Source organism: Pseudomonas sp. P42 (assembly GCF_017973755.1).
In the GTDB taxonomy this organism is placed as follows: domain Bacteria; phylum Pseudomonadota; class Gammaproteobacteria; order Pseudomonadales; family Pseudomonadaceae; genus Aquipseudomonas; species Aquipseudomonas iridis.
Window position 1 is genome coordinate 170,668 of sequence record NZ_JACOPU010000005.1, and the last position, 115,343, is coordinate 286,010.

Genomic DNA, 115,343 nt, shown 5'->3' on the forward strand with positions numbered 1-115,343 from the left:
GATAGCGCGTCTCCAGGCCGAGCATGTGGGCTTCGCAGCCACGCTCCAGCGGACATAGCAGGCAGCTTGGCTTGCTGCGGGTGCACAGCGTGGCGCCGAGATCCATCATCGCCTGTGTGTAGGCGTTGACCCGATCGTGCGGCGTAAAACGCTCAGCGTTGGCCCACAGCTGTTTGGCGACCTTCGGCTCGCCGGGGTAGCCCTCTTGCGCGGTAAAACGCGCCAGAACGCGTTTGACGTTGCCATCGAGGATCGGCGCGCGCAGGCCCATGCTGATGCTCGCGATGGCGCCAGCGGTGGACAGGCCTATACCCGGCAGCTCCACCAGCTTCTCGACATTGCGCGGAAACTCGCCAGCGTACTGGCTGACGACGATCTTCGCGGTTTTCTGCAGATTGCGTGCGCGGGTGTAGTAACCCAGGCCGGTCCACAGGTGCAGCACTTCGTCTTCCGGCGCTTCGGCCAGTGCTTCGACCGTTGGCAACGCGGCCATGAAGCGGTCGAAGTAGTTGAGCACAGTGCTGACCTGAGTCTGCTGCAACATGATTTCCGACACCCACACCCGATACGGGTTGATGTTCTGCTGCCAAGGCAAATCGTGACGGCCATGGCGGTCGAACCAATCCAGCACCGCCTCTGAAAACTGCTCCGCTCTCATCGCTTGAACAGCCCCTTCAATGCGTTTTTCAGTTCCGGGCTGACTTTGTCGCCAAGTTTCTCGTCGATCTTCTCGCTGAGTTTGTCGCCGGCCAGTTTGCTCGCGACCTGGCCCATGCGTTCGTTGTCCAGACGGCACGCCTTGGCGCCCAGTTCCAGCGGACCACGGCAACGCAGTGGCCACTCGATGCCGACGAATTTGTCGCCGACCTGACAGGCCGGATCCGGCATGGCGCTGGTGTCGCCTTCGACGATGATGCCGACGCGGTAGTCCATGCCCAGCACCCGCAGATCGATGTCGCCGTCACCGTTGACGGTCATGCCCGGAATACGAACCTTGAGGTCCGGGTTGCTGGCAACGCCGTTGCGGAAAGTCAGGTTGCCCTTGAGTTCCTGGAACGGAGTGTCCTTGCCCCGTGGCTCGCCGCTGAGTGATTTGCGATTGAGGGTGGCGATGCCTTTGCACAGTTGCTGCTCAAGGTTGGCGTTGAGCAGCACGCCGTTGTTGATGACAAAACTGGCGTTGCCGTTGAGGCTGTCGATCAGCGCCTGTTGGCTGTTGCCGCTGCCGGTGAGGTTGCTGGTGAGCGTCACCAAACCTGTGACGGGCGGTTTTTTGCCTTGGCTTTCGAGGATTTTTTCCGCTGGCACCCGGTTGATTTTGGTCTGCAGGTTGAGCACCGGGGCGCTCGGGCGCACGTCGAGGGTGCCTTTGGCTTCGAAGCCGCCGTTGTACAGCTCGCCGCTGAGGTTACCGAGGGTCAGCAGGCCGCCCTGGCCGGTGGCTTTGAGCGCGGCATTCTGGATCGGCAGTTTGTCGAGGGTCAGTTGGCCGAAAGTCAGGTCGGCGTCCACATCGAGTTTGGCCAGGCGTTCAACCGGCAGCAGGCGCTCGGTGCTCCAAGCGGTTTTGCTAGGTTTGTCTGGCAGCGGTGTAGAACCCGCACCGGCGATGGCATTGGCTTCGGTGCTGGCGACTTCGGCCTGACGGGTTTGCGTGGCGTTGATGGCCTTTTCCGATTTCGGCGGCAGGTAACGGTCGACGTTGAAGGTGTCTGCCTTGAGGGTCGCCCGCAACGATTGCTTGGCGAAGTCTTCGACGGCGATGCGCCCGCTGAAGCTGCTGTCGTCGAGTTTCAGGTTGATGTTGTCGAACGCGACGCTGGTCGGTGTGGCCGCAATGCGGCTGACCAGTTCGACTTTGCTCAGGCTGCCTTCGGCCATGGCCGGAAGTTTTTGACCGATGCTGTCGACGAATTTCGCCAGATCGAACTGGGCGATCGAGATGCCGCCAGTGATCTGCGGGGTCTTGTCGAGGTCGTTGGCTTTCAGTTCACCCAAGGCGCGCAATTGGTTGGCGGAGATCTTGATTCCGGTCCATTCGGCGACGTTCGCGGCTTTATCGAGCAGTACTTGCCCTTGGGCGGAGAAAGTCATGGTCTTGCCTTGCAGCGGATCGCCCGCCACTTCGCCGGAGAGCTTCATGTCTTCGAATTTGTAGCGTTGCAGGGCGCGCTCGAAGCGCAGCTCGCCGTTGAGCTCGGTGCGCACGCGCAGCACCGGTTGATTGGTGCCGAGAAATGCCGTGGCCTTGATCGGGATGTTGGTCGAGTCGTGCACCGGGCCGGTGCTCAATTGAATGCTCTCGGCGCTGAACTGCTTGCCGCTCAGTTCATCGGTGTACTCAACGCGGGCGTTGTTGACGGTCAGGCTGTCGATGTCGAGGCGGATCGGCTGCGCCGGTTTTTCTACCGCTACAGTGGGCTCGCTGGCGGGTTGACCGGGAGCAGTGGCCGGCGGCGTTGCACCAGGCGCGACTGGCGCCTTGCCGATATCTTCCCAGTTGCCATGGCCGTTCTTGTCACGGTTGAGGCGCAGGTTGAGACCTTCGACGCGCACATCGCTCATCTGCACTTCGCGGCGCAACAGCGGCAGCACGCGCACTGACAGACCGAGCATCTGCAAGTCGGCAAACGGTTCGGCGGGTTTGGCGAGGGTGGCGACGCTGGCTTCGTGCAATTCCAGGCCGAGCCACGGGAACAGGCTCCAGCCGATATCGCCATTGAGCGTCAGCTCGATGTGGGCCTTGTCGCGGGCTATCTGGCGGATCTCGTCTTTATAGTCGTTGGGATCGAAGAGGTGGGTCAGGGCAAAGCCTGCCGCCACAATGATCAGCAACAGCCCGAGAAGTACCAGACCCAGGATTTTGCCGAACGCTTTCATGGGCGAGTCCTTGTAATTAGTCGAATTCGTAATTTAGCCGGGGAGTATAGCGCTGCATCAGTCTTCACTGCTGAGGCGTCCTGCCTTGGTCGTTGACTCGCCGCTTGTAGCGCTTCGACAACGGATGCGATGGGGGTTCCCCGCAGAGATACGATCAGGTGACAGAAAAAAGGTGATATCAGTTTGGTTTTTCTGTCACGTGCAAATGGTAACCTTCGCCGGTTCGTCCGTCCTTCTGCGACTTAACGTCGCGCCTTCAAGGAGCTTCACTCAAAAAAACGGTCATGCCTGCGTGCATAAGGCCGGGGGTGAACAGTGGCTGGCGAACCATACTAATAATTGGGGGATACACAATGAGCACGAGCATCACGGCGGATGGCTTCAAAGCCGATCAGCCCGCGTTCCTGTCCAAGGAACGCATCATCGCCAAGCCCGGTTTCAACCGTTGGCTGGTTCCACCGGCCGCTCTGGCCATTCACCTGTGCATCGGCATGGCCTACGGCTTTTCGGTGTTCTGGTTGCCGTTGTCCAAGGCGCTGGGCGTTACTGCACCGGTGGCTTGCGCGCCGGACATGAGCTTCATCGCACAAGTCTTCTCGTCGCAATGCGACTGGCCGATCTCGATGCTCGGCTGGATCTACACCCTGTTCTTCATCTTCCTCGGCTGCTCGGCAGCGATCTGGGGTGGCTGGCTGGAACACGCCGGGCCACGTAAGGCTGGCGTTGTATCGGCTCTGTGCTGGTGCGGCGGTCTGCTGATTTCGGCGCTGGGGATTTATACCCACCAGATCTGGTTGATGTGGATCGGTTCCGGCGTGATCGGTGGTATCGGTCTGGGCCTGGGCTACATCTCGCCGGTGTCGACCCTGATCAAGTGGTTCCCGGACAAGCGCGGCATGGCGACCGGCATGGCGATCATGGGCTTCGGTGGTGGCGCGATGGTCGGTGCACCGTTGGCCGCAGCGCTGATGGGCCACTTCGCATCGCCAACTGGCGTCGGCGTGTGGCAGAGCTTCCTGGTAATGGCCGCGATCTACTTCGTGTTCATGATCGGCGGGGCACTGTCCTACCGTGTGCCGCCAACCGGCTGGAAGCCTGAAGGCTGGACCGCTCCGGCGAAAAAAGCCGCGAACGCGATGATCACTCATCGTCACGTACACGTGAATGTGGCGTGGAAAACCCCGCAATTCCGTCTGGTGTGGCTGGTGTTGTGCCTGAACGTCTCTGCCGGTATCGGCATCCTTGGCATGGCTTCGCCATTGTTGCAGGAAGTGTTCGGCGGCAAATTGATTGGTGTTGACCTGCCGTTCGGCCAGCTGGATGCCGGGCAACTGGCTTCCATCGCCGCAATTGCTGCCGGTTTCACCGGTCTGCTGAGCCTGTTCAACATTGGTGGCCGCTTCTTCTGGGCATCGTTCTCGGACTACCTGGGTCGTAAAAACACTTACTTCGTGTTCTTTGCGCTGGGTTTTGCCCTGTACGCGTTGATCCCGAACCTGGGACACCTGGGCAACGTTGCGCTGTTCGTGGCGGCGTTCTGCATCATCCTGTCGATGTACGGCGGTGGTTTTGCCACGGTTCCGGCGTATCTGGCCGACCTGTTCGGAACGCAGATGGTTGGCGCGATCCACGGTCGTCTGTTGACCGCTTGGGCGGCGGCCGGTGTGCTTGGTCCGGTGCTGGTGAACTACCTGCGTGAGTATCAACTGAGCATCGGCGTTGAACGCGCCGCCGCTTATGACATCACGCTGTATATCCTCGCCGGTCTGCTGGTGCTGGGCTTCCTGTGCAACCTGCTGGTGCGCCCGGTGGCTGACAAGTACTTCATGACCGATGCCGAACTGGCTGCCGAACAGGCGCTGGGCCATGACAAAGGTGCCGATGCGACCACCGTTCTGGAATGGAAAGCGGCACCGGGCAGCAAGCCGTTGGCTGTCGCTGCGTGGCTGGTGGTGGGTATTCCGTTGGCGTGGGGTGTGTGGGTGACCCTGCAGAAAACGGCGGTACTGTTTAACTAAGTTGTTAGCTGCATAAGCGCGAAAACGGTGGGAGCGAGACTGCTCGCGAAGACGGAGTGTCAGTCGACATAAATGTTGGCTGATCTACCGCTTTCGCGAGCAGGCTCGCTCCCACACTTGTTTTTGTGGTGTGCCCGGTAGCTTGTATGCACATGTCTACCCACGACACCCCCGGATTCACTCCGTCAGTCATATCACCTCTCGTGTTTCTGTTTCGCGCCCGCGTGCCTATAATGGCTGCCTTTTTCGCCCAATGATTTTGCGGAGCTGGTGATGGCCGAACGTAAGGCTTCTGTCGAGCGCGACACTCTGGAAACCCAGATCAAAGCCTCGATCAACCTTGATGGCACCGGAAAGGCCCGATTCGATATCGGTGTTCCTTTTCTTGAGCACATGCTGGATCAGATCGCCCGTCACGGGTTGATCGACCTGGATATTGAATGCAAGGGCGATCTGCATATCGACGACCACCATACGGTGGAAGACGTCGGTATCACCCTCGGCCAGGCTTTCGCCAAAGCCATCGGCGACAAAAAAGGCATCCGTCGCTACGGCCACGCCTATGTGCCGCTCGATGAAGCGCTGTCGCGCGTGGTGATCGATTTCTCCGGTCGTCCGGGCCTGCAAATGCACGTGCCGTACACCCGCGCCACCGTTGGCGGCTTCGACGTTGACCTGTTCCAGGAATTCTTCCAGGGCTTCGTCAACCACGCGCTGGTCAGCATGCACATCGACAACCTGCGTGGCACCAACACTCACCACCAGATCGAAACCGTGTTCAAGGCTTTCGGCCGCGCGCTGCGCATGGCTGTGGAGCTCGACGAGCGCATGGCCGGGCAGATGCCATCGACCAAAGGCGTTCTGTAATGCAGACGGTTGCAGTTATCGATTACGGCATGGGTAACCTGCACTCGGTGGCCAAGGCCCTCGAGCACGTCGGCGCCGGTAAAGTGTTGATCACCAGCGATGCGAACGTGATCCGCGAAGCTGACCGTGTGGTGTTTCCGGGTGTCGGCGCGATTCGCGATTGCATGGCGGAGATCCGTCGCCTCGGGTTTGATTCGCTGGTGCGTGAAGTCAGCCAGGATCGTCCGTTCCTCGGCATCTGTGTCGGCATGCAAGCCTTGCTCGATACCAGCGAAGAGAACGACGGCGTCGATTGCATCGGCCTGTTCCCGGGCGCGGTGAAGTTCTTCGGCAAAGACCTGCATGAAGACGGCGAACACCTGAAAGTCCCGCACATGGGCTGGAACGAGGTGAAGCAGAAGGTCAGTCACCCGCTTTGGCACGACATTCCGGACATGGCGCGTTTCTATTTCGTGCACAGCTACTACATTGCCGCCGCCAACGCGCGGCAGGTGGTGGGCGGCGGTCATTACGGTGTCGATTTCGCTGCAGTGCTGGCCGATGGCTCGCGTTTCGCCGTGCAGTTTCACCCGGAGAAAAGCCATACCCATGGCCTGCAATTGCTGCAGAACTTCGCAGCGTGGGACGGTCGCTGGTAAATGGCCGCCAAGAAGTCCAAACCGCCGATCCTGACCCTCACTCCCGAACAGGAGAACGAGGCCAATCACAAGATCAAGCGGTTCATGGAGGATCGTTTCGAACTGGACCTGGGTTCGTTCGAAGCGGCAGAAATTCTTGAGCTGTTTACCCGCGAAATTGCTCCGCACTATTACAACAGGGCGATTTTCGATGTGCAGACCCACCTCAAAGAGCGGTTTGAAAGCATCGAAAGCGACCTGTGGGCGCTCGAGAAAGAATAGGAGCAGCGGCAAGCTTTAAGCTGCAAGCTGCAAGAAGTAGACACGCGTGCGCGCTTGCAGCTTACGGCTTGCAGCTTGCAGCTCTTTTGACGAAGGAAAAAGCATGCTGATTATTCCCGCTATCGATCTTAAAGACGGTGCCTGCGTGCGTCTGCGCCAGGGCCGCATGGAAGATTCCACGGTGTTCTCCGATGACCCGGTGAGCATGGCTGCCAAGTGGGTGGAGGGCGGCTGCCGTCGTCTGCATCTGGTCGACCTGAACGGCGCCTTCGAAGGCCAGCCGGTCAACGGCGAAGTGGTTACCGCCATCGCCAAACGCTATCCGAACCTGCCGATCCAGATCGGCGGCGGTATTCGCTCGCTGGAGACCATCGAGCACTACGTAAAGGCTGGCGTGAGCTACGTGATCATCGGCACCAAAGCCGTGAAAGATCCGGCCTTCGTCGCCGAAGCATGCCGCGCGTTTCCGGGCAAAATCATCGTCGGCCTCGACGCCAAGGACGGTTTTGTCGCCACTGACGGCTGGGCTGAAATCAGCACCGTGCAGGTCATCGATCTGGCCAAGCAGTTTGAAGCCGACGGCGTGTCTTCGATCGTTTATACCGACATCGCCAAAGACGGCATGATGCAGGGCTGCAACGTACCGTTCACCGCCGCGCTGGCTGCGGCAACGAAGATCCCGGTGATCGCTTCCGGCGGTATCCACAACCTCGGTGACATCAAGTCGCTGCTCGACGCCAGGGCGCCGGGCATCATCGGCGCCATCACTGGCCGGGCGATCTATGAGGGCACTTTGGATGTTGCAGAGGCTCAATCTTTTTGTGATGGCTACGCGGCCAGCTCCAAGTTGTAAGCTGCAAGCTGCAAGTTAGAAACTCGACCGTGATCGGCTTTTTCTTGCAGCTCGTAGCTTGAAGCTTGCAACTCTTAATCGGAGATTAAGCCCATGGCGTTAGCCAAGCGCATCATCCCTTGCCTGGACGTGGATAACGGCCGGGTCGTCAAAGGTGTGAAGTTCGAGAACATCCGCGACGCCGGTGACCCGGTGGAAATCGCCCGTCGTTATGACGAGCAGGGCGCCGACGAGATTACGTTTCTCGATATCACCGCCAGCGTCGATGGCCGCGACACCACGCTGCATACAGTCGAGCGCATGGCCAGTCAGGTGTTCATCCCGCTGACCGTTGGCGGTGGCGTGCGCACCGTGCAAGACATCCGCAACCTGCTCAATGCCGGCGCGGACAAGGTGTCGATCAACACCGCAGCCGTGTTCAACCCGGAATTCGTTGGCGAAGCCGCGCAGCACTTCGGCTCGCAGTGCATCGTCGTCGCCATTGATGCGAAGAAGGTTTCCGGCCCGGGCGAAACCCCGCGCTGGGAAATCTTCACCCACGGTGGGCGCAAGCCGACCGGTTTGGACGCGGTCGAGTGGGCGAAGAAAATGGAAGGCCTGGGGGCCGGTGAGATCCTGCTGACCAGCATGGATCAGGACGGCATGAAAAACGGTTTCGACCTCGGCGTGACCCGCGCCATCAGCGATGCACTGGGCATTCCAGTGATCGCTTCCGGTGGTGTCGGCAACTTGCAGCACTTGGCCGACGGCATCCTTGAAGGCCACGCTAGCGCAGTGTTGGCGGCGAGTATTTTCCATTTTGGCGAATACACCGTGCAGGAAGCCAAGGCCTATATGGCCCATCGCGGGATCGTGATGCGCTAAGTGCCTCAGATGCGGCGGCGCCGCTTGGCGGTTCAGATCGATCGTCAAGCGGCCAGGTCCTCAATCTGTCCCAGAGCTTTGCAGCAGATCTGCACGGACCTCTGAAGCGCTTAGATTCCGATCCATGGTGTAACTGCACAGCGTCAATGGCAGAGCATCGAGCGGTACCAGAAAGCTGTCGCCTATCTTGGTGTAGGACATGGGATCGATAGTCGCTCAGTCCGTTGCTCCCACGGGGCCGGCGTATATCCGAGTCCAAATATTGCGATCATCGGTTTCACGATATTTGATTAAAAGATAACCAGCGTCAGGCGTGATTTCAGGTGTCGGTTCGGGCAACCTGCTTGTAACGGCGTCGACGAGACGTGCGGCCAGGATTTGTAAATTTTCAAGTGAACCAACGGTGAGTTGTTGCTCCACTGAGTCGGTTCCCACAACACACAGATAATATAAGCCAGCCTCGCGGCCAATCGGCGCGTCTATTATTCCGCCTAGTGTACTTATGGCATTGTTGTAATGTGCTGGTGAATAACAGTCGTGTGCATCACGTACAGTTTTTGATCGATAGAAGTATCGCGAAATCCGGATGCGCTAAAACGGTACAGGCCAGTGGACAGCATGGCGTGCCCAAGGCACTCTTGGGCACGCCATGGATTTCGGTAGCCCGACATGTTCAAACGCCTGCTTCTTGTTCTTGCCAGTGCCTCTGTGTTGCTGCTCAACACCGTCCGGGCCGAAAACAGTCCCGACACTGATCTGGTGCTCCTCACCGAAAACTTCCCGCCCTACAACATGGCGAAGAACGGCAAGAATTTCGCCCAGGGCGAGAACATCAACGGCATCGCCACCGACATCGTTCGCGAGATATTCCAGCGTGCCGGCGTCACTTACAGCCTGACCCTGCGGTTCCCCTGGGAGCGGGTGTACAAACTGGCGCTGGAAAATCCCGGTTACGGTGCCTTCGTGATGGCGCGTCTGCCGGATCGCGAAAAACTCTTCAAGTGGGTCGGTCCGATCGGCCCCGATGACTGGATCCTGTTGGCCAAGGCTGACAGCAAGATCACCCTCGAAACCCTCAATGACGCGCGCAAGTACAAAATCGGCGCCTACAAAGGCGACGCGATTGCCGAGACGCTGACCAAGCAAGGCTTGAAGCCCGTGGTCGTGCTGCGCGATCAGGACAACGCCAAGAAGCTGGTCAGCGGACAGATTGATCTGTGGGCAACGGGAGATCCTGCCGGGCGTTACCTCGCGCGGCAGGAGGGTGTGACGGGGCTGAAAACGGTGCTGCGCTTCAATAGCGCCGAGTTATACCTGGCGTTAAACAAGGACGTCTCCGATGACGTCGTCGCCAGGCTGCAGGACGCGCTCGATCAACTGCGCAAAGAAGGTGTAGTGGACGAAATCATGGCGCGGTATCTGTAACCTCCTCCAGCGCCGTTTCCGCCAGCGGGGTGGCACTATCGTTGTCCGTCGCGGGGATGTCCGCGACCCCTGGCACTTGCGCTTCCGGCGCCACAGCAACCGTGCTCGCAGGCGCCCCCGGTGTGTATTGGCTGATGTGCAGGCTGCGACCGTCGGTATAACTGAACGTAGTGGTCACCGGCGTACCGTCTGCGCGCACAAGACTGTAGTCACTCTGAATCAGATAAACCGCCACGGCCTTATGGCTGTCCACTACCGCTACGACGTCGATCGCAGAGGTGTCGAGCCATTCATTGTTGGGCATTTCGCATTGCGTCAACTCATGGCTGAGCCGCGCCGAAAACAGAAACGGACTGGGTGCCTGCGCGCCCCACTGCACGCCAAATTCGATGGAGGTCAGTGTCGAGAACGCCCATTGACCTCGCGTGCGTTGCGCGCGCTGGGCTGACCATCGGAATGTCGTACTGTCTTGCCCGCTGTTGTGACCATGGCCGACGAGCACATAGTGATCCGTGCGCTCCAGTTGATAGAAGGGCGAGTGGTCGCGCTGCTCCAGTGGAGTGAACAAGGGATCCTTGACGGCGAACCAGGGCAGCCTGGCGGTGTAGGTCGGCTGCTCAGGCGCGTGCAGGGGCTCAGGCGTCACCCCGAGGAGCACGGGTGCTGTCGGTTTTGGATTGACCTGAACCGCAAGGTGGAGGCGTAACGAATACACCAGAAAATTCGCCGGCAACGCGTAACCGCTGACTCCGGCGAACGTGCCGGGCGCCAGGTGCATTTCCCCCGAAGCGGCCACCGGCGGCGCGGCGCTCCACGTGCTGATGCTCTGCCGCGCACCACTGCCTTTGTCATTCCAGATCAGATCGCAAGTGGCTGACGCGCTGACAAGGTCGGCCCGTACGCAGCGAACGGCATTGCGAGAAGGTTTTTCGTGGCTGTTGGAACACACCGAACCCAGCGCGACGTAACCTTCCGGCGGGAGAGGGCGCCAGACGGAGCCGTTCTTGGTCGCGCCGGAGCCTGAGTCTTTCCAGACCAGCTCGAAGTCGGTCGGTGCGCTCAGGGCCTTGCCTTTTTCGGGATCGGCCGCCGGTGTGCTCGCCTCGCACACCACCGCCACGACTTTCTTGTTGTTGATGTTGTCACGGCCCGGATGGACGACGTCGCCCAATGGAAAGTAGCCGGGCAGCACATCGGCCGCCGGGGTCGGGCGCCAGAAAGACGCCGGTTCCGCGCTGGAGCCGTAGGTGTCCCAGATGCTCAGGAACTCGGTCGTAAAGTTGATCAGCAGGTTGTCGACCCTGATGGGTTCCCTCTGCCAGTCGGATACTTGAGCGTTGTCGTAAATAGTCATGGTCACTCCTGATAGTTGAACAGCGACTCAGGGGAGTCGCGACCTGTTGCAGGTCTCACTATCCGGAAGTGCGAGGGGTGACTGGTGGTAACTATCTATTGCCTGACGCAACAGGCCGTTACCGGTAGAGGCCGTCCTTGCCATGACCGGCCATGGCGCGATTGCTGCGCACGCTGATCATTTGTTTGATGTCGATCCACTCAATGCCTTGAGCTTTAAGCTTGGGCAGCTCTCGCTCCAGCACGGCCAGCGTTTGTGGATAAGGATGGCCGATCATTACCGCTGAACCCTGTTTGCGCGCGAGGCTGATCGCGGTCTGCAACTGGGTGAAGATTGCCGCCTCGGTGCGCTCGTCATCGAGAAAAACATCGCGCGAAACACTCGCCAGATTGATCTTCTGCGCTTGCTGCGCGGCCACGGTCTGCGCACTGGTGCGGCTGTCGACGAAGAACTTGTGGCGTCGCTGCAACTCTCCCATCAACCAGGCCATTGCCTCCGGTTGCGCCGTCATGCGGCTGCCCATGTGGTTATTGATGCCCGCGGTGTACGGGACCATTTTGAACGCGGCGATCAGACGCTTTTCGAGTTCTTCGATGGGCAGTTCGGGATGCCAGGCGTATGGGCCGGTCGCCGGATCCATGGGCATGTGCAAGATGACGATCTTGCCGGCCCGATGGGCTTCACGGGCGAATTCGGTGGCGTGAGGCGTGTCGGGCATGATCGCCGCGGTCACCGGGCCGGGCAGGGCCAGCACGCGGCGATCCCGGGGCAGGCTTTGCCCCAGGTCATCGATGATCAGTGTCAGGTAGGCTTTGTGAGGCGTAGAGCCGGCGGGTTGTGCGTGAGCAGCACCCGCCAGACAGCACAGCAGAACGAAGACGAAACGCAAAGACATCCTCAGCGGCCGGACGTAATGCTCAGGCCTTTGAGCAGGCTCAGGGCCTGGGCCAGTTGGTAATCGTCATCCTGCGGCATGGCCTTGGCCTTGCCTGCGGAACCGCTCGGTTTGTCGGCGCCGCCATTGCCGTTGCCCAAATGGCCCTGCAGATCGGCTTCCTTGAAGTATTCGCTGTCCGCCTCGCTGGTGATCTTGGCTTTGCGCACTTCGATGTCCGGGACGATGCCCTGGGCCTGGATCGAACGGCCATTGGGCGTGAAGTACAGCGCGGTGGTGATCTTCAGTGCGCGGTCGTTGTTCAGCGGCAGCACGGTCTGTACCGAACCTTTGCCGAAACTGGTGGTGCCCATGACCACAGCGCGTTTCTGGTCCTGCAGGGCGCCGGCGACAATTTCCGACGCCGAGGCGCTGCCACCGTTGATCAGCACGACCATCGGCACTGCTTCGCTTTCGTCTTTGCCGGTAGCAGAGAAACGCAGCTCGGAGTTGGCGATGCGGCCTTTGGTGTAGACGATCAGACCTTTGGTGATGAAGTGGTCGACCACTTCCACCGCGGCCTGCAACACGCCACCCGGGTTGTTGCGCAGGTCGAGAACGATGCCGTTGAGCTTCTTGCCGTTGTCCTTGCGCATCTTCGCCAGGGCCTTGGAGACCTCATCGCCGGTCTTGACCTGGAACTGAGTGATGCGGATATAGCCGTAGCCCGACTCCAGCAGCTGCGACTTGACGCTCTTCACCTGAATCACGGCGCGCGCCAGGGTCACGTCGAATGGCGGGCCACCGTCGCGTACCAGGGTCAGGGTGATTTTCTGGCCGATCTTGCCGCGCATCTTGTCCACGGCTTCGGTCATGGTCTGGCCACGAGTCGGCTGACCGTTGATCTTGACGATGAAGTCGCCAGCCTGAATGCCGGCCTTCGACGCAGGCGTGTCATCGATTGGCGAGACGACCTTGATAAAGCCGTCTTCGGCGCCGACTTCAATGCCCAGGCCGCCGAACTCGCCGCTGGTGCTTTCCTGCAACTCGGTGAAGTCTTCAGGGCCCAGGTAAGCCGAGTGCGGATCAAGGTTGCTGAGCATGCCCTTGATCGCGTTTTCCAGCAGCGTCTTGTCGTCCACCGGCTCGACGTATGCGGCTTTGATCCGGTCCATGACCTCGGCAAAGGTGCGCAACTCTTCCAGCGGCAGCGGGGCCTTGGAGGTCGCAGCTGTGCCTGCCGGAGCGACGGCCGGAGCCGGTTGAGCGGCAAACGCCAGAGGCGCGCCGATCACCAGGGCGATCGTCAGGGCCAGCGAGGTAAGGCGGGACAAATGCAGCATGTCGAACAAACTCCTGAATTAGGTGGTGCGCTTATCCTTGCGCACGACACCATTGCGCCGGATCACTCGGGTGACCCTGCTGACGAATTGCAAAATACAGCGCTGATGTGTCCTGACCGCCACTGTTACCGACAGTGGAGATGGACTCACCGGCTTTAACCACGTCACCCGCTGACTTGAGCAGTGTCTGGTTGTGACCGTAAAGACTCAGAAAACCATTGCCGTGATCGAGGATCACCAGCAACCCGGCGCCCCGCAGCCAATCGGCAAACACCACGCGTCCACCGTGTACGGCATGCACCTGGCTGCCGGCGGAGGCGCTGATCATCACGCCATCCCACTTGGTGCGGGCGTCATCGCCACGGCTTTCACCGAAGCGTGCCAGCAATCGACCATCAACCGGCCATGGAAGTTTTCCCCGGGTTGCCGCAAAAGCCCCGCCAAAGGTTTCGCCACTGCTGGAAACCAGTGCGCCGGGAGACGATTTGACAGGTTTTCGTGGGGCGTCACTGGTGTCCGATTCTGCATCCGCGTGGGCTTGCGCCTCACGCAAACGCTTTTTTTCCGCTTCCTGCTGGGCGATCAGCGCTTTTTTTCGCGCTTCTTCTGCCTCTCGGGCCTGACGGGCCAAGGTTTCTTCAATGGTCTTGAGGACTTTAGACAGGTCTGCCTGATCCTGCTCGCGGGCGGCGAGTTTCTGGTCGCGAGCCTTGACGTCCTCGTTGAGCTTGGCCAGCACTTGCTGGCGCTCCTTGCGAACTTTTTCGAGTTCGTCGCGTTGGGTGTCGAGGTCGCTTTTCTGTACCAGCAATTGCGCTTGCTGCAAGCCGATGTCTTTTTCGACATTAGCCAGCTGGCGCAGGGTTTCGTTGAAGTTTTTCAGCTGCTCCAGGCGAGCCTGGCTGAGGTAATCGTAATAGGTGAGGGTGCGGGCGAACTTCTCGGGATTCTGCTGGTTGAGCAGCAGTTTGAGGTACTCCTGACGGCCGTTCTGAAAGGCCGCACGGGCCTGAATGGCGATCAGTCGTTGTTGTTCAGTGCGCGCGCTCTGGAGTTTTTTTTTCTCTGCATCGAGTCGTTGCAGCTCGGATTCGCTTTTCTGCAATTCTTTTTGCAGTGCATCGACCTGCTTCTGCAGCTTGCCCAGCTCGGTCTCAGTGCCCTTGAGCTCTTTCTGTACGCCGGACTTTTCTTCCTGAACCTTGCTCAGCAGCTTTTTCAGCTCGGCAATGTCCTGACGCGTGGCGTCCAGCTGCTGTTGAGTTTGCGCGCGCTCGTCAGCGAAGGCCGGTTGGAGCAGGCAGGTCAGAGCGAGGGCAATCAGGACGCGAAGCATAGGGGCGGGCGGCACCAGGGTAATGGACGGCCTAGTATGCCCGCCCGAGGCTGCAAAAAAAACGCCCAATTGGGGCTGTGTGATAACTGGAGCGCCAGACAGGCTTAATTCCATTTCGAAAACCCCATAAACCACTGTGGGAGCTGGCAAGCCAGCTCCCACAGGGTTGAGCGGTGTTTTGAGGCCGCGGATTAAACCAGAATCGAAGTCCCGGTCATTTCCACCGGTTTTTCCAGACCCAGCAACTTGAGCATGGTCGGCGCCACGTCCGCCAGCACGCCGCCTTCACGGACCTTGAGGTCACGCTTGCCGACGTAAATGAACGGCACCGGCTCGGTGGTGTGTGCGGTGTGCGCCTGGTGAGTTTCTTCATCGGCCATTTTTTCGACGTTGCCGTGGTCAGCGGTGATCAGCGCTTCGCCGCCCACCTTGTCCAGTGCTTCGACGATGCGCCCCACACAAGTGTCCAGGCATTCAACCGCTTTCACTGCCGCTTCAAACACGCCGCTGTGGCCGACCATGTCGCCGTTGGCGTAGTTGACCACGATCACGTCGTAACGCTGGTTTTCGATGGCTTCGACAATACGGTCGGTCACTTCCGGCGCGCTCATTTCCGGCTGCAGGTCGTAAGTGGCGACTTTCGGCGACGGGATCAGGATGCGTTCTTCGCCCGGGAACGGTTCTTCACGGCCGCCGGAGAAGAAGAAGGTGACGTGGGCGTATTTCTCGGTTTCAGCGATGCGCAGCTGGGTTTTGCCGTTCTTTGCCAGATAGTCGCCCAGCACGTTTTCCAGGCTGCCCGCCGCGAACGCCGACGGTGCAGGAATGCTCGCGGCGTATTGCGTCAGCATGACGAAACCGGCCAGTTTTGGCTGGCGCGTGCGTTCGAAGTCCTTGAAATCGTCTTCGACGAAAACGCGAGTCAGCTCGCGAGCACGGTCGGCGCGGAAGTTCATGAACACCACGGCGTCACCGTCTTCGACCTTGACCGGCTCACCGATGGTGGTGGCTTTGACGAACTCGTCGCTCTCGCCACGGGCGTAAGCCGCTTCCAGCGCTTGCTGGGCGGTGGCTGCGTTAAATTCGCCGTTGCCGTCGACGATCAGGTTGTACGCCTGGGCCACGCGATCCCAGCGGTTGTCACGATCCATGGCGAAGTAGCGGCCGACGATGCTGGCGATGCGGCCCTTGCCGAGTGCCTGGAACGTCGCATCGAGCAGTTCGATCGACGAAGCAGCGCTTTTGGGCGGCGTGTCGCGGCCATCGAGGAACGCGTGCAGATAGATTTTTTCGGCGCCGCGCTTGAAGGCCAGTTCGGCCATGGCGATCAGGTGATCCTGATGGCTGTGCACGCCGCCATCCGACAGCAGGCCCATGAAGTGCACGGCTTTGCCGGCAGCCACGGCTTTATCCACAGCGGCGCAGATGGTCGGGTTCTCGAAGAACTCGCCGTCACGGATCGATTTGGTCACGCGGGTGAAGTCCTGATACACCACACGACCGGCGCCTAGGTTCATGTGGCCGACTTCGGAGTTGCCCATCTGGCCATCCGGCAGACCGACGTCCATGCCGCTGCCCGAGATCAAGCCGTTCGGCTGGTTGGCCGTCAGGCGATCCAGCACAGGCTTCTTCGCCGCAAAAACGGCATTGGATTCGGGGCTGTCGCTGTGACCGAAGCCGTCGAGAATGATCAGGACCAAAGGTTTAGGCGTGGTAGTCATGGAATCCACTCGTGGCTAATAAAGAAGAGGGCGATGGAAAAGGGAGTTGGAGTTTAAAGCGAAGTTCCGACCGCGTCACCGCCGGACGGGGTTTGGCCCACCATAGTGGCTGTGTATACTGGCCGACATTTTAACGCCCTGGAACCTCCTTCGATGGTTGCTCACCTGATTGAATTTGCCACTAACCACTACATTCTTGTCGGTATCTTCGTCGTACTGCTGGCTCTGCTGCTGGCGCACACGATGCAGGGCGGCGGTAAAAGCCTGAGCACCGGTGAGCTGACCGCACTGGTCAACAAAGACGCGGGCGTGGTGGTAGACATTCGCACAGCCAAGGATTTCGCTGCCGGCCACATCGTTGGCGCGGTGAATATTCCTCAGGACAAACTGGCCGCACGCGTCGCCGAGCTGGAAAAACACAAGGCCAAGACCATCATTCTGGTCGATGCCCTGGGCCAGACCGCTGGCACTCATGCCCGCGAACTGATGAAATCCGGCTTCACCGCCGCCAAGCTGTCCGGCGGGATCTCCAGCTGGAAAGGCGACAACCTGCCGTTGGTGAAGTGACATGTGCGAAGTCATCGTCTACTCCAGCGATTACTGCCCTTACTGCTCGCGAGCCAAGTACCTGCTCGAGAACAAAGGCGTGGCCTTCAAAGAGATCAAGGTCGATGGCAAGCCGCAGGTGCGTGCCGAAATGGCCCAGAAAGCCGGACGCACGTCCGTGCCGCAGATCTGGATCGGCAGCAAGCACGTCGGCGGCTGTGACGATTTATTCGCCCTGGAGCGCGCCGGCAAGCTCGACGCGCTGCTCAAGGCCTGAACGGCTGCACCCACGTACAGCACTCCCTAAAAGACCCAAGATCAGAAAGGATCTGAGATGACTGACCAACAGAACACTGCAGCCAGCGAAGAAGAAACCGCACCGCAATTCTCCTTGCAGCGCATCTACGTACGCGACTTGTCCTTCGAAGCCCCGAAAAGCCCGGCGATCTTTCGCCAGCAGTGGGACCCGGCGGTCGGTCTGGATCTGAACACCCGTCAGAAAGAACTGGAAGGCGATTTCTACGAAGTCGTACTGACCCTGTCTGTCACCGTGAAAAACGGTGAAGAAGTCGCCTTCATCGCTGAAGTGCAACAGGCCGGTATCTTCCTGATCAAGAACCTGGACGCGGCTTCGATGAGCCACACCCTGGGTGCGTTCTGCCCGAACATCCTGTTCCCGTACGCTCGCGAGACCCTGGACAGCCTGGTAACCCGCGGTTCGTTCCCGGCGCTGATGCTGGCTCCGGTGAACTTCGATGCCCTGTACGCGCAAGAGCTGCAGCGCATGCAGGAAAGCGGCGAGACGCCAACCGTTCAATAAAAGCTTTGTTTGCCCCATGAAAAAAGCGCCTTCAAACGGCGCTTTTTTCATGGGGTAAACGAAACCTTCGTGTAGGAGCTGCCGAAGGCTGCGATCTTTTGATCTTGATCCCCGAAAAACAAGATCAAAAGATCGCAGCCTTCGGCAGCTCCTACAGAGGGTTGATAGATCCGCTGCGGTGTTACTTGAAGTCGTTCTGCCGCCACGCCTCATACACGGCCACCGCCACGGTGTTGGACAGGTTCAGACTGCGGCAGCCTTCGCGCATCGGCAGGCGCAGGCGCTGTTCGGCCGGCAGGGCGTCGAGCACTTCTGGTGGCAGGCCTCGGCTTTCCGGGCCGAAGATGAACGCATCGCCCGGCACGAACGCAGCATCATGAAACGGCCGCGAACCCTTTGTGGTGAATGCGAACAGACGTGGATTGCCTAAGCTTTCCAGGCAACTGGCGAGGTCGGCGTGGCGTTGCAGCGTGGCGTATTCGTGGTAGTCGAGACCGGCCCGCCGCAGGCGCTTGTCGTCCATCTCGAAGCCCAGCGGTTCGATCAAATGCAGGTGGCAGCCGCTGTTGGCGCACAGCCTGATAACGTTGCCGGTATTCGGCGGAATTTCTGGTTGAAAAAGGATGACGTGAAACATGCACGGCTCCGAAGGTAAAGATGACGCGCATTCTACGCCGCTAGCGGACTCGCGTTCGAAACTATTCCCGCGGGTGATCGGTTCGCTGGCGATTGTCGGTTTGATGATCGGTTTGATGATTGGCCGCCTGACCACGCCAGACCCGAGCGTATTGCAGCAGGTCGAAGTGACTGAAAGCGGGTTGGTGGTGTGGTTCAACAACGAACCGAAACTGCACGGCGAGATCATCGACGGCACGGTGGCGCTGTTGTTTCAGGCTGATGGGCGGGCGCAGAAAGGCCAGCTCAAGCTCAATGGCAAAGATGTGAATTGGCGTACGCGAGTGAGTGATGGCGGGTTGTTGCTGACGGTGCTGGCGGCGCGGCCGCTGCAGGGAGATTGGGCCGGCAGCGAGGTCGATGACCGCTGGCGGCTGGAGATTCACCTGCGAGAGCAATAAAAGCGGGAATCCCTGACCTGCCTGTATCAGGGTTCCCAAAACGGGGTGGACTTTCGCTTGAGCGAAACGCCCGGTGTAAAGAGGGAACCCCCGGCCTGCCTGTACCAAGGATCCCAAAAGGGTGAGCTCGTCGCTTTGCGGTGCGAGCCCGATGTAAAGAGGGGAATCCCCGGCCTGCCTGTACCAAGGTCCCCGAAACGGGTGGTGAAACGAATCACCTGTGAGAGGTATTGCAGGAGGTGTGCCAGGTTTTAATTTTTGAAAAAAAAGCAGCTGTCGGAAACACGAAAGCCCCAGATTACGGGGCTTTCGTGTTTTCGAAGTTGGAGTTTTGCAGTGGTTTCGATTTGGCTAGTCAGCCGCCGGATATGCTCGATTGCGGGTCAAAGTGCATTACGGTGGTGCACGGCTGAATTGCCCTCACCCTAACCCTCTCCCGGAGGGAGAGGGGACTGACTGAAGAATGCTGAAGAACTACGCCGACCTGAAAGTCCGAGTCGAACTCACATTTGGCAGCGACATAAATCGGCTCCCTCTCCCTCGGGAGAGGGCTGGGGTGAGGGGCAGAGATATTGAGTACACATACGGCCTCAAGCGAACGAGGTTTTTACCCCTCATCCCCCTCATCATCATCCCCGCCATCGACCTTCATCCCCAATTCCTTGATCTTGCGCGTCAGGGTATTTCGCCCCCAACCCAGCAAGACTGCGGCATCACGACGACGCCCGGCGGTGTGCTTCAGAGCCGTCTCGATCATGATCCGCTCAAATGCCGGCACCGCGCTGTCGAGCAGGTTCGACTGGCCACGCGCCAACGCCTGATCGGCCCACTGGCGCAGCGCTTGCTCCCAGTTGGTCACTGGCGCCGAATCCTGTGGCAGGTTGAGCAACTCTGGCGGCAAGTCGCTGATGTGCACTTCGCGCCCGGACGCCATCACCGTGATCCAGCGGCAGGTGTTCTCCAGCTGGCGCACGTTGCCGCCCCACGGCAGGTTCTTCAGATATTCCTCAGTCTCGCTTTTCAGCAACTTCGGCTCCACCGCCAGTTCCTGCGCAGCGCGGCTGAGGAAGTGTCGGGCCAGCGTCGGGATGTCTTCGCGACGATCCGACAGGCGAGGAATGTGGATGCGGATCACGTTGAGGCGGTGGAACAAGTCCTCACGGAATTTCCCGGCGTGCACCAGGGTTTCCAGATTCTGGTGAGTCGCGGCGATGATCCGCACGTCAACCTTGACCGGCACATGCCCGCCAACGCGATAGAACTCGCCATCGGCCAGAACCCGTAGCAAACGGGTTTGGGTGTCCGCCGGCATGTCGCCGATTTCATCGAGGAACAGCGTGCCGCCATCGGCCTGTTCGAAGCGCCCGCGACGCAGGTTGGCCGCGCCGGTGAACGCGCCTTTCTCGTGGCCGAACAGCTCGGACTCCATCAGGTCCTTGGGGATCGCCGCCATATTCAGCGCGATGAACGGCGAGGCCGCACGCGGGCTGTGACGGTGCAGAGCGTGGGCGACCAATTCTTTACCGGTGCCGGATTCGCCGTTGATCAGCACGGTGATGTTGGAGTGACTCAAGCGGCCGATGGCACGAAACACTTCCTGCATCGCCGGCGCTTCGCCGATGATTTCAGGCGTGCGGGTCAGTGCTGGCACGACCTGCAGGCCTTGCTGTTCTTGCGCATGCTGATTGGCGCGCTTGACCAGCGACACCGCTTCATCAACGTCGAACGGCTTTGGCAGGTACTCGAACGCACCGCCCTGATAGGAGGCGACAGCGCTGTCCAGATCGGAGTGAGCGGTCATGATGATGACCGGCAGCCGTGGGTGCTGCTCACGAATCCGCGCCAACAGGTCCAGACCGCTGGCGCCCGGCATGCGGATGTCGGAGATGATCACGTCCGGCTGTTGACGGGCCAGACGACTCATCACGCCATCGGCGCTGTCGAAGCTCTGGGTGGTCATGCCTTCTTGCTGCAGGGCCTTTTCCAGAACCCAACGGATAGAACGGTCGTCATCGACGATCCACACGGTTTCACTACGGCTCATGTCGATGTGGCTCCTTGTTCCAGTGGCAGAAAGATCGAGAACGTGGTGTGGCCTGGATGGCTGTCACATTCGATCAGGCCCTGGTGCTGGCTGATGATGTTCTGGGTGATGGCCAGGCCCAGCCCGGTACCGTCCGGGCGGCCGCTGACCATGGGAAAGAAAATGGTTTCCTGCAGTTCCGCCGGAATGCCCGGGCCGTTGTCGATGATCTCGATCTTGGTCACCAGGCGATGGCGGACGTGGCCGATGGTGAACTGGCGCATGGTCCGTGTACGCAAGCTGATGCGGCCCAGACGCAGCTCGTTCTGGCTGCTGATCGCCTGCATCGCATTGCGCACGATGTTCAACACGGCCTGAATCATTTGCTCGCGGTCGATCAGCACGTCGGGAATGCTCGGGTCGTAATCGCGCACCAAGGTGATGCAGCCCTGGCTTTCCGCTTCGACCAGATGGCAGACACGCTCGAGCACCTCGTGAACGTTGCACATGGCCAGCGACGGCAACTTGTTCGAACCCAGCATGCGGTCGACCAGATTGCGCAGGCGATCGGCCTCTTCAATGATCACGTTGGTGTAATCGCGCAGGCTTTCTTCCGGCAGCTCGCGGGCCAGCAATTGCGCAGCGCCACGGATGCCGCCGAGCGGGTTCTTGATCTCGTGGGCGAGGCCGCGCACCAGCATCTTGCTGGTTTCCTGCTTCGACAGCTGTGCCTCTTCCTTGGTGATCCGCAGCAGGCGATCTCGCGGGTGGACTTCCAGCAGGAGCAGGGTCGAGCCGTTGTTGAGGATCGGCGTCACCGCGTAATCCACCGTCAGGGTCTGACCGGTGAGGGCGGTGAGCATGGCTTCGCGCTTGGTGAACGGGTGCGCCTGCTCCACGGCCTGGCGCAACGAGTTGAGCGCCTCGGCGGACTCAGTGAACAGCTCACTGATGAACTGCCCATGGCTGCGCTGGCCGCTGATCGCCAGCAGCATCTCCGCTGCCGGGTTCATGTACTCGAGGCGCAATTCGGCATCGAGCAAGATGGTGGCGGTGGTCAGGTTGTCGAGCAGCAAGCGTGGGATTGCGTCGCTAATAGTCATCAAGGCCTCTTTTGGGGGCGGAGCGTGCGCAAGAAACAAGCGTGTTTAGATGGAAAATGCAAAAACCAAACCAAGGCTCCGAAAAGAAGCGTTCAACCCCTGAAACGGGCGTTTGACGCTCGTTTGCGTGGCGTTCTGCCAGCTGGAACGGGAAGTTTCGAACCAAAATGGGATGGAATGTGAGTACGGTGCAATCTATTGCACCAATATAGTGCACAAAGCTGAATGGCGTTAGAAGAAACGCAGGAAGGGATTTTTAGGCTCTTCGGGTTTGTCTTTCAGCGGACACTCGGGGCGCACGCCGTAGTCCCCAGTAACGCAGGGTTTAACCTGGCGTTTTTGCGCGAGCGAGATGCGCTGCATGTGGAAGGGCTGGTTGGCGGTGCGCTCGATGGTGCGGCCCTGAGCATCAAGAATTTCTATCGAGAGGCTATGGCTGCCACGGTCGATATTGCTCAGCGGAAAAACCGGGCTGACGCCGGGCTCGCCGGTGGCTTTGCCGTCCAGCAGCAAGCGATACAGATGGCCCTTTTGCAAGCCGGGCTCGCTGGTGATGCTGACGATCAGCTCACCGGCACTGCTGCGAATGGTCGCGTCGGGCTCGGGCACCAGAACGCGCAGCATGTCGTAATGGAACGGAGGTTGTTCCGGCGATTTTTTCGCGGTGGTCATCGGCGCAGCAGCCGTGGTGTTAGCCGGCATGCGATTGCTGGTGGCCAGCGGCACCCGCTTGGCGTTGCCGCGTGGCTGATCGGTGTAGACACGATTGCCCTGCGCATCGATATAAGTGAACACCTCGGCCGAGGCGTGCAGCGCTGTCATGGCCAGCGCGGCGATCAGCCATGCGCGGATCATGGCTTGTGCACCCGTTGCAAGGTGAAGGCTACTGGCGGGCTCTGCTGGACGATCGTTTCGCCGTCGATCACCTGCACGGCCAGACGATGTTCACCGCGATCGACATTCACCAGTTGCAGGATTGGCACGTTGCTCGGCTGCCCGTAAGGCTCGTCGTCCAAAACCAGTCTTAATTGCTGCGGCGGTTGCAGGCGCGGCTTGATCAGCACATTGACGGTGAAGGTGCCGTTGTTGGCGCGCAGGGCTTCTTCAGTGGGCAGGCCGGCCAGTTCCAGCACCTCATAAGCGGTGCGCTCAGGCTGGCGATTGTCCGTCTCGACCGCTGGCGGCGTGCTCGGCGATTGCGATTCGACACGGTTGAGCGGCGGCAACTCCACCGGCTGCGCGTCGACGCCGTCCGGGGAATGATCGCTGTACACCGTGTGGCCGTTGGCGTCGGTGTATTTGTAGATCTGCGCGACGGCGGGCAGGGCAATAACCAGCAGGAGGAATAGAAGACCACGACCCATGGGCTCGACCGATCAACAATGAGATTGGCTTGCAGCATAGGCCAGGGACGACGGTAAGCCTAACTGAGACAACATCCGCTCACACAAACCATCCTGGTTTTGACTGATTGCTCAACTACTGAAGTTGAGCATGCGTTTCTGCTTTCCGACGGGCGCTACGGTGCTGGGGCAGCCTTCAGGGCCGGGGTAGGTTTGTTTTCCGGTCTCGTCGTACTGGATCGTGCAACCGACCGGCCCCTTGTCGTAAAACGCCCGGCTTTTGACCACGCCGTTGCGGTAATAGCAAAGCTGTTCACCGGCCAGATCACCGCCGTATTCGTAGCTTTTGACTTGTTGTTGGTTGACGGTCATCCAGCTGAAGCCCACCGAGTTTTTCTGGCATTCGATCTGGCCGTTTTCGTAATACGTGCGCACGGTGATCTGGTCGTTTTCACCGATGATCTTTTCGCGGGTCTTATTGCCGGTTTTGTAGTCGTAACTGACTTCGGCTTGGCTGCTGCCAAACAAAAAATCCGTTTCGTTGGTCAGTTTGCCGTGGGTGAACGTACGAAATTTTCCACAGCGATCAATGGTCGGGCCGTTCTTGTCGAAGCGGCACCAATTGGATTCCTCATAGATCACTTCATTTTCGTCGTAGCGTTTCATCAGGCCGATAAAGCGCCCCGTTTCAAAGCGTCCAACTGTTGCAGGTGTGCCGTCGTGCAGAAAGGTCAGATAGGGACCTTCGCGCTCTCCGTTATGCCAGGAAATATCGTTTATCAGCACTTGGCCGTCGTCGCTGTAACCCAGTGATCGGCCTTCGAGTTTGCCGTTTTCGTAGGACTGCGAGTAGAGCCGTTTACCGCTTGGGCTGTAGCCCTCGCGAGTGCCATTCAGTACGCCAGCCGTGTAATGCTCGATCAACGTCAGGACACCGCTGGCATCGGTGTCGCGTAACTCGCCATCCTTTTTGCCGGCAACGAAGTTCACTGTCTGGCTGTGGCCTTTATCAGCCTTGAGCGTCCACAGACCGCTTTGCACGCCATTGTGGTAAAAACCGGTGCCGGCTTCGGTCGCCCAAGGGCCTTCGCGTTGATCGTTGATAAAATTGCCACGCACGGTAATGGTGCCAGTGATTTCTTCACTCGGGCCATCGAGTACGCCACGCCTGTATGTCTGGAACCCGGTCGTCGTGTTATCGGGATCGCCATTGTCGAGGATCGTCCAGCGCCCCTCGCGTTCACCGTCGGCATACTGGCCGGTCAAGGTCTTCGAATATTCGGTTTCGACCCATTCACCCTGTCGCTTGCCCGCCACATAGTGACCGCTGGCGGAGTATTTAGACTCTTTGGTGAAAGACCAGGCACCCACGCGCACACCTTTTTCGTATGAGCCTTGGCCGCTGATTTCGCCGAAATTGAAGGAAACCGAATCGCCATCCTCGCTACCGCTGAAAGTGACGGGCGCGGTTTCCCAGGCCATGCGGCTGACCTGGTAGTTGTAGAGCATGCGATTGCCGTCGTTAAGGGACGTATTGATGCCGCGCCAAAACGTGACGGTGAGAAAACGCCCGTTTTTTTCCTGATAGGTTTTTTTGAAATAGTACTGACCAGTACCGGGCGTGTTGATGTCGAGTGGTTTGGTCTGTTCATCGAAATAACCGACCAGCGCTCCTGCGGTGAGATCGAGTTGGTCAAACTCGGGAATGCCCGATTGCTCGTAGTAGAAGCGATAGTTGATCGGCGTTAGCTGCGCCATTGCTTTCTTGATTGTGAGGGCGTCGAGCCGCTTCTGGCCTTCGGCGATTCGGTCGAGGGCTTTTTGCAGTCCTGTGACGCGTGTGTAGAGCTGGCTGCTGGCGTCGTATTTGTAGGCGTAGATCCGGTATTTCGTTTGCTGCTTGAAAAGCACCAGGCGGATGGGATCTTCGCTGTCGAGTTGCGTCAGGAACACGGACTCGATGGAGGCCTGGCCGAAGTCATCCAGCCGTTGTGGGCTAGCCTCAGGCTTGTCGCATACGCAGTAATAGCCTTTGACGCCGCCGGCTTCTTTGATAAATGCCAGAGTGGCCGAGCTCTCCTGCAAACCCTGAATCAGCGGATGAGCCAGCGTTTTGTTTTCATAAAACTCGGCCGCGTTAACAGTCTGGCTGGCGAGGCCGGCCATCAGGGTCAGAGCCCATAACCACTTCATACGAATCCCTTCGTCAAGACGCCAGTCGCGGCGCAGAGGCGGCGGATTATCCATGGATGAGCGCGCACAAAAAAGGCCTCCCGAAGGAGGCCTCTTTTTGTCACGCCGCGTAGCGCAGCGCTACCGGATCAGCAGCTGTAGTACAGCTCATATTCCAGTGGGTGTACGAAGGTGCGGACCTTGATTTCTTCTTCGGATTTCAGCGCGATGTAAGCGTCGATGAAGTCGTCGGAGAACACGCCGCCCTTGGTCAGGAACGCACGGCCCTTGTCCAGCTCTTCCAGGGCTTCTTTCAGGCTGCCGCAAACTTGTGGGATCTCTTTGGCCTCTTCAGGCGGCAGGTCGTACAGGTTTTTGTCAGCGGCATCGCCTGGGTGGATCTTGTTCTGAATACCGTCCAGGCCGGCCATCAGCAGTGCTGCGAAAGCCAGGTACGGGTTGGCAGCCGGGTCCGGGAAACGTGCTTCGATACGACGGCCTTTAGGGCTGTTGACGTAAGGAATACGGATCGAGGCGGAACGGTTGCGAGCCGAGTAGGCCAGCATTACCGGCGCTTCGAAGCCTGGCACCAGACGCTTGTAGGAGTTGGTGGCCGGGTTGGTGAAGCCGTTCAGTGCCTTACCGTGCTTGATGATGCCGCCGATGAAGTACAGAGCGGTTTCGGACAGGCCGGCATAGCCTTCGCCCGCGAAGGTGTTCTTGCCATCTTTGGAGATGGACATGTGTACGTGCATACCCGAACCGTTGTCGCCGTACAGCGGCTTCGGCATGAAGGTAGCGGTGCGGCCGTAAGCGTCGGCAACGTTGTGTACAACGTATTTCAGAGTCTGAACTTCGTCAGCTTTCTTCACCAGGGTGTTGAACTTGACACCGATTTCGTTCTGACCGGCAGTCGCCACTTCGTGGTGGTGAACTTCAACGGTCTGGCCCATTTCTTCCAGTGCGTTGCACATGGCAGTACGGATTTCGTGGTCGTGGTCGAACGGCGGAACCGGGAAGTAACCACCCTTGATGCCTGGACGGTGACCCTTGTTGCCGCCTTCGATGTCCTGGTCGGACATCCAGGAACCTTGTTCGGAGTAGATCTTGAACATCGAGCCGGAGATGTCCGACTTGAATTTCACTTCGTCGAAGATGAAGAATTCTGGCTCTGGGCCGGCGAAGACGGTGTCACCGATACCGGTGGTCTTCAGGTATTCCTCGGCGCGGTGAGCAATGGCGCGCGGGTCGCGATCGTAGCCTTGCATGGTCGACGGTTCGATGATGTCGCACACCAGGATCAGGGTGGCGTCTTCGGTGAACGGGTCGAGAACGGCAGTTTCGTCGTCCGGCAGCAGAATCATGTCGGAGGCTTCGATGCCTTTCCAGCCAGCGATGGAGGAACCGTCGAACATCTTGCCGACTTCGAAGAAGTCGTCTTCCAGCGCATCGCGAGCCGGCATGGTCACGTGGTGCTGAGTGCCTTTGGTGTCCGTGAAGCGCAGATCAATCCACTTGACGTCATGATCTTTGATGAGTTGAACCGACTTCGACATAGTGTCCTCCGGGTGAATTAGGGCGGGTAGTGGATGCCCTTAATAGTGGTGATGCCGGCGCGAATACTCTGCCAAGGCAACCTGCCTCACAAGGGAGCAAATTGCATGCCAGTGCCCCAGCATGGGTTTTATGCCCCCTATTCACGCTTATTAAGGTGCAAAACTCCTTATTGCAGAAATTATCGCCCTCTAATGTAGCGTCTTAATCTGAAAATGACCCGTTTTGGTGCATGCAAAACCTTCTGCAGATTAACTGGTTAAACCTTGAGCAATTTCCGCTATAATCCGCGCCCCCCTTTTTCGGCTGGCCCTGCGCGCGCTGTTTTCATGAAACTAATCGTAAAAGTCTTCCCCGAGATCACCATCAAGAGTCGACCTGTCCGGACGAAATTCATCCGCCAGTTGGCCAAAAACATCCGCGCCGTGCTCCGCGATCTGGACCCGGCTGTGGTGGTGAACGGTGTGTGGGACAACCTCGAACTGGAAACCCGTGTTACCGACGCCAAAGCCCTTAAAGAGATGGGCGAACGCCTGACGTGCATGCCGGGCATCGCACACTTTTTGCAGATCGACGAGTACCCGCTGGGCGACTTCGACGACATCACCGAGAAGTGCAAACAGCACTACGGCGATGCGCTGGCGGGCAAGGTTTTCTCGGTGCGCTGCAAGCGTGCAGGCAAGCACGTGTTCAGCTCGATGGACGTCGAAAAATACGTCGGCAGCAAGCTGCGCCGTGAGTGCGGCGCCGCCGGAATCGACCTGAAAAAGCCGGAAATCGAAGTCCGCATGGAAATTCGCGACAAACGGTTGTTTGTCATCCACAGTCAGCACAACGGCATCGGCGGTTACCCGCTCGGCGCTTTGGAGCAGACGCTGGTATTGATGTCCGGCGGCTTTGACTCCACCGTTGCGGCCTACCAGATCATGCGCCGCGGCCTGATGGCGCACTTCTGCTTCTTCAATCTGGGCGGTCGTGCCCATGAATTGGGCGTGATGGAAGTCGCGCACTTCATCTGGAAGAAGTACGGCAGCTCGCAACGCGTGCTATTTGTCAGTGTGCCGTTCGAAGAAGTGTTGAGCGAAATTCTCGGCAAAGTCGATAACAGTCATATGGGCGTCGTATTGAAGCGTATGATGTTGCGCGCGTCCTCTGTCATCGCCGATCGCCTGAGCATCGATGCGCTGGTCACCGGCGAAGCGATCTCCCAGGTATCGAGCCAGACGCTGCCGAACCTGTCGGTGATCGACTGCGTGACCGACAAGCTGGTGCTGCGTCCGCTGATCGTCGCGCACAAACAGGACATCATCGACACGGCCAACGAAATCGGCACTGCCGATTTTGCCCGGCACATGCCGGAGTACTGCGGGGTCATCTCGGTCAATCCGAAGACCGCCGCCAAGCGTGGCCGCGTTGAACACGAAGAGAAAGAATTCGATATGGCGGTGCTCGAGCGTGCGCTCGCCAACGCCAAACTGGTCGCCATTGATCGAGTCATCGATGAATTGGGCCAGGATTTGCAGATTGAAGAAGTCGGCGAAGCGCTGGCCGGTCAGATCGTCATCGATATCCGTCACCCGGATGCCGCTGAAGACGAACCGCTGGAGCTTGCCGGCATAGAGGTACAGACGATGCCGTTCTATGCAGTGAACGCACGTTTCAAGGAACTGGACCCTACTCGCCAGTACCTGCTGTATTGCGACAAAGGCGTGATGAGTCGCCTGCATGCCCACCATTTGCTCAGTGAGGGGCATGCCAATGTGCGCGTTTATCGACCGAGCTAAGTGCCCGGGGCTGTTTGCCTGTGGCCTGCGTCACCGGCCCCCCGACACCGCCGTCAAGCTGTAACGGCCATGCCGGACACTACTGCTAATCGCTGCCAAGACTTGTCAGCAAACCGAATCCTCTGATCGAGATACACAAGTGATCGAAAATCTACGCAACATCGCCATTATTGCCCACGTTGACCATGGTAAAACCACCCTGGTAGACAAACTCCTGCGTCAATCCGGCACTCTGGAGCGCAACGAGCTCAACGACGAGCGCGTGATGGACTCCAACGACCAGGAAAAAGAGCGCGGTATTACCATTCTGGCGAAAAACACCGCCATCAACTGGAACGGCTACCACATCAACATCGTGGACACCCCGGGCCACGCCGACTTCGGCGGCGAAGTTGAACGTGTAATGTCGATGGTTGACTCCGTTCTGCTGCTGGTTGACGCTCAAGACGGCCCTATGCCGCAAACCCGTTTCGTGACCAAGAAGGCTTTCGAAGCCGGCCTGCGTCCGATCGTGGTCATCAACAAGGTTGACCGTCCAGGCGCGCGTCCGGACTGGGTTCTGGACCAGATCTTCGACCTGTTCGACAACCTCGGTGCTACCGAAGAACAACTGGACTTCCAGGTTGTTTACGCCTCGGCCCTGAACGGCATTGCCGGTCTGGATCACACCGACATGGCTGAAGACATGACCCCGCTGTACCAAGCGGTAGTCGACCACGTTCCAGCGCCAAAAGTTGACCGTGAAGGTCCGTTCCAGATGCAAATCTCGGCACTGGACTACAACAGCTTCCTGGGTGTTATCGGCGTTGGCCGTATCGCTCGTGGTAGCGTCAAGCCGAACACTCCGGTTGTTGCTATCGGTGCCGACGGCAAGAAGCGTAACGGTCGTATCCTGAAGCTGATGGGTCACCACGGTCTGCACCGTATCGACGTTGAAGAAGCTTTCGCAGGTGATATCGTTTGCGTCAGCGGTATGGACTCGCTGTTCATCTCCGACACCCTGTGCCACCCGGACACTGTCGAGGCGATGAAGCCTCTGACCGTCGACGAGCCAACCGTTTCGATGACCTTCCAGGTAAACGACTCGCCATTCTGCGGTAAAGAAGGCAAGTTCGTGACGTCCCGTAACATCAAGGACCGTCTGGACAAAGAGCTGCTGTACAACGTTGCTCTGCGCGTTGAAGAAGGCGACACCGCTGACAAGTTCAAGGTTTCCGGCCGTGGTGAGCTGCACCTCTCGGTACTGATCGAAACCATGCGTCGCGAAGGCTTCGAACTGGCCCTGGGCCGTCCGGAAGTGATCATTCGTGAAGTAGACGGCGTCAAGCAAGAGCCGTTCGAAAACGTGACCATCGACATCCCTGAAGAAGCTCAGGGCAAAGTGATGGAAGAGATGGGCCTGCGTAAGGGCGACCTGAGCAACATGGTGCCGGATGGCAAAGGCCGTGTGCGTCTGGAATACAACATCCCTGCTCGTGGTCTGATTGGTTTCCGTAACCAGTTCCTGACCCTGACCAACGGTGCTGGCATCCTGACCTCGATCTTCGATCGCTACGACACCGTCAAGTCGGGCCACATGTCCGGCCGTCAGAACGGCGTTCTGGTTTCGGTTGAAACCGGCAAGGCTCTGACCTACTCCCTGGAAACCCTGCAGGCGCGTGGCAAGCTGTTCGTTGAACACGGTCAAGAGATCTACACCGGTCAAATCGTCGGCCAGAACAGCCGCGACAACGACCTGGGTATCAACCCAACCAAAGGCAAGAAGCTCGACAACATGCGTGCTTCGGGTAAAGACGAAACCATCGCTCTGGTTCCACCAGTGAAGTTCACTCTGGAACAGGCTCTGGAATACATCCAGGAAGACGAGCTGTGCGAAGTTACTCCTAAGTCCATCCGTCTTCGCAAGAAGATCCTGGACGAAAGCGAGCGTACCCGCGCTGCCAAGAAAGCCAAGATCTAAGTATTTAGTTCAGGCTGAATGAAAACGCCCCCGGTCGCGAGACCGGGGGCGTTTTTGTTTGTCTGGAGTGTAAAAAGCAAAAAAGATCGCAGCCTGCGGCAGCTCCTACATTGGAACGCATTTCCCTGTAGGAGCTGCCGAAGGCTGCGATCTTTTGATTTTTAGAACTTCTCGATCGCCCGAAAATTCTGCTCGCGCACCACTTCCTTCGGCTTGTACGCGCAGTACCCCGGCCGTGGGCCAACCTTCGGGTGGTTGCGGCAAGTGTCCGGGCGTTTGTCATAAATGGTGCACAGGCGGCTCTTACGATCCAGGTAGTAGCAATCGTTGTTGCTCATGCGCTGGAGGGTGAAGATGCCCGACTTCTGGTTGAAGCGTTCAACCAGGCCTTCCTTTTGCAAACGCTTGGCGATGTTCTTCGGCGGATCGCCCAGCTCGAACTCGTCGACCACGCCGATGCGCACCAGATCCTTGATCTTGACCTCGACCGGCAGCGTGCAGCAGCTGGAGATACAAGAGCCACACATCGGGGCCGTATATTTGGCCCACGTATCGAGACGATCGATCTCGGCGGCGGCAATCAGGTTAGGCTTCATCATCGGGAGTTACCAGGCGTGTGCATCAGGGCGCGCGATCATACCGGGACTGGTGGATTTTTGAACAACCTTTCGCCAGATTTTTTCTGCATGCAGGCATTTTGCCGAACAATTCGGCACGGCCCCTGCATTCATTAGCTCATCCGCCAGGGTAATGCCGGGCCATCTCACTGTCTCAGGAAATACTGCCGAACCAGAGCCTCCGCCGTCGGTCAGACCGTCTAGGCTCAGACAATTCCCCGCTCGCCCGAGGTCGTATCAATGACTCAAGAACCACTAGTTCGCGAAGCAGAGGTGGCCGCATTCCGCGACGCCGTCTTGACCAAACTCACCTACGCGGTGGGCAAAGACCCTGATCACGCCTTCGACCATGACTGGTTCGAAGCCATTGCGTTGGCCGCGCGTGATCACATGGTCGAGCACTGGATGGACCACACCCGGCAGATCTACCGCAAAGGTCAGAAGCGGGTGTATTACCTCTCGCTGGAATTCCTCATCGGCCGCTTGCTCTACGACAGCCTGAGCAACCTTGGCCTGCTCGATGTGGCGCGTGAAGCCCTGACCGAACTCGGCGTCGATCTTGAGCGCATCCGCCTGCTGGAGCCCGACGCAGCGCTCGGCAACGGCGGCCTTGGCAGACTGGCGGCGTGCTTCATGGAAAGCATGTCGACCCTCGGCATTGCTGGCCACGGTTACGGTATTCGTTACGAACACGGTTTGTTCCGTCAGGCCATTGTCGATGGCTGGCAGCAGGAGCAGACCGAGCACTGGCTGGATTTCGGCAACCCGTGGGAGTTCGAGCGTCCGGAAGTCGCCTACCCCATCGGCTTCGGTGGCAGCGTGGAAACCGTCATCGATGCCAACGGCCAATCCAGGCAAGTCTGGTCACCCGCCGAGACCGTCCGCGCAATTGCCTACGACACACCGGTAGTCGGTTGGCGCGGGGCGAGCGTCAATACCTTGCGCCTGTGGCGTGCGCGGGCGATGGAAGATCTGCACCTGGAGCGTTTCAACGCTGGTGACCACCTGGGCGCTGTCGCTGAAGTGGCCCGTGCCGAAAGTATTTCCCGCGTGCTCTATCCGGCGGACAGCACGGAGGCCGGGCAGGAACTGCGCCTGCGTCAGGAATACTTCTTTGTCGCCGCCTCGTTGCAGGATTTGCTGCGTCGCCATCGCAACACGCACACCTCGGTGTTGACCCTGGGCGATCACGCCGCCATCCAGCTCAACGACACGCACCCCTCGATTGCCGTCGCCGAACTGATGCGCCAATTGGTCGACGTCTACGACGTGGCCTGGGATGCGGCGTGGCAGGTGACGGTCGATACGCTCTCGTACACCAACCACACATTGCTGCCCGAAGCGCTGGAAACCTGGCCGGTCGGCTTGATGGAACGCATGCTGCCACGGCATATGCAGATCATTTACCTGATCAACGCCCAGCACATCGATTCGCTGCGCGCCAAGGGCATTCATGACTTCGACGTGCTGCGCGCGGTGTCGTTGATTGAAGAGGACAACGGTCGTCGGGTGCGCATGGGCAACCTCGCGTTTCTCGGTTCGCACAGCGTCAACGGCGTGTCCGGGTTGCACACGCAACTGATGCGCAAAACCGTATTCTCCGAGCTGCACAAGCTTTACCCGGAGCGGATCAACAACAAAACCAACGGCATCACCTTCCGCCGCTGGCTGTACCAGGCCAACTCCGAGCTGACGTCGATGCTGGTTGATGCCCTCGGCCCGGACCTGCTCGACAACCCTGAAGAACGCCTGCTGGATCTGGAGCCATTCGCCGAGAAACTCGCGTTCCGCAAAGCCTTCGCCGAACAACGTCTGCACAGCAAAAAAGCCTTGGCCTATCTGATTCATGAACGGCTGGGGGTCGCGGTCAATCCGGCGGCGATGTTCGACGTGCAGGTCAAACGGATCCACGAATACAAACGCCAGTTGCTTAATCTGCTTCACACCGTGGCGTTGTATCAGGCGATTCGCGCTGAGCCGGAAGTCAACTGGGTGCCGCGCGTGAAGATCTTCGCCGGTAAGGCGGCGGCGAGTTATCACCAGGCCAAGTTGATCATCAAGCTGACTAACGATATCGCCCGGGTGGTGAACAACGATCCGACCGTGCGTGGCCTGTTGAAAGTGGTGTTCCTGCCCAACTACAACGTCAGCCTCGCGGAGAGCATTATTCCGGCGGCGGACCTTTCGGAGCAGATTTCCACCGCCGGTTTCGAGGCGTCGGGCACCAGTAACATGAAGTTCGGCCTCAACGGTGCGCTGACCATCGGCACCCTCGATGGCGCCAACGTGGAGATGTGCGAGCGTATTGGCGCCGAGCACATGTTCATCTTCGGCCTCAGCGCCCAGCAGGTTGAAGCGCGCAAACAGAACCACGAGTTCAGCGCTGCGCCGGACATCGCGGAGTCCCATCGCCTCAACGACGTGTTGCAAGCGATCCGCAGCGGTGTGTTCTCGCCGGATGACACTTCACGCTATACCGGGCTGATCGATTCGCTGGTGGACTACGACCGCTTCCTGGTCTGCGCCGACTTCGACTCCTACTGGGAAGCACAGAAGCGCGTCGAAGCGCATTGGCATGACGCTGATAACTGGTGGCGTTCTGCGGTGTTGAATACATCGCGGATGGGCTGGTTCTCGTCCGACCGGACAATCCGCGAGTACGCCACGGATATCTGGAAGGCGCTGGAGTAATTTTCCGCAACAAAATGTACGCAAGGCCCAACGGTTGTTGGGCCGGATCGATATACTGAGCGCCGGTCAGTGCTGGTTCAGGCACAACACAGCCACTGTGGGAGCGAGCCTGCTCGCGAAAGCGTTGTCACATTCGACAGAAATGTTGACTGACAAACCGCTTTCGCGAGCAGGCTCGCTCCCACAAGGTTTGTGCCTAGACTGATGCAATTGCCGGACTCGCCCCCTGTGGGCCGCTTAGGGATATCGACCATGCAATGGATGTTCATGTTGATCGGGCTGGTGCTCGGCTGGCTGCTCGACGAATCGCTCAGTGATGCGCTGTTGGGTGCGCTGCTGGGTCTGGCGATTGGTCAGACGATCCGCATCGCGCGCCTGGGCACGCAGATGACCGAGCAACAGCACCAACTTGAACAGGTCAGGGAGGCTTTGCAAGGCGTTGCGCAGCGTCTGTTTCTGCTGGAAGGCTCGCCTTCTCATGCGGTGACACCGCCAGGCGTTGAACCGGTCAGTGAGTCTGTCGACATCGTCGAAGACGCCCCGGCACCCGAACTGGTTTGGGAACTGCCGCCCGAACTTGAGCCAATATCCGCCGTCGCCAGCGAAGCCGTTCAACCATTGCCGGACGATGTCTGGCGTCTGGACGCCGTCACTACCGAACCCAAACAACCCGCCGAACCCCGTGGCCCGAACCTTTTCGAGCGCGGCATCAGCGCTGCACGTAATTGGTTGTTCGGTGGCAACACCGTGCTGCGCGTCGGCGTGGTGCTGTTGTTTTTCGGTCTGGCGTTTCTGCTGCGTTACGCCACCGAAGGCATGGTGGTGCCAATCGAATTGCGTTATGCCGGGGTCGCGGCCGCGGCATTGGGTCTGCTGGCGCTGGGCTGGTGGCTGCGCCAGCGTAACAACGGCTACGCATTGATGCTGCAAGGCACCGGGATCGCGGTGCTGTACCTGACGGTGTTTGCGGCGATGCGATTGCATCCGCTGCTTGATTCGTCCGCCGCGCTGGGTTTGCTGGTGGCGGTCACGGTGTTCTCGGCGATCCTCGCCATCACGCAAGATGCGTTGGGCCTGGCTGCTGCGGCTGCGCTGGGTGGTTTCGCCGCACCAATCCTGACCTCGACCGGCGCCGGCAACCATGTCGCGCTGTTCAGTTATTTCGCGCTGCTTAATGCCGGTATTCTCGCCATCGCCTGGTTCAAGGCCTGGCGCCTGCTCAACCTGATCGGTTTCGTCGGCACCTTCGGCATTGGCTTCGCCTGGGGCCTGCGTTCGTACGCGCCGGAACTGCTGTGGAGCACCGAGCCATTTTTGATTCTGTTCTTCCTCATGTACCTCGCCATCGGCCTGCTGTTTGCCCGGCGTAAATTGCTCGATATGCCTGACGCTCCTGCGGACGGTGATCGCGAGGCGCTGCTGCACTGGTCGGCGCGCAAGGGCGATTACGTTGACGGAACGATGCTGTTCGGCCCGCCAATCGTGGGCTTCGGGTTGCAGTTTGCGCTGGTCCAGCATCTTGAGTTCGCCGCCGCATTCAGTGCCCTGGCGCTGGCCATGATTTACATGGGCCTGGCCAAGGTGTTGATGGGCGGGCGCGCGGTACTGCTGGGCGAAACCTGTCTGGCACTTGGGGTGATTTTCGCCAGTCTGGCGATTCCGCTGGGCCTTGATGCACGCTGGACGTCGGCGGCATGGGCGGTGGAGGGCGCAGGGATTTTCTGGCTGGGCTTGCGTCAGCATCGACCGTTCGCCCGGGCCTTTGCGTTGTTGCTGCAACTCGGTTCAGCGCTGGCGTTTCTCAGCCAACTGAATATCGGCGAAAGCAGCCTGCTCGATGGTGCTCCACTGGGCGCGTTGATGCTCGGCGCGGCGCTGTTGTTCAGCTTCTATCAACTGCGCAAAGCCACGCCGGAGCAGGCTTCGCCCTGGGAGCGCCAAGGGTTGCCGGTATTGGCGTGCCTGGGCCTGACGTTCCTTTATCTGCTGGCGCCGTTGTTCTTCTTCATTCAGGGCACGGCGATCAGTTGGGCGTTGGCCGGGCTGGCGACCTTGTTTGTAGGCCTGCGGCTGCAATCGCGCACGTTCCTGTTCACCGCGTTCGGAGTGCAATTGCTCGGCGGTGCGTTGTTCCTGCTGCGGCTGCAGGGCGCTGGCGAAGATTCGGCGGCGGTATTGAGTGCCGGTTGGAGCGGTCTGCTCAGCGCATCCTTGATTGGCCTGGCGCTGATCGCCGGCATGCTTTTGGCCGCTCGCGACGAAATGGTGCGCGGCGACGTACGCCTGTTGCGCGGTTTGTCGGTGGTGCTGCTGGCCGGTCTGGCGCTGATCAATCTGGCGGTGTTGTTTGTCCTGCCGTGGCAAACGGCGAGTGCGGTGTGGGCCGCCAGCGGTTTGCTGATTATCTGGCTGAGCCTGTACCTCCAACAGCGTGTGAGTTTTGTCTTTGGACTGCTGTTGCAGGTGATCGGTGGAGCGGCGTTCTTGCTCGCAGGCCCCGAGTTGCTCGGGCCGTTGTCTGCCGAAGGTCTGAAGCCGTTGGCCCATGGCGGGTTCTGGACGCCGCTGGTGCTGGGGCTGGCGGCGATGATCGGTGCCTGGCGCCTGCAACGGGGCAATCACGCTTCAGCATTTGATGCGCTGAGTTTGCAGCGTCTGTCCCAAGTCTTGCTGGTATGGGGTGCTGGTTGGTGGGCGTTGGCGTGGGTCAGTGAGGTGCTGCGTTTTGCACCGGTGACACTGCAAGGTACGTTGCTGCTGTTGGTGGCGACGTTGAGTGTTTTGTTGTGGACGCTGCTGTCGCTGCGCTTGAAGTGGCCGGCGCTGGGCTTGCTTTGCACGCTGCTGATCCCCGCGGCAGGCTTGGTGTTGCTGGCGGCTTGGTACTCGCGTTATCACCCGGCGGCAGACTTCGGCTGGGTGGCGTGGACGTTGGTGTTCGCTGTGCACTTCTTCAGCTTGCGCCGTTTGGCGCCAACGCTGCCGGCACGGGCCTTGAGTGCCGCCCATGTGCTCGGTTGCTGGCTGCTGATCGGCGTGCTCGCGCTGGAGTTGCGCTACGGCTTGCTCCTGTTGTCCGAGCAATACAACGCCTGGCGCTGGTTGGGTTGGGCGCTTATGCCGAGTCTGTATCTGTTGCTGGCGGCAGCACCGCGCAACTGGCCTTGGCCGGTGGCAGCGTTCCCCCGCGAATATCGTCTGTATGCCGCCGCGCCTTTGGCAGTGTTGATGCTTGCGTGGTTCTGGCTGGCCAACGGGGTCAGCGATGGCAACGCGGACCCATTGCCGTACGTGCCGCTGCTCAATCCGCTGGAGCTGGGTTTGCTGTTCGCCTTGTTCGGCGTTTACGTCTGGTCACGCAGCGCAGTTTCGCAGCTGTCGATCCGTCAGGACTACGCCGATTACGCCACGCAACTGGTCGCCGGGGTTTCACTGTTCGCTTTCTGCACCGCGTTGGTGACCCGCGCCGCGCACCACTGGGCCGGCATTCCATTCGAACTCGATCAACTGCTCGCCTCTATGCTGGTGCAGGCCGGGTTGTCCATCGTCTGGACGCTGATGGCGCTGGGACTGATGATCGGCGGACACCTGCGTCATCGTCGTGAAGTCTGGCTGATCGGTGCAGCGCTGATTGCGCTGGTGGTGGCCAAACTGATTTTTGTCGAACTGAGCAACCGTGGCGGCCTCGCCCGGATCGTCTCGTTTATCGGCGTTGGCGTATTGCTGTTGGTGGTGGGCTACTTCGCGCCGCTGCCACCCAAACGCGTCGAAGCTGACCCGGCGGCGCAAAAGCCAGCCCCGGAAACCGAAGGAGTTGCATCTTGAGTCGCATGCTGAATCTGGGGTGGTTGGCGTTGGGCGTGGTGATGGTTGCCGGCGCTCAGGAAAAACCGGCGGACTTCGCCACGCAGGTGCCGCTGTCGGTGACGGGCGATGGGCCGTGGTATCGCCTGGAGTTGCCGCTGAGCGCGCAATTGCAGGCGCGCCAGACCGATCTCAGTGACTTGCGTGTATTCAACGCTGCCGGCGAACCACAGGCCTACGCCTTGGCCCGCGAATCGGCGAAAACCCGCGACGACGGCCAGTTGCACGAGGTGAAGTGGTTCCCGCTGTACAACGCCGCCGACGCCACGGAACGCGCCCCCAACGTCCGGGTGCAATCCACCACCAACGGCACGCTGGTTGAGGTGCAGCCATCCAGTCAGTTGGAGGCGGGTGAAGAAGTGCTGCGCGGCTGGTTGCTTGATGCCAGTGCGATCAAGGCACCGTTGCAGCAGTTGATCCTCGACTGGACCAGCGAGCGCGATGGCTTCCAGCGTTTCAGCATCGAGGCCAGTGACGACTTGCAGCGTTGGCAGCCGTGGGGCGAGGGGCAGGTGGCGCGGCTGACTTTTTCCGATGAGCGGATCGAGCAGCATGAGGTGACTCTGCAGGGGCAATCGGCGCGTTATCTGCGACTGCTCTGGGAGTCGCCGAATTCGGCACCGGTCCTGACCTCGGCCCAGCTGAAAAGCAGCGACCCGCGTAACGTGCCGCTGCCGTTGGTCTGGTCGCAAGCGTTGGCGGGCAGTAGCAGCAAACCCGGCGAATACACCTGGCAGTTGCCGATGGGGCTGAATGTCGAGCGGGTCCAGGTCGAGCTGAAGCAATCGAACAGTCTGGCGCCGGTAACCTTGACGGGCCGACGCGAGAGCAGCCTGCCGTGGCAGACGTTGAGCAGCGGTCTGCTCTATCGCCTGACGCAGAATACTCAGGACGTGGTGCAGAACGAATTGCAGCTGTACGGGCAAACCGTGCAGCAGTTGAAAATGACCGTGGATGAGCGCGGCGGCGGTTTGGGTGAACAGGTGCCGAGCCTGAAATACGCAGTACGGGCGACGCAGGTGATCTTCCTTGCACGAGGGGAGGGCCCGTACAGTCTGGCGTTGGGGAATCCGAATGTGAAAACGGCGAATCTGCCGTTGACGACACTGATACCGGATTTCAAACCGGAGAAACTGGCGACGTTGGGCAAGGCGACGGTTCTGGGGGATGTGGTGGCTACTCAGACGTCGACCGCGACCACAGCTGCCGTGGCTGGGACCAATTGGAAGAAGATCGGGCTGTGGGCGGTGTTGTTGCTGAGTGTGGTGTTTCTTGGGGCGATGGCGTTCAGTCTGTTGCGCAAGCCGCCGACCAATTCCTGAGAATGGCCGGCGCTGCGCGCCAATCGCTGGCAAGCCAGCTCCCACAGTGATTCTGGTCCGACCACATATTTTGTGTACGCCAGGAAAACCTGTGGGAGCTGGCTTGCCAGCGATGAGGACCTGACAGTCAGTCAATATTCAAGACCTGACCAATCTGGCCGCATCCACATTCATCTGATTTCCAACTACGCTAAACCCGCTACCTGAACTCTCTGTACCCATTCACGTCTGATACAGGCAATTGCGCCCCGACGCACGTTACCGGGCGTCTTCGCTCGCTACGTTTTCAGACTCCCTGTAAACTGCGCGGGTTTTTAGCCCCCCATTCCACCGGAGCCGTCCATGTCCCGCGTTACCCTGAGTCGCTATTTGATTGAGCAGACCCGTAGCAACAACACTCCTGCCGATCTGCGTTTTCTGATCGAAGTGGTGGCGCGCGCCTGTAAAGAAATCAGCCACGCCGTGTCCAAAGGCGCCCTGGGTGGTGTTCTGGGCAGCATGGGCACTGAAAACGTACAAGGCGAAGTGCAGAAGAAACTCGACGTGATCTCCAACGAGATCCTGCTCGAAGCCAACGAATGGGGCGGTCACCTGGCCGGCATGGCGTCCGAGGAAATGGACAATGCCTACCAGATCCCGGGCAAATACCCGAAAGGCGCGTACCTGTTGGTATTCGACCCGTTGGACGGTTCGTCGAACATCGACATCAACGCGCCGGTCGGCACGATCTTCTCGGTGCTGCGTTGCCCGAACGAATACCTGACCCAGAACGAGCCGCTGAACGAAAAGGCTTTCCTGCAGCCAGGCACTCAGCAGGTTGCTGCCGGCTACGCGATCTATGGCCCGCAGACCATGCTGGTGCTGACCTTGGGCCACGGCGTCAAAGGCTTCACCCTGGACCGCGAAATGGGCAGCTTCGTGCTGACCCACGAAGACATCACCATTCCTGAATCGACCCAGGAATTCGCCATCAACATGTCCAACCAGCGTCACTGGGAAGCTCCGGTACAACGTTATGTTGGCGAGTTGCTGGCCGGCGAAGAAGGTCCGCTGAAAAAGAACTACAACATGCGTTGGGTCGCGGCGATGGTTGCCGACGTGCATCGCATCCTGACCCGTGGCGGTCTGTTCATGTACCCACGCGACAGCCGCGAGCCATCCAAGCCTGGCAAACTGCGTCTGATGTACGAAGCCAACCCGATGTCGTTCCTCGTGGAACAGGCGGGCGGCGCGTCCACCGACGGTCACCAGCGCATCCTCGACATTCAGCCGGACGGGCTGCACCAGCGTGTAGCGGTGTTCCTGGGCTCGAAAGAAGAAGTCGCACGCGCTACGGCCTACCACAAGGAATAAACCATGAACGCGCCCTGGCAGCCGTTGCTCGATTGGTGGTTCGGAAATGCCGAATCACCGAATGAGGTATCGGCTGACAAGGGCAAGTTGTGGTTCGGTAAGCGTGACAGCCAAGACCTCGAAGCGCAGACGCGTTTCGGGGTCTTTGTCGATCAGGCCCTGGCTGGCGAATTGACCGAGTGGACGCAACGTCCCGAAGGTTGGCTGGCGCTGGTGCTGCTGCTCGATCAACTGCCGCGAATGATCTTTCGCGACTCTCCCAAAGCGTTCTCCGGTGATTTGCGTGCGCAGCAGCTCGTCGCGCAAGGCATTGCTGCGGATTTTGATCGGCAGTTAAAGCCCATTCAGCGCGTGTTCATTTATCTGGTGTTCGAACACTGCGAAAACCTCGCGGTGCAGAACGAAGCGGTTTCCCGATTCATGGCGCTTGTGGCTGAACAGCCGGAAGCGGAGCGGGCAGTGTTTGCCGACAATCTGGATTATGCCGAGCGGCATCAGAAGGTGATTGCACGGTTTGGAAGGTTTCCGCATCGCAATGCGGTGTTGGGGCGGGAGTCTACGGCTGAGGAACTCGAGTTTCTTTCGGGGCCTGGGTCGCGGTTCTAGAAGCTCACCCTAACCCTCTCCCGGAGGGAGAGGGGACTGACCGAGTAGCCTGGCATTATGACATCGACCTGAAAGTATCCAGTCGAACTCAGGTTTGAACAGCATGAAAATCGGCTCCCTTTCCCCCTCGCCCCCCTGGGGGAGAGGGCTGGGGTGAGGGGGTAAAGCCCTTGATCTTCAGATCCTGAAGCTACCCACCAACTGCTTCAACCGCGCCGCCTGCTGCTCCAGATCCGAGCAAGCCCGCAACGTCGCCTGCAAGTTCTCCACACCTTCCTGATTCAGCGTGTTGATCTCGTTGATATCAACGTTGATCGACTCAACCACAGCAGTCTGCTCTTCAGTCGCCGTTGCGACCGACTGGTTCATCCCGTCGATCTCGCCGATGCGCTGGGTCACGCTGCCCAGGCGTTCGCCGGCCTGGTTGGCGATGCCGACGCTGCTTTCGCTCTCGCGCTGGCTCTCGGTCATGATGCTGACCGCCTGACGCGCGCCGACTTGCAGCTCTTCGATCATCTTCTGCACTTGCTGCGCGGAATCCTGCGTGCGGTGCGCGAGGTTGCGCACTTCGTCAGCGACCACGGCGAAACCACGACCGGCTTCACCGGCACGCGCCGCTTCGATCGCGGCGTTCAGTGCCAGCAGGTTGGTTTGCTGGGAGATGCTGGTGATCACTTCCAGAATCTGGCCGATGTTCACGGTGTTGCTGTTCAGGGTTTCGATGTTGCCGCACGAATCGCTGATCTTCGCCGAGAGCTGTTGCATCGCGTGGATGGTTCTATCCACAACCTGCTGACCGTCGACCGCCAGGCTGCGCGCTTCGCTGGAATGCTGCGAGGCGAGGGCGGCGTTTTGGGCGATTTCCTGGGCGGCGGCGCCGAGTTGGTTGATCGCTGCGGCCACACTGTTGGTGCGAGTCGCTTGTTGATCGGAGTTGTACATTGACGAGTTCGAGGCCGCGACCACGCGCAGGGCGACTTCGTTGACCTGGCCGGTTGCCGAGGATACTTCGCGGATCGAGGTGTGGATACGCTCCACGAAACGGTTGAACGATGTGCCCAGCGCGCCGAATTCGTCGTTGCCGTGGATGACCAGACGTTTGGTCAGGTCGCCTTCACCTTCGGCGATGTCGTGCATGGCGCGGCCCATGGTCAGCAGCGGTTGCATCAGCACGCGGATCAGCATGCCGAGCAGGAAGATGATGATCACCACGGCAATGACCATGGCGATCAGCGCCGAGGTGCGAAATTCGCTGAGCATCGAGAATGCGGTGTCTTTGTCCAGAACCAGCGCCACGTACCAGTCGGCCGACGGTACGCCGTTGACGCGGGTGAAGGAGATCAGCTGGGTCTTGCCGTTGAATTCGACTTCTTTCAGACCCGGGCTGACTTTCGGTGCGCCGTTGGGGTAAGCCTCGGCCAGGGTCTTGAGCACCAGTTTGCTGTCCGGATGAATCAGGATTTTGCCATCGGCACTGACGATGAACGCGTGGCCGTGGCCGCCGAAGTTCAGCGAGTTGATGATCGCGCTGACGCTGGTCAGGTCGATGTCGGCACCGGCCACGCCGAGCATCTGGCCCTGGCGCTGCACCGGGGTGGCAACCGTGATCACCAGTTTGCCCGACGAGGCGGCAATGTACGGTTCGGTGACGATGGTCTGCTGCGCGCTGTTGGCCGCTTTGTACCAGCCGCGGGCGCGCGGATCGTAATCCGGCGCGCGGTTGCCGGCGGGCACGGAGAACATCACGCCGTCAGTACCGCCGAAGTAGCTGAGCTGGAAATTGCCGGTGTAGGCGGGCAGGTCGATGATGCGTTTCAGGCTGGCGGGGGCGTTGCCGTCAACCGCGACCTGTTGGGACAGCGATTGCAGCAATTGAATGCGGCTTTCCAGCCAGGTCTGGATGTTGCTGGTGGTCAGGCTGCCGAGTTCCTGCATGGTCGACTCGGTGCTGCTGCTCAGCGCTTCGCGTTGTCGATAGTCGTTGAAGAAAATGAAACAGGCGAACGCAACGGCCACCACGAGGGCGGCAGCCAACAAGATTTTGTGGCTGAATTTCATGTTTCTGGTCATCGAATGAACTACCGCGAAGGGGCTGGTCAAGAAAGGGCGGCAATTTGCCACACTATCGGGCTTTGCGCTGCCATTTATTTCGACCGCCGTGCGCCAAAGATTAGGCGGCTTTGCTTAAATGCGACGAAATGCTCAATAGCCCTGGAAAGTGACTGATTTAAAGGTAAAAGTCAGACGGGCGGGCTAATAAATAGCCTTTTGTGTACGGAACCAGATGACGGTTTTCTCTTCTAAGCTTCTGGTTGGCACCCTGCCATCCCCCCTCGTTCCAGGAGTTACACAATGTCGCTGCGATCTATCGCCCTTCTGTCGTTTTGCGTGCTGTTGGCCGCATGCAGCAAGGTCAATCAGGAAAACTACGCGAAGCTCTCGGCTGGTATGGCCAAGGCTGAAGTGGAGACCCTGCTCGGCAAACCGACTGACTGCTCGGGCGCGCTCGGCATGTCCAGTTGCACCTGGGGCGACAAGAACAGCTTTATCAGCGTGCAATACGCCGGTGACAAAGTGCTGATGTTTTCCGGCCAAGGCCTGAAGTAAACCGGGGCTTCGCGCCCACGGAGAAGAAAAATGAAGCGGTTATTATTTGTCCTTTTTGCCGGCCTGGTACTGGCCGGCTGCGCCACTTCCGGCGTGGATTCGTTGGCGCCGAAAACCGTCGACAGCGTCAACCTCAAGCGTTATCAGGGGACCTGGTACGAGCTGGCGCGCTTGCCGATGTACTTCCAGCGCAATTGCGCGCAATCCGAAGCCCGCTACACCCTCAAGCCTGACGGCAACGTTGCGGTGCTCAATCGCTGCCTGACCCCGGACTGGCAGTGGGAAGAGGCCAAGGGCACGGCTTATCCACAGGTGCCGGGCAAGACCGACAAGTTGTGGGTCGAATTCGACAACTGGTTCTCGCGCCTGATTCCGGGTGTGGCGAAGGGCGAATACTGGGTGCTGTACGTCAGCGACGACTACAAGACCGCTATCGTCGGCGACCCGAGTCGCAAGTACCTGTGGCTGCTGTCGCGCACGCCAACCGTCAACGGTGTGGTGCGCGAAGAACTGTTGAGCAAGGCCCGCCAGCAGGGTTACGACACGACGCGGTTGATCTGGCGAGCGTCGGATCGGCAGATGGCCAAGACTTCAAACTAAACACCACCACAAATCAAATGTGGGAGCGAGCCTGATCGCGAAGAGGGCGTGTCAGTTAACGAAAATGTTGCTGATACACCGCTTTCGCGAGCAGGCTCGCTCACACATTTTTGTTTTGTGTCAGCCGAGGAGGTCGCGCAAGACTTGGGTGAAGGCACGCGCACTGTCCTCTTCGCCGGCATGCCGGCCATCACGCACAACCCACTGGCCATTGACCAGCACATCACGCACTTGGCGATCACCGCCAGCAAACAACCAGCGATTCAAAATCCCGTCCCCACTCGCCGTCGCCAGATACGGATCGTTGCCATCGAGCACAATCCAGTCAGCGCGCCTGCCGACTTCCAGCGCACCAATCGGCTGCCCCAATGCCTGAGCGCCGCCATCCAGCGCCGCGTCGTACAAAGTGCGTCCGACCATCGGCTGATCCGCGCCATACAAACGGTTACGCCGCTGATCACGCAAACGCTGGCCGTATTCCAGCCAACGCAATTCCTCGACCACGCTTAGCGACACATGGCTGTCAGAGCCGATACCCATGCGCCCGCCCTGAGCCATGAAATCCACCGCCGGGAAAATCCCGTCGCCCAGGTTGGCTTCGGTGGTCAGGCACAGGCCGGCGATGGCGCGACTCTTGGCCATCAGCGTGACTTCTTCCGGGTTGGCGTGAGTGGCGTGGACCAGGCACCAGCGCTGATCGACTTCAGTGTTTTCATACAGCCATTGCAGCGGGCGGCGACCGCTCCAGCTCAGGCAGTCGTCGACTTCTTTCTGTTGTTCGGCGATGTGAATGTGCACCGGGCATTGCTTGTCACTGGCCGCCAGGACTTCGCTGATCTGCTGTGGGGTCACCGCGCGCAACGAGTGGAAACACAGACCCAGTGATTGCGCCTTTTGCTGCGCCAACAAGGGCTGCAAACGCGATTGCAGATTCAGGTAGTTTTCGGTGCTGTTGATAAATCGGCGCTGGCCGTCGTTTGGTGTCTGGCCGCCGAAACCGGCGTGGCTGTAGAGCACCGGTAGCAGGGTCAAGCCGATGCCGCTTTCGCTGGCAGCCTGACTGATGCGCAACGCCAGTTCCGCCGGATCGGCATAAGGCTGACCATTGCTGTCATGGTGAACATAGTGGAATTCAGCGACCGAGGTGTAACCGGCCTTGAGCATTTCGATGTACAGCTGACGGGCGATCACGCCGAGTTGATCCGGGCTGATTTTTCCGACGAGGCGATACATCAGGTCGCGCCAGGTCCAGAAACTGTCATTGGGATTGCCGGCGACTTCGGCCAGTCCGGCCATCGCTCGCTGAAAAGCGTGGGAGTGCAGGTTGGGCATTCCCGGCAGCAACGGACCGCTCAACCGTTCGGCGCCATCTGCGGTGGAATCGGCCAGGATTTGGGTCAGCAGGCCATCTGCGCTGACCTCAAGACGTACATTATTGGCCCATCCGTTAGGCAGCAGCGCGCGTTCGGCAAAGAAGGCGGACATGGTTCAGCACCCCATCGTGTGTTATTTGTATATACATATACAGACGTTTGCCTGCCCGGTAAACTCCGGCAAGCTAGCAACCTCTACCGACGAACAAGGATCCACCGTGCCGACTCCGCCTCCAGTTTCCCCGTTGGCCGCGAACATGGGCGACAGTCCGGCGCCCTTGTACGCTCGCGTCAAACAGATGATCACCCAGCAGATCGACAGCGGTAACTGGCCGCCGCACTACCGTGTGCCGTCCGAGAGCGAACTGGTCAATCAGCTCGGTTTCAGCCGCATGACCATTAATCGCGCGCTGCGCGAGATGACCGCCGACGGCCTGCTGGTGCGTATGCAAGGCGTCGGCACCTTCGTCGCCGAGCCGAAGAGCCAGTCCGCGCTGTTTGAAGTGCATAACATCGCCGATGAAATCGCCTCGCGCGGTCATCGCCACACCTGCCAGGTCATCACCCTCGAAGAAGAGGCTGCCGGTTCCGAGCGCGCACTGGCGCTGGACATGCGCGAAGGGCAAAAGGTATTTCACTCGCTGATTGTGCATTACGAAAACGATATTCCGGTGCAAATCGAAGACCGTTTCGTCAACGCGCTGGTCGCCCCGGAATACCTCAAGCAGGACTTCACCCTGCAAACGCCATACGCCTATCTCAACCAGGTTGCGCCGCTGACTGAGGGTGAGCATGTGGTCGAAGCAATCCTCGCCGAAGCGTCCGAGTGCAAGTTGCTGCAGATCGAAAAAGGCGAGCCATGCCTGCTGATCCGCCGTCGCACGTGGTCGGGCCGTCAGCCGGTGACCGCTGCGCGCCTGATTCACCCTGGTTCCCGTCATCGTCTGGAAGGTCGGTTCCATAAATAGAGAGCATAAATGAGTTCACTGAAAGTCCTACGCGCCGAAGGCTATCCGCGCATGCCGTGGAAAAACGGCGGCGGCAGCACTGAAGAAATCACCCGTGACGCTGGCGCTGGCCTCGACGGTTTCGGCTGGCGCCTGTCCATTGCCGATATCGCCGAGTCCGGCGGTTTTTCGAGCTTTGCCGGTTACCAGCGGGTGATTACCGTGTTGCAGGGTGACGGCATGACCCTGTGCGTCGACGGGGACGATACTCGGCCACTGTTACCGCTCGATCCCTTTGCATTCAGCGGTGAGAGCCAGGTTTCCTGCACCTTGCTCGGTGGGGCGATTCGCGACTTCAACCTGATTTATGCGCCGCAGCGTTATAGCGCGCGGTTGCAGTGGCTGGATGGCGAGCAACGGTTTTTCAGTTCGGCGGGGACGGTGCTGGTGTTCAGTGTCAGTGAGTTGCTTGAAGTTGTGGTCGGTGAGAAGAGTGCACAACTTGGCCGACACGACTGCCTGCAACTGGACGGTAACGCCGGGCTGGTTGAGATATCCGTCAATGCCGGTTGCTGCGTGATCGAACTCACTACACGCTGATTCGCAAACAATCTAAAGATCGCAGCCTTCGGCAGCTCCTACAGTGGGATTGATATACACCCTGTAGGAGCTGCCGAAGGCTGCGATCTTTTGCTTTTGGGGTGTTCCCAACCACGCACCAACTTGTTACCGAACGCCCCAGCGTGGCGCAAAACCATGCTCTCGTAACCATCCACCAGCTCCCCAAACCAGCCCCGCGAAAAATTTCATGATCGCCAGAACCCTTGATTCAGGCGATCTCCAGCCGTGTCCGCGATTTTTCTTGAACACCCCATTGCCAAGTTGGCCGCTTGATTGCATATGCTTGTATGTACAAGTAAAGACGTATGCGTATGAGTCCGCAGCGTCCACTGATTCGCTTGTCGCGCATTGATGCGCGCAGGCTGCTTGCCCACTGCCAGGGTTGGTTTGAATTGATCGCTGAGGAGTCTTTTTCGTGACTGATAACAACCGTACTGCTACTGCATTTACAAAGCACCGTGACGTCGAAATCCGTGCCGCCCGCGGCAACAAGCTGACCGCCAAGAGCTGGCTGACCGAAGCGCCGCTGCGCATGCTGATGAACAACCTCGACCCGGAAGTCGCCGAGAACCCGAAAGAGCTGGTGGTTTATGGCGGTATCGGTCGCGCCGCGCGTAACTGGGAGTGCTACGACAAGATCGTCGAAAGCCTGACCAACCTGAATGACGACGAGACCCTGCTGGTGCAATCCGGCAAGCCGGTCGGCGTGTTCAAGACCCACAGCAACGCCCCGCGCGTCCTGATCGCCAACTCCAACCTCGTACCGCACTGGGCGAGCTGGGAGCACTTCAACGAACTCGACGCCAAAGGCCTGGCCATGTACGGCCAGATGACTGCCGGCAGCTGGATCTACATCGGCAGCCAAGGCATCGTTCAAGGCACCTACGAAACCTTCGTTGAGGCCGGTCGTCAGCACTACAACGACAATCTCACCGGCAAGTGGGTCCTGACCGCGGGTCTGGGCGGCATGGGGGGCGCTCAGCCTCTGGCGGCAACCCTGGCCGGCGCCTGCTCGCTGAACATCGAATGCCAGCAGGTCAGCATCGATTTTCGCCTGAAAAGCCGCTACGTCGACGAGCAAGCTACTGACCTCGATGACGCGCTGGCGCGCATCGCCAAATACACCAAAGAAGGCAAAGCGATTTCCATCGCCCTGCTGGGCAACGCGGCGGAAATCCTGCCGGAACTGGTCAAGCGCGGCGTGCGCCCGGACATGGTCACCGACCAGACCAGCGCCCACGATCCACTCAACGGCTACCTGCCGGCCGGCTGGACCTGGGACGAATACCGCGCCCGTGCCAAGACTGAACCGGCCGCTGTGATCAAAGCCGCCAAGCAGTCGATGGCTGTGCACGTCAAAGCGATGCTGGAATTCCAGAAACAAGGCATTCCGACCTTCGACTACGGCAACAACATCCGTCAGATGGCGCAGGAAGAAGGCGTCGAGAACGCATTCGACTTCCCGGGTTTCGTGCCGGCTTACATCCGTCCGCTGTTCTGCCGTGGCATCGGCCCGTTCCGCTGGGCGGCGCTGTCGGGTGATCCGCAAGACATCTACAAAACCGACGCCAAGGTCAAAGAGCTGATCCCGGACGACGCCCACCTGCACAACTGGCTGGACATGGCCCGCGAGCGCATCAGTTTCCAGGGTCTGCCGGCACGTATCTGCTGGGTTGGCCTGGGCCTGCGCGCCAAGCTCGGTCTGGCCTTCAACGAAATGGTTCGCAGCGGTGAATTGTCCGCGCCAATCGTGATCGGTCGCGACCACCTCGACTCCGGTTCGGTCGCCAGCCCTAACCGCGAAACCGAATCGATGCAGGACGGTTCCGACGCCGTGTCCGACTGGCCATTGCTCAACGCTCTGCTCAACACCGCGAGCGGCGCGACCTGGGTCTCCCTGCACCACGGTGGTGGCGTCGGCATGGGTTTCTCGCAGCACTCGGGCATGGTGATTGTCTGCGACGGCACCGACGAAGCGGCCGAGCGAATCGCACGCGTGCTGCATAACGACCCGGCCACCGGTGTCATGCGTCACGCCGATGCCGGTTACCAGATCGCCATCGACTGCGCGAAGGAGCAGGGCCTGAACCTGCCGATGATTACCGGTAAATAAACGCAAAACCCTGTAGGAGCAGCCTGCGGCAGCTCCTACAGGGAATCTAACAATCCACAGAGGTTGAATCATGGCTGTTGACACCGATCGTGCAGGCAACAAACCGTTGATCGAAAGGCGTTCGATCGACTACATCCCGGAAGTGGAAAGACACGGTCGTCTGTTCAGCCAGTTCACGCTGTGGATGGGTGCCAATCTGCAGATCACCGCGATTGTCACCGGGGCCCTGGCCGTGGTGCTGGGCGGTGATGTGTTCTGGTCGTTGATCGGTCTGCTGATCGGTCAACTGCTCGGCGGTGGCGTCATGGCGCTGCATGCTGCGCAAGGACCGAAACTGGGCTTGCCGCAAATGATCTCCAGCCGCGTGCAGTTCGGTGTGTATGGCGCGGCCATCCCGATCGTGCTGGTGTGTTTGATGTACCTGGGTTTTACCGCCACCGGAACCGTGCTTTCCGGTCAGGCGCTGGGCCAGTTGTTTGGTGTCAGCGACAGCGCCGGCATCCTGATTTTTGCCAGTGTCATCGTCTTGGTCACGGTGCTCGGTTATCGAGTGATCCACTGGATTGGCCGTGTCGCCAGCGTCATCGGCGTGATCGCTTTTGTTTTCCTGTTCTGGCGTCTGATGAATCAGACCGACGTCGGCGCACTCCTGCAAATCCGCCACTTCAGCTGGAGCAGTTTCCTGCTGGCGGTGTCGCTCGCCGCTTCCTGGCAGATCGCTTTCGGCCCATACGTGGCTGACTATTCGCGCTACCTGCCGAGCAGCACTTCATCGATAAAAACCTTTTTCGCCGCGGGTGCCGGGTCGGTGATTGGCGCCCAAGTGGCGATGATCCTTGGCGTATTCGCTGCGGCTTCGGCGAACGGCCAATTCGCCGGCCATGAAGTGGCTTACATCGTAGGTCTGGGCGGTACCGGTGCCACCGCTGCGCTGCTGTACTTCAGCATCGCCTTCGGCAAAGTGACCATTTCCACGCTGAATTCCTACGGCAGCTTCATGTGCATCGCGACCATCATCAGCGGTTTCCGTGGTCACCTGAAGGTGTCCCGCCTGCAGCGTCTTGTGTTCGTGCTGTTCATCGTCGGTGCGGCAACCCTGATCGCATTGCTCGGTCAGCATTCGTTTCTCGGGGCGTTCAAGTCTTTCATCCTGTTCCTGCTCGCCTTCTTCACGCCATGGAGCGCGATCAACCTGGTGGACTACTACTGCATCACCCGTGAGCGCTATGACGTGCCGGCGCTGGCCGATCCGAATGGTCGCTATGGCCGCTGGAACATTCTCGGTATCAGCGTTTATGTGTTCGGCGTGCTGGTGCAACTGCCGTTTATTTCCACCAAGTTCTACACAGGTCCCTTGGTGGCGGCGCTGGGTGATGTGGATATCTCCTGGATCATCGGTCTGGTGGTGCCCGCCGCCGTGTATTACGTCTGTGCAAAAAAATGGCACAGCGCCGTACCTGATCACCTGATTCTGCCGACCGAGCGGGACAGCGATGCACAACCTGAAAAAAGCGGGGCAAGCCGTGTTGCGGCGCAGGCCTGATTGGACGTGGAAAGGGCTGGATGCCTCTTGACTGCCGTAAGCCCAATTCATGATTAGGAGCGTGACGACAATGAAATCGAACAAGACCCTGCTGACCACTGTGCTTTCCATGGGCCTGCTCGCCAGTGCCGGTGCCACCCAGGCCGCCGGTTGGTGCGAGTCAGGCAAACCGGTGAAGTTCGCCGGCCTGAACTGGGAAAGCGGCATGCTGCTGACCGACGTCATGCAAGTGGTGCTGGAGAAAGGCTACGACTGCAAGACCGACAGCCTGCCCGGCAACTCCATCACCATGGAAAACGCCCTGAGCAGCAACGACATCCAAGTGTTCGCCGAAGAGTGGGTCGGCCGCAGCGAAGTCTGGAACAAGGCCGAGAAGGCCGGCAAGGTCGTCGGTGTCGGCGCACCTGTCGTGGGCGCTATCGAAGGCTGGTACGTGCCGCGTTATGTGATCGAAGGCGACGCCAAGCGCAAGCTTGAACCGAAAGCGCCAGACCTGAAAAACATTGCTGATCTGGCCAAGTATTCCGCCGTTTTCAAAGACGCTGAAGAGCCGGCCAAGGGCCGCTTCTACAACTGCCCGGCCGGGTGGACCTGCGAGCTGGACAACAGCGAAATGCTGAAAAGCTACGGCCTGGAAAACAGCTACACCAACTTCCGCCCAGGCACCGGCCCAGCGCTGGATGCAGCGGTGCTGTCGAGCTACAAACGTGGTGAGCCGATTCTCTTCTACTACTGGTCGCCAACCCCGCTGATGGGTCAGGTCGATCTGGTCAAACTGGAAGAAAAACCGGGCGTCGACAAGACCGTGACGATCAAGGTCGGCCTGTCCAAGACTTTCCACGAGCAGGCCCCGGAGCTGGTGGCCGTGCTGGAAAAGGTCAACCTGCCGATCGATCTGCTGAACCAGAATCTGGGACGCATGGCGAAGGAACGTATCGAGTCGCCAAAACTGGCGAAAATCTTCCTCAAGGAACATCCTGAAGTCTGGCACGCGTGGGTCAGTGAAGACGCCGCCAAGAAAATCGACGCGGCGCTGTAGGTCGATACTTCCCGGCCAACCGTGAGGCCGGCCGGGAGATATGCCGTCATCGCTTGATTGAGATTCCTGATTGAGAGCCGCTTATGTTTCCCGAAAGCTTTACCTTTTCCATCGCCGACTGGGTCAACGGTTGGGTCGATTCGCTGGTCACCAACTACGGTGATGTGTTCCGCCAGATCTCGGACACCCTGCTGTGGGCCATCGTCAATCTCGAAGGCCTGCTGCGTGCAGCGCCTTGGTGGTTGATGCTGGCGATCGTCGGTGTCGTCGCCTGGCATGCAACGCGCAAAGTCGTGACCACGGCAGTGATCGTCGGTCTGTTGTTTCTCGTAGGCGCTGTCGGCCTGTGGGACAAACTCATGCAGACGCTGGCGCTGATGATGGTGGCGACGATCATTTCGGTGCTGATCGGCATTCCGCTGGGGATTCTCTCGGCGCGCAGCAATCGCCTGCGTTCGGTACTGATGCCGCTGCTCGACATCATGCAGACCATGCCGAGTTTCGTGTACCTGATCCCGGTGCTGATGCTGTTCGGTCTGGGCAAGGTCCCGGCGATTTTCGCCACTGTGATCTACGCCGCGCCACCGCTGATTCGCCTGACCGATCTGGGCATTCGCCAGGTCGACGGCGAAGTCATGGAAGCGATCAATGCGTTCGGCGCCAACCGCTGGCAGCAACTGTTCGGCGTGCAGCTGCCGCTGGCCCTGCCAAGCATCATGGCCGGGATCAACCAGACCACCATGATGGCCCTGTCGATGGTGGTGATCGCCTCGATGATCGGCGCCCGTGGCCTGGGTGAAGACGTGCTGGTGGGGATTCAGACCCTCAACGTCGGACGCGGGCTTGAGGCCGGTCTGGCGATCGTGATTCTCGCAGTGGTCATCGACCGCATTACTCAGGCGTACGGTCGGCCACGGCATGAGGTGAGCAAATGAGCAACGCAACCGTGAGCAAGATCGAAGTCAAAAACGTCTTCAAGATTTTTGGCAACCGCGCCAAGGACGCCTTGGCCATGGTGGGTCAAGGCAAGACCAAGGATCAGGTGCTGAACGAAACCGGCTGCGTGGTCGGAGTCAACGACCTGTCGCTGAGCATCGGCACTGGCGAGATTTTCGTGATCATGGGCCTGTCCGGCTCCGGCAAGTCGACGCTGGTGCGCCACTTCAATCGTCTGATTGACCCGACCAGTGGCGCGATCCTGGTGGACGGCGTGGACATCCTGCAATACGACATGCAAGCCCTGCGCGAATTTCGCCGGCACAAGATCAGCATGGTCTTCCAGAGCTTCGGCCTGCTGCCGCACAAGAGCGTGCTCGACAACGTCGCCTACGGCCTGAAAGTGCGCGGCGAGAGCAAGCAACTGTGCGCCGAGCGGGCGCAGCACTGGATCAATACCGTGGGGCTCAAAGGCTACGAAAACAAATACCCGCACCAGCTCTCCGGCGGCATGCGTCAGCGTGTGGGCCTGGCCCGCGCCTTGGCGGCGGACACTGACATCATCCTGATGGACGAGGCGTTCAGCGCGCTGGATCCGCTGATCCGCGCCGAGATGCAGGACCAGTTGCTGGAACTGCAAAAGACCCTGCACAAGACCATCGTCTTCATCACCCACGACCTCGACGAGGCGGTGCGTATCGGCAATCGCATTGCGATCCTCAAGGACGGCAAGCTGATTCAGGTTGGTACGCCGCGCGAGATCCTGCATTCGCCGGCGGATGAGTATGTTGACCGGTTCGTGCAGCGGCGGGCGGCGGTGGTCTGATCTGGGTTTTGCAGTGCAATGACTGGCCTCATCGCTGGCAAGCCAGCTCCCACAGGGAATGTGTGAACCCTGAGGACTCTGTAGGGGCTGGCAGACCCAGGTCTTACAAAGATTGTGTGAACACAGGGGGCTCTGTGGGGGCTGGCAGGCCCAGTTCCTACAGAGATTGTGTGAACACTGGAGATCCTGTGGGAGCTGGCTTGCCAGCGATAGGGCCAGTGAAGCTGCATCAATATTTCGGTTGAGGTTAAAGATGTCCCAGGCTGAGAAAATCGTGATCACCGGCGCCCACCTGCGCTGGAAAGACGTAGTCGCCGTCGCCCGTCACGGCGCGCCACTCGAGCTGTCGAGCGACACGTGGGCGCGCATCGAAAACGCGCAAGGCATCGTCCAGCGTATTGTTGCCAGCGGCGAGCGTGCTTATGGCGTCAATACCGGCCTGGGCGGGCTCTCCAATGTCTCGCTGAAAGACGAACAGCTCAGCCAGTTGTCACGCAACACTTTGCTCAGTCATGCCTGCGGCGTCGGCCCGGTACTCGCTGACGAACAAACCCGCGCGATCATCTGTGCCGCGATCCACAACTACAGCCACGGCAAATCCGGCATCCATCGCCGGGTGGTCGAAGCGCTACTGGCGTTGCTCAATCGCGGCATCACGCCGCAGGTGCCGTCGCAAGGCTCGGTGGGTTATCTGACCCACATGGCGCACATCGGCATTGCACTGCTAGGCGTCGGCAACGTCAGCTATCGCGGGCAAATCACCTCTGCTCAACAAGCGTTGGCCGAAGAGGGCCTGCAACCGGTGCAACTCGGCGCGAAGGACGGTTTGTGTCTGGTCAACGGCACGCCGTGCATGACCGGCCTCAGCTGCCTGGCCATCGCCGACGCCAAGCGTCTGCTGCAATGGGCCGACGTGATCGGCGCCATGAGTTTCGAAGCGCAGCGCGGGCAGATCGCCGCGTTCGATGCGGAGATCATTGCGCTGAAACCGCATCCGGGGATGCAGCAGGTTGGCGTCAATCTGCGTGCATTGCTCGACGGCAGTGAAGTGATCGCATCGAGCAAAGGCATTCGCACTCAGGACGCGCTGAGCATCCGTTCGATTCCGCAGGTGCACGGCGCCGCGCGCGATCAACTGGAGCATGCGATCAAACAGATCGAAAGCGAACTCAATGGCTGCACCGATAACCCGCTGCTGCTGGGCACTCCGGACGAATTCCGCGTCATGTCGCAAGCCAACCCGCACGGTCAGTCGGTGGCAATGGCGGCAGATCTGCTGGCGATTGCCATGGCGGAAATCGGCTCGATTGCCGAGCGGCGTCTCGATCGTCTGGTGAATCCGCACGTCAGCGGTCTGCCGGCATTTCTGGTGGCCAACCCGGGGGTTAACTCCGGGATGATGATCGTGCAATACGTCGCCGCGTCGCTGTGTGCGGAAAACCGCCAATTGGCGCAACCGGCGGTACTCGACAACTACATCACTTCAGGTTTGCAGGAAGACCACTTGAGCATGGGCACCAACGCCGCGCTCAAGCTGCATCGCGCCCTGGAAAACTGCACGCAGATCCTCGCCATCGAATATCTGCTGGCGGCGCAGGCGTTTGAATTCATCAAGGAACAACGTTTCGGCGCGGGCACCGATGTTGCGTGGCGACTGCTGCGCGAAAAGGTCCCGGCTTATGATCAGGATCGCTGGCTGGCGCCGGATATCGCCGCCGCCGCGAGTGTTTTGAGAGACTCGAACTTGCTGCACCGCGTTTTACCGAATCTGCACTGAAAATCTATCTACGCCAGCGTGCCAAGGCGCGGCTCCCCAAAAGGGCAGACGCGACGGACAACGGACATCTCCGGAGCGTCTGGCGAGTTAACAATAAACTCTCAAAAGGAGCACAAAATGACTGCGCTGAACCTGATTCCCGGCCAACTGAGCCTGGCCCAACTGCGTGACGTGTATCAGAACCCGGTCAAACTGACCCTCGACGACAGCGCCTCGCAGCAAATTGAAGCCAGCGTCGCCTGTGTCGAGCAGATCCTCGCCGAAAACCGCACCGCCTACGGCATCAATACCGGTTTCGGCCTGCTGGCCTCGACCCGCATCGCCAGCGAAGACCTGGAAAACCTCCAGCGTTCGCTGGTGTTGTCCCACGCTGCCGGCGTCGGCGCGCCGATCAGCGATGCGCTGGTGCGGCTGGTGATGGTGCTCAAGGTCAACAGCCTCAGCCGTGGTTTTTCCGGCATCCGTCGCATTGTGATCGATGCGCTCATTGCGCTGATCAATGCCGAGGTCTATCCGCACATTCCGTTGAAAGGTTCGGTCGGTGCTTCCGGCGATCTGGCTCCTTTGGCGCACATGTCGCTGGTGCTGCTTGGCGAAGGCAAGGCGCGTTACAAGGGCGAGTGGATGGAAGCGACCGAAGCGCTGAAAGTCGCCGGCTTGACGCCGCTGACGCTGGCGGCGAAGGAAGGTCTGGCGCTGCTCAACGGTACTCAGGTTTCTACTGCTTTTGCGTTGCGTGGTCTGTTTGAAGGTGAGGATTTGTTTGCGGGCGCCATCGCGCTGGGCGGTCTGACGGTTGAAGCGGTGCTCGGTTCGCGCTCGCCGTTCGATGCGCGCATCCACGCGGCGCGCGGGCAGAAAGGCCAGATCGATGCGGCCGCTGCTTACCGCGATTTGCTGGGTGAGCGCAGCGAAGTTTCCGACTCGCACCAGAACTGCGACAAGGTCCAGGATCCGTACTCCCTGCGCTGCCAGCCGCAAGTCATGGGCGCTTGCCTGACCCAGTTCCGCCAGGCGGCTGAAGTGCTGGCGGTTGAAGCCAACGCCGTCTCCGATAATCCGCTGGTGTTTGCCGCTGAGGGCGATGTGATTTCCGGCGGTAACTTCCACGCCGAACCAGTGGCCATGGCCGCTGACAACATGGCGCTGGCGATCGCTGAAATCGGCTCGCTGAGCGAACGCCGCATTTCGCTGATGATGGACAAGCACATGTCGCAACTGCCGCCGTTTCTCGTGGCCAATGGCGGTGTGAACTCCGGTTTCATGATTGCTCAGGTGACGGCTGCCGCACTGGCCAGTGAGAACAAGGCGTTGTCCCACCCGCATTCGGTGGACAGCCTGCCGACTTCAGCCAACCAGGAAGACCACGTTTCAATGGCTCCAGCGGCCGGCAAGCGTCTGTGGGAAATGGCCGAGAACACCCGCGGGATTCTCGCCGTGGAATGGTTGGCGGCGGTGCAGGGGCTGGATCTGCGCAATGGCCTGAAGACCTCGGCGAAGCTGGAACAGGCTCGGGCCATTCTGCGCAAGGAAGTGCCGTTCTATGAGAAGGACCGGTTCTTTGCACCGGATATCAATGCGGCGACTGAGCTGCTGGCTTCGCGGTGTTTGAACGATCTGGTTCCGGCGAAAATGCTGCCTAGCCTTTGATGACCTCTTCGCGAGCAGGCTCGCTCCCACAGTCGGAATGCTTACCCCTGTGGGAGCGAGCCTGCTCGCGAAATCGATTTTGAATACTGTGGAGACTAAGGGATGAAAACCCTCTGGCAACACTGCCACGTCGCAACCATGGCGCAGGGCGTCTACTCGATCATCGAGGATGCCGCCATCGTGACGTCCGGTGCGCTCATCGAGTGGATCGGCCCGCGCAATCAATTGCCTTCCGGCGAATACCCGGCGGTCTGCGACCTGCAAGGAGCGTGGGTCACCCCCGGCCTGATCGACTGCCACACCCACACGGTGTTCGGTGGCAATCGCAGCGGCGAGTTCGAGAAACGTCTGCAAGGCGTCAGCTACGCCGAGATCGCCGCGTCCGGCGGCGGCATCGCCAGCACCGTGCGCGCGACTCGCGAAGCTACCGAAGATGAACTGTTCGCCAGCGCCGCCAAACGCCTGAAAAGCCTGATGCGCGACGGCGTGACCACGGTAGAGATGAAGTCCGGCTACGGTCTCGATCTGGCCAACGAACGCAAGATCCTGCGGGTCATCCGTCGTCTGGCAAAAGAGCTGCCGATCAGCGTGCGCAGCACCTGCCTGGCCGCTCACGCGTTGCCGCCGGAGTACAAGGATCGCGCCGACGATTACATCGATCACATCTGCACCGACATGCTGCCTGCGCTGGCCGCTGAAGGTCTGGTCGATGCGGTGGACGCGTTCTGCGAATACCTGGCGTTCTCGCCGGAGCAGGTCGAGCGCGTGTTCATCGCCGCGCAAACACTCGGTCTGCCGGTGAAGTTGCACGCCGAGCAATTGTCGTCGCTGCACGGTTCCAGCCTCGCCGCGCGTTATAAGGCGTTGTCCGCCGATCACCTGGAGTTCATGGACGAAGCCGATGCCATCGCCATGTCCGCGTCCGACACCGTCGCGGTGCTGCTGCCGGGCGCGTTCTACTTCCTGCGCGAAACCCAGTTGCCGCCGATGGACGCCTTGCGCAAACACAAGGTGAAAATCGCCATCGCCAGCGACCTCAACCCAGGCACCTCGCCTGCGTTGTCGCTGCGTTTGATGTTGAACCTGGCCTGCACCTGTTTCCGCATGACTCCGGAAGAGGCTTTGGCTGGCGCGACTATTCACGCCGCGCAAGCGTTGGGCATGGCCGCCACACATGGTTCGCTGGAAGTTGGCAAGGTCGCGGATTTCGTCGCCTGGCAGATCGATCGCCCGGCGGATCTGGCGTATTGGCTCGGTGGCGATCTGGACAAACGCGTCGTGCGTCACGGCGTTGAATCAAGTCTGTAGGAGAGCGGTTGTGGATAAGGTTCTGAATTTCAAACAAGGTCGCGTGCCGCTGCTGATCAGCATGCCGCATGCCGGTTTACGTCTGACCCCGGTGGTCGAGGCCGGCCTGATCGGCGACGCGAAAAGCCTGCCGGACACTGACTGGCATATTCCGCAACTGTACGACTTTGCCGAAGCGCTGGGCGCCAGTACTCTGGCGGCCGAGTACTCGCGCTTCGTCATCGACCTGAACCGGCCGTCCGACGACAAACCGTTGTATGCCGGGGCGACCACCGGTCTGTATCCGGCAACGCTGTTTGATGGCGTACCGTTGTTCAAGGAAGGGATGGTGCCGTCGAAAGAAGAGCGCGCGACGTATCTGGAGCAAATCTGGACGCCGTATCACCGCACTTTGCAGCAAGAGCTGGCACGGCTGAAGGCCGAGTTCGGCTATGCGCTGCTGTTTGATGCGCACTCGATTCGCTCGATCATCCCGCACCTGTTTGACGGCAAGCTGCCGGACTTCAACCTCGGCACCTTCAACGGCGCCAGTTGCGATCCGCAGCTGGCGACTCAACTGGAGGCGATCTGCGCGCGCCACAGCGACTACAGCCATGTGCTGAACGGGCGCTTCAAGGGCGGCCACATCACCCGTCATTACGGCAACCCGGCCGAGAATATTCACGCGGTGCAACTGGAACTGGGGCAGTGCACCTACATGGAAGAATTCGAACCGTTCCGCTATCGCGCCGATCTGGCCGAGCCGACGCAGGTGGTGCTCAAGGAATTGCTGCAGGGCTTGCTGAAGTGGGGCGAATCCCGCTACCGCACGTAATCACACAATTCGTTGTGGGAGCGAGCCTGCTCGTGAAGGCGGCCGGTCAGGCAACATCTATGTTGCATGACCCACCACTTTCGCGAGCAGGCTCGCTCCCACAGGTTTTATGTGCGGCTCAAAACCGCTTGGGTTTATGGCTGACAGACGGCGACAGCGCACAGGCATGCTCATTGACGTAAATCGGGTTTATGATGCCAAACGGCAGAATAATAGAAGTCCCCCCAGGGATGACCTCGACCCCTTACGGAGCGCGCAATGCAGACTTTGTTTCCGCAGATCAAACCTCACGCCCGGCACGATCTGGCTGTCGATGACACCCATACGCTGTACGTCGACGAAAGCGGCTCACCGGAAGGCTTGCCGGTCGTGTTCATCCATGGTGGCCCGGGCGCCGGTTGCGACGCCCAGAGCCGTCGCTATTTCGATCCGAATATTTACCGCATTGTCACTTTCGACCAGCGTGGCTGCGGACGCTCGACCCCACACGCCAGCCTCGAAAACAACACCACCTGGGATCTGGTCGCCGACCTTGAGCGCATCCGCAAGCACCTGGGCATCGACAAATGGGTTCTGTTCGGCGGTTCGTGGGGTTCGACCCTGGCGCTGGCCTACGCGCAAACCCATCCGGAGCGTGTTCACGGTCTGATCCTGCGTGGGATCTTTCTTTGCCGTCCGCAGGAAATCGAGTGGTTCTATCAGGCCGGCGCCAGCCGCCTGTTCCCCGATTACTGGCAGGACTACATCGCGCCTATCCCACTGGACGAGCGCGATGACTTGCTCAGCGCCTTCCACAAACGCCTGACCGGTAACGACCAGATCGCCCAGATGCATGCAGCCAAGGCCTGGTCGACCTGGGAAGGGCGCACCGCGACGCTGCGGCCGAATCCACTGGTGGTCGATCGCTTCTCCGAGCCGCAGCGTGCGCTGTCGATTGCGCGGATCGAATGCCACTACTTCACCAATAATGCTTTCCTTGAACCGAACCAGTTGATTCGTGACATGGGCAAGATCGCTCATCTGCCGGGCGTGATCATCCACGGTCGCTACGACGTGATCTGCCCGCTCGACAACGCCTGGGAATTGCACCAGGCCTGGCCGAACAGCGAATTGCAGGTAATCCGCGACGCCGGCCACGCAGCATCCGAACCGGGCATTACTGATGCACTGGTGCGCGCGGCGGGCAATATGGCGCGTCGTCTGCTCGATCTGCCGCCCGAAGAAGCATGAAGGGGCTTTTACAGCGCGTGCGGGGTGCGCGAGTGGAAGTGGCGGGCGAGGTGGTTGGCGCGGTCGATCAAGGTTTGCTGGTGCTGGTAGCGGTAGAACCCGACGACACGCGTGCCAGCGCCGACAAACTTCTGCATAAGCTGCTTAACTATCGGGTATTCAGCGACGACGAGGGCAAGATGAATTTGTCTCTCGCCGATATCGGCGGTGGGTTGCTGCTGGTCTCTCAGTTCACCCTGGCTGCCGATACCAAAAGCGGGTTGCGCCCGGGCTTCTCGACCGCGGCGCCTCCGGCGTTGGGCGAGGAATTATTCGACTATCTATTAGGCAAAGCGAAACAGGTGCATGGCACTGTGGCATCAGGTAGATTCGGCGCGGATATGCAGGTGCATTTGGTCAACGACGGCCCTGTTACCTTTTTGTTACAAGCCTGACAACACTTGAAACGCCTTTTTAGGAGATTTCGACGTTTTTAGGGCGTTTTGGCGATAAATACTTTGTTACCCCTGATGCGTTGTCATGCGGGCTACTAGATAATCGCGCGCTACGGTGATCAGCGTTCGTTGGTCCATTTTCACTTAGGTAGAGACTTGTCTGGATCCGATTGGGGAATCATTTTGCCCCAGCGGAGTCGGAACAATGCTCGCCAACCTGGCATATAGATAGCTGGCCGTTGGTTTTTTGATCTGTTTTCGGCGAGGGTTGCTCGTGATTGTTAGTCCCTGTAATGCAGCAAAAATGTCTGCCAAACGCATGCGAAGTGCCCTGGTAGCGGGTTCGGCGCTCCTGTGCCTGCTCAGCGCCGGTCAGCTTTGGGCGTTCAATCTTGACGATGTGTCGGCCAAGGCCAAAGAGCTGGCCGGGCAGAAGTTCGAAGCCCCGCGCAGCAACCTGCCGAACGAATTCCGCGATATGAAGTTCGCGGACTATCAGAAAATCCGCTTCCTCACCGAAAAGGCTGAGTGGGCTGATAAGAAGACGCCGTTCAAGCTCTCCTTCTATCACCAGGGTATGCACTTCGATACACCGGTGAAAATCAACGAAATCACTGCCAACAGCGTCGATGAGATCAAATACGATCCGACTCGCTTCGATTTTGGCGACCTGAAGTTTGATCCAAAAGCCACCGAGCAACTGGGTTATGCCGGTTTCCGTGTGCTGTACCCGATCAACAAGGCCGACAAGCAAGACGAAATCATGACCATGCTCGGCGCGAGCTACTTCCGCGTCGTCGGCAAGGGTCACACCTATGGTCTGTCGGCCCGCGGCCTGGCGATCGATACCGCGTTGCCGTCGGGTGAAGAATTCCCGCGTTTTCGCGAGTTCTGGATTCAGCAGCCGAAACCGGGCGACAAGCATCTGGTGATCTTCGCCCTGCTTGATTCGCCGCGCGCTACCGGTGCCTACCGTCTGATCCTGCGCCCGGGCAGCGACACCATTGTCGACGTCAAAGCGCAGATGTTCCTGCGTGACAAGGTTGGCAAACTGGGCATCGCACCGCTGACCAGCATGTTCCTGTTCGGCGCCAACCAGCCGTCGAAAGTCCTCAACTACCGTCGTGAACTGCACGACTCCAGCGGTCTGTCGATCCATGCCGGCAACGGCGAGTGGATCTGGCGTCCGCTGAACAACCCGAAACACCTGGCCGTGAGCAACTTCAGCGTCGAAAACCTGCGTGGTTTTGGCTTGCTGCAACGTGGCCGTGACTTCAGCCATTACGAAGACCTCGATGACCGCTACGACAAGCGCCCAAGCGCCTGGATCGAGCCGAAGGGCGACTGGGGCAAAGGCACCGTCGATCTGGTCGAGATTCCAACCGCCGACGAAACCAACGACAACATCGTTGCGTTCTGGAGCCCGGAAAAATTGCCGGAGCCAGGTCAGCCACTCGACTTCGCCTATCGCATGCACTGGACCATGGACGAAGCGGCGATTCACGCGCCGGACAGCGCCTGGGTTGCGCAGACTCTGCGTTCCACCGGTGACGTCAAGCAATCGAACCTGATCCGTCAGCCGGATGGCAGCGTTGCCTATCTGGTCGACTTCGAAGGTCCATCGCTGGCGGCCCTGGCCCCGGATGCGGACGTTCGCAGCCAGGTCAGCGTTGGCGACAATGCCGAACTGGTCGAGAACAACGTGCGCTACAACCCTGAAACCAAGGGCTGGCGTTTGACCCTGCGCATGAAGATCAAGGACGCGAGCAAGGCGACCGAGATGCGTGCCGCTCTGGTGCAGCCAATCGTTACGGCAGATCTGGCCAAGTCTTCGGTGCCGGCGTCCAACTCGTCCGTTGCCAAGGCCGACAAGGTTGCCGCCAAGCAACAAGAGAAACTCGACAAGGAAGCCAAGGCAGCCGAGGCCAAACTGGCTGACGCCAAGCCAGCCGCAGATGCCAAGGACAAGGCCAACAAAGACGCCAAGCAGCCAGTCGCTGCGGACGCGGCCACAGCCACACCGGAATCGGCACCGACTGAAGAAGTCCTGACCGAGACCTGGAGCTATCAGTTGCCTGCCGATGAGTAACTCTCAAGTACAGCCAGAGACTCTGTCCGAGTACCTGGCGCATCTGCCGATGACCGACGAGCAGCGCGCGGAACTCGCGGGCTGCCAGTCGTTCAGCGAGTTGCATGAACGCCTGTCGTCCTCGACGTTCGACGCCCCTGCCGAAGCCGCCCAGGCTTCGGTGGGCAAGCGCCTGACACTGAGCACCGCTGAAGAGCTTGAAGAAGCGGAAATGCTGGTGCTCGACGCCAGCGGTCGGGTCAGCCTCAAGGCAACGCCCCCGATCCGTCGGACCAAAGTCGTGCCGGAGCCGTGGCGCACCAATATTCTGGTGCGCGGCTGGCGCCGCTTGACTGGCCGCACCAACCCGCCGCAACCGCCCAAGGACGAGAACGTCCTGCCGGCGGCGCGCTGGCGCACAGTCGGTTCGATCCGTCGCTACATCTTGCTGGTGCTGATGCTCGGTCAGACCATCGTCGCCGGCTGGTACATGAAAGGCATCATGCCGTACCAAGGCTGGTCGTTCGTTGATCTGGAAGAAGTCCTGCATCAGCCACTGCTGCAAACCGCCACGCAAGTGCTGCCGTATGCGCTGCAAACCAGCATCCTGATTCTGTTCGGGATTCTGTTCTGCTGGGTTTCAGCCGGTTTCTGGACCGCGCTGATGGGCTTCCTCGAGTTGCTCACCGGTCACGATAAATACCGCATCTCCGGTAAAAGTGCCGGCAACGAGCCGATTGCCAAAGAAGCGCGTACCGCACTGGTAATGCCAATCTGCAACGAAGACGTGCCGCGTGTATTCGCCGGTTTGCGTGCAACGTTCGAATCGGTCGCCGCTACTGGTGATCTGGATCGTTTCGACTTCTTCGTGCTCAGCGACAGTAACGACTCCGACATCTGCGTAGCCGAGCAACAGGCCTGGCTGGACGTCTGCCGCGAAGCCAAGGGCTTCGGCAAGATCTTCTACCGTCGCCGTCGTCGCCGTGTGAAACGCAAGAGCGGCAACCTCGACGACTTCTGCCGTCGTTGGGGTGGTGACTACAAGTACATGGTCGTCCTCGACGCTGACTCGGTCATGAGCGGCGAATGCCTGACCAGTCTGGTGCGCTTGATGGAAGCCACGCCGGACGCCGGGATCATCCAGACCGCGCCGCGTGCGTCGGGGATGGACACTCTGTATGCGCGCATGCAGCAGTTCGCGACCCGCGTGTACGGCCCGCTGTTTACTGCCGGCCTTCACTTCTGGCAGTTGGGTGAATCCCACTACTGGGGCCACAACGCGATCATCCGCATGAAGCCGTTTATCGACCACTGCGCCTTGGCGCCGTTGCCGGGTAAAGGGGCGTTCTCCGGTGCGATCCTGTCTCACGACTTTGTTGAAGCTGCGCTGATGCGTCGTGCCGGTTGGGGCGTGTGGATTGCTTACGACTTGCCGGGCAGTTACGAAGAGTTGCCGCCCAACCTGCTCGACGAACTCAAGCGTGACCGTCGCTGGTGCCACGGTAACCTGATGAACTTCCGTCTGTTTCTGGTTAAAGGCATGCACCCGGTACACCGTGCGGTATTCCTCACTGGCGTGATGTCGTACCTGTCGGCGCCGTTGTGGTTCTTCTTCCTGGTGTTGTCGACTGCGCTACTGGCGGTGAACACCTTGATGGAGCCGCAGTATTTCCTTGAACCGCGTCAGCTCTATCCGCTGTGGCCACAATGGCACCCGGACAAGGCGATCGCGCTGTTCTCGACAACCATCGTGCTGCTGTTCCTGCCGAAACTGTTGAGCATCATCCTGATCTGGGCCAAGGGCGCGAAAGAGTTCGGTGGCAAGTTCAAGGTGACGCTGTCGATGCTGCTGGAGATGTTGTTCTCCATGCTGCTGGCGCCGGTGCGGATGATTTTCCACACCCGTTTCGTTCTGGCCGCGTTCCTCGGCTGGGCCGCGACCTGGAACTCGCCGCAACGTGACGACGACTCCACGCCATGGGGCGAGGCGGTCAAACGCCACGGTCCGCAGACCCTGTTGGGCTTCTTCTGGGCCTTGCTGGTGATCTGGCTGAACCCGAGCTTCCTCTGGTGGCTGGTGCCGATCGTGGGTTCGTTGATGCTATCGATTCCGGTGTCGGTGATTTCCAGCCGTGTCGGTCTGGGCCTCAAATCCCGTGACGAGAGCCTGTTCCTCATCCCTGAGGAATACAATCCGCCACAGGCGCTGCTGGCCACCGATCAGTACACCCACGAAAATCGCTGGCACGCACTGAACGACGGCTTCGTCCGCGCGGTGGTCGATCCGCAGCAGAACGCTTTGGCGTGCTCGCTGGCGACCTCCCGTCACGGTCAGGCCGAGCCGATTGAATGGCTGCGTCAGGAGCGTGTGCGTCACGCGATCAAGGTCGGTCCTGCCGGGCTGAACAACCATGATCGCTTGCAACTGTTGAGCGATCCGGTGGCCTTGGCACGCCTGCACGAGCAGGTCTGGGCCGAAGGTCACGCCGAGTGGCTGGACGCATGGCGGGCCTCGGTGAAAGCCGATCCGCATGCGCCGTTGCTGCCGCTGCGACCGGTGGCATTGCAGGCTCAGCCGGCTTGATGAAGAAACCCCGCTAATGTAGCGGGGTTTTTTTTGACTGCTGAAAAGCCCCTCACCCTAACTCTCTCCCTCCGGGCGGCCCGACGTTTCGGGAGGGCTGGGGTGAAGGTGGCCCTTGATTGTCAAACAAATCACCCATTAACCCTTGTGCAAAAGAACGAGTGCGTTAGCATCCGTCCCCGAATTGGCGCGCCCGGGCTTTTTTGCCCGTCACTGTTGGTTTTCGCGCCGCAAACGCAATGGTTTTGGGGACTTGAAGATGAAGAAGTATCTGTCGATGCTGCTGGTCGGCGTCACGGCACTGGTTGCAGTCAATGCGGCACACGCGGGCGCAATCGATGACGCGGTCAAGCGCGGCACCTTGAAAGTCGGCATGGATCCGACCTATATGCCGTTCGAGATGACCAACAAACGCGGTGAAATCATCGGCTTCGAAGTCGATATCCTCAAAGCCATGACCAAGGCCATGGGCGTCAAACTGGAGCTGGTCTCCACCGGTTACGACGGCATCATCCCGGCGCTGATGACCGACAAGTTCGACATGATCGGCAGCGGCATGACCCTGACTCAGGAACGCAACCTGCGCCTGAACTTCAGCGACCCGTTCATCGTGGTTGGCCAGACCCTGCTGATCCGCAAGGAGCTGGAAGGCACCATCAAGTCCTATAAAGATCTGAACACTGCCGACTACCGCATCACCTCCAAGCTCGGCACCACCGGTGAGATGGTCGCCAAGAAGCTGATCTCCAAAGCCAAGTACCACGGCTACGACAACGAGCAGGAAGCTGTGCTCGACGTGGTCAACGGCAAGGCCGACGCCTTCATCTACGACGCGCCGTACAACGTCGTGGCGGTGACCAAAGTCGGTGCAGGCAAACTGGTGTTCCTCGACAAGCCGTTCACCTACGAGCCGCTGGCCTTCGGCCTGAAGAAGGGCGACTACGACAGCCTCAACTTCATCAACAACTTCCTGCACCAGATCCACGAAGACGGCACCTACGATCGCATCCATGACAAGTGGTTCAAGAGCACCGAGTGGCTCAAGGACATGGAATAAGCCCGGTCAGATAGACCGCGTCGCTCCAATCGCGGGCAAGCCCGCTCCCACAGGGTTCGCGTTGAACACAAAATTTGTGCTCACCCTGGCTCATTGTGGGAGCGGGCTTGCCCGCGATGGCGGACTCTCAAGCGACACAGAATTCGGAACCTGCAAATCCAATGAAACATAAAAAAGCCCAATGGCCCTGGCACGTCTTGACCGTGCTGGTGCTGATCGGTCTGGCGGGCGCGTTGTATTACGCCACGTCGCTGATGTCCTACGAATGGCGCTGGAACCGTGTGCCGCAGTACTTCGCTTATCAAGCCGAAGAATCCCAGCGCGCTACGGACATTTCCACCGTCACTGAACTGGTGCGCAAAGGCAGCAGCGCTGAGGTCACCCTGCGCAACGATGCAGGCGACGAACAGCACCTGACCGTCGACGAGAACAGCCTGCAATTCGCTCAGGGCGACGATGTGGCTGAAGGCGACGTCGTGGGTGTTACTCGGCATTGGGCGGCAGGGCCGCTGTTATGGGGGCTGTGGACCACGCTCTGGTTGTCGGTGGTGTCCGGCATTCTCGGGTTGGTGATTGGTCTGGTTACCGGGCTGTGCCGCTTGTCGAGCAACCCGACGTTGCGCGACCTGTCGAGCATCTACGTCGAACTGGTGCGCGGAACACCGCTGCTGGTGCAGATTTTCATTTTCTACTTCTTCATCGGCACGGTGATGAACCTGTCCCGGGAGTTCGCCGGGATCGCCGCGTTGTCGCTGTTCACAGGCGCGTACGTGGCCGAGATCATCCGTTCCGGCGTGCAGTCGATTGCCCGGGGCCAGAACGAAGCCGCGCGTTCGCTCGGCCTGAGTGCCGGCCAGTCGATGCGCCACGTCGTGCTGCCGCAAGCGTTTAAACGAGTGCTGCCGCCGCTGGCCGGGCAGTTCATCAGTCTGGTCAAGGACACCTCGCTGGTGTCGGTGATCGCCATCACCGAGCTGCTCAAAAGCGGCCGTGAAGTCATCACCACGTCGTTTTCGCCGTTCGAGATTCTGTTCTGTGTTGCCGGTCTGTACCTGTTGATCAACCTGCCGCTGTCGAAAATCGCCAGCCGGCTTGAGCGGAGGCTCGCGCAAAGTGATTGAAGTCCGCGATCTGGTAAAAGTCTTCGACACCCGCGGGCAAGTGGTGCGCGCGGTGGATAACGTCAGCACCTCGGTCGCCAAAGGCGAAGTGCTGGTAGTGATCGGCCCGTCCGGTTCCGGCAAGTCGACCTTCCTGCGTTGTCTCAATGGCCTGGAAGAGTTCGATTCCGGCTCGGTGAGCATCGACGGTCTGCAACTGGCCGACCCGAAAACCGACGTCAACGCCTACCGCCGCGAAGTCGGCATGGTGTTCCAGCATTTCAATCTGTTCCCGCACATGACCGTGCTGGAAAACCTCTGTCTGGCACAGAAAGTCGTGCGCAAGCGCGGCAAGAAAGAGCGCGAAGCCAAGGCTATGGCATTGCTGGAAAAGGTCGGCATCGCGCAGAAGGCCAACGAGTTTCCGTCACGTCTGTCCGGCGGTCAGCAGCAACGCGTGGCGATTGCCCGGGCGTTGGCGATGGAACCGAAGGTGATGTTGTTCGATGAGCCGACATCGGCCCTCGACCCGGAAATGGTCGGCGAAGTGCTGGATGTGATGAAGAACCTGGCCGTGGAAGGCATGACCATGGTGTGCGTCACCCACGAAATGGGTTTCGCCCGGGAAGTGGCGGATCGGGTGTTGTTCTTCGATCACGGCAAGTTGCTGGAGGATGCCTCGCCGGCAGAGTTCTTTGATGCACCGAAGGATCCGCGGGCTCAGGCTTTTCTGCGTCAGGTCTTGTAGTCGCTGGTCGTTCCCACGTTTTGCGCTATGCGTTGAAGTGACGTAGGCAGTGGGCTGTGTCGGTCAACGCCATCGCCCAGTCATCGGAGGCTTGGAAAGTACCACCGCTATAGTTCCAGGCCGAAGCCACTCGGCCTCCTGTTACAAACGTTTACTTTTGAATTGGCGTCCAGCCTTAATTACTTATGGTCATCAATCGTCTATTGAAAGCGTATCAAGGAGATGCGTTAACCCTCAATAAACCCGATATTGGTGAGTGATGACTCTTATGGAAAAGAAAACTAGTGGTATCGTCGCTTTGCTGGCGAGTGTGGCTGCGATGTCTACAACTGCACATGCTGAAGACGTAAAGCCTGTAAATCCCTTCGTGGCTGAACACCAGATGCAACTTGGGAATAATGTTGTGGCTTTTGGTCAGCTTCCTTGTAGTGCCCGAGAGCTTGCATACATGCGCAAGCATGGTTACACCCCGCTCTGTAATTAACGGTTTAACTAAACCTTTGACTAATGACCCCGTCCCTTCAGGACGGGGTTCAAGAGCAGGTGCGTTATGGATAATCAAGATGCGTTTTTTGCCGGAGCCGGTTACATGGGTATCGTTGTACCTTCCACGCTCTATGGAGTATATGAGGGCGGAATGTACATCAGCGGACCGTGCGGAGTAGTGCAATTAGCCGGGCAAGGGCAGGACGCGATGCTCGAAGCGCTGCAAGCTGCCGGGGCGCTAATACCGGGAAGTGCGCAAGCGATGAAAGAAGTTCACGAATTACTCGACGATCCGCGCTCAAGCCGGACGGTCAGTTATTTGCTCTGTGGTGCTCGATCCTGTGAAGATGTGTTGAGCGATATAGAGGCACTAAAACGTTCCAGAGTTCTATTAGTCGGTTGTGGCGGAATAGGAAGTACCACCAGCCTGTTGCTAGCGGGCAGCGGCATTGGTCATATTACTGTCACGGATGGTGATGTCATTGAAGAAAGTAATCTAAATCGACAATTATTCTGGCGTAGAGCCGACGTCGGTTCATTCAAAGTGGATGTGCTCAAAGAGATTGTCGGCGAAAAATTTCCGGATGTTGGAGTCGAAACTCTCAAGCGAAATATCGATCTGGATGGGGCCTATGATCTGATCCAGCAGGGCTTTGACGCGGTTGTAGTGACTGCTGACGAACCGGCCACGATGGCTGCACAATCCCAACGGTTGGCCGATGATTGCCAAATTCCGGTGGTCAGTGCCGGCTATCTGCATCGCATGTGTATGACGAATTTTTATACAGGCATACCGTCGCACGTTGTCGACTCGACGGACAATGTTTTTCAAACGCCGACGTTGCCTCAATTCAACTGGCAGCGTTTACCCAAGGGCGTTATGCCGAGCTACGGCCCGAGCAATTTCAGCTTGGCAGCGATGTTGGCATCATCTGTTATCGCGGCATTGGCAAGTCGGACGCTGGGCAGTGCAGAATCACATAGTATCGTCTGGGATGCGAACAGTTCACCTTGGAGATTCAACACGCTGTCGGGCTAACAGGCGAAGGGCATAAACCAATAAGTTTGAATGGTGGCTTATTTATATGGATTGTATTTTTTGCAAAATGATCGGCGGCGACTTACCCATGCATTTGATATGGGAGGATGCGAGTCACGCTGCGTTTCTCTCAATTTATCCCAATACACCAGGATTTTCGGTCGTTGTGCCAAAGCAACACTTCAGCAGTTACGCTTTCGCCCAGTCTGATGAAGTATTGTCAGCGTTGATTATTGCGGCCAAGAAAGTGGCGTTGTTAATTGATAGAACATTTGCGGACGTCGGAAGAACCGGGCTTGTATTGGAGGGATATGGAGTTGACCACCTGCACGCGAAGCTCATCCCCATGCACGGCACAGGCGATTCCAGTAACTTCCGACCGATCAACTCTAACGTGAACAAGTTCTTCAGCCATTATGAAGGCTACATCTCGTCCCATGATTTTAAAGGTGATGTCGATCTGGATCTGGCTGACATTGCACAAAAAATTCGTCATACAGATAAGCTTGAAAGATAACGAAGGAGCCTGGCGACAGGCCCCTTTTTTGCTTTTAGACTTTGAATCGCCCCACCAGCATCTGCAAATGCGTACCCAACCGCGCCAGCTCAACGCTGGACGCCGCTGTCTCTTCACTTGCCGCCGATGTCTGATCCGACACATCGCGTACGTTCAGCACGCTACGGTTGATCTCTTCCGCCACCGCGCTCTGCTGTTCAGCCGCCGCAGCAATCTGCTGGTTCATCGCCTGAATCGCCGACACCGTGCGCGTGATGCTTTCCAGTGAACCACCGGCCCGGCGGGTCAGCTCGACGCTGCTGTCGGTGAGGGTACGGCTGTTGTCCATGATCGTCGCCACTTGCTGGGTGCCGTTTTGCAGGCCGACGATCAGCTCTTCGATCTCTTCGGTGGACTTCTGAGTGCGCTGCGCGAGGCTGCGCACTTCATCGGCAACCACCGCGAAACCACGTCCGGCTTCACCGGCACGCGCCGCTTCAATCGCGGCGTTGAGTGCCAGCAGGTTGGTTTGCTGGGCCACGGATTTGATCACGTCGAGCACGCTGCCGATTTTGTCGCTTTCGCGCTTGAGCTCGCCCATGGCTGTGGTGGAGTTGCCGACTTCAACGGCCAGACGTTCGATCTGGGCGATTGCTTCGCCAACCACCTTGTCACCTTCACGGGCCTGTTGGTCGGCGGCGACGGCGGCTTCTGAGGCCTCTTCGGCGTTACGCGCGACTTCCTGCACGGTGGCGGTCATTTCGTTCATGGCCGTGGCAACCTGATCGGTCTCGATCTTCTGATTGTTGACCCCGGCGCTGGTCTGCTCGGTCACCGCCGACAGTTCTTCAGCGGCGCTGGCGATCTGGGTCACGCCTTCGCTGATCCCGCCGATCAGCTCACGCAGGCCCTGGGTCATGCTTTGCATGGAGCGTTGCAGCTGGCCGAGTTCGTCGCGGCGCAGCGAGACCAGATTGTGGGTCAGATCGCCGGCAGCTACACGTTCCGCGACTTTCAGGGTCTGGTTCAGCGGAATGATGATCTGCCGGGTGATCGCCCAAGCGGCCAGCAAGCCGAAGGCCAAGGCCAGCAGGGTGGCGATCAACAGCATGTTTTTGGCGTGGGCGGCATCGGTGTCGCGCACGACCGTTTGCGAAGCCGTCAGCTTCTTGCTGAGGTCGATCAGAATGTCGCCCTGCGCAGACATGCGCGCCTGTGACGTGGCACTGGTGACCTGCGAATCGCGGAACTGAGCGACCGCCGCGCGATAGGCCTTGATCGAGTCGGTGGCCTGTTGCAGGTTGGCGATATGCTGTTCCGGCAATTGCGAAGGCAGGCTTTCGAGCTTTTTCAGGGCATTGTCGATGGCGTCCAAGGCCGGTTGCTCCGCCTCGGCTTTGCCGCTGTAGGTGTAGCCGCGCACTTGATAACGCGCTTGCTGCAGCAGTTTGCTCAGCTCGATCACGTTGTTGAACTGCGCAACACTGTCACCCTGCAGCATTGATTTTTCGACTTCGGAGACTTTGGCTACAGCGTTGTCGGCGTTGGCGCCCAGCTTGCTGCGGGCATCTTCGCGGTGGACGGTGGCTTGGGTCATGTCGGCAAAGGCACGTTTGTATTCAGCGACGGCGGCCAGTTGCTGATCGACCATGGCGGCATCGGACGGTTGTTCGATCAGGGCGCGAGCGGTTTGCAGACCGCTGTCGAGTTTGCTCAGCAGTTCGTTGACCGTGCCCGGGCCTTGTTCGCCACGGCGCGCTTCATAGTCCAGCCGTGCCAGTCGAAGGTCCTTGGTCAGCTCGTTAAGGCTGGAGATGAACCCGAGCTTGTCGCCGCGGCTGATGATGCCGCTCATGCCGGTCCAGCCGGTAAAGGTGATCAATAACGTCAGCAACAGCACCAGGCCGAAACCGATTCCCAGTTTGCGTTTGACGCTGACGTTTCCAAGACTCTCGGCTAACCAACGGTACATGCGACGACTCCCTTGAACCACTATTGGACTTATGGGATCTGTATCGGCCGAGTGATTGCATTCTGTAACACCATTTGTCTACAAAAAGGCGAGATTTTGTTGCGAGGTATGGGAATTAAAAAAGGCGGGCGAGGAGGGCGGTTACGGCGGTTTCGACGCGCAGGATACGATCGCCGAGCTGCACCGGTTGCAGACCGGACTTGGCCAGCAGGTCGATTTCGTAGGGAATCCAGCCACCCTCCGGGCCAATGGCCAGGGTCACCGGTTCGCTCAAGGCGCGAGGGCACGGCGGATAGTTGCCGGGATGGCCTACCAGGCCGAGGGTTCCTTCGGTGATCGTCGGCAGTCGATCTTCGACAAAAGGCTTGAAGCGCTTCTCGATGACGATCTCCGGCAGCACCGTGTCGCGCGCCTGTTCGAGGCCCAGGATCAATTGCTCACGAATCGCTGCAGGTTCAAGAAACGGCGTCTGCCAGAAGCTTTTTTCGACGCGGTAGCTGTTGACCAGAATCACCTTCGACACGCCCATGGTCGCCACGGTCTGAAACACGCGTCGCAACATCTTCGGGCGCGGCAGGGCCAGCACCAATGTCAGTGGCAACTTGGCCGGCGGCGGCTGATCGAGGGTGACGCGCAGTTCCGCTTCACCCGCCTCCAGCCGCAACAGCTCAGCCGAACCCATCAGCCCATTGATGCGCCCGACCCGCAGGCTGTCACCGACTTCCGAGCGATGGACTTCCTGCATGTGTGTCAGGCGTCGATCACGCAGCACCACACGGTCGGCCTCAATGAAATCGGCCTCTTCAAGCAACAACAGGTTCATGCCTGGGTCGCTGGCGGCTGGTCGTTGTGATCGTCGGCTGGATGCTCGTCCGGTCGTTCGCGTTTGCTGATCAGGCCCCCGAACAGGATGCCGATCTCAAACAGCATCCACATCGGCACGGCCAGCAGGGTCTGCGAGAAGATGTCTGGCGGCGTCAGGATCATGCCGACCACGAAGCAGCCGATGATCACGTACGGGCGGATCTTCCTCAGGTAGGCAACGTCGACTACACCGATCCACACCAGCAGCACCACGGCCACGGGGATTTCGAACGCCACGCCGAAGGCGAAGAACAGTGTCATGACGAAGTCGAGATAGCTGGCGATGTCGGTCATCATTTCCACGCCGGCCGGGGTGGCTGCAGCGAAGAACTTGAAGATCAGCGGGAACACGAAGTAATAGGCGAACGCCATGCCGGTGTAGAACAGCATGATGCTCGACACCAGCAACGGTACCGCGATGCGCTTCTCATGCTTGTACAGGCCTGGCGCAATAAACCCCCAGATCTGATGCAGGATCACCGGGATCGCCAGGAACAGCGACACCATCATCGTCAGCTTCAGTGGCGTCAGGAATGGCGACGACACGTCGGTGGCGATCATCGTCGCGCCGACCGGCAGGTACTGGCGCAGCGGCGTCGAGACGAACGTGTAGATCTGCTGGGTGAACGCGAACAGCCCGGCGAAGATGATGAAAATCGCCGCCACACAACGCAGCAGGCGGGTGCGCAACTCGGTGAGGTGCGATACCAGCGGCATGTGCTGGTCGTTTTCGGGGAGATCGCTCATGGGGCTCGCGGCGGCAGAGTGGGGTCGTGAGGCGCAGGTGTGATCGGCGCGGCGGTTGGAGATACATGTTCAACCGAAGTTTCTGCAGTAGCGGGCACGGTTTCTGTCGGCGCTACAGCGGTGGCAGTTGCCGGTGTCGGAGCGGGTACAGGTGCAGCGGGCGCGGTTGGCGCATGAATCGTCTGTTGGCCCACGTGCTCAACCGGCGTCGGTTCTTGCTGAACCGGCTGGAAGATTTTCCGCGCTTCCTGCTCCAGCGACAGAATGTGTTCGTTGTGCAGTTGCCGGCGAATCTCGTCGGCACCGATTTCACGTTCAACTTCCTGTTTGATCGCGTTGAAGCTGCGTTTTAGCCGTCCGACCCACAGGCCGGCGGTGCGCGCAGCACCCGGCAGACGCTCGGGGCCCAGCACCAGCAGGGCAACGAGGCCGACGAGCAGCAGTTCAGAGAAGCTGATACCAAACATTAGTCAGTGCTCACACGTCTTTGCGGATCGGCTCTTCGACTTTCTGCGCCTGCACATCGATGGTGTGCGGCGGGTTGGCCTGAGCGGTGGCTTGCGGCTGCACCGGTGGTACCGGTTGCGCAGGCGTCACGGTCGGATCGACGTTTGGCTTCTCGTCGTCGTTCATGGCTTTGCGAAAGCCCTTGATCGACTCACCGACGTCGGTGCCGAGGTTTTTCAGTTTCTTGGTGCCGAAGACCAGTACCACGACAACCAGAATGACGATCCAGTGTTTCCAGTCAAAAATGCCCATGTTGCTGTTCCTCTCTAAAAATTGTTCAGGCGGACGGACGCGAGGCTTTCTCGACGTGTCCGGACAGGCCGAAGCGGCGATCCAGTTCATCCAGTACAGCCTGCGGATGCTGCCCCAGTTGGGCGAGCATGACCATGCTGTGGAACCACAGGTCAGCCGTCTCGTAGATCACATCGCTGCAGTCGCCGCTGATGGCAGCGTCCTTGGCGGCAATAATGGTTTCGACCGACTCTTCGCCGACTTTCTCCAGAATCTTGTTCAGGCCTTTGTGATACAGGCTGGCTACATACGAGCTGTCGGCCGCTGCGCCTTTGCGCTCTTCGAGTACCTGAGCGAGGCGCGTCAGAGTGTCATTCATGTTTGTGTCCTGCGGAATAGATAGCGTGCGGGTCTTTCAGCACCGGGTCGACCGTTTTCCAGTCGCCGTTTTCGAAGACGCGGTAAAAGCAGCTTTGACGGCCGGTATGGCAAGCGATGTCGCCGATCTGTTCGACCATCAGGATGATCACGTCGGCGTCACAGTCCAGACGCATTTCATGCAAGGTCTGCACGTGGCCGGACTCTTCGCCCTTGCGCCACAGCTTGCCACGGGAACGTGACCAGTAGATTGCACGGTTTTCCGCGGCGGTCAGTTCGAGCGCTTCGCGGTTCATCCACGCCATCATCAGCACGCGTCCGGTCTTGTGATCCTGGGCAATCGCCGGCACCAGGCCATCAGCGTCCCATTTGATCTCGTCCAGCCAGTTTTTCATCTTCAATTCCCGAAACGCAGGTAAGAGCTTTGAGCTTCAAGCTGCAAGTAAAAGCAGATTGCGGTGCTTCAGTATCGTCAGGCTTGCAGCTCGCAGCTTATAACTTGCAGCTGATTCGTGCTATCGGCGAACGACCAGATACAAACCGACAGCCACCATGATGCCTGCTGGCCAATGCGCCAATTCGAGCATCGGGCCACCGGCGGCGAGAATCGCACCGCCCGCCAGATGGGCACAACCGAGCAGTCGCAGGAACCAGTCGTCCTTGCGTTTGTGCCACGGCGGCGGTGGGTCGTAGGCGTGTGGCTGGGACATGCGCTCGAGCAGATCGCGGGCCATGTTGGCCAGGTGCGGCAGTTGTTCGAACTGGCTTTGCACGTTGCCGAGCAAGGTTTTCGGGCTGACGCGCTCGCGCATCCAGCGCTCAAGGAACGGCTGCGCGGTGTTCCACAGGTCCAGATCGGGATAGAGCTGACGGCCGAGGCCTTCGATGTTCAGCAAGGTCTTTTGCAGCAAAACCAACTGCGGCTGCACTTCCATGTTGAAGCGCCGCGCCGTCTGGAACAGGCGCATCAGCACCTGGCCGAATGAAATATCTTTTAACGGTTTTTCGAAGATCGGTTCACACACGGTACGGATCGCCGCTTCGAATTCGTTGAGCTTGGTTTCTGCCGGCACCCAACCCGAATCGATGTGCAACTGCGCCACGCGGCGGTAGTCGCGCTTGAAGAACGCGAACAGGTTGCGTGCCAGATAATCCTGGTCTTCCGGGGTCAGGCTGCCGACGATGCCGCAGTCGATCGCGATGTACTGCGGGCTCCACGGGTTAACGGTGCTGACGAAGATGTTGCCCGGGTGCATGTCGGCGTGGAAGAAACTGTCGCGGAACACCTGGGTGAAGAAGATCTCCACGCCGCGTTCGGCGAGCATTTTCATGTCGGTGCGCTGATCGGCGAGGGTCGCCAGATCGGTCACCTGAATGCCGTAGATGCGCTCCATCACCAGCACTTTCGGCCGGCACCAGTCCCAGTAGACTTGCGGCACGTAGAGCAGCGGCGAACCTTCGAAGTTGCGCTTCAACTGGCTGGCGTTGGCCGCCTCGCGCAGCAGGTCGAGTTCGTCGTAGATGGTTTTTTCGTAGTCCTGCACCACGTCCACCGGGTGCAACAGACGCGCGTCGGCTGACAGTTTTTCAGCCGCCCGGGCGAGGATGAACAGCCATGCGAGATCCTGCGCGATGATTGGCTTCAGACCCGGGCGGATCACCTTGACCACCACTTCTTCGCCGGTTTTCAGCTGCGCGGCATGCACCTGTGCCACCGAAGCGGAAGCCAGCGGCTGGACGTCGAAACGGCTGAACACTTCGCTGATTTTCTTGCCGAGCTGCTCTTCGATCAGCTTGATCGACAGCTGCGAGTCGAACGGCGGCACGCGATCCTGTAGCAGCATCAGCTCATCGGCGATGTCTTCGGGCAACAGGTCGCGGCGGGTCGAGAGAATCTGCCCGAACTTGATGAAAATCGGCCCCAGATCCTGCAGCGCCAGACGCAATCGCGCGCCTCGGCTCAGCTCCAGCGTCTTGCGCGGGAACCAGCGCCACGGCAGCACATAACGCAGCGCCAGGAGAAACCAGGGCAGCGGCAGATCGAACAGCAGGTCATCGAGGCGGTAGCGGATCACGACGGACTGGATGCGCAGCAGACGGCGGACGGCGAGCAGCTTCATGCGTTATCGCTTGGGTCGAGGGATCGGGAAAGGCGCTCGAAACGCGCCTCGAGACGTTCCAGATCAAGTTTGATCCGGTCCAGTTCGCTGAACCGCGCTTCGGCTTCGCGCTGCCCGACGAGGGTGCGCGATTCTTCGGCGAGGTATTCGGCGAGGTTCTGGTTGAGGCTGGCAAATCCTTGTTGATACCAGCGCGCGCGGCTGCGCAGATGACCGCCAACCAGTTGCGTGGCAACCGGGCCGAGCCAGCGCGAGAGTTCATACTCCCAGTCCAGCTCCAGATCCTGCAACACGCCGGCCAGCTCCAGCAGCACGCCGCTGTCGCCATCGAGCTCGACTTCCGGGGCATGCAGCACCGCGGTCTTGTCTTTGCTCAGGGCCAGTTTCAGCAGGCTGGACGCCGGCGCACGCAGGGTGCAATCGACGCCGCTTTCCCAGTGCGAGGCCAGCATCAGGCCTTCGTCGCTGGGCAAAATGAACAGCTGCAGCGCCGGACTGCGGCAATCGACGGCAATCACCTTGCCGGTCAAATGCGCCAGCCGCGGCAGCGCCGTGCTGTCGAGACGCAGCACCCGGTTCAGGCCGAGTTCAACGCTGGCGAGCAGCCCGGTGAGCAGCATCAGGGCTTGATGCCGCGGTGCAGGGCGACGATGCCTGCGGTCATGTTGTGATAGGTCACACGGTCGAAACCGGCATCAACCATCATCGACTTCAGGGTTTCCTGATTCGGGTGCATACGGATCGATTCGGCCAGGTAACGATAGCTTTCCGAGTCGTTGGTGATCAGCTTGCCCATCAGCGGCATGAAGGCGAACGAGTAAGCGTCGTAGGCTTTGGACATCAGCGCGTTGGTCGGCTTGGAGAATTCCAGCACCAGCAGACGACCGCCGGGCTTGAGTACGCGCAGCATCGAACGCAGGGCGTCTTCCTTGTGCGTCACGTTGCGCAGGCCGAAAGCGATCGTGACGCAGTCGAAATGATTGTCCGGGAAAGGCAGTTTTTCTGCGTCGGCCTGGACGAATTCGACGTTGCCCGCCACACCCAGATCCAGCAGGCGGTCACGGCCGACCTTGAGCATGGATTCGTTGATGTCGGCCAATACCACCTGGCCGGTCGGGCCAACGAGGTGTGAAAACTTTTTGGTCAGGTCACCGGTGCCGCCGGCGATGTCGAGCACGCGATTACCGCTGCGCACGCCCGACAGCTCAATCGCGAAACGCTTCCACAAACGGTGCATGCCGCCCGACAGAAGGTCGTTCATCAAGTCGTACTTGGCGGCTACGGAGTGGAACACCTCAGCGACTTTTTCCGCTTTCTGGCTTTCCGGAACGTTTTTGAAGCCGAAGTGAGTGGTGGGTTCGGCATCGCTGCCTTTGCGCTGATCAGTCATATCGCTGTCACCAAAAGAGAATGCGCGACATTCTAATCCCCAGGGCATGCTTTGTCTTGGAATGGCTAAAGGTAAGATGAGCAACCCTCGGGACGATTTGCCGCAGACGCGGTCAAGATTTACCGACAAGCATTCGTAGCTGTATTCAAAAAGAAGGAGCCACCCAATGGCCAAAATCAGTGTTGAGCGTGCCCACAGCCTGGGTAAGGAAGCCGCCCGCGAGAAGGCCGACAAGCTGGCCAAAAAGCTTAATGAACAATACGGCCTGGAGCCGCAATGGTCGGGCGACGTATTGAATCTCAAGCGCTCGGGTGTGAAAGGCGCGGTGCATGTTGGTGATGAGTCGATCCGCGTCGACGTGGAACTGGGCCTGATGATGTCGGCCATGAGCGGCATGATCAAAGCCGAGATCGAGAAAGCTCTCGATAAAGCGCTGGTCTGATCGCGATTTTTCGATAAACCGAGATCTCCTGTGGGAGCGAGCCTGCTCGCGAAAGCAGTGTGTCAGTCGACTCAGCTATTGACTGATACGCCGTATTCGCGAGCAGGCTCGCTCCCACATTTGTTTTGGGGTGCCCCTGCTGTTTATGTCAGTTGTTAGGGTGCCGTTTCTAATTTTTCTACTTACTTTGTGCCTGAGCCCGACACTTTCGCGGGCAGTTCCTCAAACCTTCTGCGCGTGAGGTGCACCATGGCCAAAGTAATTTTGAAGAAAAAAATCGACGCTTCGACTTCTGCTCTGAGCGACGTCAAATCCTATGCCCGCAAGATCTGGCTGGCAGGCCTGGGTGCCTACGCCAAGGTTGGCCAAGAGGGCGGCGAGTACTTTCAAGAGTTGATCAAGGCTGGTCAAACTGTTGAAAAGAAAGGCAAAAAGGTCGTCACCGAAAAACTCGAAGCGGCCAATGCCGAAATCGACGAAGCCCGGGATGAAGTCAGTTCTTTCAAAGGTCGCGTCGAAGTTCAGCTCGACAAGGTCGAGAAGGCATTCGATACCCGTGTAGCAAGCGCCTTGAATCGTATCGGCATTCCGTCTAAACATGACGTTGAGACACTCTCTGCTAAGCTCGATGAGCTGACGGCATTGCTCGAACGCGTCGCGCGTAAATCTTAAGGAGAACGGGATGGCTGGTAAAAAGAACACCGATAAAGAAGGCAGCTCGTGGATTGGGAAAGTCGAAGACTACTCCCGCAAAATCTGGCTGGCTGGTTTAGGCGTGTACTCGAAGATCGACACTGACGGCAGCAAGCTCTTCGATACATTGGTCAAAGACGGCGAGAAAGCCGAGAAGCTCACCAAGTCTGCAGTCGGCAAAAAAGTCGATGCCGCCAAGGATTCTGCTTCTTCTGCCAAGTCGCGCATCAGCGGCGTGAAAGATCGCGCGCTGGGCAAGTGGGACGAGCTCGAAGGAGCTTTCGACAAGCGCCTGAACAGCGCGATTTCGCGCCTGGGCGTACCGAGCCGCAATGAGGTCAAGGCCCTGCACAGCAAGGTTGAAACCTTGACCAAGCAGATCGAAAAACTCACCGGCGAGAAGGCACGTCCTGTGGCGGCGAAAACCGCTGCGGCAAAACCGGCAGCTAAAACTGCAGCGGCCAAGCCAGCAGCCAAAACCGCGGCCAAGCCATTGGCCAAAGCGGCTGCCAAACCTGTGGCGAAAGCCAAGGCTGCGGTTAAATCCGTAGCGAAAACAGCGGCCGCCAAACCTGCTGCAAAAGCCGCGGCCAAACCGGTTGCTGCTGCCAAGACCGCTGCCAAGTCGGTTGCCAAACCTGCAGCAAAAGCAGCCGCCAAGCCAGCCGCGAAAACCGCTGCCGCCAAGCCCGCAGCCAAACCGGCTGCAGCGAAGAAGCCGGCAGTGAAAAAACCGGCCGCGCCGAAAGCCGCTGCGCCAAAACCGGCCGCTCCAGCAGCCAAGCCTGCGACCCCGGCAACCCCGGCCAGCGCGTCGAACTCCGCCGCTGCACCGACCCCGGCCGCAACCCCGACTGCTGCATCGACCCCGTCGACGCCAACCAGTCAGTCCTGATTTTTCAGGGCAAAACAAAACGCCCGGCCTGTGAAGGTCGGGCGTTTTTTATTTGAAATCCAATAGCCCCTCACCCTAGCCCTCTCTCAGAGGGAGAGGGCTGGGGTGAGGGGCTTTTGAAGTCAGTCATGATCTTCCAGATACTGCAAAGCCATCCGCTCCGTGGCCACCTTCACCGGCGGCAACAAATGCGGCGCCACCAGCATCATGATCTGGTACACGACCAAGCGAACCTCGCCTTCGCGATCCAAAATCCGCTGATAATCCAGCGAAAACAGCAACGTCATGGTGATCTGCTCCACCAGTTGCCCCAGCGCCTGGGTATCACTGACCAACTGCCCCGAAGCCTTCAACCGCGCCAGCAACGACGCCAGCGTGCGCTTCAACGCATTGAGCAGATGACGAATGCCCTTCGCCAGTTTCGGCAATCGCCCCGCCAGGTTCGACAGGTCCTGAAACAGGAACCGGTACTGCGCCAGCCGCTCGACGATCAAATGCAAAAACAGCCAGTAATCCTCCGGCGCCAGCTCCACGTCCGGCGGTGGATCCAGCAGCGGTGCCAGTTCATTCTGGAAGCGGTCGAACAGCCCAAGTATCAGCGGTTCCTTGCCGTGAAAGTGGTAGTAGAGGTTGCCGGGGCTGATCCCCATTTCGTTGGCAACTTCCATGGTGGAAACGTTCGGCTCGCCCTTTTCGTTGAACAATTGCAGAGCACATTCGAGAATCCGGTCGCGGGTTTTCATCCAGTCTTCTTAGAAAAGTTCGGTTAAGCGTCAGCGCACACGCACGTAAGTACCGGGTGCTGCCTCCATCGGTGGATAGTTCGGGTTACCGAGGGTCATCTGGGTTTCGTGCTGGGCGCCCGAGCGCTGCTGAATCCATTCCAGCCACTTCGGCCACCAACTGCCGTCGACGTGTTTGGCGTCGTAGTACCAGGCGCGTGGATCACTGCTCATCTTGCCGTTCTCGACATACGAGGCTTTCGGGTTGCTGGGCGGGTTGAGAATGCTCTGCACATGGCCGCTGTTGGACAGCACGAAACGGCGGTCGCCACCCAGTAACAGGGTCGAGCGATACACCGCATCCCATGGCGTGATGTGGTCGTTCATGCCGGCGACGCTGAAACTGTCGATCGTGACTTTCTGCAGGTCAATCGGCGTGCCGCACACTTCCAGCCCGCCCGGGTGGGTGAGCGGGTTGTGCTTGAAGAAATCCAGCAGGTCGCCGTGCAAGGCTGCCGGCAGACGGGTGTTGTCGTTGTTCCAGTAGAGAATGTCGAAGGCTGGCGGCTCCTTGCCCAACAGGTAATTGTTGACGAAGTAGCTCCAGATCAAATCATTCGGGCGCATCCAGGCGAATACCTTGGCCATGTCGCGACCATCCAGCACGCCTTTTTGATAGGAGCGACGCTTGGCGGCTTCGAGGGTCTGCTCATCGGCAAACAGCGTGGCCGGGGTTTCGATCTGGCTGTCGAGCAGGCTGACCAGGTAGGTGGCGCTGGAGATACGGCGCAATTGCCGCTTGGCCTGCAAATGACCTTGCAGTGCGGCGATGGTCAGGCCGCCGGCGCAGGCGCCCATCAGGTTGACCTCGCGGGCGCCGGTGATCGCCCGGCACACGTTCATCGCTTCTTCCACGGCCTCGACATACGTCGACAAGCCCCACTCGCGGTGGCGCACATCCGGGTTGCGCCAGCTGATCATGAAAGTCTGCAGGCCGTTCTTCAGGGCGTACTGCACAAAGCTGTTCTGCGGGCTGAGGTCGAAAATGTAGTACTTGTTGATTTGCGGCGGCACCACCAGCAGCGGCTTGGCGTACTGTTTTTCGCTCATCGGCTTGTACTGGATAAGCTCGAGCATCTCGTTGCGAAACACCACCGAGCCGGGTGTGGTGGCAACCGTTTTACCGACTTCGAAAGCCTGACGGGTCACCTGCCGTGGCAGGCCATCGTTGTGCAGCAGATCATCAAACAAATGACTGAGGCCGCGCACCAGACTGTTGCCGCCGGAGTTGAACAGCTCCTTGATCGCCAGCGGGTTGAGCAGGGTGTTGGACGGCGCCACGGCGTCGTTGAGCAGGGTGAAGGCGAAGTGGGCGCGGGCGCGGTCCTCCGGGTTCATGTTGCTGTCGTCGATCCAGCTCTTGACCTGCTTCTGCCAGGCCAGATACGCCTGCAGACTGCGTCGATAAAACGGATTGAGGCTCCACGCCGGATCGGCAAAACGGCTGTCCTGCGGATTAGTGGGATGCAGGGTCTCGCCGAGCAACACGCGACCGAGTTGGCCGCCCAGTTTCAGGGCGTGCCTGGCGCTGTGGACCGGGTTGCGCAGACCATGGGCGGCGACGCTGCGCAGCGTCGAGATCAGATCCCGACCGCGCAAACCGGTGATCGCACTTTGTGCGTTGATGAACACGGCCGGACTTGGCACTACGCCCGTCGCTGGTTTGTCGCGCATGACTCAACACTCCTTCGTCTTCAGGCCAAAAACAAACTCACCGAACCAGAACACCATAGACGCTGTTATGGATTGCTGCCTGCGCGGCGTCCTGCTGCGCACTCTGTGTAAAGCCCTGCATAAAGCCTGCCGCAGCGATCAGCCGCCCAATGGTGACGGGTGCGGGTGCATCACCGCTCGCTGACGTTCCTCCTGGAGGAATTTCATGATGATCGGTGCCACAGCTTCGGCACGGGTAATCAGGAACAGATGGCCGTCATCGATGATGTGCAACTGGGCGTTGGGAATTCGCCAGGCGAGCATGCGCATATTGACCAACGGGATCAGTGGATCGTCGTCGCCGGCCAGCACCAGCGTCGGTTGATGGATCTTGTGCAGCCAGTGAATGCTGGTCCAGCCAAGGCCGGCGAACAGTTGCCAGTAGTAACCGAGCTTGCCCGCCGAGCGCACTTTCGCGGCATGGCTGGCCGCCAGCGTTGGGTCGCGGCGAAACGAGCCGCCGTAGATCATCGGCGCGATGCGGATCACATGCGACGGCTGGATGTAGCGCCTGGGGCTGGCCATCATCCACAGCACTTTCGGTTTGCCCGGCACCATCACGGCACCTGCAGCGGTCGCCGCGAGCACCAGTTTCTTGCAGCGCTCGGGGTAGTCGTAGGCGAATTGCTGCGCGAGCGCGCCGCCCCACGACACGCCGATCACATTGACCTGACCGTAGTCGAGGTAATCGAGCATCCGCGACGTCAGTTTGGCCAGGCCAGGAAAACGGTATGGCCGATTGGGCGTCGAGGAGCCGCCGACACCGGGCACGTCGAAGGCGATCACTTCCAGATCCGGGTCCAGCGCCGCGACAAATGGAAACACCAGCTCCAGGTTGGCGCCGATGCCGTTGAAAATCAGCAAGGGCGTCAAGTGAGGCTTGCCGGGGCGTACCGCCGTGCGGAGGGTCTGGCCATCCAGCTCGACGGTACGGAATATGAACGGTTGCGGCATGCGTCAGGCCCTTCGGGTTAGAGTGGAGCAGCTACAAGCCGCAAGCTTCAAGCAGAACTTGCTCAGCTTGCGGCTTGTAGCCTGTGGCTTGCCGCTATCTTTCATGTACGTAAGTGCCCGGCGATGTTTCGCCCGCCGGGTAAGCCTTGTTGCCCAGTTTGGTCGGGGCCTTTTTCAGGTTGCCCGCCCGCTCGGCCTGCCACGCCTGCCAATGCAGCCACCAGGAATCCGTGTGCTTGGTCGAGTTCTCTTGCCAGTCTTCGGCATTCGCGGCCATCTCTTCGCCGGTCATGTATCGGGACTTCGGGTTGCCCGGCGGGTTCAGAATGCTTTGGATGTGGCCGCTGCTCGACAACACGAACTCCACTTTCCCACCAAACAATTGCGCCGACTTGTAGCAAGACTTCCACGGGGTGATGTGGTCATTGGTGCCGGCCAGCGAATAGATATCGGCGGTGACCTGCTTGAGGTCGATCGGTGTGCCGCACACTTCCAGTGCATTGGCACGAATCAGTGGATTGTTTTTGAACATCTCGATCAGGTCGCCGTGGAACGCTGCCGGCAACCGTGTGGTGTCGTTGTTCCAGAACAGGATGTCGAACACCGGCGGCTCGTTGCCGAGCAGGTAGTTATTGACCCAGTAGTTCCAGATCAGGTCGTTGGGGCGCATCCACGCGAAGACCTTGGCCATGTCTTTGCCCTCAAGCACCCCGGCCTGATACGAGTGGCGCTTGGCGGTCTCCAGGGTCTGTTCGTCGACGAACAGGGCGACGTCGCTGTCCAGCGTGGTGTCGAGCACGCTGACCAGCAGGGTCAGGGCATTGACCTTGTTCTGGCCGAGCGCCGCATAGTGGCCGAGCAGGGCGGTGCAGGTGATGCCGCCGGAGCAGGCGCCGAGCATGTTGATGTCTTTGCTGCCGGTGATCGCGGTGACCACGTCGACCGCCTCTTTCAGCGCATCGATGTACGTCGACAGGCCCCACTCGCGCTGCGCCTTGGTCGGGTTACGCCAGCTGACAATGAAAGTCTGCACGTTGTTGCGCAGGCAGAAGCGCGCCAGGCTCTTGTCCGGGCTCAGGTCGAATACGTAAAACTTGTTGATCTGTGGCGGCACCACCAATAGTGGGCGCTCGTGGACTTGCTCGGTGATCGGCCGGTACTGGATCAGCTCCAGCACATCGTTGCGAAACACCACGGCGCCTTCAGTCACGCCCAGGCTTTTGCCGACCTCGAACGCGCCCATGTTGACCTGGCTCGGCATGCCGCCGTTGTGCACCAGATCCTTGGCCAGATGGGAGAGGCCGTCGAGCAGGCTTTTGCCACCGGTTTCGAAGAAGCGTTTGACCGCTGCAGGGTTGGCTGCGGTGTTGGTCGGGGCCATGGCCTCGGTCATCAGGTTGATGACGAAGTGGCCACGCGCGATGTCTTTGGGCGACAGGCTGCTGTCGTCGATCCAGGCATGGAGTTCCTTGCGCCACGCCAGATAGGTTTGCAGATAACGTTTGTAGAGCGGGTTCTGGCTCCACGCAGGATCAGCGAAGCGGCGGTCATCGCCTGCCGGTTGCAGTTCGGATTTGCCAAACAGCACGTTTTTCAGTTCGAGGCCGAAATGGGTGACGTGCCTGACGCTATGGATCGGTTGTTTGATGGCCTGTTTGAGCACCATACGAGCAGAGGCCAGCAGATCCTTTCCGCGCAGCCCAACGACGGGATTAAGCCCCAAGGTGTTTTCCGAGGCTTGATACTTCAGGTCATCGTTATTCTTGTTACTCATCTACGACGCTCCATTGTCCTGAGACGAGTACCCGGCTATCTGCTGTGCAGTTCCACAGCGATTGCCAGGTACTACTGCTCGGGTGACCGTTAATTCTGCATAGCTGCTTTACAGTCGTAGAGCACTGCAGGGAACTTGCCAGCTCCATTGGTTACCCGAGTTTAATTTTTTTCGCAAGCGGGCCGATCCTCGACGCCACAGCGGAGCATTCAAACAGATGAAGTTAGAAAATGCCCTCTAAAGAGCAGGACCCTCGGACTAGAGCATCAGCTTGACGATTGACTCGTCCGGATCACGGGTTTTACCAGCGGCTTTGAGCTCGGCCAGATAATCGGCCCAGAGTGCGTCATGACGTCGCCCCAGCTCATAGAGATATTCCCAAGTGAACAAGCCACTGTCGTGGCCGTCATCGAAGGTCAGTTTCAGTGCGTAGTGACCGGCCGGTTCCAGCTTGCTCAGACCGACGTTGAGCTTGCCGAATTGCAGGATCGGTTTGCCGTGGCCCTGGACCTCGGCGGAGGGAGAATGCACACGCAGAAATTCCGCGGGCAGGGTGAACTCCTCGCCGGACGCGTAGGTGAGCGTCAGGGTTTTCGAGGCTTTGTGAAGTTTGATGTCGCTAGGAATCATAGGAAAAGCCTTCAGCTGCGAGCTACAAGCGGCAAGCTTAACTCAGCTTGCCGCTCGCGGCTTGTAGCTTGCAGCTCTACAGAATGTAGCGGGACAGATCTTCGTTCTGCGCCAATTCGCCGAGGTGGCTGTTGACGTATTCAGCGTCGATCAGGATCACCTTGTCATCGTGACTGCTGGCCAGATCGCCGGCGCTGAACGACACCTCTTCCAGCAGGCGCTCGAGCAGCGTGTGCAGACGACGAGCACCGATGTTCTCGGTCTTCTCGTTAACCTGCCAGGCGATCTCGGCGATGCGCTTGATGCCTTCGGGCTGGAACTCGATGTTCAGGCCTTCGGTTTTCAGCAGCGCGCAATATTGCTCGGTGAGCGAGGCATGCGGTTCGCTGAGGATGCGTTCGAAGTCTTCCGGGCTCAGGGCCTTGAGTTCGACGCGGATCGGCAGGCGGCCTTGCAGCTCCGGTACCAGATCGCTCGGCTTGCTCAGGTGGAATGCGCCAGACGCGATGAACAGGATGTGGTCAGTCTTGACCATGCCCAGTTTGGTGTTGACGGTGCAGCCTTCAATCAGTGGCAGCAGGTCGCGCTGCACACCCTCGCGGGACACGTCGACGCCGCCGGAATTACCGCGCTTGGCCACTTTGTCGATCTCGTCGATGAACACGATACCGTGCTGCTCGACCGCTTCGAGGGCCTTGGCCTTCAACTCTTCTTCGTTGACCAGTCGCCCGGCTTCTTCGTCGCGCACCAGTTTCAACGCTTCTTTGACCTTGAGCTTGCGCGACTTCTTCTTGCCCTTGCCCATGTTGGCAAACAGGCTTTGCAACTGGTTGGTCATCTCTTCCATGCCCGGCGGCGTGGCGATCTCGATGCCGGCCACTTCGGCGACTTCGATCTCGATTTCCTTGTCGTCCAGCTGACCTTCGCGCAGACGCTTGCGGAACAGCTGACGCGTGTTGGAATCCTGACTCGTCGACTCATCGCTGTTCAAGCCCATGCGGGCCGGCGGCAGCAGTGCGTCGAGGATGCGATCTTCGGCGGCGTCCTCGGCGCGATGGCGAACGCGGGACATTTCCTGTTCGCGCAGCATCTTGATCGCAGCATCGGCCAGATCACGGATGATCGACTCGACGTCACGGCCGACATAGCCGACTTCGGTGAACTTGGTCGCTTCGACCTTGATGAACGGCGCGTTGGCCAGTTTCGCCAGACGACGGGCGATCTCGGTTTTACCGACACCGGTCGGGCCGATCATCAGGATGTTCTTCGGGGTCACTTCAACGCGCAGCTCTTCAGGCAGCTGCATGCGGCGCCAGCGGTTGCGCAGGGCAATCGCGACGGCGCGCTTGGCATCGTCCTGGCCGATGATGTGGCGGTTGAGTTCGTGGACGATTTCGCGGGGAGTCATGGACATAATTTTTGGCGGTCCTCAAGCAGAAAAAAGCCGTGGCACGGGGCCGAGTCAGGCTTCTTCAGCGAGATCCTGCTCCTCAATGGTCTGAGTGTGGTTGGTGAATACACAGATGTCGGCGGCGATACCAAGTGCGGTTTCGACGATTTCGCGAGCCGACAGGTCGGTCTTTTTCAGCAGCGCGCTGGCCGCAGCCTGGGCGTAACCGCCACCGGAGCCCATGGCGATCAGGCCGTTTTCCGGTTCGACCACGTCACCGTTGCCGGTGATGATCAGGGATGCATCCTTGTTGGCGACCGCGAGCATGGCTTCGAGGCGGCTGAGGGAACGGTCGGTGCGCCATTCTTTGGCGAGTTCGACAGCGGCGCGGATCAGGTGGCCCTGATGTTTCTCGAGCTGGCCTTCGAAGCGTTCAAACAAGGTGAAGGCGTCGGCGGTGGCACCGGCAAAGCCCGCGATGACCTGGCCGTGGTACAGGCGACGAACTTTCTTTGCGTTGCCTTTCATCACGGTGTTGCCGAGAGAAACCTGGCCGTCGCCGCCCATGACGACTTTGCCGTGGCGGCGGACTGAAACGATGGTGGTCAAGGGAAGAGTCTCCACGCAGCGGGGCGAAAATGCCTATGCCCATTCATATGGGGGTGGCGCGGAGGATTTCAACTGCGGGGCGGGAGAGGGGACGAGGGGTGGTGTGCCTGTTGCAGGCTTTAGTGTTTGTCGGTGCGCCTTCGCGAGCAGGCTCGCTCCCACAGGATTTACCCTGGTCCTGTGGGAGCGAGCCTGCTCGCGAAGAACGATGACGCGGTGCTACTGGCGAAATCAGCGGCTCTGGCGTTGTTGTAACAACAGGTTGCTGAAGCCGCTGCCGGCCAGTTGTTTCTGTGCCGTGGTCAGCTGCTCACGGTTGCTGAACGGGCCGACCAGTACGCGATACCAGGTTTCATCCTTCACCGTACCCGACTCAACCGCCACCGCCTGGCCGAGCAAAATGATCTGCGCCCGAACCTTGTCCGCATCCGCCTCTTTGCGGAACGAACCGGCCTGGAGGAAGAATTTGGTCACCGGCGCTGCTTTCACCGGAGGTGCCGGCGGCGGGGTAATGCCTGCCAATGCGGCCTGAGCCCGCGCAGTGTCGATTTTTGCTGCTTCCGCCGGGGTGACCGGTGTTGTCGGCACTTGCGGCGTCGGCAGGGTTTTCTCCGGTACGGCGTCCGGCGGCACGATCACTTCCGATTCCGGCAGCAGGGTGTAGAAGTCGTACTTCGGCTTCACCGGTTGCGTCGGGCTCGGCGGGGTCTTGTTGGCTTCGGCGATTTTCGCTTTCTGCTGTTGCTCGACCTTCTCGCGCTTGACCGTGTCGCTGCCTTTGCCAGGCTCCAGCTTCATCAGGAACACGATGAACGCACCGACCGTCAGGCCGATGGCCATCCACAGCCAACCTGGGATCGGCTGCTTCGCAGGCGCCTGGTAACGGCTGGCGCCACGTTTGGGTGCAGGTTTTTTCTTGGCAGCCAACTTACATACGCTCCAGAGTTTCCAGACCCAACAGCTCCAGGCCTTGCTTGAGGGTGCGACCGGTCAACGCGGCCAGACGCAGACGGCTCTGCATCTGGGCCGGGGTTTCGGCGGTGAGGATCGGGCAGTTCTCGTAGAAGCTCGAGAACAGGCCGGCGACGTCGTACAGGTAGGTGCAAAGAATGTGTGGCGTGCCTTTATCGGACACGTTGTTCAGCACTTCGCCGAACTGCGCCAGCTTGGCTGCGAGCTCATGTTCGTGTGCCGCTTCGAGGACGATCTGGCCGTCGACTTCGCTGAAGTCCTTGCCCAGTTTGCGGAATACACCGGCCACACGGGTGTAGGCGTACAGCAGATACGGCGCGGTGTTGCCTTCGAAGTTGAGCATCAAATCGAAGTTGAAGCTGTAGTCGCTGGTGCGGTGTTTGGACAGGTCGGCGTATTTCACCGCACCGATGCCGACGACCTTGGCGATGTTGCGCAGCTCGTCTTCGGCAAGCTCCGGGTTCTTCTCCTTCACCAGGTTGTAGGCGCGGTCCTGAGCTTCGGTCAGCAGATCGATCAACTTCACGGTGCCGCCGTCGCGGGTCTTGAACGGACGGCCATCGGCGCCGTTCATGGTGCCGAAGCCCATGTGCTCCATTTCCATCGGATGGGTCACGAAGCCGGCCTTGCGTGCCACGGCAAACACTTGCTGGAAGTGCAGCGCCTGACGTTGATCGACGAAGTACAGCGCGCGGTCGGCTTTCAGTTTGCCGCTGCGATAGCGCACGGCTGCCAGGTCAGTGGTGGCGTACAGGTAGCCGCCGTCAGCCTTGACGATGATCACCGGCAGCGGGTCGCCGTCGGCGTTCTTGAACTCGTCGAGGAACACGCACTGGGCGCCGTTGCTCTCGACCAGCATGCCGGCCGCTTTCAGGTCGTTGACCACATTGATCAGGTCGTCGTTGTAGGCGCTTTCGCCCATCACGTCGGCCATGGTCAGTTTGACGTTGAGCAGTTCGTAGATCTTCTGGCAGTGCGACAGCGAGATGTCCTTGAACTTGGTCCACAGCGCCAGGCACTCGGCGTCGCCGGCCTGCAACTTGACCACCAGGCCACGGGCGCGGTCGGCGAATTCGGCGGACTCGTCGAAACGCTGCTTGGCGGCGCGGTAGAAGTTTTCCAGGTCCGACAGTTCGTCGCTGGTGATCGGGTTCTCTTGCAGATAGGCCATCAGCATGCCGAACTGGGTGCCCCAGTCGCCAACGTGGTTCTGACGGATCACTTCGTCGCCGAGGAATTCAAGTACGCGCGCCACGCCATCGCCAATGATGGTCGAACGCAAGTGGCCGACGTGCATCTCTTTGGCCAGGTTCGGCGCAGACAGGTCGACCACGGTGCGCTGCGCAGGACCTGCCTTGCTCACGCCGACGTGGGCGTCGGCCAGGGCAGCGTCGAGTCGCGAAGCCAGCGCCTGAGTGTTCTGGAAGAAGTTGATGAAGCCCGGGCCGGCGATTTCGGCCTTGGTGACGTTCTCGTCGGCCGGCAACGCAGCGATGATTTTTTCCGCCAGATCGCGCGGCTTCATGCCTGCAGGCTTGGCCAGCATCATGGCGATGTTGCTGGCGAAGTCGCCGTGAGTCTTGTCACGCGCGTTCTCCACCTGAATCGCCGGCGTCAGGCCTTCAGGCAACACACCTTCGTTGACGAGTTGGGTGAGGGCTTGTTGGATCAGCTGGCGAATGGTGTCTTTCATGGTCTTCTCTTTCGACCGCAAGCGCGGCGGCGCATCGATGCGCGGGTGGAAAAACTGGGCATTATCCGTTGCGAAGACGGGCTTGCCAACCTTAGCAGGCAGCTTATGGATATGTGGTGACAAATAGACCGCTTTCGCGAGCAGGCTCGCTCCACATTGGATCTGCGGCGTTCATACATTATGTGTCTGGCATCAATCCCTTGTAGGAGCGAGCCTGCTCGCGAAGGCGATCTTCAGGTCAATACAAATCGACCGGATCGACATCTAAAGACCAACGCACCGCCCGCCCGCTCGGCATCTGCTCCAGGACCAGCAACCAACTGGCCAGCAGCCGATGCAGCGGTGCCCGCGCTGTCGCCTGCAGCAGCAACTGCGCGCGATAACGCCCGGCACGCCGCTCCATCGGTGCCGGCACCGGCCCAAGCAGTTCAATCCCGTTCAGCCCCTGCTCGACCAGTAAACGCTCCGCCTCGCTGCACGCCTCATCGAGAAAACCTTCGGCCTGCCCCGGCTTGTGCGCTTCGGCACGCAGCAGCGCCAAATGCGCGAACGGCGGCAGGCCGGCGGCGCGGCGCTCGCTCAAGGCCTGTTCGGCAAAGGCGAAATAGCCCTGTTCGGTCAGTTGCACCAATAAAGGATGGTCGGCGAGGTGGGTCTGAATGATCACCTTGCCAGGCTCTTCCGCCCGGCCGGCCCGTCCGGCGACCTGCACGATCAGCTGCGCCATGCGCTCGCTGGCGCGGAAGTCGCCGGAGAACAAACCACCGTCGGCATCGAGAATCGACACCAGCGTCACCCGCGGGAAATGGTGCCCCTTGGCCAACATCTGCGTGCCGACCAGAATGCAGGGCTGGCCCTTCTGGATCGTCGCGAACAGCTGATTCATCGCGTCCTTGCGCGACGTGCTGTCGCGGTCGACCCGCAGCACCGGGTAATCCGGAAACAGAATCGCCAGGCGTTCCTCTGCACGCTCGGTACCGGCGCCGACCGGGCGCAGATCGACCTTGTTGCACTTCGGGCATTGGCGCGGCGTGCGCTCGACGTAGCCGCAATGGTGGCAGCGCAATTCGCCGTGGCGCTGGTGCACCGTCATCCGCGCATCGCAGCGTGAACATTCGGACATCCAGCCGCAATCGTGACAAAGCAGCGTTGGTGCAAAACCGCGACGGTTGAGGAATACCAGTACCTGTTGCCCATTTGCCAGGGTCTGGCCAATGGCTTGCTGCATCGGCCCGGAAATCCCGCTGTCCAGTGGGCGGCTTTTCACATCCAGGCGCAGGAAGCGCGGTTGCTTGGCACCGCCGGCGCGTTCGTTCAGGCGTAGCAGGCCATAACGGCCGGTGTAGGCGTTGTGCAAGCTTTCCAGCGAAGGCGTGGCGGAACCGAGGACAATCGGGATGTTTTCCTGCCGCGCGCGCACCAGCGCCAGATCACGGGCGTGGTAGCGCAAGCCTTCCTGCTGCTTATAGGAGCCGTCGTGCTCTTCGTCGATGATGATCAGCCCCGGATTCTTCATCGGGGTGAACAGCGCCGAGCGGGTGCCGATAATAATGTCGGCCTCGCCGTCGCGGGCGGCGAGCCAGGCTTCGAGGCGCTCGCGATCATTGACGGCCGAGTGGATCAGGGCGATCCGCGCGTTGAAACGTTGTTCGAAGCGCGCCAGCGTCTGCGGACCGAGGTTGATCTCCGGGATCAGCACCAGCGCCTGTTTGCCGGCCTCGAGGGTTTCGCGGATGAGTTGCAAATAGACTTCGGTCTTGCCGCTGCCCGTGACGCCGGCCAAGAGAAACGCGTGATAACTGTCGAAGCCTGCGCGAATCGCCTCATACGCGGCGCGCTGCTCGGGGTTGAGCGGCAGCTCCGGTTGCGCCAGCCAATGTTCATGGCGTGCGCCGGGTGCATGGCGGCGGATCTCGACTTGCACCAGATTTTTCGCCAGCAGCAGATCGAGGCTGTCCTTGCTCAGCATCAGTTTGCTCAGCAACTGATGGGCGACGCCGTGAGGGTGTTGGGCCAGCGTGGTCAACGCTTCACGCTGACGCGGCGCCCGGGCGATGCGCGGATCATCGACGCTGGCGCCCGGCATTACCGACCAGAAGCGCTCCTGTCGGGCTTCGGCCAGTTCACCCTGACGCAATAGCACCGGCAGCGCCCAGCTCAAGGTGTCGCCGAGGCTGTGCTGATAATACTGGGATGTCCAAAGGCACAGCTTGAACAGCGCTGGCGGCAGTGGCGGGGTGGCGTCGAGCAGAGCCAGTGCCGGCTTGAGTTTCTCCACCGGCACTTCGCTGGTGTCGGTCACCTCCACCAGAATCCCGATCATCTCGCGTCGGCCAAACGGCACCCGCAGGCGCATGCCCGGTTGCAACTGCGCGCGCAGTACGCCGGCCGGCGCCCGATAGTCGAACAGGCGGCGCAAAGGCGAAGGCAGGGCGAGGCGCAGAATGGCGTCGGGCACGCGGGGGGATCTCGATCAGCAGACGATTAAAAGGACGGGGTACATAACCTGTGGGAGCGAGCCTGCTCGCGAAAGCGGTGTGTCAGGCGACGAAAATGCTGGCTGATAGATCGTCTTCGCGAGCAGGCTCGCTCCCACAGGGACAGGGCAATGGGTCGGGAGCCTAGCAGACGGTCGGTTCTGTGTCCTCCATCAGGAAAGCGTTCAATGCTGACGAGCGGTAACGCAGCATGATGTCAACAGCCGCCGTCAGCATTGAACAGCTTTTCTGATGGAGGGCACCCGGGACAGCTTGCGTGATTGCAAAGGTCTGGTAGAATCCGCGGCCTAATTACGTGCGGTATTCAACAATAGTGTTGGATGGCGGCACGCTAGCTGAGGAAGACACCATGAAAGCTGATATCCACCCGAATTACCCAGTCATCGCTGTTACCTGCAGCTGTGGCAACAAGTTTGAAACCCGTTCGACCTTCGGCAAAGCTCTGCCAATCGACGTGTGCAACGAATGCCACCCGTTCTACACCGGTAAGCAAAAGACTCTGGACACTGGCGGCCGCGTTCAGCGCTTCGCAGACCGTTTCGGTGCTTTCGGCAAGAAACCTGCTGCTGCAGAGTAAGGTTGAAGAGCCCGGTGGGCTTTTCCTCGCTGCTGAAAAAGGCGTCCCTCGCGGGCGCCTTTTTTATGCCTGCGATTTGGCTTTCCACTGCGCTTGCGTACTGCCCGACACCCTCCGGACTGACGCAAGTCGCCGTGCAACGCGTGGTCGATGGCGACACCTTGCGCCTGAGCGACGGCCGCAGCGTACGGATGATCGGCCTCAATACGCCTGAACTCGGCAAGCAGGGTCGCAGCGACGAGCCATTCGCCATTGCTGCGCGTAAACGCCTGGAAGCGCTGGTGGCTGAAAGCGGCGGGCGCGTCGGCGTGGTTCCCGGCAAAGAGTCAAAAGACCATTACGGCCGTACGCTGGCCCACCTCTACAGTGCCAGCGGCGCCAACCTCGAAGCGCAAATGCTCGCCGATGGCCTGGGTTTCCAGGTCGCGGTGGCGCCGAATGTCGATCTTGTTGCCTGTCAGCAAGCGGCTGAACGCGATGCGCGACAGGCGGGCCGAGGCCTCTGGCGGCAGTCACCTGTACTGAAAGCAGAGCAGATCCAGCGCTCGGGTTTCGCCGTGGTCAGTGGCCGTGTGAGCAAAGTGCAGCGCAATCGCGGTGGAATCTGGATCGAGTTGCAGGACTCGCTTGTATTGCGTGTTGCACCCAATCTGGTCGGACAATTCGACAATAATCGTTTGCAAGCGCTGAAGGGCAAGCAAATCGAGGCGCGTGGCTGGGTGGTCGATCGTTCGCGGCGCGGTGGGTTGAAACCGGGTCAGCCGCGTTGGCTGCTGCCACTGACCGATCCTGCCATGCTGCAGAGCGCACGCTGAATAAAAATTGTAGACATTTTTTCTGTCGATTGTGAACAGTCAAGCCCTTGTGCGCCGTGGCTCTTGGCCCAAAGTCGTAGGGCAGGGCGCTTGACAGGGGTGACCGCTCAGTCTTGTGGGGACTTTGCGAGGCGCGTATCCTCGCTGACCAGTCTGTCCAACAGTAAAAAAGCGGAATGCCAAAATGTCTGATCTGAAAACTGCCGCTCTCGAATACCATGCTCATCCTCGTCCAGGGAAGCTGAGTGTCGAGCTCACCAAGGCCACTGCTACCGCCCGCGACCTGTCGCTGGCCTACAGCCCCGGCGTAGCTGAACCAGTGCGCGAGATCGCTCGCGATCCTGAACTGGCCTACAAGTACACCGGCAAGGGCAACCTGGTTGCAGTCATTTCCGATGGCACCGCGATTCTCGGCCTGGGTAACCTCGGCCCATTGGCTTCCAAGCCCGTCATGGAAGGTAAAGGCGTGCTGTTCAAGCGCTTCGCCGGCATCGACGTTTTCGACATCGAAGTCGACTCCGAAAGCCCGCAAGCCTTCATCGACACCGTCAAGCGTATCTCCATCACCTTCGGTGGCATCAACCTGGAAGACATCAAGGCCCCTGAGTGCTTTGAGATTGAACGTGCTCTGATCGAGCAATGCGACATCCCGGTATTCCACGATGACCAGCACGGCACCGCGATCGTGACCGCTGCGGGCATGATCAACGCCCTGGAAATTGCTGGCAAAACCCTGCCGGAAGCGAAGATCGTCTGCCTGGGCGCCGGCGCTGCCGCCATCTCCTGCATGAAGTTGCTGGTGAGCATGGGCGCAAGCATCGAAAACATCTTCATGGTTGACCGTACCGGCGTGATCCACTCCGGCCGTGACGACCTGAACCAGTACAAAGCCGTGTTCGCCCACGCTACTGACAAGCGCAGCCTGGCGGACGCTCTGCAAGGCGCTGACGTATTCGTCGGTCTGTCCGGCCCGAACCTGCTGAGCGCTGAAGGCCTGCTGTCGATGGCGGCAAACCCGATCGTGTTCGCGTGCTCGAACCCGGATCCGGAAATCTCCCCGGAACTGGCTCACGCCACCCGTAGCGACGTGATCATGGCGACCGGCCGTTCGGACTACCCGAACCAGGTCAACAACGTTCTGGGCTTCCCGTTCATCTTCCGTGGTGCTCTGGACGTTCGCGCCAAGCGCATCAACGAAGAAATGAAAGTGGCTGCCGCCAATGCGCTGCGCGAACTGGCCAAACTGCCAGTGCCTCAGGACGTGTGCGATGCCTACGGTGGTGCTCCGCTGGCATTCGGTCGTGAGTACATCATTCCGAAGCCAATGGACAAGCGCCTGATCACCCTGATCTCCGACGCTGTGGCCAAAGCCGCAATCGAGACCGGTGTGGCAACCCTGCCGTATCCGAAGAACTACCCGCTGAAAAGCGTGGATGACGTGTTCAACGGCTAAGCTGTTGTAGCGCTTCAAGCAAAAGCCCCGGTTCGTTATGAGTCGGGGCTTTTTTGTGGCTGGGGGTTTTGTGTTCCATATCTGGAGCAGCCCTCTCCCGGAGGTAGAGGGGACCGACCGTGGGATTTTTGAAAGCTACGCCGACCTGGAAGTACTGTGTTGAATCCATAGTCGACTCGGTCGTTCAGGTCGATGTATGAAGCCAGACACCTCGGTCGGCTCCCTCTACCTCCGGGAGAGGGCTGGGGTGAGGGGGTGGATTTCTGTAGCGCCCCAATGTCCAGCCAGCAAGTATAAAAAAGCCCCGCACTTCTCACGAAGGCGGGGCTTTTCAATGTGCACCGGGATCAGAACAGATCGATCGGCGCCTGCTCATCCGCCGGCAGCGGACTGCCCGGCACTGAGCCATTCCCCAGCTCATTCACCGATGGCGGCGTGTCTTCTGCCTTGAACAGCTCGAAGTAAGCACCCGGCGTGCTCGGCGTCGCCGCGCGACCACTGGCCGGGTCCACCCGCAGGCTCAGCAGACCTTCCGGCTCCGGCTGCACGTGGGGCGGCTTGTCCTTGAGGGCTGCCGCCATATAGTTCATCCAGATCGGCAGTGACACAGTGCCGCCGAACTCGCGGCGACCGAGGCTTTCCGGCTGATCGAAACCGGTCCAGACCGTGGTCACGTAGTCGGCGTTGTAACCGGAGAACCACGCATCTTTCGATTCGTTGGTCGTACCGGTTTTACCGGCGATGTCGCTGCGACCCAAGGCTAGCGCACGACGCCCCGTGCCGCGCTTGATGACGTCCTGCAGCATGCTGTTGAGGATGTATGTCGTGCGAGCGTCGACGATGCGTTCAGCGACTGCCGGCGTTTGCGGCGCGGCAGCGCTGCCCGGTGCTTCGCCCGGCACCGGCGCGGCGTTGACGGTAAACGATTCAGTGGCCGGCGCCGCGAGGCCATCAGTGGCCGAAGTACCCTGCGGAACGGTCGGCGGATTGGCGACGAACAGCGTGTCGCCATTGCGGCTTTCGATCTTGTCGATGATGAACGGCGTGATCTTGTAGCCGCCGTTGGCGAATGTGGCCCAACCGGTGGCGATCTCCATCGGCGTCAGCGTTGCGGTACCCAGCGCCAGCGACAGGTTCGGCGGCAGGTCCTGCTTGTTGAAGCCGAAGCGGGTGATGTAGTCGATGGTCTTGCCTACGCCCATTGCTTGCAGCAGGCGGATCGAAACCAGGTTACGCGACTTGTACAGCGCTTCACGCAAGCGGATCGGCCCGAGGAAGGTGTTGGTGTCGTTCTTCGGGCGCCAGACCTTGTCCAGGTACTCGTCGACGAACACGATGGGGGCGTCGTTGACCAGCGTGGCGGCGGTGTAACCGTTGTCCAGCGCAGCGCTGTAGACGAACGGCTTGAAGCTTGAGCCCGGCTGACGCTTGGCCTGCATGGCGCGGTTGTAATTGCTCTGCTCGAAAGCAAAACCGCCGACCAGCGAGCGGATCGCGCCGTTCTGTGGATCCAGCGACACCAGCGCGCCTTGCGCCTGGGGAAGCTGGCTGAACTTCAGCGAATTGTCTTTCTGGCGCTGCACGCGAACCAGATCACCGATCTGCGCAACGTCCGACGGTTGGCGCGGGTTGGCGCCCATGCTGTTGGTATTAAGGAACGGCCGCGCCCATTTCATGGTGTCCCACGCGACATGTTCTTCGCCAGTGCGGGTCAGCACTTGCAGGCCATTCTTGTCGACCTGAGTGACGATGGCCGGCTCAAGGCTGCTGATGGTGCGTTGCTTGGTCAGCTCGGTGGCCCATGCTTCGCGGGTCTTGCCCGGCAGGCGCGATTCGGGGCCACGGTAGCCGTGACGCTGATCGTAGGTCATCAAGCCTTCGTGCAGCGCGGTGTTGGCCATTTCCTGCAGGTTGCTCGGCACCGTGGTGGTGACCCGAAAACCCTCGGTGTAGGCTTCGCTGCCATAGCGGCCGACCATTTCGGCACGGGCCATTTCGGCAATGTACGGTGCGTTCACTTCCGGGGTGGGCACGTGATAGCTGGCGTTCAGAGGCTCGTTGATCGCCGCGGTGTACTCAGGCTCGGTAATCTTGCCGAGCTTGTACATGCGGCCCAGGATCCAGTCGCGACGCTCTTTACTGCGCGCCGGGTTGGCCAGCGGATTGAAGCGCGAAGGGGCTTTCGGCAGGCCGGCGATCATCGCCATCTGCGCCAGGCTGACGTCGCGGATCGACTTGCCGTAATACACCTGCGCCGCCGCCTCGATGCCGTAGGCGCGGTTGCCCAGATAGATCTTGTTCACGTACAGCTCAAGGATCTCGTCCTTGGTGAGTTGCCGTTCGATCTGCAAGGCCAGAAGAATTTCAGTGGCTTTTCGCGAGAAGCTGCGTTCGCTGGAGAGGAAGAAGTTCTTCGCCACCTGCATGGTGATGGTGCTGCCGCCGGACTGAATGTGACCGCTCTTGACCAGTTGGGTCGCGGCACGCATCAGGCTGCTCGGATCGACGCCGTAGTGGTTGGCGAAGTTGTCGTCTTCAGCACTTAGTAACGCATTAATGAAATTGGGGGGAATGTCGGCGAAACGGATCGGAGTACGGCGCATTTCGCCAAACTCTGCGATCAACTTGTCGTCGCTGCTGTAGACCCGCAGGGGAATCTGCAACTGAATGCTTCGCAGAGCCTCCACAGACGGCAAACCCGGACTAAGGTAAAGATAAGCGCCGCTGAGACCTAAAAGCAGTCCGCAGAAAACGGCGACGATGGACCAACCGAAAAATTTCAGCAGACGAATCAAGGCTTTTGGATATCCAGGGCAAAAAATGAATTTGGCGACGGGGTTCCGGCTACACACAGAACGGTCCGCGCAGGCAGTAAAAAGCGGAAAAAATCGCTGGGCATTATAAGCACTTTTCTGCTGGGGGGGCGTCATTTGCGCTTCTGTCAAGACGGGGTGAAGGAACGCAATGTGTATTACAGAGTCCGTAACTCACGGAAAGTCATAGGGAATTGGTAGTGCTGGGACTCTTCAATAAAAAGACCAATGCGTTACTGGGGATCGACATCAGCTCCACGTCCGTGAAGCTGCTGGAACTTAGTCGTCAGGGTGATCGCTACCGGGTCGAGGCTTATGCGGTTGAGCCGCTGCCACCGAACGCCGTGGTCGAGAAAAACATCGCCGAACTCGAGGGTGTGGGCCAGGCCTTGACCCGGGTGCTGGGCAAGGCACGCACTGGGCTGAGAAGCGTGGCGGTGGCGGTGGCCGGTTCAGCGGTGATTACCAAGATCATCGAGATGGACGCCGGGCTTTCCGACGACGAACTGGAAAACCAGCTCAAGATTGAAGCCGACCAATATATTCCCTATCCGCTGGACGAAGTCGCCATCGACTGCGAGGTTCAGGGCGTGTCGCCGCGCAACCCCGAGCGGGTCAACGTGTTGCTGGCTGCCTGTCGCAAGGAAAACGTCGAAGTCCGTGAAGCGGCACTGGCGCTGGCCGGGCTGACCGCGCGCGTGGTGGACGTCGAAGCGTACGCGCTGGAGCGTTCGTTCGGCTTGCTCGCCACGCAGCTGGCGGCTTCTCAAGAGCGCTTGACCGTGGCTGTGGTCGACATCGGCGCCACCATGACCACCCTCAGCGTCCTGCACAACGGCAAGATCATCTACACCCGTGAGCAGTTGTTCGGCGGCCGGCAACTGACCGAGGAGATCCAGCGTCGCTATGGCCTGACCGTCGAGCAGGCGGGGCTGGCAAAGAAGCAGGGCGGTCTGCCCGACGATTACGTCAGCGAGGTGTTGCAGCCGTTTCGCGAGGCGCTGGTGCAGCAGGTATCGCGTTCGTTGCAGTTTTTCTTCGCTTCCGGCCAGTACAACGCGGTCGACCATATTCTGCTCGCTGGCGGCACGGCGTCGGTGCCGGGGCTGGATCGGCTGATCGAACAGCGCCTGGATACTCCGACCCAAGTGGCCAATCCGTTTTCCAATATGGCCCTGAGCAGCAAGGTCAACGCCGGGGCGCTGGCCAGTGACGCGCCGGCCTTGATGATCGCCTGCGGGCTCGCGCTCAGGAGTTTCGACTGATGGCGCGGATCAACCTTTTACCCTGGCGCGAGGAGCGCCGCGAAGAGCGGCGCAAACGCTTCCTGCTGGCGCTGACCGGCGTGGTGGTCGGTTCGATCGGCGCGGTGTTCATTGCCGATCAGATCATCAGCGCGGCCATCGCCCGGCAAGCGGCGCGCAACGACTACATCGGCAAGCAGATTGCCGTGGTCGACGAACGCATCAAGCAGATCAGCGAACTCAAGGCCCATCGCCAGCAGCTGGTCGAGCGTATGCGCATCATTCAGGACTTGCAGGGCAACCGGCAGGTCAGCGGACGAATCTTCGATCAACTGGCGCGCACATTGCCCGACGGTGTGTATTTCACTGACGTGAAGATGGTCGGTAAAACCTTGTCGATCAGCGGTGCGGCGGAGTCGAACAACCGCGTCTCCGAGCTGATGCGCAATCTGGATGCGTCCGACTGGTTTGACGCGGCGAGCCTCACTGAAGTCAAAGCGACCAGTGCCGATCAGGTGGAGCAAACCAACGTCTTTCAGCTGACCGTTCGTCAGACCCAGCCAAAGATTGTGGAGGGCGAGCAATGAAGCCTTCCGAATGGCTGGAGAGTCTGCGCAACATCGACTTCAACGATCTGGACACCAGCAACATCGGGTCGTGGCCGGGCGCGGTCAAAGCCATCGCCGGAGCGCTGTTGATGGTGCTGGTATTGGCGTTTGGCTATAACTTTTTCATCAGTGACACGCAAAACCAGCTGCAGCTCAAGCGCGAAGAAGAGGCCACGCTGAAGGAACAGTTCGCCAGCAAAGCGCGCATATCCGCCAACCTGGATCTGTACACCCAGCAGATGAAAGAGATGGAAAAATCCTTCGGCGTGCTGCTGCGTCAGTTGCCCAGTGACACCGAAGTGCCGGGCTTGCTGGAAGACATCACGCGAACGGGTTTAGGCAGTGGTCTTGAGTTCGAGGAAATCAAACTGCTGCCGGAGGTTACCCAGCCGTTTTACATCGAGCTACCGATCCAGATTACCGTCACGGGTGCCTATCACGACCTCGCCACATTCGTCAGTGGCGTGGCCGGATTGCCACGCATCGTGACCCTGCATGACTTCGAACTGGCCCCGGCCAGCAAAGAGGGTGGGTCGAAGTTGCGCATGAGCATCCTCGCCAAGACCTACCGCTATAACGACAAGGGGCTGCAAAAATGACCCCGAAACGTTGTTGCGCCGGGTTGATGGCACTGCTGGCATTGAGCGGTTGTGGTGCCAGCAATGACTTCAGCGACCTCGACGCCTACATGAATGAAGTGCGCTTGCGCCCGGCAGGCAAGATTGAACCAACACCCACATTCCGGTCTTACCCAGCATTCAGTTACAGCGCTGCCAACCTGCGCAGTCCGTTCTCGCGTCAGGTGCGCGTCGATCTGGCCGGGCAGAAGCGTGGTTCGCGCAACGTCAAGCCTGACCCTGGTCGGGTCAAGCAATACCTCGAAGGTTTCAACATCGAGCAGTTCGAGATGGTCGGCACGATTGCCAATGCTTCCGGTTCCTTCGCGCTATTGCGTGGCGCCGGCGGGGTGCATCGCCTGAAGGTCGGCGATTACCTGGGGCGCAACGATGGGCGCATCGTGGCCATCAATGCGACCCAGGTCGATGTGGTCGAAATTGTGCCCGACGGTGAAGGCGCCTGGCTGGAACGTCCGCGCACCATTCCTTTGAAAGAGCATTCATAGTGGAAGTCGAATAATGAACAGGATTTTCTCCACCCTCGGTTTTTCGCTATGGATAGCGCTGTTGTCACCGATGGTACAGGCGGCCAACTTGAAGGCGCTGGATGTGGCAGCGTTGCCGGGTGATCGCGTCGAACTGAAGCTGTCGTTCGACGGCCCGCCGCCGCAGCCCAAGGGTTACACCACCGAGTCACCGGCGCGAATTGCGCTGGACTTGCCCGGTGTGGCCAGTCAGTTGGCGAGCAAAAATCTCGATCTGGGCAGTGGCAATGCGCGCACGGCCACGGTGGTTGAAGCCAAGGACCGCACGCGGCTGATTGTCAGTCTCACGCAATTGGCGCCTTACGACACTCGGGTTGAGGGCAACTATCTGTTCGTGGTGGTCGGGCAGGGCGCGCCGGCCAAGGCGCCGCGACCGGCAGTGGCGGCACCACGCGCGGCGACTACTGCTGCGTCCGCCAAGGCGTTCGTGGCGAAATCCCGGGCCATTCGTGGTGTGGATTTTCAGCGCGGCACTGCGGGCGAGGGCAATGTCGTCATCGACCTGTCCGACCCTACCATCGCCCCGGATATCCAGGAGCATGACGGCAAGATCATCCTCAGCTTCGCCCGTACGCAATTGCCGGAAAAGCTGCGGGTGCGTCTCGACGTGAAGGATTTCGCCACGCCGGTGCAATTCGTCAACGCCGGCGTAACCGCTGATCGCACGGTCATTACCGTCGAGCCCAGCGGCACCTTTGACTATTCCACGTTCCAGACCGATAACAAACTGACCGTCAGCATCCGTCCGATGACCGTCGACGACCTGCAAAAACGCAACGCCGATCGTCAGGCCTATGTCGGTGAAAAGCTCTCACTGAATTTCCAGGACATTGACGTGCGCTCGGTGCTGCAACTGATCGCCGACTTCACCAACCTCAATCTGGTGGCGAGCGACACGGTGCAGGGCGGTATCACCCTGCGTTTGCAAAACGTGCCGTGGGATCAGGCGCTGGATCTGGTGCTGAAGACCAAAGGCCTGGATAAACGCAAAATCGGTAATGTGCTGTTGGTGGCCCCGGCTGATGAAATTGCCGCGCGCGAACGTCAGGAGCTGGAGTCGCAGAAGCAGATCGCCGAATTGGCGCCGCTGCGTCGTGAGCTGTTGCAGGTGAACTATGCCAAGGCTGCGGACATCGCCAAGTTGTTCCAGTCGGTGACCAGCGCCGAGGCCAAGATCGACGAGCGTGGATCAATCACTGTCGACGAACGGACCAACAACATCATTGCCTACCAGACCCAGGATCGTCTCGACGAGCTGCGGCGGATCGTGGCGCAACTGGATATTCCAGTGCGTCAGGTGATGATCGAGGCGCGCATCGTCGAGGCCAACGTCGATTACGACAAGAGTCTGGGGGTGCGCTGGGGCGGCTCGATCCAGAACAAGGGCAACTGGAATGCTTCCGGGGTCAACGGTTCATCGACCACCATCGGCACGCCGGGCAGCACCAGTACCAACTCGCCGTTCGTCGACATGGGGACCGTCGGCAATACTTCCGGGATCGGTATCGCGTTCATTACCGACAACGTTTTGCTCGATCTGGAGCTGACGGCCATGGAGAAGACCGGCAACGGTGAAATCGTTTCGCAGCCCAAAGTGGTCACCTCCGACAAAGAGACCGCGAAGATCCTCAAAGGCACCGAGATTCCTTACCAGGAAGCCAGCTCCAGCGGCGCAACGTCGGTGTCGTTCAAAGAGGCTTCGCTGTCGCTGGAAGTGACCCCGCAGATCACCCCGGATAACCGCATCATCATGGAGGTCAAGGTCACCAAGGACGAACCGGATTACCTGAACAAAGTGCAGGATGTACCGCCGATCAAAAAGAACGAGGTCAACGCCAAAGTGCTGGTCAATGATGGCGAAACCATCGTGATTGGCGGTGTTTTCTCAAATACTCAGAGCAAGGTTGTAGATAAGGTGCCATTTCTTGGCGATGTGCCGTATCTTGGCCGCCTTTTCCGGCGTGATGTGGTTTCGGAGAAAAAATCCGAGCTGCTGGTATTTCTCACTCCGCGTATCATGAATAACCAGGCGATTGCTGTGAGTCGTTGATTCTGTGCGAAATTTGATTCTTGTAGGTCCGATGGGTGCTGGCAAAAGCACCATCGGCCGATTACTGGCCAAAGAGCTGCGCCTGCCGTTCAAAGATTCCGACAAGGAAATTGAACTGCGCACGGGCGCCAATATCCCGTGGATCTTCGACAAGGAAGGCGAGCCGGGCTTTCGGGACCGTGAGCAGGCGATGATCGCCGAGCTGTGCGAGTTCGACGGCGTGGTGTTGGCGACCGGCGGCGGCGCGGTGATGCGCGATGCCAATCGCAAGGCCCTGCATGAGGGCGGGCGCGTGGTGTATCTGCACGCGTCCGTCGAACAGCAGGTCGGCCGCACTTCCCGCGATCGCAATCGACCGTTGCTGCGCACCGCCGATCCGGCGAAAACCCTGCGTGACTTGCTCGCCATCCGTGATCCGCTCTATCGGGAAATTGCCGATCTGGTGGTGGAAACCGACGAACGGCCGCCGCGTATGGTAGTGCTCGACATTCTCGACCGTCTGGCGCAGCTTCCTCCCCGTTAAAGCATCGCCCGAAATGCGCTATCCTCGGCGTCCTGTCACAGCCCGCCGAGGTTGTGGCGGATGGCGTGCCGATGGCGTCATACCCGCTATAGGCCGCAGTAACCAATAATTCAGGGCAGGACGCCTGCTTCCATCTTCACTGTGGGGACACATGCAGACACTCAAGGTCGATCTAGGCGAGCGCAGCTACCCGATTCATATTGGCGAAGGTTTGTTGGATCAGCCCGAGTTGCTGGCTCCGCATATCCACGGGCGCCAGGTGGCAATCATCTCCAATGAGACCGTTGCGCCGCTCTATCTCGAACGTCTGACGCGCAGCCTGGCGCAGTTCTCGGTTATTTCCGTGGTGTTGCCGGACGGCGAAGCCTTCAAGAACTGGGAAACCCTACAACTGATCTTCGATGGTTTGCTAACCGCCCGCCATGATCGCCGCACTACTGTTATCGCCCTCGGCGGCGGTGTGATCGGCGACATGGCCGGATTCGCCGCTGCCTGCTATCAACGCGGCGTCGACTTCATCCAGATCCCCACCACGTTGCTGTCCCAGGTCGATTCGTCGGTGGGCGGCAAAACCGGGATCAACCATCCGCTGGGCAAGAACATGGTCGGCGCGTTCTATCAGCCGAATGTCGTGCTGATTGATACGGCGTCCCTGAAAACCCTGCCACCGCGCGAGCTGTCGGCGGGTCTGGCTGAGGTCATCAAGTACGGTCTGATCTGCGACGAGCCGTTCCTCGGCTGGCTCGAAGACAACGTCGACGCCTTGCGCGCGCTGGATCAAACAGCCCTGACTTACGCCATCGAGCGCTCCTGCGCAGCCAAGGCTGCGGTGGTCGGCGCCGATGAGAAGGAAACCGGCGTACGCGCCACGCTCAACCTCGGCCACACTTTCGGCCACGCCATCGAGACCCACATGGGCTATGGTGTCTGGTTGCATGGTGAGGCGGTAGCGGCTGGCACCGTGATGGCGCTGGAGATGTCAGCGCGTCTGGGCTGGATCAGCGAACAGGAGCGCGATCGCGGCATTCGTCTGTTTCAGCGGGCCGGCCTGCCGGTGATTCCGCCTTCTGAAATGAGCGAAGCCGATTTTCTTGAACACATGGCAATCGACAAAAAAGTGATCGACGGTCGTCTGCGCCTGGTGCTGCTGCGCCGGATGGGCGAAGCGGTAGTGACCGACGATTATCCGAAAGAGGTTCTACAGGCCACGCTGGGAGCGGATTACCGCGCCCTGGCTCAGCTTAAAGGTTAATAAGATTCCGATGACTAGTTTGCATGCCGACGAGGCGTTCCTCGGCCATTTTCAGTTAAGCCACGACCCCTTCGCGCCGCGCGTTCCGGGCTTCAAATTCTTTCCGGCCCAGCGCAAACCGGTGCTCGGCCAACTGCATCACCTGGCGCGTTACAGCCAGTTGCTGCTGGTGGTCACTGGCCCGCAGGGCAGTGGCAAGACTTTGCTGCGCCAGGCGCTGGTCGCCAGCACCAACAAGCAATCGGTACAGAGCGTTGTGGTTTCCGCGCGGGGTGCCGGCGATGCCGCTGGCGTACTGCGTCAGGTGGCGCAGGCGCTGAACGTGGCTCAGGCCGAAGTCGGCGCGATTCTGGATCAGGTGGTGCAGTTGGCATTGACCGGCCAGGAAGTCTATTTGCTGGTGGATGACGCCGAGCAGCTCGACGAATCCGCCCTCGAAGCGCTGATGGCGCTGGGTGCCGGCGCGCCGGAAGGTCGCCCGCATGTGTTCCTGTTCGGTGAGTCGTCGCTGATCGCTCAGCTTGAGGCTTTGCATCTCGAAGAAGAGCGCTTCCACGTCATCGAATTGCAGCCTTACACCGAAGAAGAGACGCGCGAGTATCTCGACCAACGGCTCGAAGGTGCGGGCCGGGGTGTCGAACTTTTCACCGCGGATCAGATCTCTGATATTCACGAAAGCTCCGAGGGTTGGCCTGGCAACATCAACCAGGTCGCTCGCGATGCACTGATCGAAGTCATGATTGCCAGCCGCTCTGCGGTCAAGCGTCCAAGTATGGGGTTCAACATGCCGAAGAAACACGTATTGGCGATTTCCGCCGTCGTTGTGGTCGCGGTCGCCGCCGCCTGGCTGATGCCGGGTCGCAACAAGGCGCCAACCACCGGCGCACCCGCCAACGAACAGGCACAACTGCCATTGGGCCAGGGCGCAGCCAATGGCGGCGCGCCGAACGTCGAATTTGCCGGTAATACGCAGCCGATGCCGTTGCCGCTGGTTGGCAACTCGCAACCGGTGATGCGCGGCCCGCTGGCCGAAGCTGCTGGCGGTATCACCGAAGGCGACGACGGTGTGCCACTGGAAGGCTCCAGCGACACGCCGCCAACCGTGACCACTTCAGCGCCTCCTGCGGGCGTTCCGGCCGGTCCGGCACCCACCCCGGCTCCAGTGCCAGCTGCCAAACCGGCGCCTGCTCCGACACAAATCGCCACCGCCAAGCCTGCTCCGGTAGCGCCAGCGGCCAAACCTGCTCCAGCGCCAGCCAAACCAGTTGCCGCCGCCAAACCCGCCGAGAAGCCGGTTACCGTGGCCAAAGCCACCGGTGGCAGCTGGTACGCCGGGCAGCCGACGAGCAACTACGTGGTGCAGATCCTCGGTACCAGCTCCGAGACGGCCGCGCAAAGCTTCGTCAAGGAGCAGGGCGGCGAGTACCGCTATTTCAAGAAAGTCCTCAACGGCAAGCCTCTTTACGTGATCACCTACGGCAACTTCGCCAATCGTGATGCGGCTGTTTCTGCCATCAAGGCCTTGCCAGCGAAGGTTCAGGCTGGTAAACCTTGGCCTCGCACTGTCGCCAGCGTCCAACAGGAACTGGCAACAACTCGCTGAAGATTCGGCGGCCTTACCCAGGCCGCCTCTCCAAGCACCTCAAAATTTCTACGAGTGCGCGCCGTCCCTGCGACCGCGTGCCTTGTGGTGTCTGCGTCACAGTAGTCTTTGAGTCGTTGCAGTCAAAATTAAAAAAGTTTTGACTAGCACAGCAGATCGCTTTAAACCTTTCACAAATGCGACATGAATTTGCGACAGTTCGTCGTCAAATTTGTGAGCCTCTGTGTCGCTGTGTACAATGACCACCCTTTTGCCCCCGCCAAGCCGGCGTACGTTCGGCGCGGATCGCAAGTGGTTGAATTGAAAAGAAATTTGCCTCGAAAAGAGGCAGCCTGGTGAGAAAGTGTCTATGAAAGCAGGTCTGTACCAACCAGATGAATTCAAGGATAACTGCGGTTTCGGCCTGATAGCCCATATGCAGGGCGAGCCCAGTCATACCCTTTTGCAAACGGCCATTGAGGCCCTGACCTGCATGACCCACCGCGGTGGGATTAATGCCGACGGCAAGACCGGTGACGGTTGCGGTCTGCTGATTCAAAAGCCCGACGCCTTCCTGCGCGCTATCGCTCAGGAAGCCTTCAGCGTCGAGTTGCCCAAGCAATATGCCGTGGGCATGGTCTTCTTCAACCAGGATTCGGCCAAGGCCGAAGCCGCTCGCGAGAACATGAACCGCGAGATCCTCGCCGAAGGCCTGCAACTGATCGGCTGGCGCAAAGTGCCAATCGACACCAGCGTCCTCGGTCGCCTGGCCCTTGAACGCCTGCCGCAAATCGAGCAGGTTTACATTGGCGGCGAAGGCCTGAGCGATCAGGACATGGCGGTCAAGCTGTTCAGCGCCCGTCGCCGTTCGTCGGTGACCAACGCTGTCGATAGCGATCACTACATCTGCAGCTTTTCGCACAAGACCATCATCTATAAAGGCTTGATGATGCCGGCCGATCTGGCCGCGTTTTATCCGGACCTGAGTGACGAGCGCCTGCAAACCGCGATCTGCGTGTTCCACCAGCGCTTCTCCACCAACACCCTGCCGAAATGGCCGCTGGCTCAGCCATTCCGCTTCCTTGCCCACAACGGCGAGATCAACACCATCACCGGTAACCGTAACTGGGCTCAAGCCCGTCGGACCAAGTTCACCAATGATCTGATGGATCTGGAAGAACTCGGCCCGCTGGTTAACCGTGTCGGTTCCGACTCCTCGAGCATGGACAACATGCTTGAACTGATGGTCACCGGCGGCATCGACCTGTTCCGTGGCGTGCGGATGATCATTCCGCCTGCGTGGCAGAACGTCGAAACCATGGACCCGGATCTGCGTGCATTCTACGAGTACAACTCGATGCACATGGAGCCGTGGGACGGCCCGGCCGGCGTGGTCATGACCGATGGTCGCTACGCGGTCTGCCTGCTCGACCGTAACGGTCTGCGCCCGGCGCGCTGGGTTACCACCACCAACGGTTTCATCACCGTTGCTTCGGAAATCGGCGTCTGGAACTACCAGCCTGAAGACGTGATCGCCAAGGGCCGCGTAGGCCCGGGCCAGATCCTGGCCGTGGATACCGAAACCGGGCAGATCCTCGACACCGACGCGATCGACAACCGTCTCAAATCCCGTCATCCGTACAAGCAATGGCTGCGCAAGAATGCCCTGCGCATTCAGGCGACCATGGAAGACAACGACCACGGTTCGGCTTTCTACGACGTCGATCAGCTCAAGCAATACATGAAGATGTATCAGGTCACGTTCGAAGAGCGCGATCAGGTACTGCGTCCGCTTGGCGAGCAAGGCTACGAAGCCGTTGGCTCGATGGGTGACGATACGCCGATGGCCGTGCTGTCCCAGCGTGTGCGCACGCCGTACGACTATTTCCGCCAGCAGTTCGCGCAGGTTACCAACCCGCCGATCGACCCGCTGCGTGAAGCGATCGTGATGTCGCTGGAAATCTGCCTCGGTGCCGAGCGCAACATTTTCCAGGAGTCGCCGGAACACGCCTCGCGCGTGATCCTCAGCTCGCCGGTCATTTCCCCGGCCAAGTGGCGTTCGCTGATGAACCTTGATCGCCCGGGTTTCGAGCGGCAGGTCATCGACCTCAATTACGACGAAAGCGTCGGCCTCGAAGCGGCGATCCGCAACGTCGCCGATCAGGCTGAAGAAGCCGTGCGTGCCGGCCGTACCCAGCTCGTTCTGAGCGACCGTCATATCGCCCCGGGCAAACTGCCGATCCACGCTTCGCTGGCGACCGGTGCGGTGCACCATCGCCTGACCGAAAAAGGCCTGCGTTGCGACTCCAACATCCTCGTTGAAACCGCTACCGCGCGTGATCCGCATCACTTTGCGGTGCTGATCGGTTTCGGTGCCTCGGCGGTTTATCCGTTCCTGGCGTACGAAGTGCTGGGCGACCTGATCCGTACCGGTGAAGTGCTGGGCGACCTCTACGAGGTGTTCAAGAACTACCGCAAAGGCATCACCAAAGGCCTGCTCAAGATTCTGTCGAAGATGGGCATCTCGACCATCGCTTCGTACCGTGGTGCGCAGTTGTTCGAGGCCATTGGCCTGTCCGAAGAAGTGTGCGACCTGAGCTTCCGTGGCGTGCCGAGCCGCATCAAGGGTGCGCGTTTCGTCGACATCGAAGCCGAGCAAAAAGCCCTCGCTGCCGAAGCCTGGAGCCCGCGCAAGCCGATCCAGCAGGGCGGTCTGCTGAAGTTCGTTCACGGTGGCGAATATCACGCGTACAACCCGGACGTGGTCAACACCCTGCAAGCCGCTGTGCAGCAGGGCGACTACGCCAAGTTCAAGGAATACACCTCGCTGGTGGACAACCGTCCGGTGTCGATGATTCGCGACCTGCTCAAGGTCAAGACCCTCGACACGCCGTTGGACATCAGTGAAATCGAACCGCTGGAATCGGTGCTCAAGCGCTTCGACTCTGCCGGTATCTCGCTGGGCGCTCTGTCGCCGGAAGCTCACGAAGCCCTGGCCGAAGCCATGAACCGCCTTGGTGCGCGTTCCAACTCCGGCGAAGGCGGCGAAGACCCGGCGCGTTACGGCACCATCAAGAGCTCGAAAATCAAGCAGGTCGCGACTGGCCGTTTCGGCGTGACGCCGGAATACCTGGTCAACGCCGAAGTGCTGCAGATCAAGGTCGCCCAGGGCGCCAAGCCGGGCGAGGGTGGCCAACTCCCGGGCGGCAAGGTCAACGGGCTGATCGCCAAGCTGCGTTATGCAGTGCCGGGCGTGACGCTGATTTCGCCACCGCCGCACCACGACATTTATTCCATCGAAGATTTGTCGCAACTGATTTTCGACCTCAAGCAGGTCAACCCGAAGGCGCTGGTCTCGGTGAAACTGGTCGCTGAAGCTGGCGTCGGCACCATTGCCGCCGGTGTGGCCAAGGCCTACGCGGACTTGATCACCATTTCCGGCTACGACGGTGGTACCGGTGCTTCCCCGCTGACCTCGATCAAGTACGCGGGCGCACCTTGGGAACTCGGCCTGGCCGAAACCCACCAGACTCTGCGCGGCAACGACCTGCGCGGCAAAGTCCGGGTGCAGACTGACGGCGGCCTGAAAACCGGCCTCGACGTGATCAAGGCAGCGATCCTTGGCGCCGAAAGCTTCGGCTTCGGCACCGCGCCAATGATCGCGCTGGGTTGCAAATACCTGCGCATCTGCCACTTGAACAACTGCGCCACCGGCGTTGCCACTCAGAACGAGAAGCTGCGCAAGGATCACTACATCGGCACCGTCGACATGGTGGTGAATTTCTTCACCTACGTCGCCGAAGAGACCCGTGAGTGGCTGGCCAAGCTCGGCGTGCGCTCCCTCGAAGAGCTGATCGGTCGCACCGATCTGCTGGACATCCTCGAAGGCCAGACCGCCAAGCAACATCACCTGGATCTGACTCCGCTGCTGGGCAGCGATCACATCCCGGCGGACAAGCCGCAGTTCTGCCAGGTTGAGCGCAACCCGCCCTTCGACCAGGGCCTGCTGGCCGAGAAAATGGTTGATCTGGCGACGTCGGCGATCAACGACCTCAGCGGCGCCGAGTTCGAACTGGACATCTGCAACTGCGACCGTTCGATCGGCGCGCGGATCTCCGGCGAAATCGCCCGCAAGCACGGCAACCAAGGCATGGCCAAGGCGCCGATCACCTTCCGCTTCAAAGGGACGGCCGGTCAGAGCTTCGGCGTGTGGAACGCCGGCGGTCTGAACATGTATCTGGAAGGCGACGCCAACGACTACGTCGGCAAAGGCATGACCGGTGGCAAGCTGACCATCGTGCCGCCCAAGGGCAGCGTTTATAAGACTCAGAACAGCGCCATCATCGGCAACACCTGCCTGTACGGCGCCACTGGCGGCAAGCTGTTCGCCGCTGGCACCGCAGGCGAGCGTTTCGCCGTGCGTAACTCCGGTGCCCACACGGTTGTGGAAGGCACTGGCGATCACTGCTGCGAGTACATGACCGGTGGTTTCGTCTGCGTGTTGGGCAAGACCGGTTACAACTTCGGCTCTGGCATGACCGGTGGTTTCGCCTATGTGCTTGACCAGGACAACAGCTTCGTTGACCGGGTCAACCACGAACTGGTGGAAATCCAGCGGATCAGTGGTGAGGCGATGGAATCCTATCGCAGCCACCTGCAAAACGTGCTGAACGAGTACGTCGCGGAAACCGACAGCGAGTGGGGTCGTGAACTCGCCGAAAACCTCGATGACTACCTGCGCCGTTTCTGGCTGGTCAAGCCTAAGGCTGCCAACCTGAAATCGTTGCTTTCCAGCACTCGTGCCAACCCGCAGTGATATGCGCCTGAAGAGTTTGATGAGGTTTTAACAATGGCTGAACGTCTGAATAACGACTTCCAGTTCATCGATGTCGGGCGCAAAGATCCGAAGAAGAAACTGTTGCGTCAACGCAAGAAAGAGTTCGTCGAGATCTACGAACCGTTCAAACCCCAGCAGTCGGCCGATCAGGCCCACCGCTGCCTGGGTTGCGGCAACCCGTACTGCGAATGGAAGTGCCCGGTGCACAACTTCATTCCCAACTGGCTGAAGCTGGTGGCCGAGGGCAACATCCTTCAGGCCGCCGAGCTGTCGCACCAGACCAACACTCTGCCGGAAGTCTGCGGCCGGGTTTGCCCTCAGGATCGTCTGTGCGAGGGTGCCTGCACCCTTAACGACGGGTTCGGTGCAGTGACCATCGGTTCGGTCGAGAAGTACATCACCGACACCGCGTTCGCCATGGGCTGGCGCCCGGACATGTCCAAGGTCAAACCGACCGGCAAACGTGTCGCGATCATCGGTGCTGGCCCGGCAGGTCTGGGCTGTGCCGACGTGCTGGTGCGTGGCGGTGTGACCCCGGTGGTGTTCGACAAGAACCCGGAAATCGGTGGTCTGCTGACCTTCGGTATCCCCGAGTTCAAGCTGGAAAAGAGCGTGCTGAGCAATCGTCGCGAAGTCTTCACCGGCATGGGCATCGAGTTCCGGCTCAATACCGAAGTCGGCACTGACGTGACGATGGAACAACTGCTCGCCGAATACGATGCAGTGTTCATGGGCATGGGTACTTACACCTACATGAAGGGCGGTTTTGCCGGTGAGGACCTGCCGGGCGTTTATGACGCGCTGGACTTCCTGATCGCCAACGTCAACCGCAACCTGGGCTTTGAAAAGTCGCCGGAAGATTTCGTCGACATGAAAGGCAAGAAGGTTGTGGTGCTCGGTGGCGGCGACACGGCGATGGACTGCAACCGCACCTCGGTCCGCCAGGGTGCCAAGTCGGTAACCTGCGCTTATCGTCGTGACGAAGCGAACATGCCCGGCTCGCGCAAAGAGGTGAAGAACGCCAAGGAAGAAGGCGTGAAATTCCTCTACAACCGCCAGCCGATCGCCATCGTCGGTGAAGACCGGGTCGAAGGCGTGAAAGTGGTCGAGACCCGTCTCGGCGAACCGGACGCCCGTGGCCGTCGCAGCCCCGAGCCGATCCCGGGCTCCGAAGAGATCATCCCGGCCGACGCCGTGGTCATCGCCTTCGGTTTCCGTCCGAGCCCGGCGCCTTGGTTCGGACAGTTCGAAATCCAGACGGATAGCCAGGGCCGCGTCGTTGCGCCTGAGCAAGGTCAGTACAAGCACCAGACCAGCAATCCGAAGATCTTTGCGGGTGGCGACATGGTGCGCGGTTCCGACCTGGTAGTGACGGCAATCTTCGAAGGCCGTAATGCCGCCGAAGGGATCCTTGATTACCTGGGCGTCTAAAACCGTTTTAAGCTGCACCGCAATACCTGTGGGAGCTGGCTTGCCAGCGATAGCATCACCTCGGTTTATCTGGACACACCGAGGTGTCTGCATCGCTGGCAAGCCAGCTCCCACAGTGTTTTGTGGCGTTACAAAGTCTGCATTCCAACGCAATAAATTGACCCGATAGACAAAAGGCTGACCTGCATCCGTGCCTTTTCCCTCGCGCTCTGAGAAAATGCCCGCACTTTTTTTCCGGATGCCGACATGACTGCCCTGAAGAACGACCGTTTCCTCCGCGCCCTGCTCAAGCAACCCGTAGACGTCACCCCCGTGTGGATGATGCGTCAGGCCGGCCGCTACCTGCCGGAATACCGCGCCAGCCGTGCCCACGCCGGTGACTTCATGAGCCTGTGCATGAATCCGGAGTTCGCTTGCGAAGTCACCATGCAACCGCTCGACCGCTATCCACAACTGGACGCGGCGATCCTGTTTTCCGACATCCTCACCATCCCCGATGCCATGGGCCAGGGTCTGTACTTCGAGACCGGTGAAGGCCCGCGCTTCAAGAAAGTCGTCAGCACCCTGGCCGACATCGAAGCTTTGCCTATCCCGGATCCACACAAAGACCTCGGCTATGTGATGGACGCGGTCAGCACTATCCGTCGTGAGTTGAACGGCCGTGTGCCGCTGATCGGCTTTTCCGGCAGCCCGTGGACACTGGCGACGTACATGGTTGAAGGCGGCTCGTCGAAAGACTTCCGCAAGACCAAAGCCATGCTCTACGACAACCCGCAAGCCATGCACCTGCTGCTGGACAAGTTGGCGCAGTCGGTGACCTCGTACCTCAATGGCCAGATCATGGCTGGCGCGCAAGCGGTGCAGATCTTCGATACCTGGGGCGGCAATCTGTCGGCGGCGGCATATCAGGAATTCTCGCTGGCCTACATGAAGAAAATCGTCAGCGGTTTGATCCGCGAAAACGACGGTCGCAAGGTGCCGGTGATCCTGTTCACCAAGAACGGCGGCCTGTGGCTGGAAAGCATCGCCGAGGCCGGCGCCGACGCACTGGGCCTGGACTGGACCTGCGACATCGGCA

96 protein-coding genes and 3 pseudogenes (2 of these 99 only partly in view) are annotated in these 115,343 nt (G+C 59.7%); 58 read left to right on the top strand and 41 right to left on the bottom strand.

The window, feature by feature from the left end:
- Both mutY and H8B20_RS17615 read right to left on the bottom strand, forming a co-directional pair.
- Positions 1–658: the 5' portion of an A/G-specific adenine glycosylase gene (gene mutY / locus H8B20_RS17610; protein ID WP_210624031.1), read on the bottom strand. Its footprint begins 410 nt before the window's first position; the window shows 658 of its 1,068 coding nt (coding positions 1–658); its start codon is at positions 656–658; its stop codon lies beyond the left edge, outside the window.
- Positions 655–2,880: an AsmA family protein gene (locus tag H8B20_RS17615; RefSeq protein WP_210624032.1), complete on the bottom strand. Its 2,226-nt coding sequence runs from the start codon at positions 2,878–2,880 to the stop codon at positions 655–657. Before H8B20_RS17615 ends, mutY begins: the two co-directional genes overlap by 4 nt.
- Before the next feature lie 353 nt (positions 2,881–3,233).
- On the opposite strand from H8B20_RS17615, the gene H8B20_RS17620 reads away from it, so the two are divergent.
- The 6 genes from H8B20_RS17620 to hisF all read left to right on the top strand — a co-directional run bounded on the left by H8B20_RS17620 (position 3,234) and on the right by hisF (position 8,381).
- Entirely contained in the window at positions 3,234–4,898 is a 1,665-nt protein-coding gene (locus H8B20_RS17620) for an OFA family MFS transporter (RefSeq protein WP_042557194.1), read from the top strand.
- A 273-nt stretch (positions 4,899–5,171) separates the two neighbouring features.
- Complete coding sequence (gene hisB / locus H8B20_RS17625; RefSeq protein ID WP_042557195.1) at positions 5,172–5,765, top strand: imidazoleglycerol-phosphate dehydratase HisB; 594 nt, start codon at positions 5,172–5,174, stop codon at positions 5,763–5,765.
- The gene (gene hisH / locus H8B20_RS17630; RefSeq protein WP_210624033.1) at positions 5,765–6,403 is read left to right on the top strand and encodes an imidazole glycerol phosphate synthase subunit HisH; all 639 of its coding nucleotides are present in this window, start codon (positions 5,765–5,767) and stop codon (positions 6,401–6,403) included. Before hisB ends, hisH begins: the two co-directional genes overlap by 1 nt.
- On the top strand, positions 6,404–6,664 hold the full coding sequence (locus H8B20_RS17635) for a DUF2164 domain-containing protein (protein WP_210624034.1): 261 nt from the start codon (positions 6,404–6,406) through the stop codon (positions 6,662–6,664).
- Between the two features lie 103 nt (positions 6,665–6,767).
- Positions 6,768–7,517, top strand: a complete 750-nt coding sequence (hisA, locus tag H8B20_RS17640) for a 1-(5-phosphoribosyl)-5-[(5-phosphoribosylamino)methylideneamino]imidazole-4-carboxamide isomerase (RefSeq protein WP_042557197.1) — start codon at positions 6,768–6,770, stop codon at positions 7,515–7,517.
- Positions 7,518–7,610: 93 nt separating this feature from the next.
- Positions 7,611–8,381 carry an imidazole glycerol phosphate synthase subunit HisF gene (hisF, locus tag H8B20_RS17645; RefSeq protein ID WP_007897430.1) on the top strand — a complete coding sequence of 257 codons (771 nt, stop codon included), beginning with the start codon at positions 7,611–7,613 and terminating at the stop codon, positions 8,379–8,381.
- 216 nt (positions 8,382–8,597) lie between these two features.
- Here the strand turns inward: hisF and H8B20_RS17650 are convergent, their stop codons facing one another.
- Positions 8,598–8,801 (bottom strand): hypothetical protein, encoded by a 204-nt coding sequence (locus tag H8B20_RS17650; RefSeq protein WP_210624035.1) that lies wholly within the window; start codon positions 8,799–8,801, stop codon positions 8,598–8,600.
- A gap of 249 nt (positions 8,802–9,050) precedes the next feature.
- Between H8B20_RS17650 and H8B20_RS17655 the strand changes: the two genes are divergently transcribed.
- The gene (locus H8B20_RS17655) at positions 9,051–9,806 is read left to right on the top strand and encodes a substrate-binding periplasmic protein (protein WP_210624036.1); all 756 of its coding nucleotides are present in this window, start codon (positions 9,051–9,053) and stop codon (positions 9,804–9,806) included.
- Here the strand turns inward: H8B20_RS17655 and H8B20_RS17660 are convergent.
- The 5 genes from H8B20_RS17660 to gpmI all read right to left on the bottom strand — a co-directional run bounded on the left by H8B20_RS17660 (position 9,787) and on the right by gpmI (position 16,434).
- Positions 9,787–11,160: a Vps62-related protein gene (locus tag H8B20_RS17660; protein ID WP_210624037.1), complete on the bottom strand. Its 1,374-nt coding sequence runs from the start codon at positions 11,158–11,160 to the stop codon at positions 9,787–9,789. The two genes, H8B20_RS17655 and H8B20_RS17660, sit on opposite strands and share 20 nt — an antisense overlap.
- A gap of 118 nt (positions 11,161–11,278) precedes the next feature.
- Positions 11,279–12,055, bottom strand: a complete 777-nt coding sequence (locus tag H8B20_RS17665) for a divergent polysaccharide deacetylase family protein (protein ID WP_210624038.1) — start codon at positions 12,053–12,055, stop codon at positions 11,279–11,281.
- 2 nt (positions 12,056–12,057) lie between these two features.
- Positions 12,058–13,377, bottom strand: coding sequence for a S41 family peptidase (locus tag H8B20_RS17670; RefSeq protein WP_200613984.1), 1,320 nt, complete (start codon positions 13,375–13,377; stop codon positions 12,058–12,060).
- Positions 13,378–13,408: 31 nt separating this feature from the next.
- Positions 13,409–14,713 carry a murein hydrolase activator EnvC family protein gene (locus H8B20_RS17675; protein WP_210624039.1) on the bottom strand — a complete coding sequence of 435 codons (1,305 nt, stop codon included), beginning with the start codon at positions 14,711–14,713 and terminating at the stop codon, positions 13,409–13,411.
- Positions 14,714–14,904: 191 nt separating this feature from the next.
- Positions 14,905–16,434 (bottom strand): 2,3-bisphosphoglycerate-independent phosphoglycerate mutase, encoded by a 1,530-nt coding sequence (gene gpmI / locus H8B20_RS17680; RefSeq protein WP_210624040.1) that lies wholly within the window; start codon positions 16,432–16,434, stop codon positions 14,905–14,907.
- A gap of 153 nt (positions 16,435–16,587) precedes the next feature.
- Between gpmI and H8B20_RS17685 the strand changes: the two genes are divergently transcribed.
- Genes H8B20_RS17685 through secB form a run of 3 tightly spaced genes read left to right on the top strand, consistent with a single transcriptional unit; the run spans position 16,588 to position 17,800 of the window.
- A complete protein-coding gene (locus tag H8B20_RS17685) occupies positions 16,588–17,001 on the top strand; it encodes a rhodanese-like domain-containing protein (RefSeq protein WP_042557204.1) in 414 nt (137 codons plus the stop codon).
- Between the two features lies 1 nt (position 17,002).
- Positions 17,003–17,257: a glutaredoxin 3 gene (gene grxC, locus H8B20_RS17690; protein WP_210624041.1), complete on the top strand. Its 255-nt coding sequence runs from the start codon at positions 17,003–17,005 to the stop codon at positions 17,255–17,257.
- A gap of 57 nt (positions 17,258–17,314) precedes the next feature.
- Entirely contained in the window at positions 17,315–17,800 is a 486-nt protein-coding gene (gene secB / locus H8B20_RS17695; RefSeq protein WP_042557206.1) for a protein-export chaperone SecB, read from the top strand.
- 181 nt (positions 17,801–17,981) lie between these two features.
- Here secB and H8B20_RS17700 read toward each other — a convergent pair whose 3' ends face one another.
- Positions 17,982–18,437, bottom strand: coding sequence for a tRNA (cytidine(34)-2'-O)-methyltransferase (locus H8B20_RS17700; RefSeq protein ID WP_003220777.1), 456 nt, complete (start codon positions 18,435–18,437; stop codon positions 17,982–17,984).
- Between H8B20_RS17700 and H8B20_RS17705 the strand changes: the two genes are divergently transcribed.
- On the top strand, positions 18,436–18,876 hold the full coding sequence (locus tag H8B20_RS17705; protein ID WP_210624042.1) for a hypothetical protein: 441 nt from the start codon (positions 18,436–18,438) through the stop codon (positions 18,874–18,876). The genes H8B20_RS17700 and H8B20_RS17705 overlap by 2 nt on opposite strands.
- A gap of 607 nt (positions 18,877–19,483) precedes the next feature.
- Here H8B20_RS17705 and ntrC read toward each other — a convergent pair.
- The 6 genes from ntrC to glnA form a co-directional block, all read right to left on the bottom strand.
- A complete protein-coding gene (gene ntrC, locus H8B20_RS17710) occupies positions 19,484–20,920 on the bottom strand; it encodes a nitrogen regulation protein NR(I) (protein WP_042557208.1) in 1,437 nt (478 codons plus the stop codon).
- Entirely contained in the window at positions 20,917–22,002 is a 1,086-nt protein-coding gene (glnL, locus tag H8B20_RS17715; protein WP_210624043.1) for a nitrogen regulation protein NR(II), read from the bottom strand. Before glnL ends, ntrC begins: the two co-directional genes overlap by 4 nt.
- Positions 22,003–22,233: 231 nt before the next feature.
- Positions 22,234–22,857 carry a DUF4124 domain-containing protein gene (locus tag H8B20_RS17720; RefSeq protein ID WP_210624044.1) on the bottom strand — a complete coding sequence of 208 codons (624 nt, stop codon included), beginning with the start codon at positions 22,855–22,857 and terminating at the stop codon, positions 22,234–22,236.
- Positions 22,854–23,366: a DUF4124 domain-containing protein gene (locus H8B20_RS17725; protein ID WP_210624045.1), complete on the bottom strand. Its 513-nt coding sequence runs from the start codon at positions 23,364–23,366 to the stop codon at positions 22,854–22,856. Before H8B20_RS17725 ends, H8B20_RS17720 begins: the two co-directional genes overlap by 4 nt.
- A 111-nt stretch (positions 23,367–23,477) precedes the next feature.
- Positions 23,478–25,538, bottom strand: a complete 2,061-nt coding sequence (locus H8B20_RS17730) for a toxin-antitoxin system YwqK family antitoxin (RefSeq protein ID WP_210624046.1) — start codon at positions 25,536–25,538, stop codon at positions 23,478–23,480.
- A 128-nt stretch (positions 25,539–25,666) separates the two neighbouring features.
- Positions 25,667–27,073 carry a glutamate--ammonia ligase gene (glnA, locus tag H8B20_RS17735; RefSeq protein WP_042557212.1) on the bottom strand — a complete coding sequence of 469 codons (1,407 nt, stop codon included), beginning with the start codon at positions 27,071–27,073 and terminating at the stop codon, positions 25,667–25,669.
- A gap of 327 nt (positions 27,074–27,400) precedes the next feature.
- Between glnA and thiI the strand changes: the two genes are divergently transcribed.
- Both thiI and typA read left to right on the top strand, forming a co-directional pair.
- Positions 27,401–28,855: a tRNA uracil 4-sulfurtransferase ThiI gene (thiI, locus tag H8B20_RS17740; protein ID WP_210624047.1), complete on the top strand. Its 1,455-nt coding sequence runs from the start codon at positions 27,401–27,403 to the stop codon at positions 28,853–28,855.
- A 139-nt stretch (positions 28,856–28,994) separates the two neighbouring features.
- Positions 28,995–30,815, top strand: a complete 1,821-nt coding sequence (gene typA / locus H8B20_RS17745; RefSeq protein WP_042557214.1) for a translational GTPase TypA — start codon at positions 28,995–28,997, stop codon at positions 30,813–30,815.
- Between the two features lie 161 nt (positions 30,816–30,976).
- Here typA and H8B20_RS17750 read toward each other — a convergent pair whose 3' ends face one another.
- A complete protein-coding gene (locus tag H8B20_RS17750) occupies positions 30,977–31,414 on the bottom strand; it encodes a YkgJ family cysteine cluster protein (protein ID WP_210624048.1) in 438 nt (145 codons plus the stop codon).
- A gap of 258 nt (positions 31,415–31,672) precedes the next feature.
- Between H8B20_RS17750 and H8B20_RS17755 the strand changes: the two genes are divergently transcribed.
- The 5 genes from H8B20_RS17755 (at position 31,673) to H8B20_RS17775 (ending at position 41,268) form a co-directional block, all read left to right on the top strand.
- The gene (locus H8B20_RS17755; protein WP_210624049.1) at positions 31,673–34,123 is read left to right on the top strand and encodes a glycogen/starch/alpha-glucan phosphorylase; all 2,451 of its coding nucleotides are present in this window, start codon (positions 31,673–31,675) and stop codon (positions 34,121–34,123) included.
- 252 nt (positions 34,124–34,375) lie between these two features.
- The gene (locus H8B20_RS17760) at positions 34,376–37,948 is read left to right on the top strand and encodes a DUF2339 domain-containing protein (protein ID WP_210624050.1); all 3,573 of its coding nucleotides are present in this window, start codon (positions 34,376–34,378) and stop codon (positions 37,946–37,948) included.
- Positions 37,945–39,309, top strand: a complete 1,365-nt coding sequence (locus H8B20_RS17765; protein ID WP_210624051.1) for a DUF3999 domain-containing protein — start codon at positions 37,945–37,947, stop codon at positions 39,307–39,309. Before H8B20_RS17760 ends, H8B20_RS17765 begins: the two co-directional genes overlap by 4 nt.
- Before the next feature lie 342 nt (positions 39,310–39,651).
- The gene (locus tag H8B20_RS17770; RefSeq protein ID WP_042557219.1) at positions 39,652–40,662 is read left to right on the top strand and encodes a class 1 fructose-bisphosphatase; all 1,011 of its coding nucleotides are present in this window, start codon (positions 39,652–39,654) and stop codon (positions 40,660–40,662) included.
- A gap of 3 nt (positions 40,663–40,665) precedes the next feature.
- Complete coding sequence (locus H8B20_RS17775) at positions 40,666–41,268, top strand: DUF924 family protein (protein WP_210624052.1); 603 nt, start codon at positions 40,666–40,668, stop codon at positions 41,266–41,268.
- A 177-nt stretch (positions 41,269–41,445) separates the two neighbouring features.
- On the opposite strand, the gene H8B20_RS28340 is transcribed toward H8B20_RS17775, so the two are convergent.
- A complete protein-coding gene (locus tag H8B20_RS28340) occupies positions 41,446–42,210 on the bottom strand; it encodes a methyl-accepting chemotaxis protein (RefSeq protein ID WP_390896384.1) in 765 nt (254 codons plus the stop codon).
- A gap of 93 nt (positions 42,211–42,303) precedes the next feature.
- Positions 42,304–43,338 (bottom strand): annotated as a pseudogene (locus H8B20_RS28345) (HAMP domain-containing protein); the annotation flags it as partial.
- Between the two features lie 282 nt (positions 43,339–43,620).
- Between H8B20_RS28345 and H8B20_RS17785 the strand changes: the two are divergent.
- Positions 43,621–43,875 (top strand): lipoprotein, encoded by a 255-nt coding sequence (locus H8B20_RS17785; RefSeq protein WP_042557222.1) that lies wholly within the window; start codon positions 43,621–43,623, stop codon positions 43,873–43,875.
- Between the two features lie 30 nt (positions 43,876–43,905).
- Positions 43,906–44,475: a lipocalin family protein gene (locus tag H8B20_RS17790; protein WP_047299365.1), complete on the top strand. Its 570-nt coding sequence runs from the start codon at positions 43,906–43,908 to the stop codon at positions 44,473–44,475.
- A 120-nt stretch (positions 44,476–44,595) separates the two neighbouring features.
- On the opposite strand, the gene H8B20_RS17795 is transcribed toward H8B20_RS17790, so the two are convergent.
- Entirely contained in the window at positions 44,596–45,960 is a 1,365-nt protein-coding gene (locus H8B20_RS17795) for a formimidoylglutamate deiminase (protein WP_210624053.1), read from the bottom strand.
- Positions 45,961–46,105: 145 nt separating this feature from the next.
- Here H8B20_RS17795 and hutC point away from each other — a divergent pair, with 145 nt between their 5' ends.
- The 21 genes and pseudogenes from hutC to H8B20_RS17900 all read left to right on the top strand — a co-directional run bounded on the left by hutC (position 46,106) and on the right by H8B20_RS17900 (position 70,685).
- Positions 46,106–46,816: a histidine utilization repressor gene (hutC, locus tag H8B20_RS17800; protein ID WP_181818442.1), complete on the top strand. Its 711-nt coding sequence runs from the start codon at positions 46,106–46,108 to the stop codon at positions 46,814–46,816.
- 9 nt (positions 46,817–46,825) lie between these two features.
- Positions 46,826–47,395, top strand: coding sequence for a HutD/Ves family protein (locus tag H8B20_RS17805; protein WP_210624054.1), 570 nt, complete (start codon positions 46,826–46,828; stop codon positions 47,393–47,395).
- A gap of 436 nt (positions 47,396–47,831) precedes the next feature.
- Positions 47,832–49,529: a urocanate hydratase gene (gene hutU / locus H8B20_RS17810; RefSeq protein WP_210624055.1), complete on the top strand. Its 1,698-nt coding sequence runs from the start codon at positions 47,832–47,834 to the stop codon at positions 49,527–49,529.
- A gap of 70 nt (positions 49,530–49,599) precedes the next feature.
- Complete coding sequence (locus tag H8B20_RS17815; RefSeq protein WP_210624056.1) at positions 49,600–51,072, top strand: purine-cytosine permease family protein; 1,473 nt, start codon at positions 49,600–49,602, stop codon at positions 51,070–51,072.
- 70 nt (positions 51,073–51,142) lie between these two features.
- The gene (locus H8B20_RS17820; protein WP_210624057.1) at positions 51,143–52,111 is read left to right on the top strand and encodes an ABC transporter substrate-binding protein; all 969 of its coding nucleotides are present in this window, start codon (positions 51,143–51,145) and stop codon (positions 52,109–52,111) included.
- A gap of 83 nt (positions 52,112–52,194) precedes the next feature.
- Complete coding sequence (locus H8B20_RS17825; RefSeq protein WP_042557230.1) at positions 52,195–53,046, top strand: ABC transporter permease; 852 nt, start codon at positions 52,195–52,197, stop codon at positions 53,044–53,046.
- Positions 53,043–53,873: a quaternary amine ABC transporter ATP-binding protein gene (locus tag H8B20_RS17830; RefSeq protein ID WP_042561938.1), complete on the top strand. Its 831-nt coding sequence runs from the start codon at positions 53,043–53,045 to the stop codon at positions 53,871–53,873. The genes H8B20_RS17825 and H8B20_RS17830 overlap by 4 nt, the downstream gene beginning before the upstream one ends.
- A 253-nt stretch (positions 53,874–54,126) precedes the next feature.
- Entirely contained in the window at positions 54,127–55,650 is a 1,524-nt protein-coding gene (gene hutH, locus H8B20_RS17835) for a histidine ammonia-lyase (protein WP_210624058.1), read from the top strand.
- 117 nt (positions 55,651–55,767) lie between these two features.
- Positions 55,768–57,300: a histidine ammonia-lyase gene (gene hutH / locus H8B20_RS17840; protein WP_210624059.1), complete on the top strand. Its 1,533-nt coding sequence runs from the start codon at positions 55,768–55,770 to the stop codon at positions 57,298–57,300.
- Positions 57,301–57,402: 102 nt separating this feature from the next.
- Positions 57,403–58,608 carry an imidazolonepropionase gene (gene hutI / locus H8B20_RS17845; RefSeq protein WP_210624060.1) on the top strand — a complete coding sequence of 402 codons (1,206 nt, stop codon included), beginning with the start codon at positions 57,403–57,405 and terminating at the stop codon, positions 58,606–58,608.
- 10 nt (positions 58,609–58,618) lie between these two features.
- The gene (gene hutG, locus H8B20_RS17850) at positions 58,619–59,422 is read left to right on the top strand and encodes an N-formylglutamate deformylase (protein ID WP_210624061.1); all 804 of its coding nucleotides are present in this window, start codon (positions 58,619–58,621) and stop codon (positions 59,420–59,422) included.
- A gap of 258 nt (positions 59,423–59,680) precedes the next feature.
- Positions 59,681–60,652 carry a prolyl aminopeptidase gene (gene pip / locus H8B20_RS17855; protein WP_210624062.1) on the top strand — a complete coding sequence of 324 codons (972 nt, stop codon included), beginning with the start codon at positions 59,681–59,683 and terminating at the stop codon, positions 60,650–60,652.
- Positions 60,649–61,086, top strand: coding sequence for a D-aminoacyl-tRNA deacylase (gene dtd / locus H8B20_RS17860; protein ID WP_210624063.1), 438 nt, complete (start codon positions 60,649–60,651; stop codon positions 61,084–61,086). The genes pip and dtd overlap by 4 nt, the downstream gene beginning before the upstream one ends.
- A 304-nt stretch (positions 61,087–61,390) precedes the next feature.
- Positions 61,391–63,175, top strand: coding sequence for a glucan biosynthesis protein G (locus H8B20_RS17865; RefSeq protein WP_228732708.1), 1,785 nt, complete (start codon positions 61,391–61,393; stop codon positions 63,173–63,175).
- Positions 63,168–65,755: pseudogene (gene mdoH / locus H8B20_RS17870) on the top strand (glucans biosynthesis glucosyltransferase MdoH). The gene H8B20_RS17865 and the pseudogene mdoH overlap by 8 nt, the downstream one beginning before the upstream one ends.
- 242 nt (positions 65,756–65,997) lie before the next feature.
- Positions 65,998–66,795 (top strand): transporter substrate-binding domain-containing protein, encoded by a 798-nt coding sequence (locus H8B20_RS17875; protein WP_150603992.1) that lies wholly within the window; start codon positions 65,998–66,000, stop codon positions 66,793–66,795.
- Between the two features lie 161 nt (positions 66,796–66,956).
- Entirely contained in the window at positions 66,957–67,916 is a 960-nt protein-coding gene (locus tag H8B20_RS17880) for an amino acid ABC transporter permease (RefSeq protein WP_210624066.1), read from the top strand.
- Complete coding sequence (locus H8B20_RS17885; protein ID WP_042557240.1) at positions 67,909–68,643, top strand: amino acid ABC transporter ATP-binding protein; 735 nt, start codon at positions 67,909–67,911, stop codon at positions 68,641–68,643. Before H8B20_RS17880 ends, H8B20_RS17885 begins: the two co-directional genes overlap by 8 nt.
- Positions 68,644–68,911: 268 nt before the next feature.
- Positions 68,912–69,127, top strand: coding sequence for a hypothetical protein (locus H8B20_RS17890; RefSeq protein ID WP_210624067.1), 216 nt, complete (start codon positions 68,912–68,914; stop codon positions 69,125–69,127).
- 66 nt (positions 69,128–69,193) lie between these two features.
- A complete protein-coding gene (locus H8B20_RS17895) occupies positions 69,194–70,168 on the top strand; it encodes a ThiF family adenylyltransferase (protein ID WP_210624068.1) in 975 nt (324 codons plus the stop codon).
- Between the two features lie 46 nt (positions 70,169–70,214).
- Positions 70,215–70,685: an HIT family protein gene (locus tag H8B20_RS17900; protein ID WP_210624069.1), complete on the top strand. Its 471-nt coding sequence runs from the start codon at positions 70,215–70,217 to the stop codon at positions 70,683–70,685.
- Between the two features lie 34 nt (positions 70,686–70,719).
- Here the strand turns inward: H8B20_RS17900 and H8B20_RS28350 are convergent, their stop codons facing one another.
- The 11 genes and pseudogenes from H8B20_RS28350 to ubiE form a co-directional block, all read right to left on the bottom strand.
- Positions 70,720–71,592 (bottom strand): methyl-accepting chemotaxis protein, encoded by an 873-nt coding sequence (locus H8B20_RS28350; protein WP_395593817.1) that lies wholly within the window; start codon positions 71,590–71,592, stop codon positions 70,720–70,722.
- Positions 71,575–72,636 (bottom strand): annotated as a pseudogene (locus tag H8B20_RS28355) (methyl-accepting chemotaxis protein); the annotation flags it as partial. The gene H8B20_RS28350 and the pseudogene H8B20_RS28355, both read right to left, overlap by 18 nt.
- Positions 72,637–72,751: 115 nt before the next feature.
- On the bottom strand, positions 72,752–73,459 hold the full coding sequence (locus H8B20_RS17910) for a 16S rRNA (uracil(1498)-N(3))-methyltransferase (protein ID WP_210624071.1): 708 nt from the start codon (positions 73,457–73,459) through the stop codon (positions 72,752–72,754).
- Positions 73,456–74,247: a twin-arginine translocase subunit TatC gene (tatC, locus tag H8B20_RS17915; RefSeq protein ID WP_042557243.1), complete on the bottom strand. Its 792-nt coding sequence runs from the start codon at positions 74,245–74,247 to the stop codon at positions 73,456–73,458. Before tatC ends, H8B20_RS17910 begins: the two co-directional genes overlap by 4 nt.
- A complete protein-coding gene (tatB, locus tag H8B20_RS17920; RefSeq protein ID WP_150593924.1) occupies positions 74,244–74,714 on the bottom strand; it encodes a Sec-independent protein translocase protein TatB in 471 nt (156 codons plus the stop codon). The genes tatC and tatB overlap by 4 nt, the downstream gene beginning before the upstream one ends.
- A gap of 10 nt (positions 74,715–74,724) precedes the next feature.
- On the bottom strand, positions 74,725–75,006 hold the full coding sequence (locus H8B20_RS17925; protein WP_042557245.1) for a twin-arginine translocase TatA/TatE family subunit: 282 nt from the start codon (positions 75,004–75,006) through the stop codon (positions 74,725–74,727).
- Positions 75,007–75,031: 25 nt separating this feature from the next.
- Positions 75,032–75,364: a phosphoribosyl-ATP diphosphatase gene (locus tag H8B20_RS17930; RefSeq protein WP_076028950.1), complete on the bottom strand. Its 333-nt coding sequence runs from the start codon at positions 75,362–75,364 to the stop codon at positions 75,032–75,034.
- A complete protein-coding gene (hisI, locus tag H8B20_RS17935) occupies positions 75,357–75,758 on the bottom strand; it encodes a phosphoribosyl-AMP cyclohydrolase (RefSeq protein WP_007909357.1) in 402 nt (133 codons plus the stop codon). The genes H8B20_RS17930 and hisI overlap by 8 nt, the downstream gene beginning before the upstream one ends.
- A gap of 120 nt (positions 75,759–75,878) precedes the next feature.
- Positions 75,879–77,483 carry a ubiquinone biosynthesis regulatory protein kinase UbiB gene (gene ubiB / locus H8B20_RS17940; RefSeq protein ID WP_042557246.1) on the bottom strand — a complete coding sequence of 535 codons (1,605 nt, stop codon included), beginning with the start codon at positions 77,481–77,483 and terminating at the stop codon, positions 75,879–75,881.
- Positions 77,480–78,103: a ubiquinone biosynthesis accessory factor UbiJ gene (locus tag H8B20_RS17945; RefSeq protein ID WP_210624072.1), complete on the bottom strand. Its 624-nt coding sequence runs from the start codon at positions 78,101–78,103 to the stop codon at positions 77,480–77,482. Before H8B20_RS17945 ends, ubiB begins: the two co-directional genes overlap by 4 nt.
- Entirely contained in the window at positions 78,103–78,873 is a 771-nt protein-coding gene (gene ubiE, locus H8B20_RS17950; protein WP_008080626.1) for a bifunctional demethylmenaquinone methyltransferase/2-methoxy-6-polyprenyl-1,4-benzoquinol methylase UbiE, read from the bottom strand. Before ubiE ends, H8B20_RS17945 begins: the two co-directional genes overlap by 1 nt.
- Positions 78,874–79,039: 166 nt before the next feature.
- Here ubiE and H8B20_RS17955 point away from each other — a divergent pair, with 166 nt between their 5' ends.
- The 3 genes from H8B20_RS17955 to H8B20_RS17965 all read left to right on the top strand — a co-directional run bounded on the left by H8B20_RS17955 (position 79,040) and on the right by H8B20_RS17965 (position 80,903).
- Positions 79,040–79,315, top strand: coding sequence for a polyhydroxyalkanoic acid system family protein (locus tag H8B20_RS17955; RefSeq protein ID WP_047299387.1), 276 nt, complete (start codon positions 79,040–79,042; stop codon positions 79,313–79,315).
- A 249-nt stretch (positions 79,316–79,564) separates the two neighbouring features.
- Positions 79,565–79,987 carry a phasin family protein gene (locus H8B20_RS17960; protein ID WP_047299389.1) on the top strand — a complete coding sequence of 141 codons (423 nt, stop codon included), beginning with the start codon at positions 79,565–79,567 and terminating at the stop codon, positions 79,985–79,987.
- Between the two features lie 10 nt (positions 79,988–79,997).
- Complete coding sequence (locus H8B20_RS17965) at positions 79,998–80,903, top strand: phasin family protein (protein ID WP_042557250.1); 906 nt, start codon at positions 79,998–80,000, stop codon at positions 80,901–80,903.
- Positions 80,904–81,025: 122 nt separating this feature from the next.
- Here the strand turns inward: H8B20_RS17965 and H8B20_RS17970 are convergent, their stop codons facing one another.
- The 10 genes from H8B20_RS17970 to H8B20_RS18015 all read right to left on the bottom strand — a co-directional run bounded on the left by H8B20_RS17970 (position 81,026) and on the right by H8B20_RS18015 (position 93,878).
- Positions 81,026–81,646 carry a TetR/AcrR family transcriptional regulator gene (locus H8B20_RS17970; RefSeq protein WP_042557251.1) on the bottom strand — a complete coding sequence of 207 codons (621 nt, stop codon included), beginning with the start codon at positions 81,644–81,646 and terminating at the stop codon, positions 81,026–81,028.
- 30 nt (positions 81,647–81,676) lie between these two features.
- Positions 81,677–83,359, bottom strand: coding sequence for a class II poly(R)-hydroxyalkanoic acid synthase (phaC, locus tag H8B20_RS17975; protein WP_210624073.1), 1,683 nt, complete (start codon positions 83,357–83,359; stop codon positions 81,677–81,679).
- 138 nt (positions 83,360–83,497) lie between these two features.
- Positions 83,498–84,352, bottom strand: a complete 855-nt coding sequence (phaZ, locus tag H8B20_RS17980) for a poly(3-hydroxyalkanoate) depolymerase (protein ID WP_210624074.1) — start codon at positions 84,350–84,352, stop codon at positions 83,498–83,500.
- Between the two features lie 94 nt (positions 84,353–84,446).
- Positions 84,447–86,126 carry a class II poly(R)-hydroxyalkanoic acid synthase gene (gene phaC / locus H8B20_RS17985; protein ID WP_210624075.1) on the bottom strand — a complete coding sequence of 560 codons (1,680 nt, stop codon included), beginning with the start codon at positions 86,124–86,126 and terminating at the stop codon, positions 84,447–84,449.
- Positions 86,127–86,384: 258 nt separating this feature from the next.
- Positions 86,385–86,756: a gamma-butyrobetaine hydroxylase family protein gene (locus H8B20_RS17990; RefSeq protein ID WP_042557255.1), complete on the bottom strand. Its 372-nt coding sequence runs from the start codon at positions 86,754–86,756 to the stop codon at positions 86,385–86,387.
- 76 nt (positions 86,757–86,832) lie between these two features.
- Entirely contained in the window at positions 86,833–88,170 is a 1,338-nt protein-coding gene (gene hslU, locus H8B20_RS17995) for an ATP-dependent protease ATPase subunit HslU (RefSeq protein WP_200613929.1), read from the bottom strand.
- Between the two features lie 48 nt (positions 88,171–88,218).
- Positions 88,219–88,755, bottom strand: coding sequence for an ATP-dependent protease subunit HslV (hslV, locus tag H8B20_RS18000; protein WP_003220875.1), 537 nt, complete (start codon positions 88,753–88,755; stop codon positions 88,219–88,221).
- A gap of 231 nt (positions 88,756–88,986) precedes the next feature.
- Positions 88,987–89,682 (bottom strand): SPOR domain-containing protein, encoded by a 696-nt coding sequence (locus H8B20_RS18005; RefSeq protein ID WP_042557257.1) that lies wholly within the window; start codon positions 89,680–89,682, stop codon positions 88,987–88,989.
- 1 nt (position 89,683) lies between these two features.
- Positions 89,684–91,420 carry an arginine--tRNA ligase gene (gene argS / locus H8B20_RS18010; protein WP_210624076.1) on the bottom strand — a complete coding sequence of 579 codons (1,737 nt, stop codon included), beginning with the start codon at positions 91,418–91,420 and terminating at the stop codon, positions 89,684–89,686.
- Between the two features lie 238 nt (positions 91,421–91,658).
- The gene (locus tag H8B20_RS18015) at positions 91,659–93,878 is read right to left on the bottom strand and encodes a primosomal protein N' (RefSeq protein ID WP_047299391.1); all 2,220 of its coding nucleotides are present in this window, start codon (positions 93,876–93,878) and stop codon (positions 91,659–91,661) included.
- Between the two features lie 389 nt (positions 93,879–94,267).
- Between H8B20_RS18015 and rpmE the strand changes: the two genes are divergently transcribed.
- The 3 genes from rpmE (at position 94,268) to H8B20_RS18030 (ending at position 96,763) form a co-directional block, all read left to right on the top strand.
- Positions 94,268–94,495 carry a 50S ribosomal protein L31 gene (gene rpmE / locus H8B20_RS18020; protein WP_016984589.1) on the top strand — a complete coding sequence of 76 codons (228 nt, stop codon included), beginning with the start codon at positions 94,268–94,270 and terminating at the stop codon, positions 94,493–94,495.
- A gap of 65 nt (positions 94,496–94,560) precedes the next feature.
- The gene (locus H8B20_RS18025) at positions 94,561–95,310 is read left to right on the top strand and encodes a thermonuclease family protein (protein ID WP_215729382.1); all 750 of its coding nucleotides are present in this window, start codon (positions 94,561–94,563) and stop codon (positions 95,308–95,310) included.
- A 184-nt stretch (positions 95,311–95,494) separates the two neighbouring features.
- Positions 95,495–96,763: a malic enzyme-like NAD(P)-binding protein gene (locus tag H8B20_RS18030; protein WP_042557260.1), complete on the top strand. Its 1,269-nt coding sequence runs from the start codon at positions 95,495–95,497 to the stop codon at positions 96,761–96,763.
- A 347-nt stretch (positions 96,764–97,110) separates the two neighbouring features.
- On the opposite strand, the gene H8B20_RS18035 is transcribed toward H8B20_RS18030, so the two are convergent.
- A complete protein-coding gene (locus H8B20_RS18035) occupies positions 97,111–99,558 on the bottom strand; it encodes a penicillin-binding protein 1A (protein ID WP_210624078.1) in 2,448 nt (815 codons plus the stop codon).
- 218 nt (positions 99,559–99,776) lie between these two features.
- On the opposite strand from H8B20_RS18035, the gene H8B20_RS18040 reads away from it, so the two are divergent.
- From H8B20_RS18040 to hemE, 11 genes are all read left to right on the top strand, one after another.
- The gene (locus tag H8B20_RS18040) at positions 99,777–100,841 is read left to right on the top strand and encodes a type IV pilus assembly protein PilM (protein ID WP_210624079.1); all 1,065 of its coding nucleotides are present in this window, start codon (positions 99,777–99,779) and stop codon (positions 100,839–100,841) included.
- Positions 100,841–101,407 carry a PilN domain-containing protein gene (locus H8B20_RS18045; RefSeq protein WP_042557263.1) on the top strand — a complete coding sequence of 189 codons (567 nt, stop codon included), beginning with the start codon at positions 100,841–100,843 and terminating at the stop codon, positions 101,405–101,407. The genes H8B20_RS18040 and H8B20_RS18045 overlap by 1 nt, the downstream gene beginning before the upstream one ends.
- On the top strand, positions 101,404–102,027 hold the full coding sequence (pilO, locus tag H8B20_RS18050; protein ID WP_210624080.1) for a type IV pilus inner membrane component PilO: 624 nt from the start codon (positions 101,404–101,406) through the stop codon (positions 102,025–102,027). Before H8B20_RS18045 ends, pilO begins: the two co-directional genes overlap by 4 nt.
- On the top strand, positions 102,024–102,551 hold the full coding sequence (locus H8B20_RS18055) for a pilus assembly protein PilP (RefSeq protein WP_210624081.1): 528 nt from the start codon (positions 102,024–102,026) through the stop codon (positions 102,549–102,551). The genes pilO and H8B20_RS18055 overlap by 4 nt, the downstream gene beginning before the upstream one ends.
- A gap of 13 nt (positions 102,552–102,564) precedes the next feature.
- The gene (locus tag H8B20_RS18060; protein ID WP_210624082.1) at positions 102,565–104,640 is read left to right on the top strand and encodes a type IV pilus secretin PilQ; all 2,076 of its coding nucleotides are present in this window, start codon (positions 102,565–102,567) and stop codon (positions 104,638–104,640) included.
- 4 nt (positions 104,641–104,644) lie between these two features.
- The gene (gene aroK, locus H8B20_RS18065; RefSeq protein ID WP_042557267.1) at positions 104,645–105,163 is read left to right on the top strand and encodes a shikimate kinase AroK; all 519 of its coding nucleotides are present in this window, start codon (positions 104,645–104,647) and stop codon (positions 105,161–105,163) included.
- A 151-nt stretch (positions 105,164–105,314) separates the two neighbouring features.
- Positions 105,315–106,415 carry a 3-dehydroquinate synthase gene (gene aroB, locus H8B20_RS18070; RefSeq protein WP_150687609.1) on the top strand — a complete coding sequence of 367 codons (1,101 nt, stop codon included), beginning with the start codon at positions 105,315–105,317 and terminating at the stop codon, positions 106,413–106,415.
- A 10-nt stretch (positions 106,416–106,425) separates the two neighbouring features.
- Positions 106,426–108,018, top strand: a complete 1,593-nt coding sequence (locus H8B20_RS18075) for an AAA family ATPase (protein ID WP_210624083.1) — start codon at positions 106,426–106,428, stop codon at positions 108,016–108,018.
- A gap of 349 nt (positions 108,019–108,367) precedes the next feature.
- A complete protein-coding gene (gene gltB, locus H8B20_RS18080) occupies positions 108,368–112,813 on the top strand; it encodes a glutamate synthase large subunit (RefSeq protein ID WP_210624237.1) in 4,446 nt (1,481 codons plus the stop codon).
- Between the two features lie 33 nt (positions 112,814–112,846).
- Positions 112,847–114,265 (top strand): FAD-dependent oxidoreductase, encoded by a 1,419-nt coding sequence (locus H8B20_RS18085; RefSeq protein ID WP_210624084.1) that lies wholly within the window; start codon positions 112,847–112,849, stop codon positions 114,263–114,265.
- Positions 114,266–114,511: 246 nt separating this feature from the next.
- A protein-coding gene (gene hemE, locus H8B20_RS18090; protein WP_007909440.1) for a uroporphyrinogen decarboxylase crosses the window boundary here: on the top strand, positions 114,512–115,343 show its 5' portion. It continues 236 nt past the right edge of the window; 832 of the gene's 1,068 nt are visible here — the first part of the coding sequence; its start codon is at positions 114,512–114,514; the stop codon falls past the right edge of the window.

Bases quoted from the DNA above. Each gene is read 5' to 3' on its own strand.
- H8B20_RS17615 (WP_210624032.1), bottom strand. From the start codon at position 2,880: ATGAAAGCGTTCGGCAAAATCCTGGGTCTGGTACTTCTCGGGCTGTTG.
- H8B20_RS17620 (WP_042557194.1), top strand. From the start codon at position 3,234: ATGAGCACGAGCATCACGGCGGATGGCTTCAAAGCCGATCAGCCCGCG.
- hisB (WP_042557195.1), top strand. From the start codon at position 5,172: ATGGCCGAACGTAAGGCTTCTGTCGAGCGCGACACTCTGGAAACCCAG.
- hisH (WP_210624033.1), top strand. From the start codon at position 5,765: ATGCAGACGGTTGCAGTTATCGATTACGGCATGGGTAACCTGCACTCG.
- H8B20_RS17635 (WP_210624034.1), top strand. From the start codon at position 6,404: ATGGCCGCCAAGAAGTCCAAACCGCCGATCCTGACCCTCACTCCCGAA.
- hisA (WP_042557197.1), top strand. From the start codon at position 6,768: ATGCTGATTATTCCCGCTATCGATCTTAAAGACGGTGCCTGCGTGCGT.
- hisF (WP_007897430.1), top strand. From the start codon at position 7,611: ATGGCGTTAGCCAAGCGCATCATCCCTTGCCTGGACGTGGATAACGGC.
- H8B20_RS17655 (WP_210624036.1), top strand. From the start codon at position 9,051: ATGTTCAAACGCCTGCTTCTTGTTCTTGCCAGTGCCTCTGTGTTGCTG.
- H8B20_RS17660 (WP_210624037.1), bottom strand. From the start codon at position 11,160: ATGACTATTTACGACAACGCTCAAGTATCCGACTGGCAGAGGGAACCC.
- H8B20_RS17665 (WP_210624038.1), bottom strand. From the start codon at position 12,055: ATGTCTTTGCGTTTCGTCTTCGTTCTGCTGTGCTGTCTGGCGGGTGCT.
- H8B20_RS17670 (WP_200613984.1), bottom strand. From the start codon at position 13,377: ATGCTGCATTTGTCCCGCCTTACCTCGCTGGCCCTGACGATCGCCCTG.
- H8B20_RS17675 (WP_210624039.1), bottom strand. From the start codon at position 14,713: ATGCTTCGCGTCCTGATTGCCCTCGCTCTGACCTGCCTGCTCCAACCG.
- gpmI (WP_210624040.1), bottom strand. From the start codon at position 16,434: ATGACTACCACGCCTAAACCTTTGGTCCTGATCATTCTCGACGGCTTC.
- H8B20_RS17685 (WP_042557204.1), top strand. From the start codon at position 16,588: ATGGTTGCTCACCTGATTGAATTTGCCACTAACCACTACATTCTTGTC.
- grxC (WP_210624041.1), top strand. From the start codon at position 17,003: ATGTGCGAAGTCATCGTCTACTCCAGCGATTACTGCCCTTACTGCTCG.
- secB (WP_042557206.1), top strand. From the start codon at position 17,315: ATGACTGACCAACAGAACACTGCAGCCAGCGAAGAAGAAACCGCACCG.
- H8B20_RS17705 (WP_210624042.1), top strand. From the start codon at position 18,436: ATGCACGGCTCCGAAGGTAAAGATGACGCGCATTCTACGCCGCTAGCG.
- H8B20_RS17700 (WP_003220777.1), bottom strand. From the start codon at position 18,437: ATGTTTCACGTCATCCTTTTTCAACCAGAAATTCCGCCGAATACCGGC.
- ntrC (WP_042557208.1), bottom strand. From the start codon at position 20,920: ATGAGCCGTAGTGAAACCGTGTGGATCGTCGATGACGACCGTTCTATC.
- glnL (WP_210624043.1), bottom strand. From the start codon at position 22,002: ATGACTATTAGCGACGCAATCCCACGCTTGCTGCTCGACAACCTGACC.
- H8B20_RS17720 (WP_210624044.1), bottom strand. From the start codon at position 22,857: ATGATCCGCGCATGGCTGATCGCCGCGCTGGCCATGACAGCGCTGCAC.
- H8B20_RS17725 (WP_210624045.1), bottom strand. From the start codon at position 23,366: ATGGGTCGTGGTCTTCTATTCCTCCTGCTGGTTATTGCCCTGCCCGCC.
- H8B20_RS17730 (WP_210624046.1), bottom strand. From the start codon at position 25,538: ATGAAGTGGTTATGGGCTCTGACCCTGATGGCCGGCCTCGCCAGCCAG.
- glnA (WP_042557212.1), bottom strand. From the start codon at position 27,073: ATGTCGAAGTCGGTTCAACTCATCAAAGATCATGACGTCAAGTGGATT.
- thiI (WP_210624047.1), top strand. From the start codon at position 27,401: ATGAAACTAATCGTAAAAGTCTTCCCCGAGATCACCATCAAGAGTCGA.
- H8B20_RS17750 (WP_210624048.1), bottom strand. From the start codon at position 31,414: ATGATGAAGCCTAACCTGATTGCCGCCGCCGAGATCGATCGTCTCGAT.
- H8B20_RS17755 (WP_210624049.1), top strand. From the start codon at position 31,673: ATGACTCAAGAACCACTAGTTCGCGAAGCAGAGGTGGCCGCATTCCGC.
- H8B20_RS17760 (WP_210624050.1), top strand. From the start codon at position 34,376: ATGCAATGGATGTTCATGTTGATCGGGCTGGTGCTCGGCTGGCTGCTC.
- H8B20_RS17770 (WP_042557219.1), top strand. From the start codon at position 39,652: ATGTCCCGCGTTACCCTGAGTCGCTATTTGATTGAGCAGACCCGTAGC.
- H8B20_RS17775 (WP_210624052.1), top strand. From the start codon at position 40,666: ATGAACGCGCCCTGGCAGCCGTTGCTCGATTGGTGGTTCGGAAATGCC.
- H8B20_RS28340 (WP_390896384.1), bottom strand. From the start codon at position 42,210: ATGTACAACTCCGATCAACAAGCGACTCGCACCAACAGTGTGGCCGCA.
- H8B20_RS17785 (WP_042557222.1), top strand. From the start codon at position 43,621: ATGTCGCTGCGATCTATCGCCCTTCTGTCGTTTTGCGTGCTGTTGGCC.
- H8B20_RS17790 (WP_047299365.1), top strand. From the start codon at position 43,906: ATGAAGCGGTTATTATTTGTCCTTTTTGCCGGCCTGGTACTGGCCGGC.
- H8B20_RS17795 (WP_210624053.1), bottom strand. From the start codon at position 45,960: ATGTCCGCCTTCTTTGCCGAACGCGCGCTGCTGCCTAACGGATGGGCC.
- hutC (WP_181818442.1), top strand. From the start codon at position 46,106: ATGGGCGACAGTCCGGCGCCCTTGTACGCTCGCGTCAAACAGATGATC.
- H8B20_RS17805 (WP_210624054.1), top strand. From the start codon at position 46,826: ATGAGTTCACTGAAAGTCCTACGCGCCGAAGGCTATCCGCGCATGCCG.
- H8B20_RS17815 (WP_210624056.1), top strand. From the start codon at position 49,600: ATGGCTGTTGACACCGATCGTGCAGGCAACAAACCGTTGATCGAAAGG.
- H8B20_RS17820 (WP_210624057.1), top strand. From the start codon at position 51,143: ATGAAATCGAACAAGACCCTGCTGACCACTGTGCTTTCCATGGGCCTG.
- H8B20_RS17825 (WP_042557230.1), top strand. From the start codon at position 52,195: ATGTTTCCCGAAAGCTTTACCTTTTCCATCGCCGACTGGGTCAACGGT.
- H8B20_RS17830 (WP_042561938.1), top strand. From the start codon at position 53,043: ATGAGCAACGCAACCGTGAGCAAGATCGAAGTCAAAAACGTCTTCAAG.
- hutH (WP_210624058.1), top strand. From the start codon at position 54,127: ATGTCCCAGGCTGAGAAAATCGTGATCACCGGCGCCCACCTGCGCTGG.
- hutH (WP_210624059.1), top strand. From the start codon at position 55,768: ATGACTGCGCTGAACCTGATTCCCGGCCAACTGAGCCTGGCCCAACTG.
- hutI (WP_210624060.1), top strand. From the start codon at position 57,403: ATGAAAACCCTCTGGCAACACTGCCACGTCGCAACCATGGCGCAGGGC.
- pip (WP_210624062.1), top strand. From the start codon at position 59,681: ATGCAGACTTTGTTTCCGCAGATCAAACCTCACGCCCGGCACGATCTG.
- dtd (WP_210624063.1), top strand. From the start codon at position 60,649: ATGAAGGGGCTTTTACAGCGCGTGCGGGGTGCGCGAGTGGAAGTGGCG.
- H8B20_RS17865 (WP_228732708.1), top strand. From the start codon at position 61,391: ATGTCTGCCAAACGCATGCGAAGTGCCCTGGTAGCGGGTTCGGCGCTC.
- H8B20_RS17875 (WP_150603992.1), top strand. From the start codon at position 65,998: ATGAAGAAGTATCTGTCGATGCTGCTGGTCGGCGTCACGGCACTGGTT.
- H8B20_RS17880 (WP_210624066.1), top strand. From the start codon at position 66,957: ATGAAACATAAAAAAGCCCAATGGCCCTGGCACGTCTTGACCGTGCTG.
- H8B20_RS17890 (WP_210624067.1), top strand. From the start codon at position 68,912: ATGGAAAAGAAAACTAGTGGTATCGTCGCTTTGCTGGCGAGTGTGGCT.
- H8B20_RS17895 (WP_210624068.1), top strand. From the start codon at position 69,194: ATGGATAATCAAGATGCGTTTTTTGCCGGAGCCGGTTACATGGGTATC.
- H8B20_RS17900 (WP_210624069.1), top strand. From the start codon at position 70,215: ATGGATTGTATTTTTTGCAAAATGATCGGCGGCGACTTACCCATGCAT.
- H8B20_RS28350 (WP_395593817.1), bottom strand. From the start codon at position 71,592: ATGCAAAGCATGACCCAGGGCCTGCGTGAGCTGATCGGCGGGATCAGC.
- H8B20_RS17910 (WP_210624071.1), bottom strand. From the start codon at position 73,459: ATGAACCTGTTGTTGCTTGAAGAGGCCGATTTCATTGAGGCCGACCGT.
- tatC (WP_042557243.1), bottom strand. From the start codon at position 74,247: ATGAGCGATCTCCCCGAAAACGACCAGCACATGCCGCTGGTATCGCAC.
- tatB (WP_150593924.1), bottom strand. From the start codon at position 74,714: ATGTTTGGTATCAGCTTCTCTGAACTGCTGCTCGTCGGCCTCGTTGCC.
- H8B20_RS17925 (WP_042557245.1), bottom strand. From the start codon at position 75,006: ATGGGCATTTTTGACTGGAAACACTGGATCGTCATTCTGGTTGTCGTG.
- H8B20_RS17930 (WP_076028950.1), bottom strand. From the start codon at position 75,364: ATGAATGACACTCTGACGCGCCTCGCTCAGGTACTCGAAGAGCGCAAA.
- hisI (WP_007909357.1), bottom strand. From the start codon at position 75,758: ATGAAAAACTGGCTGGACGAGATCAAATGGGACGCTGATGGCCTGGTG.
- ubiB (WP_042557246.1), bottom strand. From the start codon at position 77,483: ATGAAGCTGCTCGCCGTCCGCCGTCTGCTGCGCATCCAGTCCGTCGTG.
- H8B20_RS17945 (WP_210624072.1), bottom strand. From the start codon at position 78,103: ATGCTGCTCACCGGGCTGCTCGCCAGCGTTGAACTCGGCCTGAACCGG.
- ubiE (WP_008080626.1), bottom strand. From the start codon at position 78,873: ATGACTGATCAGCGCAAAGGCAGCGATGCCGAACCCACCACTCACTTC.
- H8B20_RS17955 (WP_047299387.1), top strand. From the start codon at position 79,040: ATGGCCAAAATCAGTGTTGAGCGTGCCCACAGCCTGGGTAAGGAAGCC.
- H8B20_RS17960 (WP_047299389.1), top strand. From the start codon at position 79,565: ATGGCCAAAGTAATTTTGAAGAAAAAAATCGACGCTTCGACTTCTGCT.
- H8B20_RS17965 (WP_042557250.1), top strand. From the start codon at position 79,998: ATGGCTGGTAAAAAGAACACCGATAAAGAAGGCAGCTCGTGGATTGGG.
- H8B20_RS17970 (WP_042557251.1), bottom strand. From the start codon at position 81,646: ATGAAAACCCGCGACCGGATTCTCGAATGTGCTCTGCAATTGTTCAAC.
- phaC (WP_210624073.1), bottom strand. From the start codon at position 83,359: ATGCGCGACAAACCAGCGACGGGCGTAGTGCCAAGTCCGGCCGTGTTC.
- phaZ (WP_210624074.1), bottom strand. From the start codon at position 84,352: ATGCCGCAACCGTTCATATTCCGTACCGTCGAGCTGGATGGCCAGACC.
- phaC (WP_210624075.1), bottom strand. From the start codon at position 86,126: ATGAGTAACAAGAATAACGATGACCTGAAGTATCAAGCCTCGGAAAAC.
- H8B20_RS17990 (WP_042557255.1), bottom strand. From the start codon at position 86,756: ATGATTCCTAGCGACATCAAACTTCACAAAGCCTCGAAAACCCTGACG.
- hslU (WP_200613929.1), bottom strand. From the start codon at position 88,170: ATGTCCATGACTCCCCGCGAAATCGTCCACGAACTCAACCGCCACATC.
- argS (WP_210624076.1), bottom strand. From the start codon at position 91,420: ATGAAAGACACCATTCGCCAGCTGATCCAACAAGCCCTCACCCAACTC.
- rpmE (WP_016984589.1), top strand. From the start codon at position 94,268: ATGAAAGCTGATATCCACCCGAATTACCCAGTCATCGCTGTTACCTGC.
- H8B20_RS18025 (WP_215729382.1), top strand. From the start codon at position 94,561: ATGCCTGCGATTTGGCTTTCCACTGCGCTTGCGTACTGCCCGACACCC.
- H8B20_RS18030 (WP_042557260.1), top strand. From the start codon at position 95,495: ATGTCTGATCTGAAAACTGCCGCTCTCGAATACCATGCTCATCCTCGT.
- H8B20_RS18045 (WP_042557263.1), top strand. From the start codon at position 100,841: ATGGCGCGGATCAACCTTTTACCCTGGCGCGAGGAGCGCCGCGAAGAG.
- pilO (WP_210624080.1), top strand. From the start codon at position 101,404: ATGAAGCCTTCCGAATGGCTGGAGAGTCTGCGCAACATCGACTTCAAC.
- H8B20_RS18055 (WP_210624081.1), top strand. From the start codon at position 102,024: ATGACCCCGAAACGTTGTTGCGCCGGGTTGATGGCACTGCTGGCATTG.
- H8B20_RS18060 (WP_210624082.1), top strand. From the start codon at position 102,565: ATGAACAGGATTTTCTCCACCCTCGGTTTTTCGCTATGGATAGCGCTG.
- aroB (WP_150687609.1), top strand. From the start codon at position 105,315: ATGCAGACACTCAAGGTCGATCTAGGCGAGCGCAGCTACCCGATTCAT.
- H8B20_RS18075 (WP_210624083.1), top strand. From the start codon at position 106,426: ATGACTAGTTTGCATGCCGACGAGGCGTTCCTCGGCCATTTTCAGTTA.
- gltB (WP_210624237.1), top strand. From the start codon at position 108,368: ATGAAAGCAGGTCTGTACCAACCAGATGAATTCAAGGATAACTGCGGT.
- H8B20_RS18085 (WP_210624084.1), top strand. From the start codon at position 112,847: ATGGCTGAACGTCTGAATAACGACTTCCAGTTCATCGATGTCGGGCGC.